This is a genomic window from Gardnerella sp. DNF01189 (genome assembly GCF_049244195.1).
Lineage (GTDB): Bacteria > Actinomycetota > Actinomycetes > Actinomycetales > Bifidobacteriaceae > Bifidobacterium > Bifidobacterium swidsinskii.
The window spans coordinates 1,095,758-1,211,100 of the sequence record NZ_CP058385.1; the positions used below are offsets into that span (position 1 = coordinate 1,095,758).

Annotated in this window: 88 protein-coding genes, 5 tRNA genes and 1 pseudogene (1 of these 94 cut by a window edge); 39 read left to right on the top strand and 55 right to left on the bottom strand. The window is 40.4% G+C overall.

Annotated features, from left to right (window positions below; genetic code table 11):
• The 3 genes from HXT41_RS04330 to trpB form a co-directional block, all read left to right on the top strand.
• Window positions 1-993: the end of a cation-translocating P-type ATPase gene (locus tag HXT41_RS04330; protein ID WP_004109440.1), read on the top strand. The gene continues 1,998 nt to the left of window position 1, outside the view; the window shows 993 of its 2,991 coding nt (coding positions 1,999-2,991); its start codon lies beyond the left edge, outside the window; its stop codon occupies window positions 991-993.
• A 286-nt stretch (window positions 994-1,279) separates the two neighbouring features.
• Window positions 1,280-1,861, top strand: coding sequence for a dCTP deaminase (gene dcd / locus HXT41_RS04335; protein WP_004109442.1), 582 nt, complete (start codon window positions 1,280-1,282; stop codon window positions 1,859-1,861).
• 576 nt (window positions 1,862-2,437) lie between these two features.
• On the top strand, window positions 2,438-3,631 hold the full coding sequence (trpB, locus tag HXT41_RS04340) for a tryptophan synthase subunit beta (RefSeq protein WP_004109446.1): 1,194 nt from the start codon (window positions 2,438-2,440) through the stop codon (window positions 3,629-3,631).
• Window positions 3,632-3,797: 166 nt separating this feature from the next.
• Here the strand turns inward: trpB and HXT41_RS04345 are convergent, their stop codons facing one another.
• The 3 genes and pseudogenes from HXT41_RS04345 to ahpC form a co-directional block, all read right to left on the bottom strand.
• Complete coding sequence (locus HXT41_RS04345) at window positions 3,798-4,700, bottom strand: LysR substrate-binding domain-containing protein (RefSeq protein WP_103013737.1); 903 nt, start codon at window positions 4,698-4,700, stop codon at window positions 3,798-3,800.
• Between the two features lie 41 nt (window positions 4,701-4,741).
• Window positions 4,742-6,414: pseudogene (ahpF, locus tag HXT41_RS04350) on the bottom strand (alkyl hydroperoxide reductase subunit F).
• A 127-nt stretch (window positions 6,415-6,541) separates the two neighbouring features.
• Window positions 6,542-7,105, bottom strand: a complete 564-nt coding sequence (ahpC, locus tag HXT41_RS04355) for an alkyl hydroperoxide reductase subunit C (RefSeq protein WP_004119771.1) — start codon at window positions 7,103-7,105, stop codon at window positions 6,542-6,544.
• 353 nt (window positions 7,106-7,458) lie between these two features.
• Here ahpC and HXT41_RS04360 point away from each other — a divergent pair, with 353 nt between their 5' ends.
• Window positions 7,459-8,637: a lipase family protein gene (locus HXT41_RS04360; RefSeq protein ID WP_103013739.1), complete on the top strand. Its 1,179-nt coding sequence runs from the start codon at window positions 7,459-7,461 to the stop codon at window positions 8,635-8,637.
• A gap of 345 nt (window positions 8,638-8,982) precedes the next feature.
• On the top strand, window positions 8,983-11,739 hold the full coding sequence (locus tag HXT41_RS04365) for a Rib/alpha-like domain-containing protein (protein WP_103013740.1): 2,757 nt from the start codon (window positions 8,983-8,985) through the stop codon (window positions 11,737-11,739).
• A 68-nt stretch (window positions 11,740-11,807) separates the two neighbouring features.
• On the opposite strand, the gene HXT41_RS04370 is transcribed toward HXT41_RS04365, so the two are convergent.
• From HXT41_RS04370 to HXT41_RS04430, 13 genes are all read right to left on the bottom strand, one after another.
• A tRNA-Gly gene (locus HXT41_RS04370) sits at window positions 11,808-11,881 on the bottom strand.
• A gap of 130 nt (window positions 11,882-12,011) precedes the next feature.
• Window positions 12,012-12,890, bottom strand: a complete 879-nt coding sequence (locus HXT41_RS04375; protein ID WP_076002503.1) for a M48 family metalloprotease — start codon at window positions 12,888-12,890, stop codon at window positions 12,012-12,014.
• Between the two features lie 105 nt (window positions 12,891-12,995).
• Window positions 12,996-14,474 (bottom strand): FAD-dependent oxidoreductase, encoded by a 1,479-nt coding sequence (locus HXT41_RS04380; protein ID WP_103013741.1) that lies wholly within the window; start codon window positions 14,472-14,474, stop codon window positions 12,996-12,998.
• Window positions 14,475-14,766: 292 nt separating this feature from the next.
• The gene (locus tag HXT41_RS04385; protein WP_102703281.1) at window positions 14,767-16,998 is read right to left on the bottom strand and encodes a heavy metal translocating P-type ATPase; all 2,232 of its coding nucleotides are present in this window, start codon (window positions 16,996-16,998) and stop codon (window positions 14,767-14,769) included.
• Window positions 16,999-17,337: 339 nt separating this feature from the next.
• Complete coding sequence (locus HXT41_RS04390; protein WP_012913681.1) at window positions 17,338-17,541, bottom strand: hypothetical protein; 204 nt, start codon at window positions 17,539-17,541, stop codon at window positions 17,338-17,340.
• A gap of 309 nt (window positions 17,542-17,850) precedes the next feature.
• Window positions 17,851-17,923: transfer RNA gene (locus tag HXT41_RS04395), tRNA-Ala, on the bottom strand.
• A gap of 27 nt (window positions 17,924-17,950) precedes the next feature.
• Window positions 17,951-18,024 (bottom strand) — tRNA-Ile (locus HXT41_RS04400).
• Between the two features lie 126 nt (window positions 18,025-18,150).
• Window positions 18,151-18,630: a Dps family protein gene (locus HXT41_RS04405; protein WP_012913682.1), complete on the bottom strand. Its 480-nt coding sequence runs from the start codon at window positions 18,628-18,630 to the stop codon at window positions 18,151-18,153.
• Between the two features lie 57 nt (window positions 18,631-18,687).
• On the bottom strand, window positions 18,688-19,983 hold the full coding sequence (locus tag HXT41_RS04410; RefSeq protein ID WP_012913683.1) for a hemolysin family protein: 1,296 nt from the start codon (window positions 19,981-19,983) through the stop codon (window positions 18,688-18,690).
• Between the two features lie 76 nt (window positions 19,984-20,059).
• Window positions 20,060-20,830, bottom strand: coding sequence for a TIGR03943 family putative permease subunit (locus tag HXT41_RS04415; RefSeq protein WP_421788582.1), 771 nt, complete (start codon window positions 20,828-20,830; stop codon window positions 20,060-20,062).
• A complete protein-coding gene (locus HXT41_RS04420) occupies window positions 20,827-21,921 on the bottom strand; it encodes a permease (RefSeq protein WP_064621677.1) in 1,095 nt (364 codons plus the stop codon). Before HXT41_RS04420 ends, HXT41_RS04415 begins: the two co-directional genes overlap by 4 nt.
• Before the next feature lie 55 nt (window positions 21,922-21,976).
• Window positions 21,977-22,636, bottom strand: coding sequence for a carbonic anhydrase (locus HXT41_RS04425; protein ID WP_064621678.1), 660 nt, complete (start codon window positions 22,634-22,636; stop codon window positions 21,977-21,979).
• A 228-nt stretch (window positions 22,637-22,864) separates the two neighbouring features.
• Entirely contained in the window at window positions 22,865-25,621 is a 2,757-nt protein-coding gene (locus HXT41_RS04430; protein ID WP_012913687.1) for a phosphoenolpyruvate carboxylase, read from the bottom strand.
• A gap of 206 nt (window positions 25,622-25,827) precedes the next feature.
• Here HXT41_RS04430 and HXT41_RS04435 point away from each other — a divergent pair, with 206 nt between their 5' ends.
• Window positions 25,828-27,549: a threonine/serine ThrE exporter family protein gene (locus HXT41_RS04435; protein WP_103013742.1), complete on the top strand. Its 1,722-nt coding sequence runs from the start codon at window positions 25,828-25,830 to the stop codon at window positions 27,547-27,549.
• A 98-nt stretch (window positions 27,550-27,647) separates the two neighbouring features.
• On the opposite strand, the gene trpS is transcribed toward HXT41_RS04435, so the two are convergent.
• Complete coding sequence (gene trpS, locus HXT41_RS04440; RefSeq protein ID WP_103013743.1) at window positions 27,648-28,739, bottom strand: tryptophan--tRNA ligase; 1,092 nt, start codon at window positions 28,737-28,739, stop codon at window positions 27,648-27,650.
• A 145-nt stretch (window positions 28,740-28,884) separates the two neighbouring features.
• Between trpS and HXT41_RS04445 the strand changes: the two genes are divergently transcribed.
• Window positions 28,885-29,265, top strand: a complete 381-nt coding sequence (locus HXT41_RS04445; RefSeq protein ID WP_103013744.1) for a DUF3073 domain-containing protein — start codon at window positions 28,885-28,887, stop codon at window positions 29,263-29,265.
• A gap of 117 nt (window positions 29,266-29,382) precedes the next feature.
• Here the strand turns inward: HXT41_RS04445 and HXT41_RS04450 are convergent, their stop codons facing one another.
• Window positions 29,383-29,799 (bottom strand): sterol carrier family protein, encoded by a 417-nt coding sequence (locus tag HXT41_RS04450; RefSeq protein WP_103013745.1) that lies wholly within the window; start codon window positions 29,797-29,799, stop codon window positions 29,383-29,385.
• 236 nt (window positions 29,800-30,035) lie between these two features.
• On the opposite strand from HXT41_RS04450, the gene HXT41_RS04455 reads away from it, so the two are divergent.
• Window positions 30,036-32,525 (top strand): glycogen/starch/alpha-glucan phosphorylase, encoded by a 2,490-nt coding sequence (locus HXT41_RS04455; protein WP_103013746.1) that lies wholly within the window; start codon window positions 30,036-30,038, stop codon window positions 32,523-32,525.
• A 203-nt stretch (window positions 32,526-32,728) separates the two neighbouring features.
• Here HXT41_RS04455 and HXT41_RS04460 read toward each other — a convergent pair whose 3' ends face one another.
• Complete coding sequence (locus tag HXT41_RS04460) at window positions 32,729-32,938, bottom strand: hypothetical protein (protein ID WP_004106126.1); 210 nt, start codon at window positions 32,936-32,938, stop codon at window positions 32,729-32,731.
• A 161-nt stretch (window positions 32,939-33,099) separates the two neighbouring features.
• Between HXT41_RS04460 and HXT41_RS04465 the strand changes: the two genes are divergently transcribed.
• Window positions 33,100-33,804 carry a rhomboid family intramembrane serine protease gene (locus HXT41_RS04465; protein WP_004109516.1) on the top strand — a complete coding sequence of 235 codons (705 nt, stop codon included), beginning with the start codon at window positions 33,100-33,102 and terminating at the stop codon, window positions 33,802-33,804.
• Window positions 33,805-34,060: 256 nt separating this feature from the next.
• Window positions 34,061-35,374 carry a THUMP-like domain-containing protein gene (locus HXT41_RS04470; protein ID WP_103013747.1) on the top strand — a complete coding sequence of 438 codons (1,314 nt, stop codon included), beginning with the start codon at window positions 34,061-34,063 and terminating at the stop codon, window positions 35,372-35,374.
• A gap of 63 nt (window positions 35,375-35,437) precedes the next feature.
• Here HXT41_RS04470 and crgA read toward each other — a convergent pair whose 3' ends face one another.
• Window positions 35,438-35,830: a cell division protein CrgA gene (crgA, locus tag HXT41_RS04475; protein WP_004109527.1), complete on the bottom strand. Its 393-nt coding sequence runs from the start codon at window positions 35,828-35,830 to the stop codon at window positions 35,438-35,440.
• A 77-nt stretch (window positions 35,831-35,907) separates the two neighbouring features.
• Here crgA and HXT41_RS04480 point away from each other — a divergent pair, with 77 nt between their 5' ends.
• Both HXT41_RS04480 and HXT41_RS04485 read left to right on the top strand, forming a co-directional pair.
• Window positions 35,908-36,663: a DUF881 domain-containing protein gene (locus tag HXT41_RS04480; protein WP_076002512.1), complete on the top strand. Its 756-nt coding sequence runs from the start codon at window positions 35,908-35,910 to the stop codon at window positions 36,661-36,663.
• Between the two features lie 45 nt (window positions 36,664-36,708).
• The gene (locus tag HXT41_RS04485) at window positions 36,709-37,815 is read left to right on the top strand and encodes a class E sortase (protein ID WP_004109532.1); all 1,107 of its coding nucleotides are present in this window, start codon (window positions 36,709-36,711) and stop codon (window positions 37,813-37,815) included.
• A gap of 402 nt (window positions 37,816-38,217) precedes the next feature.
• Here HXT41_RS04485 and pknB read toward each other — a convergent pair whose 3' ends face one another.
• The 7 genes from pknB to HXT41_RS04520 are packed head-to-tail and all read right to left on the bottom strand — an operon-like array spanning window position 38,218 to window position 47,053.
• A complete protein-coding gene (pknB, locus tag HXT41_RS04490) occupies window positions 38,218-40,221 on the bottom strand; it encodes a Stk1 family PASTA domain-containing Ser/Thr kinase (RefSeq protein ID WP_076002513.1) in 2,004 nt (667 codons plus the stop codon).
• Window positions 40,218-41,180, bottom strand: a complete 963-nt coding sequence (locus HXT41_RS04495) for a serine/threonine-protein kinase (protein WP_004109538.1) — start codon at window positions 41,178-41,180, stop codon at window positions 40,218-40,220. Before HXT41_RS04495 ends, pknB begins: the two co-directional genes overlap by 4 nt.
• Window positions 41,177-42,643, bottom strand: a complete 1,467-nt coding sequence (locus HXT41_RS04500) for a peptidoglycan D,D-transpeptidase FtsI family protein (RefSeq protein ID WP_421788584.1) — start codon at window positions 42,641-42,643, stop codon at window positions 41,177-41,179. The genes HXT41_RS04495 and HXT41_RS04500 overlap by 4 nt, the downstream gene beginning before the upstream one ends.
• Complete coding sequence (locus HXT41_RS04505) at window positions 42,636-44,117, bottom strand: FtsW/RodA/SpoVE family cell cycle protein (RefSeq protein ID WP_076002515.1); 1,482 nt, start codon at window positions 44,115-44,117, stop codon at window positions 42,636-42,638. The genes HXT41_RS04500 and HXT41_RS04505 overlap by 8 nt, the downstream gene beginning before the upstream one ends.
• A complete protein-coding gene (locus HXT41_RS04510; RefSeq protein ID WP_004109546.1) occupies window positions 44,114-45,778 on the bottom strand; it encodes a protein phosphatase 2C domain-containing protein in 1,665 nt (554 codons plus the stop codon). The genes HXT41_RS04505 and HXT41_RS04510 overlap by 4 nt, the downstream gene beginning before the upstream one ends.
• 3 nt (window positions 45,779-45,781) lie before the next feature.
• Window positions 45,782-46,318: an FHA domain-containing protein FhaB/FipA gene (locus tag HXT41_RS04515; protein WP_004109549.1), complete on the bottom strand. Its 537-nt coding sequence runs from the start codon at window positions 46,316-46,318 to the stop codon at window positions 45,782-45,784.
• Window positions 46,319-46,351: 33 nt separating this feature from the next.
• Window positions 46,352-47,053, bottom strand: coding sequence for an FhaA domain-containing protein (locus tag HXT41_RS04520; protein ID WP_012913694.1), 702 nt, complete (start codon window positions 47,051-47,053; stop codon window positions 46,352-46,354).
• A gap of 155 nt (window positions 47,054-47,208) precedes the next feature.
• On the opposite strand from HXT41_RS04520, the gene HXT41_RS04525 reads away from it, so the two are divergent.
• Together HXT41_RS04525 and mscL are read left to right on the top strand one after the other, a co-directional pair.
• A complete protein-coding gene (locus HXT41_RS04525; RefSeq protein WP_103013748.1) occupies window positions 47,209-47,946 on the top strand; it encodes a phosphatase PAP2 family protein in 738 nt (245 codons plus the stop codon).
• Window positions 47,947-47,969: 23 nt separating this feature from the next.
• The gene (mscL, locus tag HXT41_RS04530; protein ID WP_004106097.1) at window positions 47,970-48,380 is read left to right on the top strand and encodes a large conductance mechanosensitive channel protein MscL; all 411 of its coding nucleotides are present in this window, start codon (window positions 47,970-47,972) and stop codon (window positions 48,378-48,380) included.
• 85 nt (window positions 48,381-48,465) lie between these two features.
• Here mscL and HXT41_RS04535 read toward each other — a convergent pair whose 3' ends face one another.
• From HXT41_RS04535 to dnaA, 7 genes are all read right to left on the bottom strand, one after another.
• Window positions 48,466-49,035, bottom strand: coding sequence for a DUF3566 domain-containing protein (locus HXT41_RS04535; protein WP_369827461.1), 570 nt, complete (start codon window positions 49,033-49,035; stop codon window positions 48,466-48,468).
• Window positions 49,036-49,280: 245 nt separating this feature from the next.
• Window positions 49,281-51,911, bottom strand: a complete 2,631-nt coding sequence (gene gyrA, locus HXT41_RS04540; RefSeq protein ID WP_421788586.1) for a DNA gyrase subunit A — start codon at window positions 51,909-51,911, stop codon at window positions 49,281-49,283.
• Between the two features lie 69 nt (window positions 51,912-51,980).
• A complete protein-coding gene (gyrB, locus tag HXT41_RS04545; RefSeq protein ID WP_421788588.1) occupies window positions 51,981-54,056 on the bottom strand; it encodes a DNA topoisomerase (ATP-hydrolyzing) subunit B in 2,076 nt (691 codons plus the stop codon).
• Window positions 54,057-54,236: 180 nt separating this feature from the next.
• Window positions 54,237-54,704, bottom strand: coding sequence for a DUF721 domain-containing protein (locus tag HXT41_RS04550; protein ID WP_004109579.1), 468 nt, complete (start codon window positions 54,702-54,704; stop codon window positions 54,237-54,239).
• Window positions 54,704-56,005, bottom strand: a complete 1,302-nt coding sequence (gene recF / locus HXT41_RS04555; RefSeq protein WP_103013750.1) for a DNA replication/repair protein RecF — start codon at window positions 56,003-56,005, stop codon at window positions 54,704-54,706. The genes HXT41_RS04550 and recF overlap by 1 nt, the downstream gene beginning before the upstream one ends.
• 97 nt (window positions 56,006-56,102) lie before the next feature.
• Window positions 56,103-57,227, bottom strand: a complete 1,125-nt coding sequence (gene dnaN / locus HXT41_RS04560; RefSeq protein ID WP_012913699.1) for a DNA polymerase III subunit beta — start codon at window positions 57,225-57,227, stop codon at window positions 56,103-56,105.
• A 429-nt stretch (window positions 57,228-57,656) separates the two neighbouring features.
• On the bottom strand, window positions 57,657-59,276 hold the full coding sequence (dnaA, locus tag HXT41_RS04565) for a chromosomal replication initiator protein DnaA (protein ID WP_004109588.1): 1,620 nt from the start codon (window positions 59,274-59,276) through the stop codon (window positions 57,657-57,659).
• Between the two features lie 389 nt (window positions 59,277-59,665).
• On the opposite strand from dnaA, the gene rpmH reads away from it, so the two are divergent.
• The 8 genes from rpmH (at window position 59,666) to HXT41_RS04605 (ending at window position 66,424) form a co-directional block, all read left to right on the top strand.
• Window positions 59,666-59,800, top strand: coding sequence for a 50S ribosomal protein L34 (gene rpmH / locus HXT41_RS04570; RefSeq protein WP_004106067.1), 135 nt, complete (start codon window positions 59,666-59,668; stop codon window positions 59,798-59,800).
• Between the two features lie 21 nt (window positions 59,801-59,821).
• Window positions 59,822-60,319, top strand: a complete 498-nt coding sequence (rnpA, locus tag HXT41_RS04575; protein ID WP_033888537.1) for a ribonuclease P protein component — start codon at window positions 59,822-59,824, stop codon at window positions 60,317-60,319.
• A 38-nt stretch (window positions 60,320-60,357) separates the two neighbouring features.
• Window positions 60,358-60,678, top strand: a complete 321-nt coding sequence (gene yidD, locus HXT41_RS04580; protein WP_076003119.1) for a membrane protein insertion efficiency factor YidD — start codon at window positions 60,358-60,360, stop codon at window positions 60,676-60,678.
• Window positions 60,678-61,691 carry a membrane protein insertase YidC gene (gene yidC, locus HXT41_RS04585; protein ID WP_064621826.1) on the top strand — a complete coding sequence of 338 codons (1,014 nt, stop codon included), beginning with the start codon at window positions 60,678-60,680 and terminating at the stop codon, window positions 61,689-61,691. Before yidD ends, yidC begins: the two co-directional genes overlap by 1 nt.
• Before the next feature lie 136 nt (window positions 61,692-61,827).
• Window positions 61,828-62,382, top strand: coding sequence for a protein jag (locus HXT41_RS04590; protein WP_004109601.1), 555 nt, complete (start codon window positions 61,828-61,830; stop codon window positions 62,380-62,382).
• A 136-nt stretch (window positions 62,383-62,518) separates the two neighbouring features.
• Window positions 62,519-63,229: a 16S rRNA (guanine(527)-N(7))-methyltransferase RsmG gene (rsmG, locus tag HXT41_RS04595; RefSeq protein WP_004109604.1), complete on the top strand. Its 711-nt coding sequence runs from the start codon at window positions 62,519-62,521 to the stop codon at window positions 63,227-63,229.
• Window positions 63,230-64,100: 871 nt separating this feature from the next.
• Window positions 64,101-65,072 (top strand): ParA family protein, encoded by a 972-nt coding sequence (locus tag HXT41_RS04600; protein ID WP_116431996.1) that lies wholly within the window; start codon window positions 64,101-64,103, stop codon window positions 65,070-65,072.
• A complete protein-coding gene (locus HXT41_RS04605; protein ID WP_012913704.1) occupies window positions 65,072-66,424 on the top strand; it encodes a ParB/RepB/Spo0J family partition protein in 1,353 nt (450 codons plus the stop codon). Before HXT41_RS04600 ends, HXT41_RS04605 begins: the two co-directional genes overlap by 1 nt.
• A gap of 123 nt (window positions 66,425-66,547) precedes the next feature.
• On the opposite strand, the gene trxB is transcribed toward HXT41_RS04605, so the two are convergent.
• From trxB to HXT41_RS04630, 5 genes are all read right to left on the bottom strand, one after another.
• Window positions 66,548-67,489, bottom strand: a complete 942-nt coding sequence (gene trxB, locus HXT41_RS04610) for a thioredoxin-disulfide reductase (RefSeq protein WP_102703290.1) — start codon at window positions 67,487-67,489, stop codon at window positions 66,548-66,550.
• Between the two features lie 35 nt (window positions 67,490-67,524).
• Window positions 67,525-69,744, bottom strand: a complete 2,220-nt coding sequence (locus tag HXT41_RS04615) for a kinase (RefSeq protein WP_033888539.1) — start codon at window positions 69,742-69,744, stop codon at window positions 67,525-67,527.
• Between the two features lie 166 nt (window positions 69,745-69,910).
• On the bottom strand, window positions 69,911-71,707 hold the full coding sequence (gene murJ / locus HXT41_RS04620; RefSeq protein WP_064621505.1) for a murein biosynthesis integral membrane protein MurJ: 1,797 nt from the start codon (window positions 71,705-71,707) through the stop codon (window positions 69,911-69,913).
• Window positions 71,704-74,127 (bottom strand): DUF6049 family protein, encoded by a 2,424-nt coding sequence (locus HXT41_RS04625; protein ID WP_004110182.1) that lies wholly within the window; start codon window positions 74,125-74,127, stop codon window positions 71,704-71,706. The genes murJ and HXT41_RS04625 overlap by 4 nt, the downstream gene beginning before the upstream one ends.
• Window positions 74,078-74,854, bottom strand: coding sequence for an NUDIX hydrolase (locus tag HXT41_RS04630; RefSeq protein WP_004110180.1), 777 nt, complete (start codon window positions 74,852-74,854; stop codon window positions 74,078-74,080). Before HXT41_RS04630 ends, HXT41_RS04625 begins: the two co-directional genes overlap by 50 nt.
• A gap of 42 nt (window positions 74,855-74,896) precedes the next feature.
• Here HXT41_RS04630 and HXT41_RS04635 point away from each other — a divergent pair, with 42 nt between their 5' ends.
• Window positions 74,897-76,369, top strand: coding sequence for a CCA tRNA nucleotidyltransferase (locus HXT41_RS04635; RefSeq protein WP_049762339.1), 1,473 nt, complete (start codon window positions 74,897-74,899; stop codon window positions 76,367-76,369).
• A gap of 56 nt (window positions 76,370-76,425) precedes the next feature.
• Here HXT41_RS04635 and HXT41_RS04640 read toward each other — a convergent pair whose 3' ends face one another.
• The 4 genes from HXT41_RS04640 to HXT41_RS04655 form a co-directional block, all read right to left on the bottom strand.
• Window positions 76,426-77,052: a LytR C-terminal domain-containing protein gene (locus HXT41_RS04640; protein ID WP_004110176.1), complete on the bottom strand. Its 627-nt coding sequence runs from the start codon at window positions 77,050-77,052 to the stop codon at window positions 76,426-76,428.
• 129 nt (window positions 77,053-77,181) lie between these two features.
• A complete protein-coding gene (gene rsmA, locus HXT41_RS04645) occupies window positions 77,182-78,078 on the bottom strand; it encodes a 16S rRNA (adenine(1518)-N(6)/adenine(1519)-N(6))-dimethyltransferase RsmA (RefSeq protein ID WP_004110171.1) in 897 nt (298 codons plus the stop codon).
• A 55-nt stretch (window positions 78,079-78,133) separates the two neighbouring features.
• The gene (locus tag HXT41_RS04650; RefSeq protein WP_116994954.1) at window positions 78,134-79,516 is read right to left on the bottom strand and encodes a G5 domain-containing protein; all 1,383 of its coding nucleotides are present in this window, start codon (window positions 79,514-79,516) and stop codon (window positions 78,134-78,136) included.
• Between the two features lie 448 nt (window positions 79,517-79,964).
• A tRNA-Thr gene (locus HXT41_RS04655) sits at window positions 79,965-80,041 on the bottom strand.
• 164 nt (window positions 80,042-80,205) lie between these two features.
• Between HXT41_RS04655 and HXT41_RS04660 the strand changes: the two genes are divergently transcribed.
• Window positions 80,206-82,047, top strand: coding sequence for a serine/threonine-protein kinase (locus tag HXT41_RS04660; RefSeq protein ID WP_103013754.1), 1,842 nt, complete (start codon window positions 80,206-80,208; stop codon window positions 82,045-82,047).
• A gap of 132 nt (window positions 82,048-82,179) precedes the next feature.
• Window positions 82,180-83,151, top strand: a complete 972-nt coding sequence (locus HXT41_RS04665) for a DsbA family protein (RefSeq protein WP_103013755.1) — start codon at window positions 82,180-82,182, stop codon at window positions 83,149-83,151.
• 95 nt (window positions 83,152-83,246) lie between these two features.
• Here HXT41_RS04665 and HXT41_RS04670 read toward each other — a convergent pair whose 3' ends face one another.
• Window positions 83,247-84,206 (bottom strand): DsbA family protein, encoded by a 960-nt coding sequence (locus HXT41_RS04670; protein WP_103013756.1) that lies wholly within the window; start codon window positions 84,204-84,206, stop codon window positions 83,247-83,249.
• A 240-nt stretch (window positions 84,207-84,446) separates the two neighbouring features.
• On the opposite strand from HXT41_RS04670, the gene HXT41_RS04675 reads away from it, so the two are divergent.
• Entirely contained in the window at window positions 84,447-85,574 is a 1,128-nt protein-coding gene (locus HXT41_RS04675; RefSeq protein WP_004110155.1) for an ABC transporter ATP-binding protein, read from the top strand.
• A 249-nt stretch (window positions 85,575-85,823) separates the two neighbouring features.
• On the top strand, window positions 85,824-87,239 hold the full coding sequence (locus HXT41_RS04680) for a DUF4032 domain-containing protein (protein ID WP_004110152.1): 1,416 nt from the start codon (window positions 85,824-85,826) through the stop codon (window positions 87,237-87,239).
• Window positions 87,240-87,391: 152 nt separating this feature from the next.
• On the opposite strand, the gene HXT41_RS04685 is transcribed toward HXT41_RS04680, so the two are convergent.
• Window positions 87,392-87,464, bottom strand: a tRNA-Lys gene (locus HXT41_RS04685).
• A 71-nt stretch (window positions 87,465-87,535) separates the two neighbouring features.
• Window positions 87,536-87,796 carry a glutaredoxin domain-containing protein gene (locus HXT41_RS04690; protein WP_421788592.1) on the bottom strand — a complete coding sequence of 87 codons (261 nt, stop codon included), beginning with the start codon at window positions 87,794-87,796 and terminating at the stop codon, window positions 87,536-87,538.
• A gap of 188 nt (window positions 87,797-87,984) precedes the next feature.
• Here HXT41_RS04690 and ftsY point away from each other — a divergent pair, with 188 nt between their 5' ends.
• The 6 genes from ftsY (at window position 87,985) to HXT41_RS04720 (ending at window position 96,649) form a co-directional block, all read left to right on the top strand.
• Window positions 87,985-89,166 (top strand): signal recognition particle-docking protein FtsY, encoded by a 1,182-nt coding sequence (ftsY, locus tag HXT41_RS04695; RefSeq protein ID WP_004110147.1) that lies wholly within the window; start codon window positions 87,985-87,987, stop codon window positions 89,164-89,166.
• 162 nt (window positions 89,167-89,328) lie between these two features.
• Window positions 89,329-91,107: an ammonium transporter gene (locus HXT41_RS04700; protein WP_012913714.1), complete on the top strand. Its 1,779-nt coding sequence runs from the start codon at window positions 89,329-89,331 to the stop codon at window positions 91,105-91,107.
• Window positions 91,108-91,527: 420 nt separating this feature from the next.
• The gene (locus HXT41_RS04705) at window positions 91,528-92,889 is read left to right on the top strand and encodes an MATE family efflux transporter (protein WP_004110141.1); all 1,362 of its coding nucleotides are present in this window, start codon (window positions 91,528-91,530) and stop codon (window positions 92,887-92,889) included.
• A gap of 65 nt (window positions 92,890-92,954) precedes the next feature.
• Entirely contained in the window at window positions 92,955-94,415 is a 1,461-nt protein-coding gene (dnaB, locus tag HXT41_RS04710; RefSeq protein WP_076002551.1) for a replicative DNA helicase, read from the top strand.
• A 15-nt stretch (window positions 94,416-94,430) separates the two neighbouring features.
• Window positions 94,431-95,849 (top strand): Mur ligase family protein, encoded by a 1,419-nt coding sequence (locus tag HXT41_RS04715; RefSeq protein WP_004110124.1) that lies wholly within the window; start codon window positions 94,431-94,433, stop codon window positions 95,847-95,849.
• Window positions 95,850-95,854: 5 nt separating this feature from the next.
• A complete protein-coding gene (locus tag HXT41_RS04720; protein WP_103013757.1) occupies window positions 95,855-96,649 on the top strand; it encodes a type 1 glutamine amidotransferase in 795 nt (264 codons plus the stop codon).
• Window positions 96,650-96,775: 126 nt separating this feature from the next.
• Here HXT41_RS04720 and upp read toward each other — a convergent pair whose 3' ends face one another.
• The 7 genes from upp to HXT41_RS04755 all read right to left on the bottom strand — a co-directional run bounded on the left by upp (window position 96,776) and on the right by HXT41_RS04755 (window position 102,950).
• Window positions 96,776-97,414, bottom strand: a complete 639-nt coding sequence (gene upp, locus HXT41_RS04725; RefSeq protein ID WP_004136544.1) for a uracil phosphoribosyltransferase — start codon at window positions 97,412-97,414, stop codon at window positions 96,776-96,778.
• 318 nt (window positions 97,415-97,732) lie between these two features.
• Window positions 97,733-98,386, bottom strand: coding sequence for a thymidine phosphorylase (locus HXT41_RS04730; RefSeq protein ID WP_076003122.1), 654 nt, complete (start codon window positions 98,384-98,386; stop codon window positions 97,733-97,735).
• Between the two features lie 46 nt (window positions 98,387-98,432).
• Window positions 98,433-99,611: an NUDIX hydrolase gene (locus HXT41_RS04735; RefSeq protein WP_199172866.1), complete on the bottom strand. Its 1,179-nt coding sequence runs from the start codon at window positions 99,609-99,611 to the stop codon at window positions 98,433-98,435.
• Window positions 99,612-100,040: 429 nt separating this feature from the next.
• On the bottom strand, window positions 100,041-100,535 hold the full coding sequence (locus HXT41_RS04740; RefSeq protein WP_369827464.1) for an RloB family protein: 495 nt from the start codon (window positions 100,533-100,535) through the stop codon (window positions 100,041-100,043).
• A complete protein-coding gene (locus HXT41_RS04745; RefSeq protein ID WP_233186330.1) occupies window positions 100,475-100,762 on the bottom strand; it encodes an RloB family protein in 288 nt (95 codons plus the stop codon). The genes HXT41_RS04740 and HXT41_RS04745 overlap by 61 nt, the downstream gene beginning before the upstream one ends.
• A 55-nt stretch (window positions 100,763-100,817) precedes the next feature.
• Window positions 100,818-102,143, bottom strand: a complete 1,326-nt coding sequence (locus HXT41_RS04750) for an AAA family ATPase (protein ID WP_103013759.1) — start codon at window positions 102,141-102,143, stop codon at window positions 100,818-100,820.
• 483 nt (window positions 102,144-102,626) lie between these two features.
• Window positions 102,627-102,950, bottom strand: coding sequence for a helix-turn-helix domain-containing protein (locus tag HXT41_RS04755; RefSeq protein WP_103013760.1), 324 nt, complete (start codon window positions 102,948-102,950; stop codon window positions 102,627-102,629).
• Between the two features lie 143 nt (window positions 102,951-103,093).
• Between HXT41_RS04755 and HXT41_RS04760 the strand changes: the two genes are divergently transcribed.
• Window positions 103,094-104,329: an AIPR family protein gene (locus HXT41_RS04760; RefSeq protein ID WP_103013761.1), complete on the top strand. Its 1,236-nt coding sequence runs from the start codon at window positions 103,094-103,096 to the stop codon at window positions 104,327-104,329.
• Between the two features lie 1,113 nt (window positions 104,330-105,442).
• On the opposite strand, the gene HXT41_RS04765 is transcribed toward HXT41_RS04760, so the two are convergent.
• Window positions 105,443-107,680 (bottom strand): RNA degradosome polyphosphate kinase, encoded by a 2,238-nt coding sequence (locus HXT41_RS04765; RefSeq protein WP_004110091.1) that lies wholly within the window; start codon window positions 107,678-107,680, stop codon window positions 105,443-105,445.
• Between the two features lie 661 nt (window positions 107,681-108,341).
• On the opposite strand from HXT41_RS04765, the gene HXT41_RS04770 reads away from it, so the two are divergent.
• From HXT41_RS04770 to HXT41_RS04780, 3 genes are all read left to right on the top strand, one after another.
• Window positions 108,342-109,073, top strand: a complete 732-nt coding sequence (locus tag HXT41_RS04770) for an MIP/aquaporin family protein (protein ID WP_012913721.1) — start codon at window positions 108,342-108,344, stop codon at window positions 109,071-109,073.
• A gap of 175 nt (window positions 109,074-109,248) precedes the next feature.
• The gene (locus HXT41_RS04775; RefSeq protein WP_103013874.1) at window positions 109,249-110,298 is read left to right on the top strand and encodes a glutamyl-Q tRNA(Asp) synthetase; all 1,050 of its coding nucleotides are present in this window, start codon (window positions 109,249-109,251) and stop codon (window positions 110,296-110,298) included.
• A 34-nt stretch (window positions 110,299-110,332) separates the two neighbouring features.
• Window positions 110,333-111,133, top strand: coding sequence for a YggS family pyridoxal phosphate-dependent enzyme (locus HXT41_RS04780; RefSeq protein ID WP_103013762.1), 801 nt, complete (start codon window positions 110,333-110,335; stop codon window positions 111,131-111,133).
• A 25-nt stretch (window positions 111,134-111,158) separates the two neighbouring features.
• Here the strand turns inward: HXT41_RS04780 and HXT41_RS04785 are convergent, their stop codons facing one another.
• The gene (locus tag HXT41_RS04785) at window positions 111,159-111,974 is read right to left on the bottom strand and encodes a fumarylacetoacetate hydrolase family protein (RefSeq protein WP_102695081.1); all 816 of its coding nucleotides are present in this window, start codon (window positions 111,972-111,974) and stop codon (window positions 111,159-111,161) included.
• A gap of 295 nt (window positions 111,975-112,269) precedes the next feature.
• On the opposite strand from HXT41_RS04785, the gene clpB reads away from it, so the two are divergent.
• Window positions 112,270-114,864, top strand: coding sequence for an ATP-dependent chaperone ClpB (gene clpB, locus HXT41_RS04790; RefSeq protein ID WP_116994957.1), 2,595 nt, complete (start codon window positions 112,270-112,272; stop codon window positions 114,862-114,864).
• Between the two features lie 294 nt (window positions 114,865-115,158).
• Window positions 115,159-115,320, top strand: a complete 162-nt coding sequence (locus HXT41_RS04795) for a hypothetical protein (protein ID WP_004136515.1) — start codon at window positions 115,159-115,161, stop codon at window positions 115,318-115,320.
• The last annotated feature ends 23 nt before the right edge of the window (window positions 115,321-115,343 follow it).

The following is a 115,343-nucleotide window of genomic DNA, read 5'->3' on the forward strand; positions in this document are numbered from 1 at the left end:
GCTATCAGTAAAACTAGCGTGTACGCGCGAGTAGCCCCTGAGCACAAGTTAGCTATCGTTTCTTCGCTTCAACGTCAAGGAAACATTGTTGCTATGACTGGTGACGGCGTAAACGATGCTCCAGCCGTAAAGTCTGCCGATATTGGCGTTGCTATGGGCATTACTGGTACAGAAGTAACTAAAGAGTCTGCCAAGATGATTTTGGCTGACGATAACTTCTCTACAATTGTTGCAGCAGTGCGCGAAGGTCGCGGAATTTTCGACAATATTCGTAAATTCTTGCGATACTTGCTCAGTTCTAACGTTGGCGAAGTTTGTACTGTTTTCGGCGGCGTTGTTTTCGCTGGCGCACTGGGAATTACACAGCCAAACTCTGTTGGTGTAACTTTGCCTTTGCTTGCAACTCAGCTTTTGTGGATTAACTTGCTTACGGATGCAGCTCCTGCACTCGCGATGGGCGTTGATCCGCAAACTGACGACGTAATGGATCGAAAGCCCCGAAAGCTTACCGATAGCGTTATTGACCGACGAATGTGGGGAGATATTGTATTTATCGGCATAATCATGGCTGCTATTACGTTAATCGGTATGGATATGCATTTGGCAGGCGGATTCTTTACAGACCGTTCTGTTGGAATTATGGATCACGCTGCTCAGCTTACTCACGCTCGCACAATGGGCTTTACAATTCTTGTGTTTGCGCAAATGCTGAATGCGTTAGCATCTCGTTCAGACTCACAAAGCGTATTTGTAGGCTTATTTGCAAATCGTTGGCTTTGGGGTGCTATAGCAGTTTCTATTGTGCTTCAGTTGGCTGTAATTTACATACCGTTCTTGAATGAGCCATTTGGCACTGTTCCTTTGAGTGTAACGGAATGGTTCGAGTGCCTTGGTCTTTCAATGGTCGTGTTAATTGCTTCCGAATTGCGTAAATGCGTGCTTCGTTTCATTGCAAAACGTAAAGCAGCGAACGCCTTAACTATTGCCGCTTAATAAAATACATTATTAAGCTGTTTTGCAAATACGCGGTACAGTACGTAGTTTTTTACATAACCTACGTTTCTGTGCCGCGTTTTGTGTTTTTATTTTCTATAAAATTTTTTGCTGATTGCTCATGAATATTTATTTGTTTTCAGGAAATAGCTTGCAGAATACTCACAGACCGCGGCACGCGCTACAATTGTGCGTATTGTATTTTTCGCGCAAAATAGCAATAAATATTTCGTGCGAACAATGAAGTTACTGATGTATAAGCTTTATTGCAAGGAGATTTGACGTCATGCTGTTGTCTGATCACGACATTCTCAAAGCTCATGATGAGGGTCATATTGATTTGACCCCATGGACCCCGGAAATGGTACAGCCTGCGTCGATTGACGTGCGCCTCGACCGTTTTTTCCGCTTATTTAACAACCATGCTTACACGTATGTTGATCCTGCAGAAAATCAGGGTGAACTTACAGAACAGTTCGAGGTAGCTCCTGACGAGCCATGGATTCTTCATCCTGGAGAGTTCGCACTCGGCGCTACGTGGGAGTATGTAAAACTTGACGCTACTATTGCTGCACGTTTGGAAGGCAAAAGCTCGCTTGGTCGTCTTGGTATTTTGACACATTCCACAGCTGGCTTCATTGATCCAGGTTTTGAAGGTCATATTACTTTGGAGCTTTCAAACGTTAGCACTTTGCCAGTTAAACTTTGGCCTGGCATGAAGATTGGTCAAATGTGTTTCTTCCAGTTAAGCTCACCATGTGAAAACCCATACGGTTCAGCCGTTAACGGATCGCACTATCAAGGTCAGCGCGGTCCAACTCCGTCACGTTCGTATGAGCATTTCTATCGCGCTGATTTAAGCGAATAATATTTTTAGAAAAATGATTCCGTTTTTAGAAAAGTAATTCCTAAAATAGCAAGATTTAGAAGAAAAGTAGATAATTCTCAGGTAATTATCAGTTAGCGTTACTGTTCTGCTCAGAATAGTGTGATTATATAATATTGTCGACAAAAAGACAGGTGCAGAGCACCTAAAACTTATTCTTTTCTTCTCTCCTTTATTTCCCCGGCGCATAGACGCCGGGGTTAAATTTTTTCTGCACGAAACGCCGAATTAACACTAAAAGGTTGACATTGTCACAGCTAAGGCTAAACTTGTGCAACAAGATTGGAGGTTGATGAACATGAATACTCGTTTCTGGCGCAGCTGGCGTAGTTAAAAGCGAGTTCACATATCGGTGTGGGCTTGCTGATTTTAAACAATCAACGGGGCTATGCCGGATTCATCATCAACATTATTTGAGCTGAATGGCATATAAGCTGCCATCCAGCTTTTTTGTTATCTGAGCACACGCCCTTCAAATTTACAAAATAATCGACATAAAAAATAATAAAGAACAAACTTAATGCCGATTTCCTCGGCACGCACAAGAAGGGCAAAATTATGGTAAACGCAGTTGAACAAAACATGTATTACGGTGAATTTGGCGGACAGTACGTACCAGATATGATTCGTCCAGCACTCGACGCAGTAGCAGCAGCTTACTTACAATACAAAGACGATCCAGAGTTCCGCAATGAATTAGCTGGATTATTAAAAGATTACGACGGTCGCGAAACACCTTTATACTATGCTGAATCTTTCACAAAATATTTAGGCGGCGCAAAAGTATATTTAAAGCGCGAAGATTTAAACCATCTCGGCGCTCACAAAATGAATAATGTTCTCGGACAAATTTTACTCGCTCAACGCATGGGTAAAAAGCGCATTATCGCTGAAACCGGAGCCGGTCAGCATGGCGTTGCCACTGCTGCTGCAGCAGCACGATTCGGCATGGAATGCGAAATTTTTATGGGCGCACTTGATTGCGAACGCCAAAAACTTAACGTTTTTAGAATGACTTTGCTCGGTGCAAAAGTTCATGCTGTTCAAGAAGGCACAAAAACTTTAAAAGATGCTGTAACTGCAGCATTTATGGATTATGCACAGCACTTGGATGATACCTTCTACATCGTTGGCTCCGCAGTGGGACCTTACCCTTATCCACAAATGGTTCGCGATTTTCAAAGCGTTATTAGCAAAGAGTCGAGAAGGCAAATCCTAGAAAAGGAAGGCAGATTGCCGAATGCTGTAATTGCTTGCATTGGTGGCGGTTCTAATGCAATTGGTTCTTTTGCAGCATATATTGATGATCTGTCTGTACGATTGATTGGTGCTGAAGGCGCAGGTAAAGGCGCTGATACTCCTCAAAATGCTGCTACTATGACGAATGGAAAAGTTGGCATTACGGATGGCATGAAAACTTATGTTCTTATGGATGATGACGGTAACGAGCTTCCAGCCTACTCTATTTCTGCGGGATTGGATTACCCTGGAGTCGGCCCAGAACACTCATATTTAAAGGATTCTGGTCGCGCAGAATACTACGCAATCACTGATGATGAAGCAGTTCAAGCTTTTCGCGCACTTTCTAGAGTTGAAGGAATCATCCCAGCTTTGGAAAGCTCACATGCAATAGCACAAGCTATGAAGATGGTTCCAAAGATGAGTAAGGATGACATTGTTTTAGTAACAGTTTCCGGCCGTGGAGATAAGGATGTGAATCAAGTAGCACGCTATCTTGGAATTGAATTATAAATCATTAATTTAGCAACAAATAAAACACAGCAAATAAAACGAGGCAGATAATTCTCAAAATAAAGTGAGAATAAAAAGTAAGAGAAGAAGAACATGGCACTTCTGTAGCTAACATAGCATACAGAAGTGCCTATTTTTATTTTTATTTTTAAGCAGAATATCCCACTTATTTTTTATGCAAATCAGAGCATGCTGAACTAATTATTGTGCACAATCCTTCCATAATTTTGTCTACTGGAGAAGCTGCGCGCCAATTCAAATATAACGATCGATAAGGTTTAGGATTCTTAAACTCACGCAACATCAAACCAACTGGTTGCACAATTGGAGGTACAGTTGCAAGACGCGGCAATAATGTCACATCTTTGCTACCTACAACCATATATCGCAAAGTTTCTAACGACGTTGCCCTAAATTCTGATTGCTTCGCCCCCACTTTTTGGCATACATCGAGCATGCTTCTACGCATACAATGCCCATCTTCTAGTAAAAGCACTTTCTGAGTAGACAAATCTGAAAGTTCAATTGGTTTACTCTCGTGTCCTAGCAAAGAATTTGTAGAAGTCGCAAGAAGAAAATCTTCGTCAAAAACATGACACACTTTTATTGAAGGCGCATTCAAACTTTCGCTTAATATAGCTGCGTCGACTTGACCACTATCTAGCAAATCAATAAGTTTCGCTGATTTTTCTTCTATAAAACGAATAGTAAGTTTTGGTTTTAAACGCCTGAGTGCAGGCATAATTCTTGGAAGTAAGTATGGTCCTAACGTTGGGAACACACCCAAAACTACTGTAGATGACCATGGATCTTCTGAGCGTCTTGCAGCTTGTCGAATACGTGACATATCTGCCTGAATACGTTTAGCGTAATAAACCACTTCCCTCCCAGCAGGAGTTAAGATTTGTTTCCCGGGAGTGCGCTCAATAAGTTCTACGTCTAAAGTCTCTTCAAGTTTTTTAATTTGCGTTGAAAGAGTAGGCTGAGAGACGCGCATACGAACAGCCGCCTTGGTAAAGCTTCCTTCTTGTGCAAAAGCTATTAGATATTCTAACGCTCTAATATTCATAAGACGCCTCCCATTGTTTATTGCATAATAAATTTTATAAATTATTTATTTTGCGGGCTGCGGATAAGATAGTCAAATGCAGATAACGCAGCATTGGCTCCAGAACCATACGCTGTAACGATCTGCTTATACGGTTCGTCTGAACAATCTCCAGCAGCAAAAACACCCGGAGTATCAGTGCATCCAGCGCGATTCGTAATAATTTCTCCTCGATTATTGAGAGAAATATTATTTACAAGCCAACGAGTATTCGGAGCTAAACCAATTTGCACAAAAACCCCATCGGTTTCAACAATATGTTCTCTGTTTTCATCATCGTCTGCTTTATTGCGATCTATGTAACGTATTGCAGTAACTTTACTACCATTACCTTCAATACTACTTACGGCAGCACTCGTAATAACTTCAGCGTTAGGTAATTTATGCAAAGTATTAAGCAATACTTGATCAGCTTTAAGCACATCCATGAACTCAACCACCGTCACATGTTTTGCAACTCCTGCTAAATCAATAGCAGCTTCAACACCAGAATTTCCGCCGCCAACAACGACAACATTCTTATCTTTGAAAAGTGGGCCGTCGCAATGAGGGCAGAATGATACGCCTCTATTCCTATACTCATCTTCTCCAGGAACGCCCAACGTACGCCAAGTCGCGCCAGTTGCAATAATCACTGCACGCGCTTTCAAAGATCCGCCAGAACGCGCATGAATAGTATGTAACCCATATGGTTCCTTAGATAAATCGAGCGAGTCTGCCCAATCAGGAGTAAATACGTCAATATCGTATTGAGAAATATGCTTAGTTAAATCTGCTGCTAGTTGAGAACCAGTCGTATGCGTTTGGGAAATATGATTTTCAATACTTTCAGTTTCTACAACCTGTCCGCCACGATGATCCATAATCATAGCCGTACGCAAACCCTTACGAGCAGTGTAAATTGCGGCAGCAGAAGCAGCAGGACCGCCGCCAGCAATAACAATATCGTATGGATTTTGCGAATTCATTTTTCTGCGAGCGCAACATTTGCCGAAGAAACGCTATTACCATTATTGCCATCCTCATCCTGCTTAACAGATTTTTCTTGTGATGCAAGCACAGATACAAGTTCGTCAATTCCTGCCCGTCCGGAGGAAATAAGTTTGCCATTTTCAAAAACTGCTGGCACGCTCATTACACCGAGTTTATCTACTTCTTCACGGAAAGCGCTACCTTCAACTACAGTATGCTGAATTTTAGGGTTAATAACAGAAATGGTATTAAGCGATTGCACAACTTCTGGGCAATTCAGGCAAGTTACCGACATGTATGTTGTCACATTGTGTGAACCAAGCTTTAGTATTGCATCGCGTTGCTCATCACTAATTTTTGGCGCATAGCCACTTACTTGTAGAAGCGCTAATACTAAAGAACTGAATTCGTGCCCTAAAGGCAATCCCGCAAAACTAACCGATACAGTAGATTTTCCATTTACTGGATTATCTAGTTTTCTACGCAATTCAAAGCTTGGCTTACGCTTTACATTGCTAATTTCATTATTATTTACTTCAGAAATACTAATTTTGTCACTTTGCTGAGATACTTCTTCCAGTAAGGATTTAACTTTTTGAGATGTTTCAGAATTATCAACGTAAGAAACGATCTCTATTTTAGATACCATCTTTTTTAGTAATTCTGAAAGCTGAGCAGTTAATGACGCATTCAACAAAGACATAATTTACTTCCTTCGGTAATTTTAGTCACAAGTAAAAATAAGCGAATGCGTAGGAAACTATGAACGTAGCTCCCTACGCATTGAGAATATTCTTTAAAAAAGATTCTTTAATATTTAATTGCAAAAATCAGATTTTGCCGACTAAATCGATAGAAGGTTCCAAGGTTTCTTCGCCCTGCTCCCATTTTGCTGGGCAAACTTCGCCTGGATGCGCTGCAATATACTGTGCTGCTTTAACTTTACGAAGGAGCTCGTCGGCGTTACGACCAATTCCGTCTGCGGTCATCTCAAAGAACTGAATCATACCTTGCGGATCCACGAGGAACGTAGCGCGATGAGCTAAACCGGATTCTTGATTCCAAGCATCAAAGTTACGCGAAAGAGCTCCGGAAGGATCACCCAACATAGTGTACTTTACTTTTGCAATTGCTTCAGAATCGTCATGCCATGCTTTGTGTACAAAATGCGTATCCGTAGAGACTGAGTAAACTTCAACGCCTAACTTTTGCAATTCCTCATAGTGGTTTGCAAGATCTTCCAATTCAGTTGGGCATACGAATGAAAAATCAGCTGGATAGAAGAAGAAAATTGCCCATTTGCCAAGAACATCAGTATCACTTACTTCAACAAATTCGCCATTCTTATAACCATTTACTTTGAATGGAAGAATATGTGTGTTCATTAAACTCATATCATTCTCCTAAATAGGTCATTTGCGCCTTCGTTGCGCTTTTATTTTCATTATTAAGAATAGATTATGGCTATTGATAATTCTAGTTATATAGATGTTTTCTATGACTCTTATACACATCGTCAATGATTTTAGTAAACAAAAAAGGAGCAACAACATTTATTTAGAAGTATGGACTTTTGTTTATGTAGACTATACAATTGATGAACTGTGTAGAATAGCAATTGTGGCGGCAAAATAAATTTCGATTAATTTATATAACGCACGTAGTTAACAAAGAGGTGCTACAAATCGTAAACAGTCGTCCTATACATTTGTTGACTACAAAACTAAACAAAATATGGGAGGATACTATGAAACGCAATGCAGTAACAGGGTTTTTAACTAGCCTATGCATGCTCTTGAGCCTATCTGCTTTCGCAATGCCAGCAATGGCAACAACCGCAGATAATTATGCAAAAACTCCACTTACTGCTGAAACAGCTAAACAAATCGCAAATGGAACTATAGGCTTAGATTTACCTGGGGCTTTGGATATGTCTTTATATCACAAGAAGCCTCTTGATCCACAAGCTGATTTAGATGGTGACGGCTTAACTAATAGTCAGGAAATTTACACTTACACTAAAGACGGTAAGACTTATTATGGGTACAATTCTCACCCTATGATGAACGATACCGATGGCGATGGTATTCCAGATAATCAAGACAGCAATCCTCGCAGGTGGGATATTAGTCCTCGCGATATGGCTTTATTCTCTGAACTTTCTTATCGAGATGATAATTACATAAATAAGGTACTCGATTACACTAAACCGCTTCACGACATTTACAAAAATCGCAGTGAGTACCGCCTTATGCACAACGAGCTTGCACCATTCTGGAAAGTTAAGGAAACCTACCACAAAAGGAGAGGATTTGATGCTGTTTTGTTTGAAAATGTAAGTCCATACCCATTCTTAGAACAAGGCACTGTTCAAGTACTAGCAATTCGTGGAACTTCCCAATTTAATGATTACGATGATGATTTTGCAATAGCTGTAGGTCATAACCCAGATCAAGCTAAAGATGTTGAGCAGTTGATTGAGCGTTATGGTCGCGAAAATACTGTTAGCAATTTGTATATTACCGGACATTCCCTCGGAGGATATCTTGCACAGCGTGCTTTAATTCGTGCTAAAGGCAAAGGCTACAACTGGATTAAGAAAATTTACACATTCAATTCACCACAAATTTGGGGAAATATTTTCAACCGTTGGTTGCGTGCCGTCGCCAATACTGGCGATAAGCTCACTCGAGAAGGTTACGCTGTTCATTACAAAGTAGACAACGACAAGGTTATTCGTTCTGTTGGCAATTTTGCTGGAGCTATAAGCGTCAGCAATTCTGCGCAAGGACATAGCTCTCGAAGCTATCTTGAGGCCCGTATGAACAATTTCCCAGGTTTCACCGTAGGTACTAGAGGAGATATTTCTGGCACTGGACGTTGGATGGAAGAACTTAACAACTTCTACGATGTTCGCACGTTCTAATTACTGCTAATTAATGATTATTAATTAGCACCAGCAATAGATAGCTATCTCGTGTAATTTATTAACAATAAGCTAAGTGCTGATTTACCGATGATTCATTAATATCACAAGTAGCTCAGTGCTTTTCCTATATCAATTAATCTAATGAAATTCTTTCCTATTACACCGCATCAGCTTAAGTATTAACTTTTGGTACTTATTAAAATTATCTGATTCAACTAGATACAATTTTATAAAGTTGTTAAATCTGATAAAACCAACACGTTGAGCTAAATCTGTTGTGCTGCTCGCAAAAATATTTTCAAAATAAAGTAGAAGTCTGTACAAAAAGTAAGGAATAGCAGTATGAGAAAAGTAAGTACCGTTCACACAATTAGTGGAATTGTATTAACTTTTGGTTTGATCATTTCATCGCTGGTTTACATACCTTCGCTAGCAACAACCGCAGCGGCAGAAGAAACATCACCAGTGCACGTACCTCTTACCGCACAAACCGCTCACGACATTTCTACTGGTCGAATTCGTTTGGAAAATAATCAGATTGATTCTTTGCTTTACCATAAAGCCGCGCTAGATCCAGATCAAGATAGCGACGGCGACGGTCTGAAGAACAGCGAAGAGCTTTACACTTACGTAAAAAACGGACGCACATATTACGGATATAATTCGCATCCACTTATTAAGGACACCGACGGCGACGGATTAGATGACAAAAACGATAGCAATCCTCGCAGGTGGGATATTAGCCCTCGCGATATGGCGCTTTTTATGGAGCTTGTGTATAGGGAAGACAGCTACGTCAAAGAAGTACTTGACTACTCAAAACCGCTCAGGATTATTTATGAAAATCGCAATGAGTACCGCCTTATGCACAACGAGCTTGCACCATTCTGGAAAGTTAAGGAAACCTACCACTTCGGGAGTGGGTTTGACGCTATCCTTTTTGAAAATGTGAATCCTGCGTACCCATTTATTAAGCAAAACGGCGTGCAAGTATTAGCAATTCGCGGCACTAAAGGCGCAACAGATGTATGGAATGATGTCTTGCTTGGAACTGGCTCAAACCCAGGCCAAGCTGCTGATATAGATAAATTAATTGATGAATATAAACAAAAGAACACTGTAAGCAATTTATATGTTACAGGTCACTCTTTAGGTGGGTACTTAGCACAAAGAGCCTTAATTCGAGCTAAAAGTAGTGGCGCAACTTTTAATATTAAAGCTTATACTTTTAACGCTCCGAGAATCAAAGGTAATATATTCAACAGATGGCTTTGGGAAACATCTGATTTTGGCGATAAACTAACTAAAGAAGGTTATGCCGTTCATTATAAAGTTGATAACGATACAGTAATAGGCGGAATAGGAAATTTCGAAGGTGCAATAAGCGTAGGAAGTTCTGGAGCCGGTCATGGATCCAGAAGCTACTTTGAGCCTAGAATGAATGCTTTCCAAGGATTCACAGTTGGCGAACGCAATAAAATTGAGGGAACCGGTCGCAAAATTGATGCACTCGACGGATTAGTTAACGAACCAGTTATTAAAACTGACGAACAAGCTTTCGAACCTAAAATTACGAATATTGACATTATGGAAAATGATCCATTGCCAAAAGGCACAACAATAAAGCATCTTCTTAATCCTAACGATATACCGCAAGGCTCTACCATTACAGACATTACAGAATACGACAAAATTGACACTTCTCAATGCGGCAACTACGAAGGGAAAATACTACTCGTACTATCTGGTAGAATATTAAAAACTATTATAGTTCCAATAACCATTCATAAACGATTGGCTAATATCGAGGAACTTCCAAATGTTACTGCTGAACCTGGCAAGAAAATAGAAGTCAAAAAAGACAATAAAATCCCCGATAATTTCGACTTCAAACCATACTTAAAAAACTTACCAGAAAACAGCACAGTACAAGTTGTAAAACAACCAAACACAACAAACACTGGAGAAACAACATTTATCATAGAAATAACCTTTGCAAACAAAGCAAAACAGAAAGTAACTCTTAAAGCTCACGTTGTAGAAATCATTCCAGCAACACCACTAAACCCAGCTAAAAAGAGTATTACGTGGGCCGAGTTAATTCCTGCAAAGAAATCAACACCATGGATCGAGCTAACACCAGCGACACCAGCTCCAACACCAACTCCCGTACCTCCGACACCTGTTCCACCGACACCGGAACCAACGCCTTCGCCTACGCCGACACCGACGCCTGATCAACAACCTGCAGTGCCTCTGCAGCCGAAACCAAACCCGGTGAATCCAACACCCGTTCCGCCAAAACCTGCGCCTAAACCAGAGCCACAACCTGTTCCACCAACACCAGAATCTCATTCTGGCAACAGTGAGCACTCTAGCAATGGCGAATCTGATAAGTCTGCAAATAGCACAACCCCACAGACTAATAAGTTCGATCAAGACCATAAGGAAATTCCAAGCATGGGATTTCCCGGACCAACGCATCCTTCCAAAACTCTACAAACTCCTGCAGTTAGTAACGATTCTATGCGCGAAAACCACATAGAGCTTAACGCAAACTCAGAATCACACACATTACAGCAACAGATTCCATCAGCACCAAAGAGTATTGCAGATTTACTTCCAGCGTTGTGCAACACTCTCACCGTCGGGAATAATAACATTGCTTATGCGGGAAAAAACAACCATATCACTGTTACAGTAAATGCAACATCAGAATTCATGCGCAGATTACAACTAGAAAAAGCAGTAAAAGCTTATGCCTACATATATTCCAACCCTAAACTTCTTTATAGCGCAAATGGAATGAAATATGTAACAGTTCACATTAATGAATATGGCAGAATTGTATTCGACGTAGTTATCCCAGAAGAATATAAAGGCAATCATACGATTGTCCTTATTGACGAAAACGGTAAACAAGTTGCGTGGACGAATACTTTAGTAAAGAAAGACCCTCATTTACACAAACAATCCACAATAGCCAATAATGCACTCCCTCGTACTGGAATACAAATAATTCCAATTGTATTTAGCGTTGCATTAATGCTGTTTGCTAGCACAATTGTGACAATTGCAAGAAAAAGAAAGTTTAACTAACGCGTAAGTTGTAGTTTTTATACATCCAATGTACAAAAACTACAACTTATACAATTTTACAATCTGAATGGAGCGGATGACGGGAGTCGAACCCGCCTCTGAAGCTTGGGAAGCTTCCATTCTACCGATGAACTACATCCGCATGCTGTAACTAAAAGCAAACTAGTTTCAACAACCATCTAAGGGTATCATGCACAGCTTACCGCTTCAATATTTAGGAATCAGTTTATGAACTCAATAAACAAGACAAGCAAGTTCAACAAACAAAATATTCATGCAGCAATGCTCATTAAACGCCCAATCCTATCCTGAACAGTAGGACGCGCAGTACACAAACGCACAAGCGCAGGAGCGTTATTATTCCACGGACAAATAATCATCAAAGAAGCAACAGCCTGCAATCCAGCAGTAGATTTCATCTCGTGAAGCTGCATGCCGTAAGTAATTTTATTAAGTGCGGAAGCAAGCGCAGCAAAATCTCCAGTAATTTCACTACTTCCCTTATCTGCGTCAAATTCACGCGAACCAGGAATAATTGCATTGATAATAACAGAAGCAATAGGAGCGAATAAAATATTCAAAAATTTACCAATAAATTTGCAATACTTGCGAATATCACGACGATATGTATCACCGACATAAACAAGCCAAGAACCAACGTACGTTAATACTGTTGCTGTAGCAGTAGCCAGCGAAGAAGCGAGAATATCATGATTATAAATATGAGTTAATTCATGACCAATAACACTACGTAACTCGCGCTCGTTAAGAATATTAATCAAACCACGAGTACAACATATACTCGCATGACGCTCACTTCTACCAGTTGCAAAAGCATTAGGACTTTCGTAGGGAGAAACCATTACTCGCGGCATAGGTTTACCAATTCGAGCAGATAAATCTCTAACCATTGCGTAAAGCACAGGCTCTTCTTCTTCACTAACCTCTGTAGCATGCATAGCAATAATCGCAAGCTTACTTGAGCACCAATAAGCAAAAACACTAAATGCAATACCAGGAATAATGAACCATATTAGTGAAGACAGATGCGAGCCAGTAAGAACCCAACATAAGGCAAGAAAAAGCCACACAACAACAAAAAATAGTGCGGCTTTTAAGCTGCCATAGTGTATTCTCAAGCCTTTCAACATATGAGCTATCTTAATAATGCGAACTTAAATTTTTCTGAATATATACTGCGTATTTACTAACTACAAACTTAAATACTAAGTAATATTTTCAGTTTATTTAGGGCATTATTTGCTACCTAAAGCAATATTTACAAGTTCAGAAGCTGAAACAACTTTCTTTCGAGTTCTCTGCTCATTGGCTCCAAGTTCACGCTCATAAGAGTCAACTCGCTTCCAACCGGCGTAATCAATTGGTTTAATGCCCTTTTCTGCCAATAATTTATCTATAGAATTTTCATCGCGATCAGGTGCGATTCGCCTAGCATTGCCAGCTTTAGATAAATCTTCAAGCATATTATTAACAATCAAAAGAGCATCAGATTTTGTAGAGCCGATTAATCCTACCGGCCCACGCTTAGCCCAGCCAGTTGCATACAATCGCTCACGAACTTCGCCATTTTCTACAGACTCCACTAAGCGCCCATCAATATTTGCAAGCAAAGTACGCTTTTCGTCGTAAGCAATACCTGCAACTTCTGCAGGATGGTAGCCAATGGCATGGTATACAGCTTGAACGGCGTATTCCTCGAACTCTCCAGTACGAGTCATTTTGCCATCGGCGCTTGTAGTCGTGCGCTCAACTCGTATTGCCTTCACATGTCCATCTTCACCAAGAATTTCTACCGGCGCACAGTTGAAGTGGATAATATAGCGTTTGTTGGCTGGCTTCCCCTCAAAATCAACGTTTCCGCCATCTTCCATATCTTCAGCCATATCGCGAATAGCGAAAAGCTCCTCAACCATTTGACGCGTGAGCTTATCGTTACCGGCTACTTCAATAGTCTCATCGTCAAGTTCAAAATCATCCTCATTAATAACAATTTGCACTCCGGATAACTTTTCCATTTCGCGCAATTCTTGAACAGAGAATTTTGCTTGGGCAACTCCACGACGAATAAATAAATGCAAGGTTTGGGTTTTATTTTTTTGCAATCCCTCATACACGTCATCTGGAATATCCGTATGAGCGCGCAAATAATCAGGATCTCGTAAAAGCTCACGAGCAACATCCATTGCCACATTTCCGCCACCAATAACAGCTACTTCCTTGGCTTCAAGCGGCCATTCTCGATTGCTAGTTGGGTATCCATCGTACCATTCTACGAATTTTGCAGCTCCGTACACTCCGTCTAAATCGGCACCTGGAACTCCTCGAAGAGGCCTATCTTTCACAGCACCCGTTGCAAATAACACAGCATCATATCTATGAAGTAAATCTTCTAATGCAATATCTTTACCAAATTCAACATTTGCATAAAGATGAATATTTGGATTATCAAGCGTCTTTTCAAGCGCATCCGCAATAAATTTGATACTTGGATGGTCAGGAGCTACTCCGTAACGCACTAAGCCGAAAGGCACTGGCAATTTTTCAAAAAGATCAATGCGAGCGCTAGAGCCTAATCCCAATTCTTCTCCACGCTTTGCAATCTGACGTAAGAAGATATCGGAAGAGTACACTCCTGCAGGGCCTGCTCCTATTACAGCAATACGCAGTTGAGATGTTTCTTGTGAAACATTTTCGTTTAAGTTATTTTTTTCCATTATTATCCCCATATTGAACTGTATTATACGGCACTTTTCGCCGTTTTCGCGCTATTTAGCGCGGCCTACAAGCATAGGTTGCCTCAATCACTCAGCAGCGTAACTGTAAAGCGTTTATATGTAATTCTTCGCCAGAAATAAGTTACGTACAAGCTTGAGCCGTTACCGTTTGCAGCTAACTCGTATGCTTTCATAATTAGACTAGCGCATTACTTCGTCTTACAACATACTCAAACGAATATTATTAAAGATGTCGTAATGAATATCGTAAAAATATTGCCAAAAAATATTTTTATTTTCGTTCGCGCAATGCTGTTAAAGCCCACATAATAGCAACAACATCAATTGCTTCTTGCATCATTGCGCCAATAACTGCTGGAATAAAACCGAAAGCCGCAAAAATCATACTTATAATTGCTAATCCAATGCCCATCAATACTGACTGAACCATAACGCGTTTAGTATGTTTTGCTACTCTTATTGCGCTTGCAACAGAAGAAATATCATTGTTCATAATAACTACCTGTGCGCATTCAGATGCTGCCGTATCTGTGCCATCCGTTACTGCTACGCCAATATCGGCAGCTGCAAGCACTGGAGCATCGTTTACACCATCTCCAACCATCATTGTTACAGTTGAATTTTGCTTATTTTTATACGCATTGTAATTATGTTTTTTTACATGCGCTAATTTATCTTGCGGAAGTAAATCTGCATATATTGTTTCAATTCCAACACTTTTACCAATTGTTGTTGCAGCTTGCAAACTATCGCCAGTAAGAATAGATATTGAGCGTGCACCAAGTGTACACAATGCGTCAATGGTTGATTTCGCGTTATCGCGCGGCACGTCTTTTAATACGATTCTTCCTACCAGCACGCCGTCAAAAGACACGTAGGTTGCCATTTCGTCTGCTGCAAGAGATTTGCCTATAGTTTGATTCGCGTTTTGCTCTGTAACGTACTTGCGTCTGCCTACACGTACTAAAATACCGTCTACAACGCCCTGAATACCCTGACCTGCAGTTTCTTTAACACTGTGCACTACAGGGTATTCTCGCACGCTAGGAAGCTGCGGAACCGACGATGGGTGAGCATTTTCCCACAAGCTTGCTCCCGCTTTAGCAATACCACCTGCAAGTATGTGCTGAGAATACGTCTCTAGAACACCTGCGAGCATTACAATACGATCAGCCTTCTGGGTAGTATCGATTACGTCTACGTTTACAACTTGCGGCTGTTTTACAGTCAACGTGCCAGTTTTGTCAAAAAATACATCTGTTACACGACTTAATTGCTCAAGCACATCCTGACTTTTAACAACAATTCCAAGTTTCGCTAAACGCCCAGTTCCAGCCATGCACGCAACCGGCACCGCAATAAGCAGCGGGCAAGGAGTTGCCAAAACTAGCACTTGCGCAAATCTAAGAGCATCTCCAGAAAAGCCCCAAGCAAAACCAGCAATTACAAAAGACAAAACAGTAAATGGCACAGATAACATGTCTGCAAATCTAACTACTGCAGCTTTAGAAGACCTAGCAGACTCAACAAGCTGCATGATTTTCTGATACTGCGAGTTTTTAGACAGCTTTGTTACGCGCATAATAAGCACAACTCCACCGTTTACACAGCCTGAAAGCACTGCAGCTCCCGCATAGACTTCTCTAGGAACGGATTCTCCGTTAATAGCACTTGTGTCTAAAATTGCAGAACCGCTTAACAGCTCACCATCAACTGGCACAGTTTCGCCAGGAAGCACAATAATTACGTTTCCAATATTTAATTCATCAACTGGAACCGTTTTGTAACGCTGCAAATTTGAGGAGATTTCGCCGTCTGTAGACGCTTGCAAAAATGGACAAATATTGTGTTTATAGTCGCAATTTTGCTCGCTAATATTAGATTGCTTAGAATTAGCGGCATCCACTTTTCTGAATTCAGCATGCCGGCACAGAACACACGAGCTAGGCTTGCACTGATTTTCACTCAAACATGGCGGTTCGTATGATTCATCATTTGCTTGATTATTATCCATTTCATGCTCAATACCTGGCAAAGTCATAAGATGAGCAGTTTTTGGAGCTGCGCTTACTAAAAGAGACAGATTGCGCTGGGCTTTCATATGCGCAAAATCTTCAATTGCCTCTCCCGTCCAAACCATTACAACAATCAAATAGCTTGCCCAAAACTCACCAATACAAAGCGTTGCAAGTAATGCAACAAAAGCTAGCAAATCAATGCCTAAAGTTCCGCGCAATAAATTTTTAATCATGTTGCGCAAAGAAATAAGGCTGGTATACAAAACGAGAATAGCGATAATAGTTTTCCCGATACTAAGACTTATGGAAATATCGCAACCAAGATTTAAGAAATCAAAGATTTGCTGCGAAAGATTAGATATTTGCTCACAGAAAGTAGTTAATATAGGCAAATTATACGAGTACAAAGCCACAATAAACGGAAAAGCAAGAATTACGACTGTTAATTGAGGTGCACGACGGCAATATGCTAAAAGTTTACGCATACACTTTCCTTACGCTGATCAGGTTAACCGCTTAAGACGCTGCCAACACACGATTTCACGCCTTGTTAACCCATTGAGAGCAGATTTGATTTAGCTGCGCTCAATACACGGCGTAAAGATATTCATGTTTATTTATATGTGATTAGTATACCAATAGGCCTTGATGAGAAGCATTCTCATGTAAATATTATGCTTCCAAAAAAGCACCATAATGAGTTCCAACAATTACTAATTGTACTATTTGAATTATTAAATTAATAAGTTTATGCTTCATATCTTTTTAAAATTTAGGTTATAGGCCAATTTATTTGCCATAGATTCGGCCTATAACCCTAAAATTTACTGTTCTTTAGTGAAAAGAGTTCTTACAATTTTGAAAAGCATAAATAATAGACGTAGTGTGATATATGTTGCTACGAATGTTGCAAGCCAAATCATAATATTTTGAATATTCCAACCTTGACCTTTAACAAATGAAGCTACTAATAAAGAAACTACGCCAGCAGAAATATCAGCAATATTTTGTTTTATCTTATAAATCATTTTTTACATCCTTCCGTCTAAAATGAAAACCTTTATGGTTTTCATCTCTCTTTAATACCTTTCAAGTTAACAATATATTGTGTATAGTTCCACAGCAAAATATATGCCGCAATCTCTGGGAAGAGATTCAACTATTTAAACATTTTTATATTTTTTACAACACTGACAAATATCAGGGTGTCACCCTAATTTTATTAGGGGTAATCAGTAAAAAATTGGGTTATTCCCCAAAAATTGAATGGGCACGCGACAAGAAAGAAATTGATAAACAAAAAGTTCTGATTGAAAAATCAATCAGAACCCTGTTCGTGGAGCTAAGGAGACTCGAACTCCTGACCCTCTGCTTGCAAAGCAGATGCGCTACCAGCTGCGCCATAGCCCCATTCGAAAGAATGATGTCATTCTATCGTGGGCCCGGGAGGACTTGAACCTCCGACCTCATCCTTATCAGGGATGCGCTCTAACCACCTGAGCTACGGGCCCAACTCGTATGCCTAAAACATACAAGTAGTTACATTAGCACAGACACAGAAAATGTCAAACCGCAACACGCCATAAAAAGAAAACAGCGTGTTGCGGTTTGAATCAAAAAAATTAAACAGAGAATAATTAATCAAGATGGCTACGCATGAACCACTGGAACTTTTCCAACTGTTGAACATGATCTTGAATAATATTTGAGCTAACTAAATCAAGCTCATCAAGTTCCGCGATAGCCTTGCGATCGTCTGCAATCATATCGTTATAGTACTCAATAAGCGCTTGCAAATACTCCTTTGTAGACTTGCGACCAGTCAAAGCAAAACGCTTCCATGTGCGAGCAGCAACAACATCGTCTGCGCGGCCAAGTGGAGAGCCGCCCAAAGTTGCAATTCGCTCAGCAGTTTCATCCGCCTGCGCCAAAACTTCAGCAACCTGTGGATCAAGCATTTCATGCACTGCAATAAAATCTGGACCAGTAACATTCCAATGCGCATGCTTGAGCACCAAAGCAGCTTCCTGCTCGTGGCTTAAACGATTCTGTAAAATGGCAACAGCCTTTTCACTGGCCGCTTCGTCGAGACCTGGCAAAATATGCAACAAAGCCATGTTCTATCCTTCCTTAGGTTTGTTAATACCGTTATTATTCTACTGCTATGGCTTAAACTACGCGCGGCGACGCACTTCAATCGTCGCAATACGCCTACCATCAACCGCAGTCACAGTCATATCGTAACCATCCGCATCATGCAAAACAGCTCCAACACTTCCCATTGAACCAGTATGCGCTAAAAAGTAGCCTGCAACAGTCTCATACGGACCGTCCTCAAGCTCAATGCCGGTAATGTCAGCAAAATCTTCAATGGTCATACCGCCATCAATTTTTGCAACACCATTTACAAAAGCAGTTGTTTTATTCACATTATTTTGCTCAGTTTCACCAGGCAAATCATATTCATCGCGAATATCTCCAACTAGCTCTTCTGTCATGTCCTCAAGCGTAACAATACCGTCAGTTCCACCATATTCATCGATGACAACAGCCAAATGAATACCACGTTTACGAAGAAGTTCCAGGCTCGGCAATAGTTTGGAAGTTCCAGGAAGACTAATTCCTTCGCGAGTTACATCTGCAACAGTTTTTGCATTTGGATCACGCACATCTAGCAAATCACGAACATGCACAAAACCTATAACATCATCAAAATCTTTGCCAATAACAGGGTAGCGAGAATACGGAAGCTCACGAATTTTCGCGGCAGCTTCTTCAAGGCTCAATGAACCATCCAAAAACTCAACATCAGCACGAGGACGCATTACTTCAGCAACAATAGTTTCAGACGCATCAAACACATCATCCAAAATAGTACGCTCATCCTGACTTAAACGTTTATTGCTATTGACAAGAACACGCAATTCTTCGTCAGAAACTTCGCTTTCCTTCTCATTAGGATCAAAGCCAAGAATGCGCACAAAACCGTTAGTATTCTTTCCAATAAGCCAAATTAAAGGCTTGCAAATCTTTGAGAAAACATCAACCGCCGGCACAACCGCTCGCGCAATCTGCTCAGCACGCTGCATAGCAATACGTTTTGGAACTAATTCAGAAATAACAATAGAACAGTAAGAAATAACAAGAGTTAGAAAGATTGTTGTAAGTGGGCCAGCAACGTGCGAAGAAACACCCCATGAACATACAACCGGCACAACATACGGAGCTAAAGCAGACTCACCAAACGATGCAGAAAGAAAGCCAGAAAGAGTTACTCCAATTTGTAGAGCAGATAGAAAAGTGTTAGGGTCGCGGGCAATTTTTGCAACTCTAGCGCCACGCGCATCCTGCAATTCCATGCGATCAATTTGCGAACTTCTCAAGCTCACTAAAGCTAATTCGGTTGCCGCAAATACGGAACCAAATAGCAAAAAAATCATAATGAGTAGAATATTAAAACCAATCGCCATACTTGTTATCTTAGTTTACTTCTATGCGATATCAACAATTCTAAAATAATTATCACCATTAACGAAGATAAATTATTTATGGGCGATAAAAATATCCAGTTGGAGCTTGAGCTGTTTGCATTGATATAGCGTGCAGCACAACTCCAGGATGCTGATATCCAGGAATGCCAATATTGCCTCTAGAAACGCGTGCACGAACACGCACCCATTCATGATCTTGAATTTCGCCAATATTTGATTTTTCGGCAACTAATCCAAACGGAGACATGTCGAGAATACAGCATGACATAAGCTGACGAGATACCCTAAATTGATTTGCATTCAACGTAGAATCTCTGCTGACAAAACCTGTAAGAGTAATCGCATATCCATCATATTTTGCAGCATTATGATCGATTTCGTCATACCAGGAGCCGAAATCATCATCATCAACTGTTATCTCATGAGATTTTTCATACAATCCTGGCAAAGGATAATTTTGGCTACGAATAGCAATAGCACGACCGCCAGCATACTGGTCGAATCCATCTACACTAATATTTTGAGCGTAACGCAAAGGAACAATAATAAGTAGCGCAGGAACAACGAAAGCTACAAACATACGCCAAACATCGCGCGAAGAAACAGAAAACCATCCAATCGCAGCACATATAGACAAAATAAATAGCAAAATAGCAGTAATTAACAAATAATAATATGCTCTAGGCGTAGTAAAAAGCGTATATCTACCGCTTAAAGTAACTTCCGCAATTATGACTGCAAAAAATAGCAATAAAATAGCTTCTACCAATTGAGCTAAAGTGATTTTTTTACAAGCATTATGCTCAACACATTTTTGCTTTTTCATGCGATGAACCCCCAAGCCCAGTGAGCTAATAATGACGCTAGGAAGCACGCAAAAGCAATAGTTAATGTTAAGCGCCACACAAATTTACCACGGCAATCCTCAACGAGCATAAGCGTATTCTTTAAATCAAGCATAGGACCAAACAGCAGAAATACTAGCACCGACGACATAGGCAATGATGTTGCTAAACTTCTTGCAATTACAGCATCTGAGCTGGAGCATAGAGAGCTTGCGTACGCAATAGCCATCATTACAGGAATAGCAATGAAAACATTACTCACTTGCACGCGAGAAGCAGGATCAGCTCCGAGCCATGCGCGAATTACAGAAGCAACTATAGTTCCACATACAATAATTGGAATTAATTTTATTAAATCCTGATGTATATGCTGCACATATTTGCGAATTTGCGCAGAAATACTATGCTTTTCAATATTATTTTTTGTGAGATTACTTTCGTTATTCAATTCGCAAGAACAATGTAAAGAAGATTCGTTTTCTACTAAAATTTTCTTACGCAAAATATTGATTTTCGAAGGAAATATAACAAAAGTTAATCCAACCAGTAATGCAATACCAACACCTAGCGCAATACGCATAATAGCAACAGCTGGAGCGTCAGAAAACGCATAAAATGTTGCCAATACAGATACTGGATTTACAACAGGAACTACACATAGAAAAGTTATGGCGCACGGCAATGGTAGTTTTCTTGCAACTAAACGAGAAAACGTTGGAACGACTACACAATCACAAACCGGCATACAGACGCCGGCTAATATGGCAGCCAAGAAACCATTTGCTGTAGATTTTGGAACATGTTTCTCAATAAAATCAGCAGTTACCCAAGTTTCTACTGCAGCAGAAACAAGCACACCTATGAGCGTAAAAGGTATAGCTTGTAGCAACAAGCCGGAAACACCTCGAATTGTTGTATCAATGAGAAACCAAGGATGTTGCCCTTGTAAAGCAGGAGCAGCTGCAATAATAAAAGCTACTAAAGGAGCTCCGACAAGCAAGAAAAGATAGTTCGCAGAATTAGTGGAATTTGCAGAATTTGCATCAAGCGTATCTTTAGATGATTGATTCATATCTGTAACCTAACAACGTATTAATAATTCTGTTAAAAATGCGACTACATGCTACTTAGCATGAAAGAACCTCTACTAAACCATCACTCATTCTATACCTAGCGCCAACTAGCATAAGGTTATCGTTAAAAGCGGCTTCACGAATAATTTGAGATTTGTCGCAAATTTCAGTCAACATATTAGACACGTGAATGCGCTCAATATCGTCCGTGCTCAAGTCTTCTTCAATACCCGCGAGCGCAGCCGGTCCTAAAGAACGAAGCAATATTGACTCGCTAGACTCAATTATTTCGTTTGCTTCATCTTCGCCGTATTTAGAAACCAGCTTTTGCACATTCGGCAAAACGGCTTGTACAGCACCGCAATGCTCGTGTCCAAGAACAACAAGCACTTTTACTCCCAAATCGCTTACAGCGTATTCTAAAGATGCAATTACAGCATCATCAAGCACTTCGCCTGCAGTGCGAACAGAAAAAATATCACCTAAACCGGCACCAAACACAAATTCTGGAGCCACGCGCGAGTCAGCACAGGAAAGAACAACAGCTCCAGGATGCTGACCTTCAATAAGAGATAATCTCGTTTCTTCACTAAGTCCATGGCAATTTAATGAGCCTTCTGCAAACTTACGATTACCAGCTAGCATCGCGCTCCACACAGATGTAGCCAAAAGTGAATCTTCTTTTAAAAGATCTTCTTTGACTGTCTCGTGCATTATTACCTCCTTGTATTGATGCGCTTGCGCAAAGGTGACAAATACAAGCTATCAACAAATTTTGAAAAACACTTCGACTTATAAAACATATTCTATCGTTACTGTGTTAAATAGAAAATATGCTATAAAAGCTAACAAAATTTATAAAATATGATTATAAAAAGAAAAGCCAACGCACAGCTAATAAAGCAGTACGAAGGCTTTTCTTAATCATATAAACTTATAAAATCATCCAGTATTCTGCAAGCCTGCAGCAACACCAGAAACAGTGCAAAGAATAAGGTAGATGAACTCTGCCTGCTGGCTTTCGCTAAGCTCTTCTTTGTCTACCTTGTTGCGAAGCTTGTGCAATGCAAGCGACTGGATTACAGATAGCGCGTCAACATAAGGCGAGCGCACGCGAATTGCCTGACCGAGCACGTGACGATGTTGCAAAGGCCACTTGTCGTCAACAATTTGCAAAACCCACTTGCGAGTAAGCTGCATTTCTGAAAGTACTTTATCACTCAAATCTTCGCGATCTCCAAGGCTTAAGTACATGCGAGCAATACGCTCATCCGTTTTAGCCAAAGACATCTCAATATTGTCAATAAAAGTACTAAACAGCGGCCACTCTTCGTAAGCGCGACGCAAAGTTTCCAAATCGCCAAACTTTTCGCAAGCAGTACCCAATCCGTACCATGCTGCTAAGTTAATGCGAGCCTGAGCCCAGGAGAACACCCACGGGATTGTGCGCAAATCATCCAACGACTTCGCACCCAAACCGCGCTTAGCTGGGCGAGAACCGATTGGAAGCAAACCAATCTCACTAAGCGGCGTAACCGTAGAGAACCATGGAGTAAAGTCATCCGTTTGCAGCAAATCAAGGAAACGCTCATGAGCTGCAACATCAAGTTTTGCAGCCATATCCGCATACTTCTTCGTCATATCAGTGTTAGTTTTCTCAACACTTGGCGAAGACTGAAGCAAAGTTGCAGAAGCAACGGATTCAACGTGACGAATAGCAAGAATTGGATTGCCATATCGTGCGAAAATAACCTCGCCCTGCTCAGTAAGCTTGAAGCGGCAGTTGACGGAACCAACTGGCTGAGCAAGCACTGCACGGTTTGCAGGACCGCCACCGCGACCAACAGCACCGCCGCGGCCGTGGAACAGTGTCAAATCAATATCGTGCTTCTTAGCCCACTTAGCAATGCGCTCCTGAGCAGAATGCAAAGCAAGCGTTGCGGAAGTAGGACCAGCATCCTTGGAAGAATCCGAGTAGCCAAGCATAACTTCCATCTTGCGGCCAGTAGCCTTAAGACGAGCTTGCACTTCAGGAATTTTAATGATCTCCTCAAGCACATTTACAGAGTTTTGCAAATCTTCCAACTGCTCAAACAGCGGAATGACGTCGATTGTTGGCGCATCCTGTGGGTGAGCGAAAGCAAGACGATTTAGCTCAAATACGTCACGTACATGCTGAGCAGACTTTGCGAAGGAAATAATATAACGTCGAGCAGCGCGCATACCGTTGCGCTTTTGAATTGCTCCCAAAGCGCGGAACGTATCGAGTACTTCACGAGTCATTGGCTGAAGCGGACCGCGTTCGCCATGCAATCCATGTTCGCGAATATCTTCCAAAGCGCGAGAATGCACGAGAGAATGCTGACGGAATTCCATTTCAACCATGTGGAATCCAAAGGTTTGCGCTTGCCAAATCAAATCCTGCAAAGGACCATATGCAGCACGAGGATCTCCGCCTTCTGCCAAAGAGCGTTGCACAATTTGCAAATCCTCAATGAAATCTTCGCAAGAATGATACATCAAATCCGTATCGCGGCTAATAGTGCGATGCAAACGGTCAGCCATTACCAACATTACTGCACGATGTGGCTCACTATTAGAAACGTCTGAAGCGTTTTCTGTAAGCTGTTCGCTCATTTCGCGCTGACGATTCCACAACTCAAGCAACTCCACGCTTGGAGGAGTTGTGCGAGTTTCCATAGTTAAGCACTTGCCAACTTCGCGCGTGCGATTCTCCAAAGCTGCTAGCACGTGATCGCTAAACTTTCGAGCGACTTGACGGCTCACTTTAGCTGTCACATTAGGATTGCCATCTCGATCTGAACCAATCCAGCTTCCTGGATGGAAGAATGCAGGGCAACGCGGAGGAACTAATCCAGCCTTCTTACCAAGCAGCCAATCGTCAAATCGACGATACACGACTGGAATCGTGTCAAACAAAGTGGCGTCAAAAATGTCGAGAATGGTGTCAGATTCTTCAACTGGAGTTGGCTTCTTCAAAGCAATCGGAGAAGTGCGAAGAAGCGCATCAATTTCGTTATAGAGACGTCGATAATTTTCGCGCTTATCAGATCCGCCTAAACGATGATGTTCGCTTAGTAATTGCGAAATTCTGCGAATCTTACCTGCAACGGCTTTACGACGAGCTTCAGTTGGGTGCGCGGTAAATACAGGATGAAACTCAAGCTTTGCAAGCAATTCTTTCGCTTCAGCAGGGCTCATTTCAGTGAGCAACTTGTGATAAGCACAAGTTAGTTCGTTAACTGGATCAACAGGCAATGAATCTTCAACTTCACATTCACGCTGATGAAGTACAGAAACACGATAATTTTCCTCGCACAAATTTGCCAAGTGGAAATATGTTGCGAAAGCACGAGCTAAAAGCTGCGTATCGTGCAAATTCATTCCGTTGAGCTTGCTAACAGCTTTACTTAAGCCATCATCTGCAGTTACTTTTGCGTCTACCATTTGCGCAAAATGAGCCGCACTAGCTTCTACAGCATTCAAACGCACATCGTCGAATACTGCTAATAATTTTTCATCGAATTCGCCAAGAACATCGCGAAGAATATGCAAGCACAAATCCATGTCTTGCTTAAGTGATGCTGGAAGGTCACGTTCCTCTGGGCCTTTTCGCCCTAAACCAGACGTAACAATAGTTGCGTCTGCCGGAGTAACCTGCTGATTTTCTGTTGCCATCAGACCTCCTTACGCCAGACTAAGGTTGCTTGGTCGTCTGACTTCCGCAGCTCCTCCGCGGTTATGTAGGTCAGAAGTTGCAAGCCCACAGCCTTGTTTCCAGCGAGATACCAAGTTAATTGTGAAACTACCACCGGACGTAGTAAAGAATGCTGATTTAGCAACAAAATATAACTCGGCAACGGGGTTGCGTATACTAAAAAATTGTGAGTACAGCAGAGAATAATATTGAGAATAATGAATACGACAACAGCATCAACAACTGCGATTGCGATAAGCCTGAAATTCTTTCGACTGGTCATATAGTCGGAAAACCTTCTGGGCGTTTTCATACTCATGCTATTCCACTCGATATGGACGATGTTGAGCGAGATTGGGATAAGCCAGTTACGCAAGCAGGAATTGCTGCGAAATCGAGTATTATTATTCGCGTCGGTGCGCTCGGTTTAGGAGCAGGCACAGGAAGCTACCGAGTTCGCGAGCTTATGCACAGAATCGGCGAACCAATGGGTGTACATGTGCGCGCAGACGTGAATCTCACAGATATTGAGGCAACTTGTACTGATAAGCATGAGCGAATTACTGAAGTTGTAGATCTTCCAACCACAGGTGTTAACACTGAGCGCATTTGGCTTCTAGAACATTTTGCAGATTGGTTTAACGTCAAGCTTGGAAACGATTCTTTATATCACTCTAAAGCTGCTGTTTCTAAGGAATTAGTTGACACATTGCAAGCGAGCGACGACGAACATACCATTGTACAAACAGCTAAGCAGTCTGAAGAAAATGCTACTAAAATTGCAAAAAAGAAAGCGTTGCAAGAAGCTATAAAAAAAGAAAAACCACGCGGCATTTTTGCATTGCAGCCAGAAAGTGCTTACGCTGAACATTTTTCGCACGTAAACGCATCTAATAGTAATGACGAATCTAAAAATGATCATCCTCTTACAGTTAGGGAAGTACACGACCGTCTTGATTTGATTAAAAATAGGAAACCGCTATACAAACCGTGGTTTGCTGGTCTTGCTTCGGCAGTTGCTTGCGCATCCTTTGCGTTCTTGCTTGGCGGTGGCATTTACGACATGATTGGTGCTTTTATTGGAGCAGGAATCGGTCACTATATTCGTCGCAGAATGTTTATGAAGCATCTAAACCAGTTTGTAGTTACATTCGTAGCTGTTGCAATAGGTGCACTATCATGCATTGGGGCTTTGCGTCTTATTGGCTTCTTTGACCCTAGCGCGCTCAATCACACAACTGCATATATTGGCTCAGTGTTGTTTGTTATTCCTGGATTCCCTCTTATTACAGGCGGTTTAGATATTGCAAAAATTGATTTCCCTTCAGGAATTCAACGACTTTGTTACACAATGGCTATTATTTTGATGGGAACTCTTGCGGGATGGACAGTTGCAAGCCTTGTACATCTCAATCCTCAAGGCTTCCCTCCTCTCGGATTAAATCCTTGGCTTAACGCAGTTCTTCGATTTATTACAGCTTTTGCCGGAGTATGGGGCTTCTCAGTTCTGTTTAATTCTCCACAACGAATGTGCTTAGTTGCTGGCGTTATTGGCGCTATTACTGACACATTGCGTTTAACTATGACAGATTTTGGAGTTGCTGCCGAAATTGCAGCTTTCAGCGGTGCTTTATTGGCAGGTTTGCTAGCTTCTACTTGGAGAACTATCGTTCGTCACGGATTAGCGCCTCAATATTTGGGTTATCCACGAATAGGTCTTACGGTTCCATCTATCGTAATTATGGTTCCTGGACTTTATATGTATCGCGCAATGTTTTATCTTGGTCAATTTCACACGCTTCCAGCGTTAGACTGGACTTTCCGCGCTTTCATGGTAATTATTTGCTTACCTATTGGTCTTGCTGTAGCACGCGTTATTACAGATAAAAGCTGGCGTTACGACGTGTGATGTTCTAAGTTTCAGTTCGTTAATTTTTAACAAAAAGCCGCTTACAAGTTTTCTTGCGAGCGGCTTTATTTTTTATTAATTTACTTATTGAAATTTAATTAATACTTCATTCCCATAGCATCTCGCACTTGGGAAAGCGTTTCTTCTGCAATAGCATTTGCACGCTTATTGCCATCATGCAAAATGTCTCGAACAGTATCCATATCTTTTGCAAGTTCTGCACGACGCTCACGGTGAGGTGCCAAGAAATTATTTACATTTTCAATTACGTAAGCTTTCAATGCGCCAGCACCAGCGTTACCAATTTCTGCAGCAATATCTTTAGGATCTCTACCTGTAACTAAACCTGCGGTAGTAAGAAGCGCAGAAACTTGCGGACGAGTTACTGGATCAAAAGTAATCATCCTCTCAGAATCAGTTGGACTCTTCTTAATTAATTTGGCAGTTTCTTCGGCAGTAGCCCCGAGCATAATCGAGTTACCGTAAGATTTACTCATCTTTCGTCCGTCCAATCCTGGAATTTCAGGAGCATCAGACAAAATTGCTGCCGGCTCTGGGAACACTGGATTCTTTTTTGCATATCGCTCATTAAAACGACGCGCGATCGTACGAGTGATTTCAACATGCGGCAAATTATCTTTACCAATCGGCACAACATTAGCTTTACAGAACAAAATATCGCAAGCCTGGTGCACTGGGTACGTAAGGAGCAATCCGGTTAAAGCATGTCCAGATGATTCCATTTCCGACTTTACAGTAGGATTCCTGTGTAATTCTGCTTCTGTAACAAGCGAAAGGAAAGGCAACATAAGCTGATTTGCTGCAGGAACTGCGGAATGAGTAAATATCATTGTTTTTTCAGGATCAATTCCGGCAGCCATATAATCCAGCACTAAATTCAAAACATTATCTTCAATATGCTCAGTGGTGTCACGATCAGTAATTACTTGATAATCTGCAATAATAATATTGGTTTTTACTCCGCGCTGCTGCATTGCAACACGCTCACGAATAGATCCAAAATAATGTCCTAAATGCAAACGACCAGTTGGGCGATCTCCAGTAAGCATAGTAAAAGACGAAGGGCTAGCTTGTAACTTTTCAAGCGTTGCATCTGAACGTTTACGCGCTGCAAGGAAGCTTGCGCTCATCTCATTACCAGCAGCTGTAACCTGTGCTTCTTCCGGCATTTTAGGCTCCTTAATTGTGCGTATTTTTACGCTGAAAATATGGCTTTTATGGTAAAAGTTTACACAGACAATATACTCGGTTGCGGTTAAGTGGTACGCTCTTGTGTGATGAACTGATTGTTACTTAATTTTTAGAGGGGGTCAGATGGGCCGCGGACGACAGAAGGCAAAGCAACAGAAAATTGCCCGTAAGCTCAAATACCTGACGACCGATACGGATTATGACGAGCTTGCTAAGGAACTTAATTCCAGCGAACCCGGACAAGGATCCTTCGATCCATTTGCGTCGAGCGAAAGCTATGAGGAAGATACATATCTTCCAGAAGAGAATGACACAGATCAAGAAAATGATGCCGTTGATGCTTCAAACGAAGATGATTTAGACGAGTATGCCAAGTGGGCTGCGGAAGCAGCTGCAAAAGCCGTTAGCAGCGAAAACTCTTCTACAAACTCAGGAGCGCACACGCCAGCGCATCATCATATCCCTATGCCAATTCCAAACTTCATACACAAACACGACAATTAAAAATTAAATTTATTAAAATTATTTTATTTACGTATCCTGGGCATTCGAAATACTGTTTGCCCAGGATATTTGTAAATACACGCTGTAAATACGCAATTAAGCTACAATAAAGCCAACTTACAGCGGCAAAATATCGCTTAAATCATCACGCTCGCCAATTGCACTTATGTTGCCAAAGTCCTGTTCCTGATGCCATTTAGTAACACCACTCGCTAATCTAAGCCATACTTTAGGCTCAAGTTCAATAACATCTGGCGGTGTGAGATTATGCGGATCCGAAGCTGGTCCTTCCAAAATTTTTACTGCACCAAAAGGCGCAACTCTTACTTCTACTGCGCACCCAGGCACTTTATCCTCAAGAAGATATAGCGAATATCTAACCGCTAAAGCTTCGTCGTTTAAAGAGATATTTAAAATATTACTATTTATTTGCATGGCTTCTATGCCATTGCCAAGTGCTTTAATAGCAGATTCACGCCAGAATTGCCAAGCACATTGTCCTTGTTTTATATCTCGTTCAAGTATTACTGACATATTTTTATTATCTTCTAAACAACCTACTTTCAGCAATATATTTGTATTAAGACGTTATATACAAATATTTAAAGGGATTAGGTTGTGGTACTCTTGGGGTTATTGTGTGCATTCACATGCCTCTTGTAGTTATCTGCAAAGGTTATCTGCAAAATGGTGATGGTTTAATTGTCTAAACACAAAGTTTTAGGCTGCACACTTTTAGGAAATATATCAAACGGCACAAGGAGTCAAATATGACTAAACACGTCGCGCCGAAAGCCAAAACTACTGCGACGGCATTTGCCAAAGAACTTCAAGAGCACCTCAAGTACACCCAGGGTGTAACGCCAGAGCAGGCCACTACGGCAGATGTGTATGTTGCCGCTGCTACCGCAGTTCGTCGTCACTTGATGGACTCTTGGATGCAGACTCAGCATGACATGGTTAATGGCAACACCAAGGCTGTGGGCTATTTGAGCGCAGAGTTCTTGATGGGTAAGCAGCTTGAGAACGCTTTGTTGAACGCTGGTCTTACTGACCAATTCAATAAGGCTGTTACTAAGCTTGGCTTCGATCCAAAGGCAGTTATCAATGCTGAGTATGAGCCAGGTTTAGGTAATGGCGGTTTGGGTCGTCTCGCAGCCTGCTTCATCGATTCACTCGCCTCTATTGGCGTTCCAGCATTTGGCTACGGCATCCAGTATCGTTACGGCATCTTCAAGCAGCGCTTTGATGAAGAAGGTAAGCAGGTTGAAACCCCTGATTACTGGCTTAGCAACGAAGAGCCATGGGGTCACATTGATTATGGTCGTGACCAGCGCGTCAACTTCGGTGGTGAAGTTGTAGAGGAAAACGGCAAGCGCGTTTGGAAGCCAGCTTGGTCTGTTCGCGCAGTACCAGTTGACTACATGGTTCCAGGTTATAATTCTGGTCGCGTAAATACTCTTCGTTTGTGGACCGCTAAGTCTTACGATGAGTTTGATTTGCTCACCTTCAACAAGTCCGAGTACTTGGATGCTGTAAAGCCACAGGTTGCAGCAGAAAACATTTCTAAGATTCTTTACCCAGAAGATTCCACTCCAGAAGGTAAGGCTTTGCGTCTTGAGCAGCAGTACTTCTTCGTAGCTGCTTCTATCCATGATGCAATCCGCGTATTCTACCCAGGTCAGGATAAGCCGGATCTCACTACCTTCCCAAGCAAGATTAACTTCCAGTTGAACGACACTCACCCAGTTATCGGCATTCCAGAGCTTATGCGCGTTCTTATGGACGAGTACGACTACGATTGGAACACCGCTTGGGGTATCACCACCAAGACCTTCAACTACACTTGCCACACCTTGCTTCCAGAAGCTTTGGAAGTTTGGCCAGCCAAGCTTATTGGCGAACTGTTGCCACGCCACCTTGAAATCATTCAGGGCATTAGCGAGCAGTTCCGCAACGAGCTTCGCGGTAAGGGCGTTGCTGAGGATCAGGTTGAGCGCATGCGCATCGCTACCGACGCTGACGAAAATGGCGAAGGTGCTGTAGTTCGCATGGCTTACTTGGCTACCTACGGCGGTTCTTACGTTAACGGTGTTGCTGAACTTCACTCTGAGTTGTTGAAGGATGTCACTTTGAAGGACTTCTCCAGCGTTTACCCAGATAAGTTCAAGAACGTTACTAACGGCGTAACTCCTCGTCGTTTCGTGCGCTTGAGCAACCCACGCATGTCTGCTCTTATTACTGAGGGCTTGGGCACAGACGCATGGCAGGGTAATTTGGAGCTTCTTGAAGGCTTGAAGCCATTGGCTGACGACAAGGCGTTCGTTAAGAAGTTTGCTGAAGTTAAGAAGCAGAACAAGCTTGCCTTCGTTGATTTTGCAAAGCAGAAGTATGGCTTTGAGATCAACCCAGACACAATGTTCAACACCATTGTTAAGCGTTTGCACGAGTACAAGCGCCAGTCCATGAAGATCCTCCAGGTTATCTCCACATACGCTGGAATCAAGAATGGCACAATCGACGTAGACAAGATGCTTCCACGCACCGTGTTCTTCGGCGCTAAGTCTGCTCCAGGCTATGCTATGGCAAAGCTCACCATTCAGCTCATTAACAATGTTGCTCGCGTGGTGAATAACGACCCAGCATGCAAGGGCAAGCTTGCAGTGTTCTTCCCACCAAACTACAACATCGAGTTGGCTATGAACTTGATTCCTGCCACCGATTTGGATGAGCAGATTTCTCAGGCTGGTAAGGAAGCTTCTGGTACCGGTAACATGAAGTTTGCTTTGAACGGTGCTTTGACTGTTGGTACTCTCGATGGTGCAAACGTTGAGATTCGCGAGCGCGTTGGCGCAGAGAACTTCTTCCTCTTCGGCATGACCGTTGACGAAGTTGATAAGCTCTACGCTGAAGGATACGATCACGGCGGCTCCCGTAAGTACTACGAGTCTGATCCTCGCTTGAAGACCGCTGTTGACATGGTTGCTGACGGCACCTTCTCCAATGGCGACAAGAGCGTGTACGAGCCACTCGTTAACGATTGGCTCACCCATGATTACTTCATGGCAATGGCTGACTTCAGCTCTTACATGGATATTCAGGCTCAGATTGAGGAAACTTACCGCGATCCAATGAAGTGGGCTCGCATGGCAGTCTTGAACGTAGCCAACTCTGGTTACTTCTCTTCTGACCGCTCTATCGAAGATTACCTCGATCGCATTTGGCACACTGGTGCTCTTCCAACACCTGTTGCTGAGTAATTGAGTATTCTCCAATAGCAATACATAGAAAATAAAAGGCGGAGACTGTTAATCAGTTTCCGCCTTTTATTTGTGTAAATTTTAGTTAAATTGCATGTAAGACAAACGCTTTTGTTTACAACAATTCTTTAGTAATTACAAATGAAGGCGACTACGAATATACGCAATCGCCTTCATTTTGGACTGTATAAAGCAAATGTCACTTATGCCTCGGCGGCAGGAGTATCGTTAGCTTCTTTCTCTTCTTTTTCTAACCCTAGGTCAATTGGCGAAGAACTGTTCTCCCATGGTTCCTCCCAAGGGTCATAATCAGGATTATGCTGCTTGTACACATACAACGCAGCAATACCTGCGAGCAGTGCTCCGAAGAGCAGTGCAAAGAACTTCCAACCGCCAGAGGATCTGTTCTCCATGATGGCTCCTTTCCGGTTAAGCTGACCTGCTCGTCCAAGTCAACAATCTATACCGCTTTTTGTCGCGTAATAACTATCATAGTTGCTTTTCTTCAGAGTTGCATCTTTTTTAAATAATGTTATTGATTAAATTTGTGAAGTAAAACCGATATCATAAGCATATGCACAACTTTGATATTAAAAATATTTTAAATAATATAAGATTTCGTTTTAACACAACCACAGCCATTTTAGTATATTCATGCATTTTTATTTGGATATTGGAAATGATACTGAACTTTGCCTATCCAAATTATTATTCGACTCTAATAAGCTATACTGCGTTTCTTCCAATCACTGCGTTACAGACACCTTGGACTTGGTTCACATCAATGTTTGTTCACGCACCAAATTTAACCCATATTTTCTTCAATATGCTATGTCTTTGGTCGCTCGGAGTTGAATTAGAACGATTCTTCGGTAAATGGAAGTTTTTTGGATTATATTTAATATCCGGCTTTGGCGGAAGCGTAGCTGATATTGTATGGTGCAAACTCACTAATAATTGGTTCGTCGCTTCATACGGTGCTTCGGGAGCTATTATGGGGCTTATAGGCGCACTTCTCGTAGCGCAATGGCGACTAGGAGAAAACATGCGAGGAACAATTATTTGGATTGCTATTACTCTCGCTATGCCAGTTATTGTGCCTAATATCGCTTGGCAAGCACACGTTGGAGGCTTAGTTTCTGGTACCGCAATTGCAGCATTGCTCGGCGTACAAAATCCGCTACTTAAAAAAGCTTCGTTTAATACGCGTTTCTTAGTATATTTTGTATCACTATTTGCTATTCTCACTGCTTGTGCAATGTTTTGTTTGAAGGCATAATTTGTTAAATTACACGTGTGTAGTTTTCCACCAATGTGCACAGGATTGTGTATAAGTTGTGCCTAAATTGGTGACAACTATATAAGTTATCCACATAGTTAATCACAAACGTTGATAACTTGCCTTTTTTGAACCTGTGCACAAGTGTATAAGAGTTATCCACAATTTAAGTTTTTTGTGGACTAAACTATCGACTACATAATTTTAACTTTTACTTGCTCTAAAATTTTCTACACCTCAACAAGGAATGAGATTCATGCCTACACTTCAAGTTCCAAAAACAATCGAACCAGCAAACGCTTCTACACTCACTTTTATTAAAGAAAACGCACAATTGTCACCAAGCAAAGCTGCTCTTAAAGCACCACGCAACGCAAATATCGACATACCTTTTGCAATTAACCAAATAGCAGGTAGACAGATTGCGCAACAAAAACTACCGAAATGGGCTTCCTGCAACGAAGTTATATACCCTGCGCATATTTCTATGGAACAGTGTTCTTCTCAATCAACAGCACAATACAAAGCAAATGTTGCAAAAGAATTACTCAGCAAATTAAATTCAGAAAATTTTAGTAGCACACTTGTGGATCTTACTGGCGGCTTTGGCGTTGATTGCACAATAATGTCTGAAGTTTTCGATTCTGCTATTTGCATTGAACAGCAAAACGAACTTTCTAGCATTGCACATCACAATATGAATGCACTTGGTATTACAAACGTAAAGTGCTACAACAACAATAGCCTTGATGCACTCAAAAATATTCCTAAGTCAACGATAATATACGTCGATCCAGCTCGTCGTAACAAACAAGGATCTCGCACATACGCTATTGAAGATTGCACTCCAAACGTATTAGATCTTAAAAATCAATTGCTCACTAAAGCAGAAATAGTGATTATTAAACTTTCTCCAATGCTTGATTGGCACAAAACAGTTAGCGATTTTAGTGGCAATGTAGAAGCCGTACATATAGTCGCACATAGTAACGAGTGCAAGGAACTATTGATAATACTCAGCAACTCTCAGCACACAAAAGTACCAGTATATTGCGCAAACGATGATCAGATAACTGTTGTACAAGCAACTTACAATACTTCAACAAATCAGGTATCAATACAGCCTGAATCAAATGTTTTAAATAATAAAGAAGAAAATAATAAAAAATATGAAAATTTAGATATAAATAACTGGCAAGAATGGTCGCAATACGTTTATGAGCCAAATGCAGCAATCATGAAAGCTGGCTGTTTTTCATTGTTAGAAACTCAATACAATATACAACAAATCAGTGCGAATAGTCATGTTTACGTATCGGAAGAATACTACTCAGAATTTCCAGGAAAAATATGGAAAATTGAAAATATATGCAGCATGAATAAACGCGAAATAAAACAAACTTTTGATGATATCACTCATGCAAATATTGTTACTCGTAACTTTCCAATACCTGTAGAAGCATTACGCAAAAAATTAAACCTACAAGATGGCGGAAATACAAGAATTATTGCAACAACTGATAGCAATAAAAACCATATACTTATTCGAGCAGTAGCAGCACCAAAATAAAAAGTAGCTACGCAACATTTGCATAGCTACTTTTAAAACATATTAAGCAGTTTGTTTTACAGACTAACGCCACCACATTGTCATAATGAATCCAGTCATTACTATTACTAATGCAATAACTAAATTCCATGCACCAATTCCAGGAATTGGAAGCACAGGGTTCAAATAATAAACAACAGCCCAAATTAATCCAACGACCATTAATGTGCAGAACAGCGGCACAAACCATGCAGCATTAGCTTTTGTGCCTTTAATGCTTTCTTCGACACGTCGCCTATTTTCAGCTTGTCTCTGCATCATTTGCTGAATCTGTGGAGAAAGCGCTGCTTTATCCGCAGTAGCATTCAACACTGCTTCAACTTCGTCCATAGGAACGCCATAAGTATTCTCATTTGACGTATCGCTCTTCTTTGCAGCGTCGTCAGCTGCAGTCGTGTGCAATTCTTCATCAGCCATAACTGTAACTCTCCAATCAATCGGCTACACGCTATAATAGTGGTTACACTCGAACGCGTGAAGGATGAAGATAAAATATGGCTAAGAGAACTGGGAAACATCGTGCTCAACACTCGCTGTTAAGCAGTTTTGCTGTTGCCGTTGCAGTATTTCTTACCGGCTATTTATTCGTTCTTAACTTGCGCGTAAACCGCTCTGCTTTTGTGACTTCTAATACGAGTCAAATGGTTGAAAGAAATTCACAGCGCACAAAAAATTTACGAGAAGATATAAAATCTTTAGATTCTAAAATTAATTTACTTAATAAAACGCTTGGTAGCAGCACTAATGAAGGAAAAGAATCTTCTGATACTGGAAGTAGTACCGTACTTCCAAAACTTGAAGGACCTGGAATTGTTGTAACTCTCAACGACTCTCCTCTATGGAAAGGCGCAGTTAATGGTTCCGGAACATCCGGAACCATTAATGATTACGTAATCCACCAGCAAGATATTGAAGCTGTAGTAAATGCTTTGTGGCGCGGCGGAGCAGAAGCAATAACTATTCAGGATCAGCGAGTATTATTTAACTCCGCAGTTGTTTGTATTGGTAACGTTCTTATGTTGCAAGGTCATCAGTACTCGCCACCGTATAAAATATCTGCTATTGGTCCAATGGATAGCATGGTTGATGCTCTAAACAATTCACCAGCCATACACACCTACAAGGAGTATGTAAGTTCGTTTGGATTAGGATGGAAAGTGGAGAAAAAGAATAATCTGCGATTCCCTGAAGCATCGGCTTTGTTGCAACCATTAAGGTACGCAACAGTTCCTAAAGTGCTAAACAAATAAAATATGTTGCAAAGTCTTCATACATCAATAAAGGAGTAGCACACTATGCAATCTGCTAATATGCAGGAAGGAAAAACGAAGCGTAGCAGCTCGAATTTCTGGTGGCAAGCCGCTGGAATTATTGGCGAACTGTTGATAGCTTTTGCAGTTATTTGCGCATTGTACATTGCATGGCAAATGTGGTGGACTGGAGAGCAGGCTGAGCACACTCAAGTAGAGGCACGTCAAGCAATATCTTGGCAAAACCCAAAAACTGGTGATAAAACGAAGATTGCTTTACCACAGAATACTGACCCACCTGCTTTAAGCAAACCAAAGTCTGAAGACCTTGTAGCTCGTTTATACATACCACGTTTTGGAAATCAGTGGGAACGAAATGTTGTAGAAGGCATTACGCCAGACATCTTAAGCAAGCGTGGTTTAGGTCATTATCCAACCACACAAATGCCTGGTGCAATAGGTAATTTTGCAGTAGCAGGTCACCGAAATGGTTATGGTCAGCCATTGGGAGATGTAGACTTACTGAAGCCTGGCGACGCAATAGTAGTTCGTACAAAGGATTATTGGTTCGTCTATAAGTACACTTCTTACAAGATTGTTACACCAGATCACGGTGAAGTTATTGATGCAAATCCTGATCATCCTGGTGAGAAACCAACAAAACGTATGCTTACTCTTACAACGTGCGAACCTAAGTATACTGCTGCAACTCATCGCTGGATTAGCTACGCAAAATTCGCTTATTGGGCAAAGATTAGCGATGGCATTCCAAAAGAACTTTCTACTATTGATGAGCAAGGAAAAGTGAAGTTTATTAACAATGAGCAACAATCTCTAGTTTCTCGTCTTTCTTCACTAGTGCCAGTTATGGTGGTTGTTTTATTAGTGTATATGATGATTTTCGTAGCAGGAGCAATTGCTTGGCAATGGCCAGAACTTCGCGCTATTCATTCTGGATTAAAGAAAAAGCCTGATGCAAGCATTTTTGGCGGTCTTTTGCGCATACAACCAGGTATTACAGCGATTCGTTGGATTCTTTCGATTCTGATTTATTTCTTCATTGTATTAGCATTATTCCAGTGGATTTTCCCTTGGGGCGCATCTACAATTCCATTCCTTCAGCAGATGTCTAATTACTCAACAACTGTATGATAACGGGTTAAGTAGTAAGTTTTAAATATTCTTACGATTGCTTTAAAACTTACAAAATAAAAACATTTAAGGCGATTGCGTATGAAGCGCAGTCGCCTTTTGTTTATATTAATAAAATAAAAGCCTATAGAAACACATAAAATAACGCATTGCTGTAAAACTATGTCTAAATAAACAAACATATCTTAAACAGCTATTTTTTCGTTTTATCACATACTTTGCAACCTAATATAAGTCTATTTATGCAGATCTATTTTCACGCATCAATTTTTATAAGTAATATACGAATTTTATTAGAGATACAAACATTAGAGATACAAAAATGCTGCTTGTTCTACTTTTCTTGTAGAACAAGCAGCATATACATTATTTTTTACAGACTTAATCTAATACAAATCTAAATCAGTCTGAATCAGATGAAGAACCAAGGCTTGGACGTGTAACTAATGTAATCGCTTTGCCCTTCTCAACCTTGCTTCCTGCTTCCTCAGACATGCTCATGACTATATCGTCATCTTTTGCCATTGAATCAGATACTACTCTCAAACCTTTTGCTTCAAGTATTTTCTTCGCCTGTTTGAAGGTAACAGTACCAAGATCTATACTAGGAACTTCAACTTTCGAAGCACCTTGAGAAACATACACAGTAATAGAGCTGTGTGGTTTAACAGAGGAACCAGACGACGGATTTAGTCGAGTTACAGAACCTTCAGGCACATTATCTGAATCTTCCTTAACTACATCCGTAGTAAAACCAAAATTCTCTAATTGGCTAACCACAATGTCTTTGCTTTGACCAACAAGACCGTCAGGAATTTTAGTTAAACCGGATGCAATATATAAAGTAATTAACGTACCCTTATCAGCAAACGAATCTGCGTCAGGATCTGTGCGAGTTACATGATCTTTCTTAATATCTGCACTATCTTCTACTCGAACATTAGCAATCTTAAACCCAGCACGCTCAAGCATTTTACGAGCAGCTTCTTGCGTTTTACCACTTACATCTGGCACGCGAGTTGATTGTGGTCCAACCGAGAACCATACAGTCACCTTGGATCCAGAAGCAACATGCTCACCTCCACGCGGTGATTGCTTAGTAAAAGTTCCCTCAGGTTGAGAAGAATGATCATCTTCACGAATATCTGGAACCAAACCAAGTGCACGCAACTTTTCACGAGCAGCATCCTGCGTTGTTGTCTCCATAAATGTTGGAACTACAACATCTCCAGTAGCACGACTTCGATTGAGCATAAACAGCACACCCAGAAGAACTAATACTGTTACTAATACTCCAACTATAGATCCGATTACTACTCGTTTACGACGTTGCGCTTGCATTGTTGCTCTTTGTGACGCGCGCGTGCTAGGAGAAAATGCAATATTTGCAGATTCAACTTGACCAGTAATAGGATTGAACGATTGAGTTGCAGCACCATCTGTCATGCCCATAGCCATAGTTGCAGCATCCTGTTCAGCCTGTTTACGCGCCTTCATATTAGCTAAATCAGTCAATGGGTTAAACGCTGCTGCAACAGGCACTCCACCGTTCATAAACGCTAGAATGTCATTCTTAAACTCTGATGCTGTGGCATATCTATTTTGTCTATCTTTTGCCATTGCTTTAGCACAAATCTTGTCCCACATAGCAGGCATGCCTGGAACAAGTGTGCTAAGAGGTGTCGCCACTTCTGAAACATGCTGATATGCGATGGCAACAGCTGAATCTCCAATAAAAGGAGGACGTCCAGTTAGCATTTCATACAGCACACATCCTGCAGAATACAAATCAGAGCGCATATCTACTTGTTCACCACGAGCCTGCTCTGGAGACAAATATTGTGCTGTTCCAACAACACCTTGAGACTGTGTCATAGTTGTTGCAGAATCATCAAGAGCACGAGCAATGCCGAAGTCCATTACCTTCACCATGCCCTGCTCGGAAATCATAATATTTCCAGGCTTAATATCGCGGTGAATAATACCCATTCTGTGTGAGTACTCTAAAGCATTGAGCACGCCAAGCATAACTTGTTCAGCGTCTCTCTGACTTAAAGCTCCATTCATTTTTAGAATATCGCGTAATGTTTTACCTTTAATGTATTCCATTACAAGATACGGTAAACGCTCTTCTAAGCCATTTTCTGCTATAACAGATTCTTCTCCAGAATCATAAATATTCACAATATTAGGATTGTTCATCTGCGCAATGGCATGCGCTTCCCTGCGGAATCGCGAAAGGAAAATCTCATCGTTCGCTAAATCGGAACGCATGATTTTCACAGCAACTGTACGACCTAAGCGCTTATCAACAGCAACACGCACTTCCGCCATGCCGCCGCGGCCAATAAGCTCCCCTAATTCGTATCGACCATTCGCTAATGAGGTGGGCATTGTGGTATTCATTGCTGCTCCTTGCGATCATTGGTATTAAAAATATTAATAATATTTACTTGGTTTTGCGGCATACTTTTAATACATCTTCGTTGTCGCAAATTTGTAGAAAGTACTCCTGTTGTATTGTTGAAGGCTGTTTCTTGATCTAGCAGTCTGCGCTCAATACGAGATAATACTTTCGACACAACTAATGCATCTTTTGGACGATCTTTTGGATTCTTTGCAAGCATAGACATAATAAACTGTTGTAATTGCAAATCAACATTTTCTGGCAAAGGTGGTACAGGATCATTAACATGTGCAGCAGCAATATCTACCGGCGTTGCTCCAGTAAACGGACGATGTCCGCACAAACCTTCATATGCCACAACACCTAACGAATAAATATCAGATTGTGCAGTAGCTTGTTCACCTTGTGCTTGTTCTGGAGAAATATATTGAGCTGTTCCAACTACCATGCCATCTTGAGTGATCTGTTCTTGGTCACTGGAATATGACACACCAAAATCTGTGATTTTCACATTGCCAGTATCAGAAACCATAATATTTGCAGGTTTTACATCGCGATGAATTACGCCATGAGAATGAGCTACAAAAAGTCCTCGAGCTGTTTGAATAAGAATAGGAAGTAACTTGGTAGGATCAATTATTTTTTCTTTATGATACAAATCTGCCAATGATTTACTTGGCACATATTCCATAATTAGGAATCCAATACCATCGTGCTCATAATAGTCAAATAATGCTGCAATATTAGGATGCGCTAAATTTGCTGAATTATGCGCTTCAGCACGAAGACGACGTAATTTTGCTTCAACGTTTACGGTATCTGTACGTAACGCCTTAATGGCAACAATTCGCCCAAGTTGAATATCAAAGCCTTTCCAAACTTCTCCCATACCGCCTTGAGCAAGGCGGCGATCAAGTCTATAACGATGATGAACTAACTGTCCTTCAACGAGTTTCATTGTTTAAGCGCCTCCTCCATCACTTGTCGCATAATAGATCCTGCCGCGTAACTACCAAATGTACTTGTGTTATGTACTATAACCGCTATAGCTATTCTAGGATTTTCAGCAGGAGCAAATCCAATAACCCAACCATTAGCAGCTTGATTATACATTCCAATCTGTGCAGTACCTGTTTTAGCCGCAACATGAATATTAGGTAAAGCAAGATTAGGATTTTCTTTTGTAACAACAGCCTGCATCATAGAAGTTAATTTAGATGCACTGTCACTACTCATTACTTGGTTCATAACGGTTGGTCTAGTTTGTGACAATACTGACAAATCGCTAGATCTTACACAATCAACAAGAGTAGGCTTCATCAATGTTCCATTATTTGCAATAGCTGCCGCAATCATAGCGTTTTGCAAAGGTGTAACCTTAGCATCACCTTGACCTATTGATTCCAGAGCTAGTCTATCTGGAGTTGGCTTAATAGAAAAAGTAGATTTCACGGATCGTATTGGGAATCCAGTAGAATCAGAACCATCAATAGGCAGCGAATCGAAGAATCCAAACTTTCTTGCCTGCTTTACAATTACGTCAGATCCTAAAGAATTACCCAATTGAGCAAAAGCAGTATTAGACGAATATGCTAAAGCATCCTCAAAAGATATTTTTCCATCAACGCCATTCGCTTGGTAAGTGACATTTGTAAGAGACGTCTTGGTTCCAGGCAAAACATAGCTCGCACCAGCAGGTATTTTCGTATCAGGCTTGTATTTTCCAGATTCTAATGCTGCTGCTGCAACAACAGTTTTGAACGTAGAGCCAGGAGCATAAAGCTCAGAAACAGCACGATTCAGCATAGGATTTGACACATCTGATGTTATTCTCTCATACGATTTATTTACTTCATTAATATTGTGAAGAGCAAGATCATTCGGATCATAACTTGGAGTGCTTACCATGGCGCGAATTCTTCCGGTTTTTGGCTCAATTGCAACTAAAGCTGCGTCTTTGCCTTTAAGAAGATTGTAAGCAAGATTTTGCAAACGTGAATCAATTGATGTTTCTATAGAAGCTCCGCGATTAGTTGCTCCAGTAAATAATGAACGGAATCTTTGCCAGAACAGAGCATCTGATTCTCCACTTAATAAACTATTACGAGAAGCTTCAATTCCTCTATCTGCACGCTGGCTAATAGAAAAATATCCAGTAACTGGAGCATATACTAATCCGTTAGAATACTGACGTTGATACACAAAAGCATCTTTAGATGGTTCAGATTTCACTATAACTGTGCCATCTGATGTAAGTATTGCTCCACGTGGAGCGCCAAACTCATGGTATAAAGCTCTGCGATTTCGAGGATCAGAATTTAGAGCATTCGCTTTAATAGAAGTAATAATTGTACTTGAAATACCAAGTATTACAAAAAGTACCAATACTGCAGTAAAAAGTTCTCTAAGACTTTTATTCATTGTTATCACCTCTTTCTGAAGAGGAAATAACAGCAGAAGCATCTATATTATTTTCATAATCTGTATTGTTATATTCACTATTATTTGTATTCGTATTAGCTCGCTCTTGCAATTCACGCTCGCGCAACGCTGCTAAGGCAGCGTATTGGAAAGTATCGGAAACAGGAGCAGGTTCAGGTTTATTTGCAGCGTGAGAAATAACAATAAGCAAAGATGCAAGCAAATAATTTGCTACTAAAGAAGAACCTCCAGCTGCCATATACGGCAAAGTTAAACCGGTTAATGGAATAACCAAAGTAATTCCACCAACAACAGTAAACACTTGGAAAGCCATAGTAAAAACAAGCCCTGAAGCTAATAATTTTCCAAAGCCATCTTTAATTTTCATTGCAGTAATCATTCCGGATGCAATAATAATTAAATACAAAACCAATACGGCTAGAAGCCCAGTAAGACCAAGCTCTTCACCAACAGAAGCATAAATAAAATCAGAATTAGCTAGCGGTGTTATAGAAGGATGACCTTGTCCTAAACCTGTTCCGGTTGTTCCTCCAGCAGCCAAACCAAACAATCCAGATACAATTTGCGCTGAGCCACCAGGAAAACGATTATAAACCGCATTATCAAATGGATGAAGCCACGAATCCACACGATATTGCACATGTGCGAATAACTTTACTGCCATCAAGCATCCAGCTACAAAAGCAATACCCCCAACAGCAATCCATCCTCTGCGACCTGTTGCCACATACAACATTGACACAAACATTGCGAAGAACATCAATGACGTTCCAAGATCATGCTGGATAACAAGCACACCCATTGATGCTGCCCATACTAAAGCAATAGGTCCCATGTCTTGTAAGCGAGGAAGGTGAACTCCCAAAACCTTATTTCCACCTACAGCAAGTCGATCACGATGATTAAACAGGTACGCAGCAAAGAAGAATGACAGGAAAAGCTTAGCAAACTCTCCTGGTTGCACTGTGTGATCTCCAAAACCTATCCAAATTCTCGCTCCACCAATTTCTTTACCTAATCCAGGAACCATAGGTGAAAGCAAAAGAATCAAGCCTATAACCATATTCACATAAGAAAAACGCCTTAAAATGCGATAATCTTTCAAAAAAATAACGAAAATAATTGATAATACTAATGCTGCACAAATCCACACCATTTGTTTTATTGCAACATTTGTATTATTTTGCCTATCGATTCTAGCTATAAGAACTGTTCCAATTGCAGTTAAAAGCATAATACAAGGTAAAATAGCTTGACTTGCATATGGCTGTTTAACAAGAAGAACACCCCAAAATACGAAAAACAGTGCCATAACGAGAATCAACATTGCTGCATAATTAGCAGAAATATAACCGTCAATACGGAAAAACATCTGTAAAAATGCCATGCCAGAAAGCAATGTTGCAAAAAGCAACAATGCTATCTGTCTGATACGCGTAGCAATCATATTCATGAGGTTTTACCCCCTTGCTTCGCGTTATCTTTATTTTTATTTATTTTATTTTCTAATTTCTTTTGATTCTGTTCATTAAGTTTTTCTTGTTCTCGCGCACGCATTTCTCGACGAATTAACGAAGCATGACCACGAGCCTCAACTAAGCTGCCAAAACTAATACCTTCTTTTAATTGATCCTGCCAAGATTTATCTAGTTTATTAACAGGGATGTCAGTAGATTCCACTTTGTGAGATAATGCAATACCAAAAATATTTGTTGGCACTCCTTGATAAATAACAACTTTGTTACTGTCTTTTCCAATATAATATTGCGTTTGAGTCCACGCATATACTCCGTAGCCTACTCCAGAAATAACAAATAATACTAGTAATATTCCCAAAGATATGCCTATGCGAGTCCATCTACGCCTCAATGAATGAGCACGATGTGCCTCATCCTGCTCATGTTTAACAGCACGAGCAACATCTGGATCATGAGGATCTGTTGAAACTTTACCATTCTTTTTTTTGACTATAGGGATCTCATTAGTGTCAGGTGTATGTAATTCTCCAACTTCTTCACGAATGTGTGAAGGTTGCACAATTCTTGTAATAGATATTGTTCCTTCATCTGGATTTTTAGAATTATCATCATCTTGAGCTAGCGCAGCTGCTCTTTGAGCTGGTGAATTCTTATCTTCGCGCAATGCCGGTGCTGAAGCTACTGCTTTATTTACGATATCTGCAATTGACTCGAGATCCTTACTTGCAGCTCCTCCAATAAGTGGAGTTTGATGCGGAAGATCAAATGCATCAGCATCAAGTGCAAGCGTTGCATCTGCAATAACGGCTGTAACATTATCTGTACTACCAGCACGAAGTGCCATAGATACTAATTTTTGAGCGCATTCTTCTTGATTAGAAATACTACTCATCACATCTTGAATAGTTGAATCTTCAAGAACTCCACACAATCCATCAGAGCAAAGAAGCCAACGATCAGAAGGATGAGCTGAACGCAAAGCAATATCAGGACGAGGATCTATATCAAAATCACCTAGTACTCGCATAACAACATTTCGTTGAGGATGATTTCGCGCTTCTTCAGGCGTAATATGACCTGTATCAATCAAATGCTGAACATAACTATGATCAGTAGTCATGCGCATAAGATGATTATCTCTTAGTAGATACGCTCTAGAATCACCTAAATGAGCCAGAACCCAGTATCCTCTTACAAGAGTTACTGCAGTAACTGTCGTTCCCATTCCAGCAAGACGGCGCTCACGCTTAGCTTTACCAACAATCGCATCATGAGCAGCCATAATCGATGTTTCCATCATTGAAGAAACAGTTTTAACATCATGCGGTCTTGAATCTTGTTCAATATGTGCAAGAGAACGAATCGCTATAGTAGAAGCTGTATCTCCTCCAGCATGACCACCCATTCCGTCGCAAATTGCAGCTAAATGTTCACCAGCAAATGCAGAATCTTGATTATTACTACGAACAGTTCCAACATCACTGACAGCCGTAGCATACATAAAAAGTATTTTTTCTACAGAATTTGCGCGATTTTCTTTAATATCATTTTTATCTGTTATAGATGATATTTTTTCTATTTGCCCAGTAACTGCGGTCTGAATTTCTTCTTCGTTATTTGAATTGATTTGTTTCATTTGTTACCTCAATTCAAACATTGTTGCGCCGATTCGCACAGAAGTACGCGGAGCTAATATAACAGGCTCAGTAACACGATTATGACCAATCATGGTTCCATTTGTGCTACCTAAATCTTCAAGAACCCAAGAATTAACTGATTGATTAAAATAAACACGAGCATGGTGTGAAGATACAAATTCATCATTTAATACGACTGTATTAGAAGCAGCACGACCAAGAGTCACACCAGCAGCGTTCAATGGGAATGAAGATCCTGCCAAAGGTCCATCAATAACAACTAACAAAGTTGGAGAACCGGATGTATTTTCTTGATTTTCTGCTTTGGCAAATACTGGCGTCTCACGCACTTGCATAACTTGTGAAAACTTTGCTTCACGAGAATTACGACGAGAACTTTTCTTCCAAAAACGAGATTTTTTAGGACTAAATACTTCAATATCGCAGCGAAGCGAACGGATAGCGCACCATACAAAAATCCAAAGTAAGACTAAAAAGCCATACTTAAGTATTGCAAACGTTAATTCAGTAAACATCATGCGCGTTATCGTCTCCTAGCTTGGAAATACTTATTACTCCTGGTCTTGAGACGATGCCCAATAAAGAATACGCGTACGACCAATAGTAATAGTGTTGCCATCAACCAATGTTGCTGCAGGAACCTGATGACCTTCTACATATGTACCATTCGTAGATCCAAGATCACGAGCAATAACACCGTCAGGAGTTATATCAATACCAAGATGATGACGAGAAATACCTGGATCATCTATTACAATATCGCAACCAGACCCACGTCCTAAAATAGTACGATCCTTTGTAAGCAAGTACTGGTTACCATTAATTTCAAGCATCGGGTGATTCTGCGATTGATCCTCAGTAGTAACAGGAACAGCATTACCCTGAACAGATTCAGATGTCAAATGGAAATTACCTTTAGTTAATTCCAAATCCTCTTCAAAAATAACAACTACAGGTCCTACGAAAGCATAATGCTGACTCTTAGCATATTGAGTAAGATTATCTGCAAGCTCATTAGCTAATGCTTCACTACCCCATTGTTCAATATGATCAAAATCAGGCGTACTCAGCTTAAAACGGTACTCATTTGGAGCAACTGTGTGATCTCTGCCAATAGGCATGGCTTCAGCGTCAATTTCACGTTCCAAAGCACTCGAAAAATCGACTGGCTGCAAATCTTTGGAGCCGAATTTTGCGAAGACGCTGTTCATTGCACCTTCCACGCTCTTCTCAAATCGGTCAAACACGCTCATGGTAAACCCTTTCTATCTGTTCATCATAGTACTCGTCACCGGGTACGGTGTTCAACTACCACACGCTTTTCTTCTAATATATTTTCTTTTTTATACATATTATTTCGTACTCTCCAACGTGCATTTACATCATTGTGCGTGTAATCTTAACAAGTATGATGCAGAAAAATAACAATAATCACAGCGGATTATCGGTTTTCACTAGAAATTCCGCTACTATTTTTACACTATTACTCGCAGTTGTTATTCCATGCTTAGGAAAAGCACTACTAGTTACTAGTAAAGAGCGCACTTATGAATCATCCATAGTTTCTTGGTTCCACAAGAGTGTTCCCTCTGTAATTCTCAGTATTTCAAAAATATTAGCTTTAGTTTTTTCAACTAAGGGTTGCATAGCAATACTTGTTTTATTAGCAGCGCTTTCATTATTTATAAATAAAAATTGGAAGATGACAATAATTCAACTTTTAATTTCGCTTCTTCCTATGATTTACATTTTTGCAGTTAAATTTGCTGTAAATCGTCCGCGTCCGTACATTGGTTTGAATATTAAATTACCAACTGATCCAAGTTTCCCAAGTGGACACACTTCAGCAGCTGTAGCAGTTTGCGTTATGGCAATGTTGATTCTTTACATCAATAAACCATCATCAATTCAATTTGGATTACTTTTTAGCGCAATTCTTGTTGTTATAGTTGCTGTTTCACGTATTATTGTCGCTGCTCATTTCCCTACGGATGTATTAGCTGCAGCAATTATATATCCACTACTTTCTGTTACAATTTTGCGCTCGTTCCAGCGACATAATTTATATATTGACAACAGAAATAATGACAAATCTACTTACGAAGAACAAATATTAGATTCTAACTCACAATCTAATATTCAATAATATATAAAAGGAAGAAAATACTAATGATAAAAGGATTTAAAAAATTTATTTTACGAGGCAGCGTAATCGACATGGCTGTCGGTGTTGTTATGGGTAGTGCAGTAACTGCAGTAGTAACAACGATAGTTAATTATATTATTAATCCTCTTATTGCAATGATTTGTGGAAAGCCAGAACTTAATGGTGTTCTAACTATTAGTATGAATGGTGCAACAATTTCTTTTGGCGCAGTAATTGGAGCATTATTGAATTTCCTTATTGTTGCTACAGCAGTTTATTTCTGCATTGTTTTACCTATTAATAAATTGCGTGAAATTGGTGCAGATTTGTTGCAAATTGAACATGAAAAAACTGAAGAAGAAAAAAGAAAAGAGCGTGAAGAAAAAACTATTCAACTGTTACAAGATATTCGTGACGAACTAGTAAAACGTTAATTTCTTATTTTTCTTATAAAAAATTCCCACTGCTTCGTAGTAAACAGTGGGAATTTTATTATCCAAAGCTAAATTATTCACACTATCAGTCGTCACCTAAAGTAATGTGAATTCCTCCAACTAATGAACCAACAACGTTATATAGAAGAGCAATTATTGCAGATAATACGGTTATTATAATTATTTCTACAATTGAAAAAATAGTCACAGTACTTAATACTGTTGGGAGTGAGAACACATCTGCAAGATTAAAACCGTTACTATCCAAACCAGTAGAAGAAACAATCTGCGTTACTTGATCAAATACACCAATCATATTCAAGAACAACCACACTAAACCTGCAGCAATAACTTGAATAATTCCTCCTGCAACGCTTAAAAGGAATGTTACTTTTGCTACAGACCATGCATCTACTCTTACTAAAGAAAGACTCATACGACGAGCACGCGGAACACGTCCTGATTTTGTTGCATTTGATTTATTGGAAATAGATGAAGCAGCACCACCAATTGTACGACGATACGTATTGGAACTACCACTAACACGTCCAGAAGATGATGAATTTTTAACAATATTTCCTAAAGAAGAATTACCAGATATTTCATCAAAATTATTTTCTTCACTTGAATAATTAACTTCCTTAGAAGGAACCATTTTTTCTGCAGATAATTCTGTGTCATTAGACAAAAATCTTGCAGATTCCTCATTCATATTCATCGGATTTTGCGATGGCTCAAAATTTTCGCTCATCTCAGTGTTCCTTCTCTTATTAATTTGCCTATAATCAGTGTCATTATACCAATGAGAGTACCAATAAAAACAGACTAGAACAGTTTTTATTAGTACTCTCAAATTTTTACGGAATAATATTATTAATATTATTCCGTATAAGAAGTTTCTTAAGCTTCCTCATTTTCTGAAGTAGCTTCTTTTTCTTCTAATTGATTTTCTTCGTCATCCGTTTCTTCATTACGGGCAATAGAAATAATTTCATCGCCTTTATCCGGCTTAGCTAAGGTTACGCCTTGAGTTGTTCTACCAGTGCGCTTCACTTCGTTAACGTCAGAACGAATTACCTTACCTGATTTCATAATTGCCATTACTTGATCTGTTTCTTCAACAATCAAAGCTCCAACTAATGAACCACGACCCTCTGCAAGTTGAACAGCTTTAACACCGTAGCCGTTTCTTCCTTGCAAACGATACTCTTCAATAGCAGTTCGCTTAGCAAAACCTTCATTAGTAACAACAAGAAGATCTTTACTAGTTTCTGCCGCAACAACGTCCATATCGAGTAATTCGTCACCTTCACGGAATCTCATACCCTGAACGCCGGCAGTCTGACGACCCATTGGTCGAAGTTGTTCATCATCTGCTCTAAACTTCAAACTCATTCCAAGCTTAGAAACAAGAATAATGTCATCTTCTGAATTGCACAAAGCTGCACCAATAAGCTCGTCGACAGGTTCACCTGTTTCTTCATTTGCCATCAAACGTACAGCAATCAAACCGCCTTGACGTGGAGAATCATACTCTTGCAATGCAGTTTTCTTAACTTTCCCGGAACGAGTTGCCAATACCAAGTATTTAGCAACATCATAATTTGGAATTGATAACACTGCTTGAATTGTTTCTCCAGGAGTAAATTGCAACAAATTAGCAACATGCTGACCTTTAGAATCGCGAGATCCTTCTGGAAGTTCGTAGGCTTTCAGACGATAAACTCGACCACGATTAGTAAAGAAGAGCAACCAATTGTGTGTAGAAGTTAAGAAGAAGTGATCAACTACATCATCTTCACGAAGCTTTGCACCCTTAATGCCTTTACCACCGCGGTGTTGAGCACGATACTCGTCTGCCTTAGTACGCTTAATATAACCTGCGCGAGTTACTGTTACAACAACGTTTTCTTCAGCAATAAGATCTTCAACATTCATTTCACCAGAGAATGGAAGAATCTTAGTTCTGCGATCATCACCATATTTTGCAACAATTTCATCAAGTTCATCGCCAACAATTTTGCGCTGACGTTCTGGGCTTGCCAAAATATCGTTGTAATCAGCAATTTTAATCATCAAATCTTCATGCTCGTCGAGAATCTTCTGACGTTCCAAAGCTGCAAGTCTGCGAAGTTGCATTGCAAGAATGGCATCCGCTTGAACTTCATCAACATCAAGCAAATTCATTAAACCAGTACGAGCAGTTTCAACATCTTTAGATGAACGAATTAAAGCCACAACTTCATCAATCATATCCAAAGCTTTCAAATAGCCTTGCAAAATATGATCTCGCTCTTCAGCTTCACGCTTTAAGTAACGTGTACGCCTATCAATTACTTCAAGCTGATGAGTTACCCAATGACGAATAAACGCATCCAAACTCAAAGTTCTAGGAACGCCATCAACCAAAGCAAGCATATTTGCGCCGAAAGTTTGCTGCAATTGCGAATGCTTATACAAATTATTTAAAACAACTTTTGGAACAGCATCACGCTTAAGAACAAGAACCAAACGCTGACCTGTACGACCAGACGTCTCATCGCGCATATCTGCAATGCCTTGAATCTTGCCGTCGCGCACAGCCTCCCTAATAGAAGCAGCTAAGCGATCAGGATTAACTTGGTATGGAAGCTCAGTTACAACCAAGCACATACGTCCCTTAATTTCCTCAGTATTAACTACTGCGCGCATTGTAATTAAGCCGCGGCCTGTACGGTACGCTTGCTCAATTCCCTTGTGACCTAAGATTGTTGCTCCAGTAGGGAAATCAGGTCCTTTAATTCGCTGAATTAAAGCTTCAAGAAGTTCTTCCTTGCTTGCATCAGGATGATCCAACGCCCAGTGCACACCATCAGCCACTTCACGCATATTATGAGGTGGAATATTGGTTGCCATACCAACAGCAATACCAGCAGAACCATTAACTAAAAGATTCGGGAAACGAGCTGGCAAAACCGTAGGCTCTTGAGTTTTACCATCATAATTTGGCAGGAAATCAACGGTATCTTTATCGATATCTCGTACCATTTCCATAGCCAACGGTGCCATACGGCATTCCGTATAACGCATTGCTGCTGCAGGATCATCACCAGGAGAACCAAAGTTTCCTTGACCATCAACAAGCATATAGCGCATTGACCAAGACTGAGCCATACGCACTAAAGTGTTATAGATAGCAGAATCACCATGAGGGTGATACTTACCCATAACATCACCGACAACGCGAGAACACTTGTTATATCCGCGATCAGGCCTGTATCCTCCATCATACATTGCATAAATAACACGACGGTGAACAGGTTTTAAACCATCACGAACATCTGGTAAAGCACGCTCAACAATAACAGATAATGCGTAAGCTAAATAAGATTCGCGCATTTCCTGCTGCAAATCCATGTTCTTTACGCGAGCACCCTTCATTAAGCCATAATCAGTATTATCTGCTTCCTGAGGGCTCTGTGGTTCCATAGAACCATCTGGAAGCTGATCTCGCTCAGCATCATCACGAGCGGAATTTATTTCGTCTACCACTTCAATTCCTTCTTAATCTTATAAAAATTAAAGTTTTTTCTTTTTATCTTTTCGAATAAATTAATACTTTTAAGCGTCAATAAACCTTGCATCATGAGCATTTCTTTGAATAAAGAGTCTACGAGGCTCTACTTCATCGCCCATAAGCATGGAGAATGTTTCATCAGCTCGAGCAGCATCTTCAATATGAATTTGCTTCAAAATACGATGCTCAGGATCCATTGTTGTTTCCCACAACTCCTGATAACTCATCTCACCCAAGCCCTTGTATCGCTGAATACCTTCACCTTTAGGAAGTTGACGACCAGCAGCTTTACCTTCTGCCAAAACTCTGTCTCGCTCAGCATCCGTATAAACAAAATCATGTGCTCCCTTGCTCCACTTCAAACGGTACAAAGGTGGCATAGCAACATAAACGTATCCTGCAGTAATCATAGGACGCATATAGCGGAAGAATAATGTCAAATTCAAAGTAGCAATATGAGCACCGTCGACATCAGCATCAGCCATAATAATGACTTTGTGATATCGAACCTTGCTTAAATCGAAGTCTTCTCCATAACCACCACCAACAGCAGTAATTAAGGATTCAATAGTTTCAGACTTCATCATTCTGTCGATTGAAGCGCGTTCAGTATTCAAAATCTTACCACGCAAAGGCAAAATTGCTTGCGTAATAGGATCGCGACCTTGAATTGCTGAGCCACCTGCAGAATCACCCTCGACTATGAATAATTCACATTCTTCAGGATTACTTGACTGGCAATCCTTCAACTTATCTGGCATTCCAGCAGTTTCAAAAATAGACTTGCGACGAGTATTTTCGCGAGCTTTTTTAGCAGCAAGTCGAGCACGAGAAGCTTCTATAGCTTTTTGAATAATATTTTTTGCTTCATTTGGATGAGCATCAAACCAATCTCCAAGCTTTTCAGTCATGACTCTTTGCACAAAAGTCTTAGCTTCAGAATTGCCAAGCTTTGTTTTAGTCTGACCTTCAAACTGTGGAGTTGTAAGCTTTACTGAAACAACTGCTGTTAAGCCTTCGCGAACGTCATCACCAGAAAGATTAGTATCTTTCTCTTTCAAAATATTCTTTTCGCAAGCATAACGATTAACTAAAGTAGTAAGTGCTGCACGGAATCCTTCTTCGTGAGTACCGCCTTCAGTAGTCGAAATAGTATTAGCAAAAGTGTGAACTGCTTCAGAATAAGCAACAGTCCATTGCATAGCAATTTCCGCAGAAATACCAATTTCAAGATCTTCAGCCTCAAAGTCAATAACATCTGGCTCTACTGGAACAGCTTTTCGAGATTTAACTAAGTAATCAACATAGTCTTTAATACCATGCTCATACTGGTAGCTTACGCTTCTATGCTTTTCTTCACTAGAAGATTCAGAATCACCTGCAACTTCATCTCCAGCTTCATCTGGCTTACGTAAATCAGTTAAAGAAATCTTCAAACCCTTATTTAAGAAAGCCATCTGCTGGAAGCGAGAACGCAAGGTTTCAAAATCATAAACTGTTGTTTCAAAAATTGTTCCGTCTGGCCAGAAAGTCACAGAAGTTCCAGTAGATTCTCCTTCTGCCATTGGCTCACCTTTTGCCAAAGGAGCAGTTGGATGCTGATCAACATAAGTTTGAGTCCAGTGGAATCCTTGACGACGAACTTCAATTTCTACACGAGTAGAAAGTGCATTAACAACAGAAATACCTACACCATGTAAACCACCAGAAACAGCATAACCACCGCCGCCAAACTTACCGCCAGCGTGAAGCTTAGTCATAACTGTTTCAACACCAGAAACACCTTCGCCTGGCACTTCATCTACTGGAATACCTCGACCATCATCGACAACACGAATAGCATTATCAGGCAAAATTGTTACTTCAATATGCGAAGCATATCCTGCCAAAGCTTCATCAACAGAATTATCAACAATCTCATAAACCAAATGATGCAATCCACGAGGACCAGTAGAACCAATATACATACCTGGTCTAATACGAACTGCCTCTAATCCTTCTAGAACACGAAGGTCACTCGCATCATAATGTTCAGGAGCAAGTGAATCATCGAGTTGAGCATCATCGAGTTTATGCTCTTCGACGGCATTATCCATCGAATTATCTTCCGTGTTTGCCACTTTAGGTCCCTTCACAAATTGCCTCATATTAAAAGGCATTTATAGAGCCAACATATGCCAGAAAGCACATAAAAGGGGATTCTAGCGTTTTAGCCATAATACATGACATTCTACACACATACTATGACCTCTCTTCAGAAATAGGCATTTTTACTATTTTTAAAAAATATAATAATATTATTAAAATTTATTTCTTAAAAATCCCAATCCACTCGTTGTTGGACCAATAACTTTAATTTCTTTTATTTCAATATTTTCAAGGTTATTATTAATTTTTTCTTTTAATTGTGGAATTAAATAAGAAAGTTGAGTTGCCCAAACTGTTGATTGAGCACGAACAATAAGCACGCCATTTACAACTTGACTTATTTCACAATGTTTTGCAATACTTTCCCCTACTACTTTATGCCAAGAAGAACGTAATTTTGCTATAGAAAGTTGACTATTCCAATTACTTTCAGAAGCAAAATTTTTTAAAATACCACAGAATGATTTAGGATCTCTACCAGGTTTTCCAAAATTTTCCCAAGCTTGTTCTGCATTTTTTTCACGATTATTTTCGCGTTCAGCTTTTCTATTAATAGGATCAAAAATAATTGCAGGTAATTTTCGAGTATCAATTTTTAAAAGAATATTAACAGGAATCATTATTTTTTCTCCTGCTTATTTTTTCTTTGTTCTATTACATCAAGCAAAATATTATTATGCTCTTCACTGAAATTATTAATTTCATTATTTTTTTCTAATAGTTTTCCAATATTTATAAGATTTGTTTTTTTAATATATTCTTTATTAGGAATGTCGCTAAGAGAAGAAGTAGTAATAAAAACTTGACCTTGATTAAGTGCAAAATTTAATATTCTTATACGCCTGTTTTCATCAAGTTGTGCAAATACATCATCGAGAATAACAATAGGTTTATCATTATTTTTTTCTTCTAATGCTTTGCATAATGCCATTTTTGAAGCTATTGCAATTGTCCAAGATTCACCATTCGAAGCAAAATCTTTAGCAGAAATATTATTAATAGCAAAGTCAATATCATCACGATGAGGGCCAATAAGATTGCATCCTCTAGCTAGCTCTCCATCATAAATACGTTGAAAATGCTCACTTATTTTAGAAAAAAGCTCGTTTTTATTTTCAATATTTTCATCACTCTTTTTTTCAAATAGTACTTCTTCAAAAGAAGGAACATATATTATTTCCGTATTTTCTTCATTAGTAAAAGATTTAATTATATTTTTGAAATATTTATTAATAATTTGCACAGTTTCTTGGCGTGCTTTTGTTAAGTTAATACCACTTTCAATAAATTTACCAGTCCAAATTTCTAATCCGGATAATGAAACTGTCTGATTTTTGTATGAAAAATCTCTAATATTTTTTAGTAATGCAGCACGCTGTTTAGAAATATGTTTAAATTCTTGCAATAATTGCACATAATTTGGTATTAACAAAGATCCAGCTTGATCGATAAAAGTACGTCTAACATTAGGATCACCAATTATAAGAAATTGGTCTCTTGGAGTAAAAGAAACTATTGGCAATAATCCAACAATGTCTTTAACATATAATGCTTTACCAGAATTTATATGTGCTCTATTAGAACCTTTTACGTAAAGATCTATTTCATAAGTTGTTTGATTTAAATTACTTTCTAAAGATGCAATATTACTTAAGCCAGTATTTGTTTCATCTTTTTTATAATTTATATCATTATTAATGGTATTTATTCTTATTATTGATTTTTCATAGCCTTTTTTAATAAGAGGCAATGTTGAAGATGTTCTGTGACTTATTCCAGTACCAGTAACTTCTAATGCTTCTACAATATTGGTTTTTCCTAAACCATTATTGCCATATATAACATTTATTCCAGGGTTGAAATCACAAATTATATGGTTCCAAGAACGAAATGTATCAAGGGCAATTCGCGAAATATACATTGCTTAATTACCCTTTCTTAATAGTTTTAAAAGAAAATGCGATATTACATTGTACATCAAAAAATAATCTAAAATACAATGCAATATCGCAACAATATTAATTATTAAAACGCATAGGAACAAGCAAATAGCGATAATCTGTTGACTCATCACCATCTGATTCCTGTTGACCATTAAATTCAACAGGTTTTACAGCTGTTGCCATTTTCATATGCACGAATGGCTCTGGAATAGCTCCTAAACCTTCAAGTAAGTAGTTCGGATTAAAGGCAACAGTTATGTCTTCTCCATCCATATCGATATCAAGTACTTCTTTTGCTTGTGATTCGTCAGCAGTACCAGCACTCAAAGTTAACTCCTGATTTGAAAAAATCATTCGAATAGGAGCATTTCTTTCGGCGACTAAAGATACTCGCTTAATTGCATTTATCAATAATTGTTTATTAATAATTGCGTGAATAGGATATTCATCTACGAATAGTCGATCTACAGAAGGGAATTCTCCATCAATTATTTGTGAAGTACTTGTACGACCGGAATTTTCAAAACCTAAAAGTGACTTATCTTCCTCATTAAAATGGATAATAACATTTTGATGATCGTCGAGAGAATGAGCAATATCTCTTAGTAATGACCCACGAGTAAGAGTGGTCGAATGAATGTCATTATGTTCTGGTGTCCACTTAAAAGTAGATCTAGATAGACGGAATCTATCAGTAGAAGTCATAGTAACGGTGTCATCTTCAAATTGGATCCTAATTCCAGTTAGAACCGGTCTATTTTCTTCTCTAGATGTAGAAACAGATGCTTGATTTACAGCTTGAATAAATGTTGGTGCATCAACCTGACCTAATTTATGAGGCAGTTCAGGCAAGTCAGGATACTCTCCAAGAGGCATAAGTTGTAGAGTAAATGTTGATTTTCCGGAAGTAATAGTCAAAGTATTATTTTCAGATTTTAGATAAGTTTTTTCTGCAGGAAGAGACTTAGTAATATCTGCCATCAATTTGCCTAGAATAAGTATGCTTCCCTCTTCGTCAACACCAGCTTCAATGTGATGGCAGCTAGAAATTTGATAGTTGAATGCAGAAAGCTGCAATGTGCCATTTGCTGCTTCAATTTTTAAGCCTGCAAGAATAGGGTTTGCAGGGCGTGAGTCAATTACGCGTGTAGTCCAAGCTACAGCATCAGCAAATGATGCAGAGTTGACTTCTACTTTCATGCTTCCTCTTTTCTGTAAAGTCTGCATTTATTCTACAGTATGAGGGTGTCTACAAAAAATATTTTTCAATGTTTGCACTGCTTTTGCAATTGTTATTTTTCTTATTAACTAAGTAGTAAATAAAAGTAGTAATAAAGACTGTGTATATGTGGAAAAGTGCTTAAAAACCGCTTTTAAAAAGACTTATTAACAATTAAAAGATGTGGATAACAAAAGAACAACAATGTGTATAAGTGGGGAACTTATCCACAGCTTTTTCTATTTTTTAGAGTTTCCACATTTTTAAATGCCTTATAAACAACTTAATAACATTTTTAAGCGGCGTTTTCCACGAGTTATGCTCAGCTTTTACCCACATTTGTTATTAAGTATGTGGATAACTTTTTATAAACTTTTAAACATTTATTCATGAATATGTGGAAAATAAGTTTAATTTCTACGCTCAACAGGATTTTGTTTTAAACGAACAGTTAATTCCATAACGTAGTTATAAATTTCTTGCTTTTCTTGCATCTCGCCACTTACTCGAGTATAAGCATGCATAACTGTAGTATGATCCCTACCGCCAAAAACTTCGCCAATATCAACCAAACTCATGCTTGTCATTTCTCTTGCAAGATACATTGCAATTTGACGAGCGAGTGCAACATTCTTTGTGCGCTGACGACCAACAAGTTCATCAAAAGTCATGTGGAAATACTGAGCTACTTGACTAATGATGTCAGTTGGCCTTACTTCAATATCTGTAGCAAAGAAATCTTGTAATGCTTGTTCAGCTAAAGCTTTACTAACAGGCTGATTACTTAAAGATGCTACAGCAGTAACGCGTGTCAATGCACCTTCAAGTTCACGAATATTTTCTGTAAAACGTTCAGCAATTAAATCAAGTACGTCACTTGGAACATTACAGTGATTCATTGATGCCATCATTCTCAGAATTGCAATACGCGTCTCCAAATCTGGCGGTTTAATATCAACCGTAAGACCTGATTCAAATCTGGAAATTAAGCGTGCTTCAAATCCCTTAAGATTTTTTGGCGCAACATCTGAAGCTATAACTATTCGCTTATTTGCTTGATATAAAGAATTAAAAGTATGGAAGAATTGTTCAAGTGTTGCTTCTTTTCCACCAAGGAACTGAATATCGTCAATAAGAAGAACATCTACTTCACGATATCGCCTATTAAAATCAGCGATTTGACCTTGACTTTGATTTGGTGTTTGAAGAGCTTCAATAAATTCATTAGTGAATTCCTCACTTGTTACATAACGCACTTTAAGTGAAGAATCTTTTACTAAAGCATAATTGCCAATTGCATTAAGCAAGTGAGTTTTGCCAAGACCGGAGCCACCATAAATACATAAAGGATTAAAATCTCTGCCGGAACCCTCTGCGACTGCCAAAGCTACAGTTCTTGCAAAACGATTTGAATCGCCAGGCACAAAAGTATCAAAAGTTGCGCACGTATTTAAATGTGTAATTGCATCGCGTTGAACAGAGACAGGCATTTTTTGCTGTGCAGCCTGTTCAGTAGAAATATCAGTTTGTTGAAGAGTAGATATTCCAGTTGCATGATCAAAATCTGGTTGTACAGGAGATGAATTATTTGCTGTAACCGATGACAAATTATTAGATGATGAAACTGAAATATTATCAACAGGCAAAACTGTATTATCAGTTACTATTTTATTTTTATTTAAATTCGCATTGTTCTGTGCTTGATGAGATAAAGAATTTGAAGAATTTTGTGCAGCTTTTTCCTGATATTCAGATTGAGGGACGATCCTAAAAGCAGGAAACATATCTTTACCAGTGCAAATTTTTAATGCTGTAAGTAGAGGAGAATTTAATTCATTTTGCAAAGCTTGTTGCGTTTCAGCATTAGATACGCACAAAACAATGGTCGTTCCAAAGATTGCTTCTGGTTTAACACCTTCAAACCAACCTTTATCGCGCGCAGTTAAAAGGGCATTATGCTGTAAAACAGTAAGCGTATTAGACCATACCAAAGCAGCTTGCGATGTAGAATCGCCTAATGTATCAGCCATTTCACCCCCCAAACTTGCATTTAGCACATGTAATAATGCTGATTCTGTTTACGCGCGCACGTGTGTAATAAGTATCAGTAAGATATGTTTACTCTGACCCTACGAAGTTATCCACAGTCTAGCGTGTTGAAATTGTTTAATTGTGAATAACATGTGTGTAATTTGTGGATAAGTTTAAAGCTGAGATTTGGCTATTTTTCAACGATTTTGCGTGTACAATAAATTGTAATAGAAATGTGAATAAATCATTTTTATTTATATCTGACTATGTTGATTCTTTAATAAGAAAATGTGGAGTTTTGAGCATTGGTGAGGGGTAATAGTATTTTGGTATAGCTTGACTCATACGGGGCCATGCTTTTGCATGGCTGAATACAGGAGCATTAGTTATGAAGAGGACATTTCAGCCGAATAATCGTCGTCGTCACATGAAGCACGGCTTCCGCGTTCGCATGCGTACGCGTGCAGGTCGCGCAGTAATTAATCGTCGTCGTGCCAAGGGCCGCAAGTCACTGTCTGCCTGAGTTAAGGTAGCGTCGTAAGGCATGGAAAGGCTGAAAAGCCACCGTGATTTTGTTGCGGTGCTAAAAAAACGGCGCAAGGTGAGTTCTCGGGATATCGTCGCGCATTACATTATGCGTGACGATATAGCCGTGCAGAGCACACTTAACGAAGATAGAAGTGCAAGTTTAGATTATATTGCCACGGGTTTTGAAAGTGATACTCCCGCGGCATTTTCTGATACCTTCTTACATGATCAAAAATTTGAACATGTAAAGAGGCTAGGTCTTGCTGTATCTAAATCAGTGGGGAAAGCTGTAGTTCGCAATAAGGTAAAAAGACGTCTGCGAGTAATCGCAAAAAATTATGAATCTTTATTACCTGCAGGTTGTGATGTGGTGCTAAGAGCAAAACCTTCTGCAGCTCAATCTTCATTTGATTCGTTACAATGCCAGATACAAAAGCTTTTTGGCAAAATTAGTGCAGATTTATGTTCTACACAAAATTGCAAAATGCATGAGAATAATCAGAATCAAGGATAATTGAAATATATTATTTTGAGTAAATGGTGGTTATTGTTATGCGTAGTAAAAAAAGTTTAAGTTCTAAGTTTGTAATTAGTGCAATTAGATGGTATCAGCGCACGATTTCTGCAAATAGACCAGCTTGCTGTAGATACTATCCTACGTGTTCGCGTTATGCTATTGAAGCAATTGCTAGGTATGGCACGTTTAAAGGTGGTATTCTTGCATTATTACGCCTTCTACGCTGTAGACCTTGGACAAGCTGCAGTATTGATGATGTACCCCGCAAATATTCGATTTTTTACAGATGTGCTTGGTCTAAAGCACATGAAGAGCCACGGCTAACTCCCTTGGCTGAAGAAGACAAGGAAAACTAATGTTTAATCAAGATAACTTCATACTTGATAATGGATTCTTGGGATGGTTTTATAAAATCTTGACGCCAGTTGAGTGGCTCATGACTCAAATTATGTCATTATTCCATAAGTTATTAACTCTTCTGGGAATGAATGAAGTTGGCTTCTCTTGGGTTTTTTCCATCGTATTCTTGGTATTAGTTGTGCATGCGTGCATTTTCCCTGCATTTATTAAAAGCATTAAAGGCATGCGCAAAATGCAAGCTATTGCGCCTAAGATTAAGAAAATACAGCAAAAATATAAAGGCAAAAATGATCCTGCAAGTAAAGAAGCTATGCAGCGTGAAATGATGAAGCTTTATCAAGATAACAAAGCCAATCCTGCTGGTTCGTGCCTACCTATGATGATTCAGGGTCCTGCATTTATGAGTATTTGGTATACGCTTTCCGTTATTCCTTTTATTGCTCGTGGTAAGCATGCAGCTCTTGGTGCCTTTGATATTGCAACAGCACAGCAATTCATTAAAACTCGCGTATTTGGGGTTGGTGTTGCAGATACTTTTATGACAACTGCTGGCGCAGGTAAAATTGTCATAGTTATATTTGTTGTACTTATGTGTGCTGCAATGTGGTACATGCAATTCAATAATATTCGTAAGAATCTTCCGCCTGAGTCTAAGCAGGGTAGCCAATATACTGTACAAAAGCTCATGATGTGGGGATTCCCGTTGATTTACGTTTTCTCTGCGTTTGCTATGCCATTTGCAATGTTGGTTTACTGGTTAGTAAACAATGTTATAAATATGTTGCGTTCAATTTGGCAGGTTTACGCATTCCCAACTCCTGGATCTCCTGCAGCTGAAGAAAAAGAAAAGCGTGACTATCAAAAAGAAACTGCTCGTCGTGAGCGCGAAGGGTTGCCTTCTATTGAAGAAGAGAATCTTCAAAAAGCTCGTGAAGAAGCTGAGCGTAGAGAGATTGAGGGATTCCAGCGCAAACAGCCACAACGTAAACGTAAGGTGGCAAAGCGCTAATATTTAGATACATTTTGCGGATATATAAAGTCATTTTTATGACTTGAAAATAAGTTAGTAACTTGGCTTTATTATCCGCTAAACTAGACTTCAGGAATTTGTAAAACGTGAATTTTCTCACGATAAGGAGTAATTAATGGTACAAGATGAGAAGAGGACGGTTGATCAACTCAATGAAGAAGCTGATATTGCCGCAGATTATTTAGAAGGCTTACTCGATATTGCTGATTATGAGGGTGATATTGAGATGGGTGTGCGCAATAATCGCCCAATGATTCAGATTGTTGCAGATGATGACACTGATATTAAGAATTTAATTGGTCGCAATGGTGAGGTTGTCGATGCCTTGCAGCAATTGAGTCGTCTTGCTGTTCAACAAAAAACTGGTGATCGTTCGCATCTTATAGTTGATGTAGATGGATTCTTAAAGCGTAAGCGCCAGCATTTGCGCGATATTGCGTTAGATGCTGTTGATGAGGTGCGTGAAACTGGTGAACCTGTGAATTTGAAGCCAATGAATTCTTTTGAGCGTAAAGTTGTGCATGATACTGTACGTGATGAAGGTTTGCGCTCCCGTTCACATGGGGAAGAACCACGCCGCTATGTAACTGTTTACATGCCTTCAGTTGCTTCTGAAGATGAGAATATTGATGAAATTGACGATGTAGAAGGCGAATATTCTGAAGAATAATTAATTTTTATTTAATTGTTTCTTTTCGAAGGAAAAGAGAAATAAAATGAAAAGTAACACAATGGAACAAAAAATGTTTTGTTGTGTTACTTTTCATTTTATTTTTTATATTGCTTTTATTTGTTTTGGGGAAAATATGGAAGCTAATTTAGATAAAAAATACGAGGAAAATACACAAAAAATAGCGGACGAATTGGAAGGATCCCCGTTGCTGAACGAGGTTTTAGGTGAAGCATTAGAAAAGTGTAAGCTGTTTCACGTGAAACTTCAGCAAGAAGGATTAATAAGAGGTCTTATCGGTCCTAGAGATATGAATATTCTCTGGGAAAGGCATATATTAAATTCTGCAGCAGTTGTTCCTTTTATTAAAGAAGCAATAGTTGGTAGAAAAAATAAAAGAGTTGCAGATGTAGGTAGCGGCGGAGGTTTTCCTGGTCTAGTTTTAGCTGCGTGCTTACCTGATTATGACGTTACTTTGATTGAACCTATGGAGCGTCGTGTTGATTGGTTGCGTGAGTGCGTTGCTCTTATGAAATTAAAAAATGTTACTATATTTCACGGCAGATCAGATGAAGTTATTGACAAAGTTAAGTCACATGAAATTCCAGCGTTTGATGTAGTAACATGCAGGGCTGTAGCTCCTATGACGAAATTAGCTGGATGGACTATTCCTCTATTGAATAAGCACGGGAAATTAATAGCATTAAAGGGTAAATCTGCTCAAGCAGAAGTAGAAAAAGCTGTAAAAATGATTCGAAAAGCCGGTGGAATAGATACTCATGTTTTTGAGGCACCTGTTGCATCTGGCTTACAACCAACTACAGTTGTAATAGTAAATAAAGCCTAATTTTTTTAATTAAAATTTGTGTTTTCTATGGCGCGAGTTTATTTTCGATGTTCTTGCGTATCGTCTATGAGTTTTGACTGGTGTTTTCTGAAAACGGTCTGATGAGCCTCGAAAGTTCTTGTTTGGCGTGGCGTGAGTTTTAGCTGGTGTTTGGCTGGCGGGTTTCTTTGTGTGGCTGTGTGAGATAGGAATTACTTGTCTCGCAGCGCTCCGCTCTTATACCTTATTTGGACTTAGCGGTTGTGTAGTTAAGTTTAGTTTTTTACTTACTTTTTCTGCAAAAATAGTATTCATCAACAAGATTATTACTATCGTTCCGCTTTTATATTGCTCGACCAAGCAATTCCTATCTCCCACTATTAGTAAAACCGCTAGTGTTTTTGGTGTGGTAGGAGTGCCTGGTGTGACGTGCGCAGCAGCACGGATGCTAGTGTTCTCTATGCGATAAATATTCAACGTCCGCAGAGCAATACTGTTAAAGTTTGCTAATCAATAAATAATCGCCGTTTGCAAAGCATTACTGCAAAGCTTCATGTGCAACGTTTGCAAAGCACTGGTGCAAAGCTACAGAAACATACAAGCACATCCAATCAATGCGAAAAATCGAAGAATCTCACCACATGAATATAAATTGTTCAATTAGGTTTTGGGGAGAGCGAGGCATTGATTGTTTCTATTTTGTAGTGTGCAGCAGCATTAACATTAGTGTTTTATGATTAGAAAAATATGTAGTTAGTTATGGAATAAGGTGTTGATGTTTCATGTGAAACATCAAAAAATTTGTGCTTTTTATGTCCATGGAAACGACGAAACTTAAAACACGATATTTTTATTTTAAGAGTTTCGCATATTTAATTGGGGGTGATACGTCGTGGAATCAGCTGCTGAAACGATTCAACGAATTTTTGGAGATTCAAAATCCTCCCTAGGTGTTGAATTGGCAGATTTGACATCTCGTTTTCATTCCATTGAACAAGCGAAATATCCTAAGCCTAAGCAAACGCGTTTTATTGCTGTTGCTAATCAAAAAGGTGGAGTAGGAAAAACAAGTTCTGCTGTAAATCTTGCTGCAGCTATGGCAGTAAGTGGATCAAAAGTACTTCTTATTGATATGGATCCACAAGGGAATGCGTCAACTGCATTAAATACTCCTCATGCTTCTGGTAATTTGTCGGTTTACGATGTTCTTGAAGGGCGAAAAAGTATCGCTGAAGTAAAACATGCTTGCCCAGATATTGAAGGACTTGATGTTGTGCCAGCATCCATTGATTTGAGTGGTGCTGAATTAGAGCTTGCAGATATGGATAATCGTAATAATCTGTTAAAGGATGCCTTGCAAGAATATCTTGATAATAGCAGCGAACATTACGATTATGTTTTTATTGATTGTCCTCCGTCGCTTGGCTTGTTAGTGATTAATGCCATGTGTGCAGCACGTGAAATGCTTATACCAATTCAAGCTGAGTATTATGCTCTTGAAGGTTTAGGACAGCTTATAAGAACTATTGGTTTAGTCCAGCAACATTACAATCCAATTTTAGTTGTTTCTACAATGCTTGTTACTATGTTTGACAAGCGAACTTTATTAGGCAGAGAAGTTTTCCAAGAAGTTAAAAAACATTATCCAAATATTGTGCTTGAGACTACGATTCCTCGTACTGTGAAAATACCTGAAGCGCCAAGTTTTAACCAAAGTGTTATTACTTATGATCCTCATGGATCAGGAGCGATTTCTTATCGCGAAGCTGCGTTAGAAATAGCGAAAAGGTCTAAGACAGTATTATCTGTTATTGCAGCAAAGCAAGATGCTAATCGACAAGAACAACAACAGGAGAATCAATAATGAGTGGAAATAAGTCTCGCCTGGGTAAAGGTTTAGGCGCTTTGTTCCCAGCTTTGCCTGGCGAGGATGCGCTTGCCGATGCATCTAATAATTTGCAATTTAATGTTTCACATGAAACAAAAAAATCCGAATCTGTGGATAGTCAATTAGAAGAACAAGCAAAAGTTTCACGTGAAACGTTACATAAAGATAATAATCAATCAAAAAATGTTTCACATGAAACAAAGGTTCCTAGTATGAGCAATTCAATTGCTCCTCACGCGGATAAGAGTAATAACAAAATAAAGAATGTTTCACGTGAAACCGTGCCGTCAATTCATACTAACAAGCATTCTCATAAACGTTCAACTATGCCATCTCTTGGAGATGTCACTAGACCTATGGATTTCTTTTTTGGAGATTCAGCATCAACGACATTTATGTCGTCTAAGGCAAAAAATAATGAAGAAACCGTTATTGGTGAAAAAAATAACGCTGCTGAAAAATCGAATAAAACCGCAAAAAATGAGCCTTTGAAGCCAGTAAAAGGTGGATATTTAGCTTATCTTAAGCCGTTAGATATTGTTCCTAATGCGCATCAACCTCGAACAATTTTTGATGAAGATGAGCTGCGAGAACTTGCGTCATCTATTAAAGAAGTCGGCGTTTTACAGCCTATAGTTGTGCGACCTATTGTTGATGCAGATAAAAATGATGAACAAATTGCACATTATGAACTTATTATGGGCGAGAGAAGATGGCGTGCTTCTCAGCTAGCTGAACTTGATACAGTTCCAGCGATTGTGCGCACAACTGCTGATGAAAATATGTTAAGAGATGCATTGCTTGAAAATCTTCATCGCGTTGCTCTTAATCCTCTTGAAGAAGCGGCAGCATATTCTCAGATGATAGATGATTTTGGTTTAACACAGATTCAGCTTTCTCAGTCTGTATCAAAATCACGTCCACAAATTGCTAATACTTTAAGACTTCTCAATCTTCCTGCTAGCGTGCAAAAACATGTCGCCTCAGGCGTGCTTTCTGCAGGTCACGCACGAGCACTACTTGGCTTGGAAAATCCAGAAGATATGGAGAGTCTAGCCAATCGCATTATTGCAGAAGGATTGTCAGTTCGTAGTACTGAAGAGATTGTTTCGTTGAAGAATGAAGATACATCTCATGGAGCAGTACGTACGCGTGTGCGTCGCAATAATCAGTGGTCTTCTTCGCCTGTGCGCAAGCAGCTTGAGGAGCATTTTGCTACCAAAGTTTCTATTAAGGGCACAGAAAATCATGGAAGAATCGAGATTGTCTTTTCTTCTCCTGAAGAAATGCAACGAATTATTGGTTTACTTGTTTCTAAAAAAGAATAGTAGTTTTAATAAAATACGTGTGACATTTGTCTACAATATAATAGCTTAGACTGTAATGTCACACGTAAATTTAATTGTATTTATGCTTTTACTTTTAGTAAGCCTTTGTGTAATGAGTAAGATTTAAGCGTATTTTTCGTTAAGATAAGTTTGAGCATCAAGAGCTGCTCTGCATCCCATTCCTGCTGCAGAAATTGCTTGACGATACATGTTGTCGACAACATCTCCCGCAGCAAAAACGCCTTCAACAGAAGTGCGAGTAGTTGCACCATCAACAACAATTGTTCCATCTTCATTAAGTTTTAATTGGCCGTTTAAAAACTTTGTTGCAGGAGTGTGACCAATTGCCACAAACAATCCAGCTGACTCAACTTCTTGAGTTTCTCCTGTAATAACATTGCGAACAGTAAGTGAAGTAGCTTCTACATCGTTGCCGTGCACTTCATCTACAACGCTATTTGTAATAAATTTGATTTTTTCGTTTTCTTTTGCTCTGTCAACCATAATCTTTGAAGCGCGGAATTCATTTCTGCGGTGAATTAAAGTAACAGAAGAACCAAATCGTGTGAGGAACAATGCTTCTTCAAAAGCAGAATCTCCTCCACCAACTACAGTAATTGGTTTTCCTCGGAAGAAGAAGCCGTCACAAGTTGCGCAATAAGATACACCTCTGCCGGAGTACTCGAGTTCTCCCGGAATGCCCAATTTGCGCACTTGCGAGCCCGTAGAGACAATAACTGCGTCGGACTCATAAGTTATACCGTCATCGGTAGTAACGAGCTTTACAGCACTTTTAAAGTCTACAGAAGTGACATCGTTCAGCAATATTTCTGCACCAAATTTTTCAGCTTGTTTTTGCATAGACTCCATTAAGTCAGGGCCTAAAATACCTTCTGGGAATCCTGGATAATTCTCTACTTCCGTTGTGTTCATCAATTGACCGCCTGGAGTAAGAGCTCCAGCAATAACAAGTGGTTTGTACCCAGCGCGACCCAAATATATTGCAGCAGTGTATCCTGCAGGTCCGGATCCAATTATGATAACTTTTCGAAGTTTATTTTCCATTACTTATTTCCTTAAAAGCACTTATTATAAGAGATTCAATACAGTTTTACAGAATTGATGTACAAACTGTTCTTAGGCATGCTATCTTTTGGAACCCATAGCATGAAATCTTGAGATTTTACAATCTTCTTAAGTTTTACATCTGTTGTTCCGCTTTCATCGAATGTAAATTCTGCTACTTGAGTTCCCTTAGTTGGATCATCCTTAGTATCTGCCAACAAATATGCGTGACCTCCAGAGGAACGTATCGAAACAACGAAGCGATACACAGTTTGTGGTTCGGTTAAGTGAATATAGTATCCATATCCAGCTTGATTAGCCGGGAAGCTTAAGAATTGATAACGATCAGCTTCGTAAGCAACGTTATTAGTAGGAATTTTAGGCTTAGGCACAGGTTTTACTTGCTTACGACCCATATTTTTCTTAACAGGTTGTTTTTCTTGAGGAAGAATACCTTGGCTACCAAACGGAACATTTTCTAGACTAGTGCTATCCCATGAGCCGTTGTTTCCGAAGCTACCTGTGCTTTCATGATTGCCAAATAAACCATGTAATGCCAAAGCTAATCCAGCTACAAGGAGTAACGAAACAGCCCCGATAACAATAACTTTGGTTGAAAGACCCCACCAAATCTTAGCATCTGCAATAGTGTTGTTATTTTGTGTATTCTGCTTTTGTTTGTGCAAATTAGCAGTTTGTTCCAGAGGCTGGAAGCTTGGCGGCAAAGAAAGTGCTCCATTTTCTTGGATATCGTCGTTTTGGTCATTGTTTATTTCGTCTCTAAGTGCTCTTGCTGATTCCTCTCCAGGAGCTACAAATCTTCCGTGAGAATCAACAACAGGAACGCGACCAGTAGCTTCGCCTTCTGAAGTTAAGTTTTGTGGTCTTGAGATTAATTCTGTGTGTTGATTATTTTCAGTAAGAAGATGCCCAAAATCAAAACTACTAACTACGCCTGTTTCGCTAATAGTATTTTTGGAAGTTTGATTTCTTGTATTTTCAACGTGATCAAAAATATTTTTAGACGTAGCAGTATCGGGAAAATGTTTATATGAAGCAGACAATGTTGGGAAAAGAGCATCGTCTGTATCAAGTTCTGTAGGAGCGAGAATGCTAGCCATTTCTGCTGCTGCAATATCATGAAAATCTATATCTGTATTAGTGTTAGTTTCGTCACTAAAACTATTGTTACCAATGCCTTCAGAATCTGAGTTAGTATTGCTTCTTTTAAGAAGAGATCCCAATGTTCTTCCAGCATTTTTGAAGCTATCACTTAACTTAGCGGATCCATTTGTATTATTTGAAATAGTGTTGGCTGAATTAGTTGAAGAAAAATCGTTAGAATCCTGATTATTTCTTTGCATTAATTGTGCATCAAATTCTTCTTCACTTTGTGAAAGACCTTCAGGCAAAGGTAGTATACAATCATCTTTTGCTTCGCGAAGTCGAACATTGCTAATAGAAGCAACACTTGTTTTACCATCAAGCACAATATCTCTTGTTGTGAGCTTCGATAAAGGCGTGTATGAACCTAATAATGCTACTAATTCTGCAATAGACGCCATAGGTATTACGTTGTTATTTTTATTTGAAGCTAGGCTTCTTGTGCAAATCATCCTAAATTCTGAAGGAGTATTATCTGGCAAAAGAGACGCATCAAAACGAGCTTGTATTCGAGAAGAAGTTCTAGTAATCAAAGTGTATAACAATGATGCAAGTTGCTTAGTTGCAATATGTTCAACATTTTGCCTTGGAATTTGATCATCATCTTTTTGAGTCACATCTTCCAAAAGAGGACTTACTGGAGTATCTGCTAACTCAATTCCTGAAGAACTTATGCGAACAGTGTCACTAGAAACAGCGTGGTGAGTAATATTGCTAGCAAGTAATCTGCTTAAAGCTTGTGCAGTTTCTGCAACAATAGTTCTTATTGCTTCGTAGCTTAAAGGTGCTTTTTTAAGAGCCAAATAATCATTGATAGTAATACCGCGATCTAAAGCTGTAACAATAATTGCAACAGAATCATGATGCCGTAATTGAAGTACTTGCGTAAACTTGCGGCTATGCGATAAAGCCAAGGTTGATGCAATTGTATTTACTTGCGGCAAAAAACGTGAATCTCGTACAATAAAAAGCTGGCAATCCTGCGTAAGTATGCGGTCATTGGCTTGCCATACTTGCAAGCCTGCTTCGTTGCGCAAAAGCGATACTAGTACGTATCGATTTAGTACAATATCTCCTAACCGAGGTTCCATTTGTTCCTCATCTTCCTACGCATGTGCAATAAGTAACTTAACATTTTTTACTAACACATAATTGTACTGGTGAGCCGTCATGTTATGTACAGCATTTTGCTGTTATTGAAATAATTTCCCAAATAATCACATATTTTAAGGAAAAGCTCAATATGAAACTACGCTCTTAGAAGTTTTTGCTGTTAGAAGAATCATGATATTTTGCATCGGATTGTATTCTACGCGGAATTCTAAGATTTTTCTGTTCGTGCTGTGATTGACTTTTTGCAGTTTCTTCAAAAATTTTAGCAAGAGGAGCAAGAGCAGGAATCTTTTGGGCAAGCTTACTAATTATTGGGGCAGACAAATCTACAAGTTCTCTGGTCTTCAAAAGTAAGAGTGCTGACAGATAAACAACAGCAATAATAATTGTTGTTATTGCGCAAATAAGTATTGCGTATACCCACCTTAATATTCCATGCATATGTGGGGAATTGAAGTTTAAAACATGCAATAGCGGTTTACTCACTAAGAGACCAACAACAATAGATACTATTGAAGCAATAGTAATTTTTATATGCGTAATTGCAAGATTTCGATCATCTAAGTCATTGTTGAAACGATTTCGAAGCATATGAACAAGTGATGGGAAAGTCAAGAAGTAGCTTATTGAAACTGATGAGCCTAAAGCTGTAACCCAATAAGTAGGTGGCAGTACATTAATGCAACATACAAAGGCAAAAAGCTCAGTAAGAAGTTGCGCTGCTGCGAAAATAAAAGGACTTTTACCGTCTTCAAAAGCAAAGAATGTGCGTTGAATAATCAAATAGCTACTAGTTAAAGGCAAGCCAAAAGCTAGCATCATTAGAGGTGCAGACATAAGGTTTGCTTCTTGAACACTTATTGATGGTATTAAAGCTAACGAAATAGGTGTCGGAATAACAATAAAAATGACTGTAAAGAAGCACATAATTATGCTTACATGCCTGAGTGCTTCACTTAAATCATTGCGCGCGCTATGTAAATCGTGAGATGCAATGGAGCGTGAAATTTTAGGGAAAATTGCTGTTGCAACAGATACTGCAACTAAAGAGTAGGGCAATAGGAACATTGTGTAAGCGTTTTGATAAGTAGCATTACCTGCTACTTCAAACTGATCTAATCCTAAACGTTTTTCGGCAACAAATGGGACGCTTGTTGTTATATGCGTAGTAATCATTACAACTATTTGTGTAACAATAACAATGCCCATGCTCCATGCAGCAACAGGGCCCATTGATCTTAAACCGATATCTCGTATACCAAAACTTGGCTTGTAGTGTATTCCGCATTTTATAAGAGGTAGGAATAACACTAAGGCTTGTGCTGCTACGCCAATAGTCCAGAATCCTGCAGTGAGCAAAAGAGTATTGCCATTCCAAAAACTTAGTGGCATCCTATTTGCTTTACCAAAGATGATGATAAAAACGCCAAAGCCTAGGCAACTAATAATATTTGCTGCAACTGAACTCCACGCGTACATGGCAAAATGCTCTTTTGCTGCCAAAACTTGCCCAAGTACTGTATAAATACCGTAAAAGAAAATTTGAGGCATGCACCATAAAGTAAATGAACATGTTAATGTTTGCATTTCGGCGCTTCCGCCGGCGTATAGCATAGTGAGCACAGGCGTTGCTATAGACATAAGAACTGTTAGCGCGAGAAGCAGAAGAATTGCAAATGTAATAAGTTTATTTAAGCGTTCCTCGGCATTTTTCTTTTCGAGAGTGCGAACAATTTGCGGTACTAATACAGCGTTGAAAATTCCACCTGAAACAAGCGTATATATTAGCTGTGGAATCATAGATCCAGCTTGATATGCGTTTGCTGCTAAACCTGTTGTTCCAAGGGCTGCTGCTAATAAGATAGTACGTATTTGACCTGTAATGCGTGATGCGGCTGTTCCGCTAGCCATAATTACAGAATTTCGACCTACTGAACTCATTCGTCTGGATCCTTCTTACGGTGGAATTGCCTCCAAAGGCCAAGAAGACCAAGAATGAAAGCAAATACTATAATAATCGTACCGCTTTTATCACTAATTTGCAGTGTACTAGTAATAAGTGTGCTTTGTTCTTTTGCAAATACGCGATGCTGATTGTCTTCAAGCACAAAAGTAGCTTTTGTGTGAATTGATGTAGTGATTCTCAGTGGTAAAGTTACTTGAGTTTCGCTATTAGCTGGAATTTTTACTAAAGTTTTACGGCGTGTAACAATTTCCATAGCATGAGTATTTGCAGATAAATACACTTGCACAGGGTAAGAGTATGTGTTGCTTATCGTAATAGGCATGCTTGCTGTTTCGCTTACGGCAGTAATATCATGCGGTGGGATTATGTGAATGCCATTCATCAGTGTATTTGCAAAAGTCTTAGCAGTATTTTTACTTATACAAGACTTGTTATTTTTCTTGCTGTGTGCAGTAGTTTTGGCTGAATCTTGCTGCTCGATCGTATTATTGGTAAATTCGTGCAAAGAAATATCGTCGTATAAGCGTAATAAATACTTTTCTAAGTCTTTTATGTTAATAAGTTTTTTTGTTTTGGCTGTTTGTTTTGCAAGTGCTTGAGCGTCACCCTCAGTATTATGAGGATGCTTAGCGGAACTATAGTCGAGAATATTCTTAGTAAAACGTAAAACGTCTTTCCTTGAATGTGACAAATCGTTTAGGCAAGAGCGTCGTTTTTCAGTAATATTCTCGCTTATAGAGCTGTTGCGAGATATTTCACGCATTATGGAATTTTTCTTCCAGTCAGGCAAGGCATTTTGCTTCGTATTTGCCATTGTTTGCAAGTCGCTTAACGACAGCCAAGGAGATTGTTCTAATGCGTTCATAACAGCATCAATATTTGAATTAGATGCATTATTCGAAAAAGTAATGAGAATATGTCTATCAACATACGGCTGTTCCATTTGGTAGAACGCGCTTTGTGCCACTAAACGATTAATGCGCCCAGCCTGAGTTCGTTCGCTTGTTGCGTTATCGCTTGTAGGCTTTCCGTTTGCCAGAAGAGTAAGCACTGATTGAGGTGACAAAACTCGCACATTCCCTGCAGGCGTATCTATATCGTATATGCCATTTCTAACAGCAAACTGTGAAGCATTATTGTCAAATTCGTCTGTTGCAATAACAGTTTCATATCCATTACGTTTTGCTTGCTCTAGTGCATGAATAGTCCATTTGCCGTATGTTTGCCATGCATAAGCTTTATTTAAATTATGATTAGTTGAGTCTGTTTGTTTTGAATTATTTGCTTTAGTAATATTTTTCTGCGATTGCGAATTTTTTGCAGACCATTTTTCTTTAGTAATTCCTGCCGATTTATACAAATCGTCATTATTGTCATCTGCATAAGCACTGATATCAAAACCAGATTGTTGCATATAAGCGCTTGGTTTGAGTGTTAAATGCGATGCTTGTATTGTGCTTAAATCTGCGATTGTTTGTAATTTTGAGTGTTTATTTGCTAAATCAGCTTTCCCAATAATGTTGTGAATACTATCTTTGTCTGCTCTAAGTAACGTTTCTAAATGATCGCTAGGTTGAATGTTATTAGCTTTAAAATTGCGTAAATCGTTTTGTGTACGAATTAATATTGGCATGAGCGCAGTAAGTTTCATCGCTGGTAAGTTAGCTGAGTGCATGCCAATATTTGCTCTTGTCAAAAAAGAATGTATCGATTTGTATTTTGAATAATCTTGTGAGAAATACGTAATTTTTAATGGTTTGGGACCCCAATTCAGGATGGAACGTAATTCTTGTTTATCTGCAGGTATGTTAAAGCTAAGAGTGCACGTGTGACCGGAAGCTAAACTTGGAGTTTTTACGGAATCTAAAATTTGAGGAGTTGGTATAAGAGATTCCTCTTGCGACCAATTTTGCACGTCCGTGCGCGAAACAAAAGTGTAATTGGAATTTATAGAAAGTTGTAAAGTGCCTTCTGGAAGTGCCGTTTTTACGGCTTTTAGTGTTGCAGTAAGGTGGTATCCGCTTTTATCTGTTACTACAGGCGTTGCTTGAGTTATATCTATTTCAATGCCCTTGCTATGCGGATTTTCATACGTAGATTGTTTTTTATTTTGTCTTGTAGAAGTTTTGTCAGATAAATCTGCTTTTTTCGTGTTTGCATATGCGTAATTTGCTAATCCTGCATATTTTGCTGTTGGAAAAGCAAAAATTGTTGCAAATACTACGAATAATATAAAAATAAAACGTGCAGAAATTAAGCAAGTATGTAACGTAATTCGTAATAAAGAAAATACGTATGAAAGTGCCTTCTGCTTTAGAACAGTAGACGCATTTGTGGTCTGATGTTTACGCGTGAGTTTCTTCACTGTTAGACCGCCTATGTGCTTTTTTGGCATAAAGCCATGCAATTTTACGTTCATTTGGATAGCTTAGTATTGCATTAAGTTCTTTAAAATTCACCCATATTGCATCTTCTGCTTCGTGATCGGGATCTCCTAATACAGATAAGTCGCCACTTACGTAACGTAACGCAAAATGGTGCACTAGCTTGTGTACTCTATGCGTTGTGCCTGTAAACCAATAGTCGATTGTGGCAATCGAATCTACTACTTCGCCAACTATACCCGTTTCCTCATGAATTTCGCGAACTGCTGTTTCTTGGGGTGTTTCACCTTTTTCTATATGTCCTTTTGGTAGACACCATTCAAGGTGTCCGCTTCTTGAATGACGAGCAATAATTGCGACACGCCCGAGAGAGTCAAATACTAAACCGCCTGCGGAATATTCTCGAATAATTGGCAAGTCTTGCGCATCTAAAGAAGCAAAAGTTGTAGGAGTATCTGCCTGTCTGCGTGGTGGCATAAGTGCTGGAGATACGCCTGAGAAAGAAGATGTTTTTTGAAGATTATCTTCCGGTGATCCTGAGTCTTGCGCAGTGCTGTCATCCTTAGAAAACAGCGGAATATCAACAACATTTTGTTCTTCACAACTGTCTTGCTGGCAAGACTTTTTTCTATGCATTTTAGCTAAATCAAGTGGCGTAATAACAGGAGCAGCTTGATTTTGGGCATGATTATCCGCAAGCTTGGCGAGCGTACGTCGTAAGTCTGCAGGAGTAATCATATAGTCAACATTACTCAATCCGCTGTGCATTGGGGTAACGGTATGCTGGAATATAGATTGATTTTTGCTGAAAGGGTGTCGGTAAGGGTGACTGAGAACTTCGAAGTTTGGCCTGAAGCTATAGAGTTGGGGCGACTTTTTGCTGAGCGTCATTATGAACTTGCATTAGTTGGTGGTCCTGTGAGAGATATGCTACTGCATCGCGTGTCGCATGATCTTGATTTTTGTACATCAGCTCGACCCGAAGAGTTTGAACCTATTTTGCGTCGTTGGGGACATGATGGTTTTTGGGATATGGGTCGCAAATTTGGCACGTTGGGAGCTATGCGTCGACGTGCTGATGGTACAGAAGTAAAAGTTGAAATTACTACATACCGTTCTGATGTGTACGATCCAGATTCTCGTAAACCTGAAGTGCAATATGGCGATACTTTAGAAGGTGATCTTTCTAGGCGTGATTTTACTGTCAACGCAATGGCGTTGCGCGTGCCAGATTTACAGTTTGTAGATCCTTTTGGCGGTGCTAGTGATTTAGCTAAAGGCGTGTTGCGAACCCCGGTTGATCCTCGTCAATCTTTTGATGACGATCCTTTGCGTATGATGCGTGCAGTTCGTTTTGTTGCGCAACTTGGGTTTAGTATCGAAGCAAATACTGCTGAAGCGATTGTGGACATGGCAGATAGGTTAGATATTGTTTCTGCTGAAAGAATTCGCGACGAAATTACTAAAATGTTACTTTCGGACAGACCTCGTAAAGGATTAGAAGCTCTTGTTGAATCTGGTATAGCTCAGCGTGTTCTTCCGGAGATTCCAGCTTTACAGCTTGAAATTGACGAGCATCATCGTCATAAGGACGTTTTTGAACACACAATGATGGTTCTTGAGCGCGCTATAGCTTTGGAAACAGATCAGGAAGGTCCAGTGCCGTCTCCAGATTTAACGTTGCGTCTAGCTGCTTTATTGCATGATATTGGGAAGCCAAAAACTCGAAAATTTGAAGATGGAGGGAAAGTTAGTTTCCACCACCATGATGTTGTTGGCGCAAAAATGACTCGTAAACGTTTGAAAGCACTGCATTTTGATCATCATCTTATCGAAGATGTTACTGAATTAGTGAATTTGCATTTGCGTTTTCATGGGTATGTTGATGAACCGTGGACTGATTCTGCAGTTCGTCGTTACGTAAAAGATTCAGGACATCTGTATGAGCGGTTGAACCGACTTACTAGAGCAGATGCAACCACTCAGAATCGTCGCAAATCGTTAATGTTTGAGCATGCGATGGACGAGATGGAAGAGCGCGTAAAGGAGCTTAAAAAGCAGGAAGATTTTAACGCTATTAGACCTGATGTAGACGGTAATGAAATAATGCAATTATTGCATTTGCAACCAGGTCCAACAGTTGGTGAGGCTTATAAGCATATGCTTGATTACCGTCTCGATAATGGTCCGGTAGACCATGATATTGCTGTAGAAGAATTACAGCGATGGTATGAGGAAACGTACAAAAAGTAAAAGTTTCTTCACTTAAATAAAGAGTAGCAGTATAAAATATTTTACTGCTACTTTTTTTATTTAACTTCCTTATGCTGATCTGCCTTAGGAATGTTTTTCATAAGATCAGCTCTTATACATCCTTGCACTTCATGTATTGTTGCGCCTGCTGCTGGAACATCTACTTTAGGGCGAAGATTATTAAAAGTAGAGCCAAGCACAATATCGACGAGCTTATCTTTTCTATCATCCATTCGCATAATTGCATCGGTAAAATTAGCGTTTACTGTATAAGCTTCATTAATAGCGTTTTTTCCAAAGTAAATGATTGTTCGTTTAATGTTACTGGATTTGTTATTGTTAACTTCTGTTAAGTTAAATCCGCGAGCGTTTAAAGCTTCGCCAACCGCGCGAGCAAGGCCGCGGAACTTTGTGCCGTTGAGAACTCTGATTGCTACAGCTCTATTATCTACGTAAGGGGCTTTGGCTCCTTCTTTTCCTATTATTGCGCATGGAGCTGGAACGCCGTAATTTGGGTTATCTTTTGGAGCACGCACAGAATTTATGCCAAAAGCGTGGAATTGCACAAGTAAAGCAAATATAAAAGTGACGCCCAAGCCTACGCCCACTGTAGTGAGTACAGATCTTTTTCTTTGATACATGAAAGCTTTACGAGCAATACGTTCGTCGTATTCTTGCGTCATGTTCACTTCCGATCTGTGGTTTGTAACTTTGTTAGCAGCAAGTTTACACAAGCTGCAGAATATACGTAATATTTCATTGCGTAATATTTTATTTTGCATATTTATTCAACGAATAAATATGCGTTTTATTTATAATTTACAATCTTTGCATGCGCGATATAAAGCAATAAATTCATCGCAAGTAAGCGTCTCGCCGCGTCTAGTTGGGTCAATTCCAGAATTTTTATATGCTTCTTCTGGAACTTGATTTTTAAGAGCTGCGTGCAATGTCTTACGTCGTTGCTGGAAGGCGGCATCAATGAAAGCGAATACTCCCTCACGTTCATTATTGTCACCTTTACCTGTGCAATTGCGAGTAAAAGAAACTAATGCTGAATCAACGTTTGGCGATGGCCAAAATACATTACGACCGATAAGCCCTGCGCGTTGGGCTTTGCCGTACCACGCCAACTTAACACTTGGTGTGCCATATACTTTATTCCCAGGTTGTGCGCATAAACGATCTGCTACCTCTTTTTGAACCATAACTAGAAAATTCTGTAAGTTACTAAATTTTTCTAGCAAAGTAAGAATAATAGGCGTCGCAACGTTGTATGGCAGGTTTGCAACAAGAGTAAATTGTTTAGCCTGCGCAATCTGTGGAACATCATCGGCATTTACTGTCAAAGCGTCTTTTAGAATGACGTTAAATTTTTGCATTGATTGAGGCATAAATTCTTCTACAGTATGCGGCAATCGTCGAGCTAGCGGAGGGTCTATTTCTACTGCAGTAAGCTGTGCTCCTGTTTGCAATATTGCAAGAGTAAGAGAACCAAGACCAGGCCCTACTTCCATAACGATATCGCCAGATTTAACTTCAGCTGCCGCTACTATTTTTCGCACTGTACCAGGATCAATAACGAAATTTTGACCAAACTTTTTGGTAGGAGTAATGCCTTCCTCGGCAGCAATACGTCTAATATCTGCTGCACCTAAAAGCTGACCTTCATTTTCAATGCTGATTTCTGTCAAAGTTTTACCGTCCAAATTTCGTAACAATTAATCCGTTGCGCCAAAGTGCGTTAAAACACGCTGCTGCCTTTTAATACCAGCCAATTTCGCGCGAATGCTTTACTGCTCCACTAGGTGTTTTATATTTGCTCTTAATGTAACTTAGACCCCAGCTAATTTGTATTGCGGCATCTTCATGCCAATTAGCTCCTGCACTGCTCATTTTATTTCCAGGAAGAGCTTGAGGAATGCCATAAGCGTGTGAGCTAGGATTTTCTGCGTTCCATCTCCATCCAGATTCCCTATTCCATAACCATAAAAGATCTTCCCATTCTTTACCGGTCCAACCCATTTGCGCAGCTGCGCCCTGAGCGAATAGTTTAGCTTGTTCTGGAGTAGCATGTACAAGGCTATCGGGATTAGAGCTTGGAGCGGGTGCAGGTGGATTAGCTGCAGGTGCGGGAGCTGCAGATGCGGTTTGTTGTTGAGTTTGCTGTTGGCTGTTTTTCTTCTCCTGTTTTGCAGGCTGCTCAGTATTCTGCTTTTTGTGTTGAGCGTTTGTTTGTTGTTTGGATTGTTTTGACTTTTGTGTATTTGTATTATTTTTGTGAATTGGTGCGGGAGCAGCCTTACCTACAGCAATAACTTGATTAACTGCAGGCTTTACCAAATTTTGCGAAACTAAAGTTGCGCTTTCTGCTTTGCCATCTACGTATGTAACGTTATAAACATCTTCGCGCTCACCATTCACGCCAACTTGTTGTACAACGCGAGAATTCGCTGGAAGTTTAGGATCTACTACAGTTTGTGTGGCAAAAGGTAATGAAACTGTACGAGTTTCTTTGCCATGAGTAACTCGAGAAACACGTAAAACAGTATTTCCATCATCTTCTTCTACGCTTACGCGATCTTCCTTGCCGAGCACTATACCTTGAGAATCAAGAATTGCGCTCGCAGGTAAGTCTCCATTTTGCACAATGCGTGTTTTCCTGTCAGCGATAACGCTAATTGGACCTTTTTTATTAATTGATAAGCCGCAAGTGAGTTTATCGTAAATATTTTGCAAATTTACTGTAATTCGTGAAGCGTTCTTAGCATTAGCTTTAAAAAAGCCGATTAATTGATCGACACTAGTTGCAACAGTCCAGAACGGTATAGTTACTCCATCTACAGTGATAGAAGTTTGATAAGCACTGCGAACTGTTACAGTAGAATGATTTGTGAGAATATCTCCAGAAGAAGAAATAATTTGATCGTGAGTTTTTACTGGCACGTGTTGTTCTTCCAATAAACGTATTGGATTTGTTGAATAAGTGCTTACAATATGCGTTTTTCCATTTATAATCATTGCAACAGATTTTTTAGCTGTAAATATAAACAAGCTTGTTGCTGTGAGTGATATAGATAAAACGCAGGCGATTATTCTTGCACGACGCATCACTATTAATCGTCTAGGCGTCCATCGACGTGCCATACAATCACTCCCTTTGCAATAATGCTAACTTCTCTATTATACCTTCAGTATTGCATTCAAAATTGAATGCAAAACAAAATAAAAGTGGGGGCGGGAGAGAAGGGGATATTCCCGCCCCCTATGAGGTGGAGCTGGTTGGGGGACGCTCCACTCTCACCTCGGAAACCCTGAGTTGGGGGAAGGTTCCCGAGTTCTTACTCGCGAAAAGTTTTGTTATAAAGATGATCATGTGCACAGATATAGATTTGTTATTTTCATAATACGCCATAATCTGGCACTGTATATGAAAAATAAAAATCTTTTCTATTTTTGAATAGTTAATTAGCCACTATCCCCTCTGCTTTAATCATTTCACGTCATTATATGTGATACGAAAGATAACAAAACTATAGTTCTGGAATATGTGAATGGAAAATAAGAAATACTCGCGAAACGAGTGGAATAAAAATGGAGCCTCCTGCCGGGATCGAACCGGCGACCTGCCGCTTACAAGGCGGCCGCTCTGGCCATCTGAGCTAAGGAGGCGAAGTTTCTCGTTAGCATGACGAATCATGCTAAGTAGAACAATTGATTAGTGTACCATATGCCACGTCATTACAAAATTACGGCGATGTTGAATATAGAAACGGCGTGTTTTTTGTTGTTTATATTTGCGTATTTGGCAATATAAGGCATTAACATAATGCAGTATGGAAGATACAAGCATGTTCGATTTGCAACCAGGGACTAATGTAGGCGGATACACGCTTATTTCTAGGCTTGGCGGCGGCGCAATGGGGTCAGTTTGGCGCGTTAATGACGATGGCGGCAATCAATATGCTATGAAAATATTACGTGCGTCTGTTCATGCAAAACAGAGTGAAGATGAAGATTCTGAGCAGGAACGCGCTCGAATACGTTTAAAACGTGAAGCTTTGGCTTTGCAGAGGATTCATCATCCAGGTGTTTGCGCGATAGTGGATATGGAATTAGATGCTTCAATCGCTTTTATTGTGACAGAGTTGATTGAAGGACATAATTTGCGCGAAGACGTGGATGAGAATGGACCTTATATTGCAGATGATTTGGAGCGTCTTGCGCATAAGCTTATTGAAGCTGTTAAAGCAGTTCATGAAGCCGGTATTGTTCATCGCGATATTAAACCAACTAATGTAATGATTTCTGCTACTGGACCTGTATTGGTAGATTTTGGGATTGCGATGGGCGAAGGTGAAAGCCATGTTACTCGCACGGGATTAGTGATGGGCACTCCTGGTTTTATTGCTCCAGAAATTATTGAAGGCGGAGATTCAGATGAACTTACAGATTGGTGGTCTGTTGCTGCTGTGCTTGCATTTGCGGCTACCGGTAAGCCTGTTTTTGGCACAAAGCCTATGATGGCGGTTTTGGAGCGTGCTGCCTCAGGCAATGCAGATTTAACTGGGTTACCTCCTAGAACAATGGCTGCTTTTCGTAAGGCTTTGAATCCGATTCGAGAGCAGCGTTGCATGCCATCTGATTTAGAAAATGCAATTAGTCAAGATGCTATGGATCCTTTAGCCTGGCCGGAGGCGAACCGCCCTTTTGACCGTAATGCCACTAACATAACTATGCGTAAAATGTGGTGTGAAACAAGTCGTGAAACAAAAGAAAAAACTGCTATACTAACAAATTCTCGTACCTGCGATGCAGCTGGTACAGCTGGCATAACAAATCTTAATTCTGATGGAGAAATGCCAACCGTAACTGTTCGTTCTACTACTGTTATGCCACATTCATTAGATAATAGTGAAGACGATAAAACATTTTGTGTGGATGAAAAAACACGAATTAATGCGTTAAACGATGTAGATTTTCAGAATATACAGGACGACAATTCAAACAATTCACGCATTGCACAATCTTCAAAACTTATTCGTTCTTCTGATAACACTTTTGATAATGGCAATATTGAAAATGAAGCAGGTGATTCTCTACACGTTAAAAGTGATGAAGTGTCTTCTGTTGATCCTGCTCTTAATAAACATGATTATGCGCGTAGAGGAACATGGATACTGCTGATTTGTATAATTCTTCATTTAGCCATTGCTTGCTTAAGCATTCTCGATTCTATTGGTTTTGCGATGGTTTTTATGTGGATTAGTGCAACATCCGGCTACAGTATTTCATCAAGCTTGCGAAGATGGCAACTTAACGATGGAATAATTCCTCGCCATGATTCTGTAGTGCTTATTGCAACTTTACCGTGGCATATTATTCGAGGATTTGTTTACATGCTTCCACGAGTTATAGCTATTGTTGTTTCTGGAGGTATTGGAGCTGTTATATATCCATTTTTCTGCGGTAATAATCCTGAATTACTTTCTATAGATGTTGGATCCTTGCGTATTCTTTTACCAACTTACTCACCTAATATTTTTTCAAGTACTGCAGTTGGATATGCTCTAGGATTTATTGTTGCATGGGTTGTTTTTGCTGCAGTTAAGTGGACTACAAAATTCCGTTTAGGATTAGGTGCGTTATTTTATTCTGGAAAATCATTTGAAAAATAAAAATAGTATGATACGTAATGTGTATTTTCCGTTGATGCCATCTACTAAACTGTGGTGAAGTTATTATTTCATTAGCAAGAATGCTGCTAGGAACGAGTCTTAGTGTGCGAAATAAATGGTTGAAGGATAACAATGCCTAAAATTCAGATGCGTGATAATAAGCAGGGAGATTCATCTGCTACTCGCCTACAAAGAACTATAGAAAATCGCGAACGTGCAGCGCGTGCGGCGCGTGAGCGTCGTCAGCAAGCAATTATCGGCGTTATTGTAGTAATTATTGTTGCGGCTATGTTGGCTGCTGTAGGCATTACTGCGTATCAGGCAGCTTACGTTCAGCCTCAGAAAAAAATAGAGCAATCTGCAAAATCTAATCATAATTTGGATAATATTGATCCAAGTATTCGTCCAAGCGGTGTTAATTCTAAGAATGGCATTCTTTTTAGCAAGGATGGGTACGGCAAGCAAGCTGCTGGTGCTCCTACAGTTGCCACTTATTTTGATCCTTTGTGCCCTGGTTGTGGATCCTTTAATCGTACTGTTGATGAAACTTTAATTAAAATGGTTGAAGCAGGTCAAATTAACCTAGAACTTCACCCAATGTCATTCTTGGATGGACTTTCTACTGACCATTACTCGACTCGTGTTTCTAGTGCTATTGCTTATATCGCTTCATATGATAACAATCCAAAGCATTTGCTTCAGTTTATCAATGGCATTTTTAACGAAAAATTCCAGCCGGAAGAAAGCGAGGGATATAAGCCTGTAAGCAATAAAGAGTTGATTAAACTGGCTAAGAAATCTGGAATTCCAAACGAAATTGCAAGTAAAGCTTTTAACCGCCAATATTTGAAGTGGCAGCTGCTAGTTAATAAATACACTCCTGATCGTAAGGAATTGTGGAATGTCAGCGGTCCAAATAAAGGATCTATGACAACGCCGACTGTAACTATTAACGATAAATTGCTTGATATGAATGCCATTAATGAGAAAAAAATGAAGGTGCTTGATGCTCTGCTTCATTGCATCGGCCTGGATAAAAAACAAGTTGGAGTTGCAGGTCAGATGCCTAAAGTGTCTGACACTAGTTCCCCTATTGCATTGTAAATAAGCTAAATTATAGAAATCTAAATTATTAAATAAAAACGGACGTTAAGTGTATTCTTAACGTCCGTTTTAGTATAGAGATTACTTAATTTTATTTATAATTCAAGCGGCTTACTCTTATACGTAACTTTCGGCATATGACCAGATTTGCCAACATATTTTTTATCGATTCCCAAAGACTTTAATATAGCTTCCAAAGGATCCATTTGCTTTTCAGAAGCTGCATTGAGATCTACTAGCTTACCGTTAATTGTTACTGTTGGAGTTGTCATAGCGCCTTTATTAGAGCCAGAAACATTCCATAAAGCTTTTTCTTCTGGAGTATTCTCATTAATAACTTCTTGCCACTTAACATAGTGTAGGTTAAATGCTTCATTCGCAATCTTATCTGCAACTCCAGCATCTTCAGCTAAATCAATAAGAGCTTTATTTGGTGTTGCTTGGTATCCGTCGCCTTCTTCTGGCTGGAATCTTTCGCTAAAAATACTATTGATGAACTTAAGCAAATGCTTTGGATCGTTGTCGTGCGAAGCGATATAGGCAATACCGCCTGAGACGCGATAAGAATATTGATCTGAGCTAAAACGATTTAAGAATGACATTGGGTGAAGTTCTAGGTTAATTTGACCTGCTTCAACCATTTTAATTAAAGTTTCATCAACAGTACGATTAAAGGATCCGCAACCAGGGCACAAAGGATCAAAATAAGTGGCAACTGTAGGAGCACCAGCAGCTTGCTTGCCGTACCCATCCTTGCTAAGAAGAATTCCGCCTTGTAAATTAGATGCTGGTGGGATGTCAGAAGAAGGCAGTTTTTTAATCTCTTTGGTTATTTGGGAGTCTGCTGTATCCTCAGTTTGTGTATCTGGCTTATTGGTTGTTGGATTTTCAATTTTTACTTGTGGTTTATTGATTGAATTGTAATAAGTCATAAACCCAGCTCCTGCAGCGAATGCAAGAATAATTAGTGCTATTACGATGCCAATTAAGCTTTTACTATAAGGGGTATTTGATTTTTGCATTTCATTATTTGTTGTTTCTTGTTGTTGATCCATAGTTATTCTCCTTTTGTGCGCCTTACTCGACACGCCGAGTTTATGCAAAATACTGATTTTTTGCTGTTTTTCTAAGATAAACATGATATATTAAGGCATGGCTCAACGAAGAGAACCTTCAATGGACCAGGTAAGTAAACTGTGGACGATTGATACCCGCCGATGTAGGAATTGGGGTCATGAGTGCACACCCTTCACTACGGATCGTTCGGCACGTACCTGCCGATGAAAGGACATATCATGGCAGAAGTTGTATTTGATCATGTGACTCGTATATACCCGGGCAACGATAAGCCTTCGGTTGATGACTTGAACATGACTATTAAAGATGGTGAGTTCCTCGTACTCGTTGGTCCATCTGGTTGCGGTAAGTCAACTACTTTGCGTATGTTGGCAGGTCTTGAAGAGGTTAACAAAGGACGTATCCTCATCGGTGGTCAGGATGTTACTACAATGCAGCCAAAGGATCGCGATATTGCAATGGTCTTCCAGAATTATGCACTGTATCCGCATATGACAGTTGCTGATAACATGGGCTTTGCTTTGAAGATTGCTGGTGTTCCTAAGGAAGAAATCCGCAAGCGTGTTGAAAAAGCTGCAGAAGTGTTGGATTTGACAGAGTATTTGGATCGTAAGCCGAAGGCTTTGTCTGGTGGTCAGCGTCAGCGTGTTGCTATGGGTCGCGCAATTGTTCGTGAACCAAAAGTCTTCCTCATGGATGAGCCTCTTTCCAACCTCGACGCTAAGCTCCGCGTTCAGACTCGTACTCAGATTGCTGCTTTGCAGCGTCAGCTTGGTGTTACTACTCTGTACGTTACCCACGATCAGACCGAAGCTTTGACCATGGGCGATCGCATTGCAGTGATTAAGCTTGGCGTATTGCAGCAGGTTGGAGCTCCTACTGAGCTTTATGACCGCCCTGCAAACGTATTCGTTGCAGGCTTCATTGGTTCACCATCTATGAATATCAATCAGCATCCAGTTGTAAACGGTCGAGCTCAGATTGGTGAGGATTCTATACTTCTTCCAGCTGAGGCTGTTGACAAGCTCACTGCAGAAGATAACGGACAGATTATTGTTGGCTTCCGCCCAGAAGATGCAAGCTTGGCAACATCCGATGATCCAAATGCGTTCTCCTTGAAGGTAATGAACGTGGAAGATCTCGGTTCTGATGGCTATATCTATGGCAATATCATCACCGATGGTTCTCCTGAGGAAGCATCTACTATGATGTCTGATCAAAATAAGCTCACGACTATTCGCGTGAACCCACGTGCTCTTCCAAAGGTTGGCGACACCGTGAAGATCAAGATTGATCCATCTAAGATGCATCTGTTCGCACCTTCTACGGAGTTGCGTTTGAACTAAAACGTTGGTTTGCCTGCTTATATAAGCTAATGAGCAAACTTTCGGTATAAGGTATAGAGCGGGGTTCGCAATATGACGCGAACCCCGTTTTTGGCACAAAAAAGCAGCATAATAAGTGTACAATAATACATCATTACAATGCATCGCTTATTATATATAGTTGTTATCAATAATTCGTCGGTGGTTGAGCTGTGTTTATCTGGAATGCAGTGATATCGTTGGCATGAGCTTGATTGGTAAATAAACTTTATGGAATGGAATGACGCTCCTCAATTAGACCCGCGTGCTGTGCAAGCAACTTCGGTATCTGCACAGGACGAGAATGCGTCTTCTCAAGAGCCGCAGGCACTGAAGATTACTGCGGCTAGTTCAAATCCAAAAATGTTTACACTGCCTTGGGAATTACCACTTTCTCAATGGCCTGCTGATTTATTCGTGAATTTGCCGCGTGGTATTTCTCGCCACGTTGTGCGATTTGTTCACGTTGGCGATGAAGTGTATGCAATGAAGGAAATTACTCGTCAAGTTGCAGAACGTGAGTATGAGCTTTTGCGTAGGCTTCGTAAACTTGAGTTGCCTACAGTTACTCCTATAGCTGTTGTTGCAGGACGCCATGACGCTAATGGTGAAAAGCTTGAGGCAATGTTAGTTACGAAACATTTGAAGTTCTCACTACCATATCGTGCATTATTTGCTCGTACGTTGCGTCCGGATACTGCAGAGCGCCTTATCGATGCGCTTGCTGTTCTTATGGTGCGCTTGCATCTTTCTGGCTTCTATTGGGGCGATGTATCGCTTTCCAACGTGCTGTTTTTGCGAGATGCAGATGCTTTTTCTGCATTCCTAGTTGACGCAGAAACTGGTGATTTGCATGGAAGTTTAACAGAAGGTCAACGAGAATACGATATTGATTTAGCTCGAACCAACATTATTGGTGAGCTTATGGATTTGAGCTCCGGTCAGCTTTTACCGACAGAAGTAGATGAAATTAGTATAGGCAATCGTCTAGTAGATCGCTATCATTCGCTTTGGAGTACGCTTACTGACGTTGATAAGTTCAGTCCTGATGAGATGTGGCGAATTGAACGTCGTGTTAATCGTCTAAATGAGCTTGGTTTCGATGTTGATGAGTTGGAGATGAAGACTTCAGAAGATGGTCGAAGGGTTTTGGTTCGACCTCGAGTTGTGGATGCTGGCTATGCTTCCCGCAAGCTTCTTCGTCTTACTGGATTGGATGTTCAAGAGAATCAGGCTCGAAGGCTGCTAAACGATTTGGATGCATATCGCACTTCTACATGGCGTCAAGGTGAAGAGCTGGAAATCGTCGCAACTGATTGGATGCGTGAAATTTTCGAGCCAACAGTTCGTATGATACCTCCTGAATTCCGTTCGCAAATTGAACCAGCTCAGTTCTTCCATGAAGTGTTGGATCATCGTTGGTTTATGGCAGAAAAAGTTGGCCATGACGTTGCTATGCAAGATGCTGTGACAAGCTATATTAAAAATGTGCTTCCTCAGTACAAAATGGATAAGCATGTTCTTGCTGCTATTAATGCAGATGCTGATTCTGGCGTTGTGGATGATGAATACACGTATTCTTCTCCAGCACCTGTAGGTCACGATATAGATGAAGATGATCAAGATGCTAGTGTTTGGGCAAGTTGAGTATTGTGTTATATAAGTAATCAGCTAATTCTCAATAAGTACGGCATTGATTGCCGTCTTTGATTTTAAGTGAATTTTTCGTCGGGGAGCTTCAACTCCCCGTTTTTTTTATTGCAGTTTACTCGCTTACCCTAAATTTGGGTATAAAAAAGTGCCCCCTGTGGGACTCGAACCCACAACCCAAGACTTAAAAGGACTCTGCTCTGCCAATTGAGCTAAAGGGGCAACAAATGCTAAGTATACTACATTCAATCGACGAAGTGAATATCGTGTTAACTTATGCGTGTTACATATATTTATTGCAGTATTCCGAGTGACTCAAGTTTTGCTTTTATTTGTGTTGCTGATGGCTCAACCATAAAAGTATTATCTGCAAAAGTAACAACTGGAATATGCTTTTGATTGCTAATTTCAATCGCTTTTTCTTCAGCATCCTCTTCTGTTTCAATATCGTGCCAAACGAATGCCACACCATACTGGATTAGCGCAGCTTTCGCACGTTTGCAATCTCCACACCAATCTGCACCGTATACATTTACGGTAGGCTGATCTGACATAAAATCCTCCTCAATGATTTTGTGAATTCAAATTTTGCGTAATAAATAGCTCGTACTATTTATTACTACTTTTACTAGTGTAATAGATGCAGGTGTACCTAAGCATATTGACGTTGAAGTGTAACAAAGATGAGAAAAAATAGTGAAATATATTGCTAGTGTCCCTTGACTTTCATAGTCTTGATGTCATGAATATGGTTATGGATATGAACATGCTAATTTGGTTTGCGGCTGCGGCTGTTGTTATTGTCATCTTATTAGTAACAGTTGCAGTGATTTTGCGCATTCACAGCAATAGTCATGGACCAGTAATTCCTGAAAGCGTTGATAGTGCAATCGATACAAGCAAAACTAAAGCGCGTGGAACAAAAAAATCTGAAAAACAGATAGAAAGTAACGTCGCTGTTGTACCTAATGAAGAAGTAAAGTCTGAATTATTGCCAGAAAGTACTTCTTCGCGTATTAAACGTCTTCGTGAACGTTTGGCTCATAGTGCAAATCCATTTGGTCGTGCATTGTTTAATATCATAAGCAAGGACCATCTTTCGGAAGAAGATTGGGAAGATGTAGAAGATACTCTTCTTATGGCCGATGTTGGTTCTCGAGCTAGTGAAGAATTAGTAGAAGATCTACGCAAAGATGCACGCATTGCTGGTACCTCTAATTCAGAAGATGTGCATTCAGCATTGCGTACAAAACTATTGAAAATAGTAGATGAAGACGCTGATCGACGCTTAAATGTAGATAAATCAAATGCGCATCATCCTAGCGTTATTATGATGGTCGGCGTTAATGGCACCGGTAAAACCACTACTGCTGGTAAATTAGCGCGATTGTTTATTGCCAAAAAACGTTCAGTAATGTTTGCTGCAGCAGATACTTTTCGTGCGGCTGCAGCTGATCAACTTGAAACTTGGGCGTCTGCAGTAAGCGTGCCAGTTGTTCGTGCAAATAAAGATGGTGCTGATCCTGCTTCTGTTGCTTTTATTGCTGCGAATAAGGCAAAAGAAGAGCAAACTGATTTATTGATTGTAGATACTGCTGGTCGTTTGCAGAATAAAGCAAATTTAATGGAAGAGCTTGGCAAAATTCGTAGGGTTATAGAAAAAACTATGCCTGTTGATGAAGTATTGCTGGTATTGGATGCTACTACTGGTCAAAATGGCATGTCTCAAGCAAAAGTATTTGCTGAAGCTATTGGCATTACGGGCGTAGTCCTTACTAAGCTTGATGGTTCCGCTAAAGGTGGAATTGTTATAGCTGTACAGCATGAACTTGGTGTACCGGTTAAGCTAGTAGGTCTTGGCGAAGGACCAGATGATTTAGTGCCGTTTGATGCTCAAAGCTTCGTAGACGGTTTGCTCGCTTAATGCTGAGCATTGATGTAGTTGCATGAGTGGTAGTTTTTAATGTTCCACTAAAGTCTTTATGAGTTTTGGCTATAAGAGTTTCTCGGTACAATAGTTATATAAAGTAATACTTAAGCTGCAATGATGTTATTGTTGCGCTGTTTCAAATAATTGAGGTGAAAAATGACCACAATGGATCCGCAATGGGCATTGTTGGCTGGCGCGTTGGTGTTTATTATTACGCCGGGTATTGCCCTGTTCTATGGAGGCCGTGAACGCGCTACTTCCATGGTGAATATGATGATGCTTTCAGCTGGCGCTATTGCTGTAACCACACTGGTTTGGACGCTGTGGGGATGGTCGTTAGCTTTTGCTGGCAAAGATATGGCTGGTGGTGTTATAGGTGATCCATTGAGTGGTTTGCTATTCCGTGATTCGATGGTGGCAGATCATGGTGTGTTTACGTCTATGGACGCAAATTCCGGATTATCTGGCGGCATTCCTGCAGCTTTTCGTTTAGCATGTGCTGTTGTTGCAGTAGCGCTTATTACTGGAGCTCTAGCCGGTCGAGTGCGTTACGCTATTTGGCTTATTTTCGTAGCTGTGTGGATTACTTTAGTATTCGCTCCATTAGCACATATGGTGTGCGGTGGTGGATTGCTTTCGCCTAATGGTGCTATTTCACAGGCGTTAGGTATTTCAGTGCATGACTTCGCAGGTGGCTCTATATTGCATATTGCTGCGGCTGTTTCGGCTTTTGCAATTGTTATGATTATTGGCGGACATGCTCACTTCCCTCTTAAGCGTTTTGTTTTGCATATTAAGAATGTTGCGCATACGAGTGGCAATGCTAATTCTGGAGCTACTAATTCGCGTAATCCTAAAAGTCGTTTATCGCGCGCATTGTGGGCTGATGTTGAGCATGCTAAAAATGCTGCTAGTGAGACTGTTGTCTCTCCAGTTGCTACAGTGACTGAGGTTGCTGCTGAATCCACTGCAACGCAGTCAGCCGTTGAAAATGGTGTTGCTGCTCGCCATCCGCATAATGTTCCTTTCGTTATGCTTGGCGTTTTCTTGATTTGGTTCGGTTGGCTTGGGTTAATGATTGGTTCTTCTGCAGGCGTTCCTGGAGTTGCAGGTTATGCTTGGGTGAGTTCCACAATAACTGCTTCTGCTTCAATGCTTGCCTGGGGTGTGACTGAACGTTTACACTCTGGATGCTTTACTGCTTTGGGAGCTGCGTCTGGTGTTATGGCTGGATTGGCTGCAAGTGCTGCAGCCGCGGATGTTATTGCTCCATTGTGGGCTTTAGTTTTGGGTGTTCTTTCTGGTGTTATTACTTCTCTAGTGACTCACTCTCGTACTTTTGTGCGCTACGATGGTGCCTTGCATGTAGTTAGCGTGAATGGTGTTGCTGCGCTTATTGGTGTGCTTGCAGTAGGCTTATTTGCTGATGGTTCTGGATTACTTGCTGTTGGTGATTGGCATCAGTTAGTTGCACAACTGTGCTTAATTGGGATTACGGTGCTTTATGCAGGTGCTGTAACTGCAGTATTAGCTTTTGTTCTTGAAAAGCTTTTTGGATGGCGTATTTCGGAAGCTAAGGAACGTAAGGGCGTTGATTTGGTTGATCAAGGAGAGCGTGCTTACGATTTTTCTTCTATTGCACAAAGTCATGATGGCGCTGTAGTTGCTGTTGCAGATGATGATGCAAATAAAACTCAAATGGCTGTTCTTACTTCTGTTGATATTGATATGGGTGAAAACGAGGTTGAACAATCTGATTTTATGGTTAATCAATCTGAGGCAAATCCTGAGCAAGGCGATTCTGAGGTTGATTCTAAATCTGAAGTTGAGCAAAAAGAGTCTTCTTCTGAAGAAGAGTTTGAAACTGTAAAAAAAGATGAATCATCGCAAAAGAATAAAAAAACAGAAAAACGAAATAATAGTGCTAAAGAATAGACGCATGTGCGTAAGCGTTATGATTTAGCAGCAAGTTCGAATTATGTTGGTATAAACCGCATGTCTTATCTAAGATATGCGGTTTTGCTATTTTTGCTAATTTAAAATCAAGTTTTTTAATGAATAACTTATTTTTAGTGAATAAGTTATTCATATGACACGCACGAATTGCTTGATGTGGATAAAAAAGATAAGTTATCCACATTTTAGGCGTGTCTACGTGGATATCACACAAATTTATCCACATAGTGGGGATAACATTGTGGATATCCTGCGGATAACTTTTTAAAATAATATTTTTATTTGCGATTTACGCATATTTGTGTTACTTCACTCGCAATTGCTTTTGCATAAAATTTGTTAGCATATTGCAATTTTCTTTTATGCAAGCGTGACAAAGTAGCAGTAGAATGAAGCATTATGACAAATCAAAAGTTGGACAACCAGAACAAAAAAGACGTACTGCGCAATATTTGGCTACTAGCTGTACCGACTTTTGGACAGCTCATATCTGAGCCGGCATTTGTACTCATTGACACTGCTATTATTGGTCATATTGGCAAAAGTGCTCTAGCGGGTCTTTCTATTGGATCAACGGTACTTCTTACTACTACAGGTCTCTGCTTATTTTTGGCTTACAATACAACTTCACAGGTTGCGCGTCTCTTAGGCGCAGGTAAGCGTCGAGAAGGTTTTAGCATTGGTATGGATGGGTTGTGGCTTGCATTATTGCTTGGCATAATTCTTACAGTCATACTTATTTTCGCCGCTGAACCGTTATGTTACGCAATAGGCGCGCGTGGCTCTACGTTGCAAAATGCTATCGTTTACACACAAATGGTTATGCCTGGATTGCCTGCGATGTTGCTCGTGTATGCAGCAAATGGCATATTTCGCGGTCTTTGCAACGTGCGCATAACATTATTTGCTGCTGTAAGTGGAGCTGTTCTAAATACCATTCTCGATGTAATCGCAGTATTTGGTCTCAATATGGGAATCGCTGGTTCTGGTATTGCAACAATGATTGCGCAATGGTACATGGGACTTGTTCTCACTATTCCTGCAGTTATTTGGGCTACTCAAAGTGGTGCGCGTCTCAAACCGCATTTCCAGCATATTCTACATTCTGCTGGAACTGGTATGCCTTTGTTTGTTCGTACACTTGCATTGCGCGTGTGCATGGTAGCTACGGTTGTTACTGCGACTCATCTCGGTACTAATACTCTCGCCGCGTATCAGGTTGCTAACTCTTGTTGGAATTTTGTTATGAATATTTTAGATGCAATTGGTATTGCTGCGCAGACTATTGTTGCTGCAGCACTAGGTGCAGGCTGTCGTAAGCGCGCAGGAATGATTACGCGTATTTGTGCTCAAGTGGGAGCTGTAAGCAGCGTAGGAGTCGGTTTATTCATGATTTTCGTGGGTTGGAGTTGCGCGCCACTATTTAGTCAGCATACAGATATCCAGTTTTTAATTTCTGTAGGTATGACAATATTAGGATTGTTCTTGCCTCTTGCTGGATGGATGTGGGCACTAGATGGCGTATTAATTGGCGCAGGCGATCACCGTTACTTAGCAAAAGCTTGCTCAGTAATGGCTGCTGTGTATTTAACATTTTTGGCGCTCACAAGCGTTTTCGATGTCGTCGTCGACGCTAATGACGTGGTAAGAACTATTACTTTATGGGTTGTTTTAAATGCTGTTTATATTGGGGGGCGTGCAATAGGCAATAGTTTGCGCATAAGAAATGATACGTGGATGGACTCTGCGCTAAAAATGTAAATAAAGTTTTGTGTTAATACATTTACGTTTTTTCATAATACGTGCGCGCGTTTATACTCGTTTTTATGGCAGATAATGATATGTGGCAATCTACTAAAGGCAATGTTATCCGCGTAGGGAGCAATCGTGGTGGCAATGGTGACGTCTCTGCATATGGTTCTGGCGTTGCAAATCGTGGTGCTGAAGTAGGTGCTACGTTGTTTGATCGTGTGCCTCCTCACGATGTCGATGCAGAAATGGCTGTGCTTGGCGGAATGCTTATGAGCAAAGATGCTATTGGCGAAGTGTCTCAATTGCTTGAAACATCAGATTTTTATTTACCGCAGCACCAAACAATTTATGATGCTATTCTTACGCTTTTCGCTGGCTCACAGCCTGTTGACGTTGTGCTTGTAGCTAACGAATTAATGAAAGATGGAAATCTCGATAAAGTTGGCGGAGCTGACTATTTGCACAGCCTAGTAGCTTCTGTGCCAACAGCCGCAAACGCAATGTACTACGCAGATATTGTGCACCAAAATGCTGTTCTTCGTAACGTTATTACTGCTGGCACAAAAATTGCGCAAATGGGCTATTCTGCTTCCGGAGCGCAAGCAGAAGATATTGTAAATCTTGCGCAATCAGAAGTGTATGAGATGAGTGCCGGCAAAGTGCGTCAAGATTACGTTGCTATTGGCCCAGTTTTGCAAAATACTCTTGATCAGCTCGATAAAATGCAAAATCATGAACTTGAGCAAGGTGTGCCGACTGGATTTAGAGATATTGACGAAGTTACTCAAGGTTTGCAGCCTGGTCAAATGATTGTTGTTGCTGGTCGTCCGGCTATGGGTAAGTCAACACTTGGCATTGATTTCGCTCGTTCAGCAGCACTGCACCACAATATGACGTCTATTGTGTTCTCTCTAGAAATGAGCAAAGTGGAATTGGCTCAGCGCATTATTGCTGCAGAAACTAATATTCCGCTTGCTGCTATGCGAAGAGCGGAAGATATTACTCCGGATCGTTGGAATACTCTTAATACTTTTTGGACAAAAATGCAAAACGCTCCGCTTTTTATTGATGACAGTCCAAATATGAGCTTGATGGAAATTCGCGCAAAATGCCGTCGTTTGAAGCAAACTAATGATCTGAAACTGGTAGTTATTGATTACCTTCAGCTGATGAGTTCCGGCAAGCGCGTGGAAAGCCGACAGCAGGAAGTTTCGGAATTCTCACGTGCGCTTAAGTTGCTTGCAAAAGAGCTTGAAGTGCCAGTTGTGGCATTGAGCCAGCTTAACCGAGGGCCGGAAATGCGAAACGACAAGAAACCACAGCTTTCAGATTTGCGCGAATCTGGTTCTATTGAGCAGGATGCTGACGTTGTGTTCCTAGTGCATCGCCCTGATTTTTACAATAAGGAAGATCGCCCAGGCGAAGCAGATATTATTATGGCAAAGCATCGTAACGGCCCTACTGACACGTTTAATCTTGCCTTCTTGGGTGCAACTTCCAAGTTCATGGATATGCCGCAAGACTACCAGCAATAAGGGGTGTGATTTAGTATGTCAAGCCGCGACCATGAATCGCATAAAAAGTTGCGTCAAAATTTGCATAAGCATTGGTACAGTTTTGCAATGCCTGCTGTTGGTAAACTTGTTTGCGCTCTTTCTAGGGTGCTACATCATGGCGGAAGCGCATTGCCGGGGAAAGTTATTGAGAGCCTTGATTCCGGCTTTCTAGCGCGTACTCTTGCATCATTGCCATACGGAATAGTTCTTATTTCCGGAACTAATGGCAAAACTACCACAACGCGTATGGTAACTTCTATGCTGCGTGACGCAGGGCTTAATGTATTTACTAATCCAACCGGTTCAAACTTTACTAGAGGAGTAGTGGCATCTCTTGCAAAAATAATGCCGGCTTTTGGCACAAAATTAAATGCGGATATTGCAGTTTTAGAGCTCGACGAAGCGTACGCAGTGCATTTTGTAAATCAAATCAAGCCTCGTTATTCTTTATTGCTAAATGTTATGCGAGATCAGCTCGATCGATTCGGCGAAATTGACACAACTGCAAAACTATTAAGCAATGTAGCTGCAGCAACTGAAGGAACGGTAGTGCTAAATCGCGAAGATTCACGTATTTGCGCGCTTGCAAAAGTTGTTCCTTCCGGGACTTGTGTGCGGTATTTTGGTTTGGATGACGCAGTAAAAAGCATGTTCCCAACGGATGATGATTTGCACAATACTGCTGAAAAAAGCGAAAATTGCAAAGATACTGCAGAAAGCAAGGCTAACAATCTTCCTAAAGCAGACGTTGTGCTTTCAAAAGTTGGAGACCATGAGGCCGAGTTTATACTTGATGGCAAGAGTAAAACCACATCTGTAAAACTCGACGGCGCTTACAACATTTTCAACGCTGCTGCAGCTGCAACAGTAGTTCGCGCTATATTAGCGGATGCTACAAAACAAAATTCTGCGCTGCAAAAATTCGACGACGACGCGCTTATGGAAGCGATTTCGCACGTAACTCCTGCTTTTGGTAGAGGAGAAGTAATTGAAGTTAATGGCGCTCCTGTTGAGCTTGTTTTAGTGAAGAATCCTATTGGTTTTAGACTTGCGATTGCTTCGGACCATCCACAAAATCACGATACCATGATTGCAATTTGTGACGAATACGCTGACGGTAGAGATATGAGCTGGCTGTGGGACGTTGATTTTGCAAGCTTTAGCGGCACTGGAGTTGCGTGTGTTTCGGGCACTCGCGCATGGGATATGGCTTTGCGGTTGCAATACGATAAGGTTGAGGCTCGCAATGTGAATACGGATTTGGAAGAAGATGCTAAAGCTTTTGTAAATGGCGATTTTAGTGGCAATACTAAAAATGCTAAGCGCATATATTGCACGTATACTGCTATGCTTCGCGTGCGCGCTGCTTTAGCACAACTTGCGGAAGTTAAAGACGTTGGAGTTGGGAAGTAATTGTCATGAATGGTTCCAGTGATATTAGTAAAGCAAATGCTACTTTTGAAGAAAATCGCGTGCTAGATATTGTGTCGTTGTACCCGAAAGACATGAATATTTACGGGGACTACGGGAATGTGCTTACAATTATGCGCCGAGCGGAATTGTATGGCTACGAGCCTGTGCTACGCGAGTACAATGTTGGCGATTTATGGCCAGAACACGTGGATATGATTCTTGGTGGCGGTGGTCAAGATCATGGTCAAAGTAGAGTCACTGAAGATTTATTTGCGCGAGCAGACGCGATTCGTGGGCTTGCAAAAGATGGCGTTCCAATGCTTATGATTTGTGGTCTTTACCAGCTTTTTGGAGAGTATTTTGAAACCGTTGATGGTCAAAAGCTTAAAGGAATTGGAATACTTGGCGAGCATACGGTTGGTCAAGATGTGCGCATGATTGGAAATCTTGTGGAACATAGCGACGATTTTGGCGATATTGTGGGCTACGAGAATCATTCTGGGCGCACAAGCTTGGAGGGTGATACTCATCCACTTGGCTCGGTTGATAGTGAAAATTGCGGTAATAATGGCAAGGATCACACGGAAGGAGCGCGCAAATACAATGTTATTGGAACGTATATGCACGGCTCAGTTTTGCCGAAAAATCCGCGTCTGGCTGACTTTTTAATCCGTACTGCTGCGCAAAATCGTTACGGCGAATTTTCGCCAAAGCAAACTGATGCTCAACGCGCGGAGCTTGCGAAACTAGACGAATTAGCAGAGCGCGCTCGCGAAGTGGCCGTAACTCGTCCTCGGTAAGAGATTTATCTGCGCTAAAATTTGTTAACGCTAAACACAAAAGCCTGCTGAACTTGCAAAGTGTTGCAAATCAGCAGGCTATTTTGTAGTTTTTGATTCTAGTTTTCGCTTGATTTGGTGAGTGTATTAATCAATCAAACCATACAAGCGGTCGCCAGCGTCGCCAAGACCTGGAACGATATAAGCTTTGTCGTTCAAATGCTCGTCAACAGCGCAAACAACAACCTTAAAATCGATGGAAGGATCAAGTTCCTTCTCCAAGCGCTCTAAGCCTTCTGGGGCTGCCAAAATGTTAATAGCAGTAACATCCTTAGCGCCGCGCTCAGCCAAATAATGCGTAGCGGCAATAAGAGTGCCACCAGTGGCAAGCATTGGGTCAAGAAGGAAGCATTGACGACCGGTCAAATCTTCTGGCAAACGGTTGGCATAAGTGACAATGTCGAGCGTCTGCTCGTCGCGCTTCATGCCAAGGAATCCAACCTCAGCGGTTGGAAGAAGGCGAGTCATGCCATCGAGCATGCCAAGACCAGCGCGCAAAACCGGCACAACCATTGGGCGTGGGCGGTTCAAATGCTTGCCAGTCATCTTGCAAATAGGAGTTTCAATCTCGCGATCGCTAACTTCCAAATTACGGGTTGCTTCGTATGCTTCGAGGGTTACCAATTCGGAAACCAACTCGCGGAAAATATTAGAAGGTGTATTCTTATCACGCAAAACGGTGAGCTTGTGGTCCACCAGCGGATGATGTAAAACATGAAGATCCATACCTTCTAGGGTAATGCAAGCATGGCATGTTAAGCTATCGGCGTGCCGTTATTTTTGCGCAAAATATAAACAAATGTGAGTAAAAATATATATTTTATCTAAAATTAGCTAGCAAAATCTAAAAACTAAAACTAAAACTAAAACTTAAAATTCAAGATTCAGAACAGAAACGATACTGACTTGCGAAAGCGCCTGTCGGCGCAAACGCCGCTCGCAGCGGCAAAAAATGGAGCCCGGGGCTTAAACACAAGCCAGCATCATTTTGAGTATACCTTGTTTTCTATTTTCACGCGCCGCACAATTTTAATCGCAAATAATTTATTCCAACTTTTCTGCGCGCCATAATTTCGCTCCATGAGCAAAAGATAACGAAAGTGCGTGCATATTTGCTGAGATATGCAAAACTTTTGCAATTTTCTGCGTGTGCATTGTATTTGCTTGTTTGTCTAACTTTTTTGCGTAAACTTGCATTCCGCGCGCAATAATCGAAGTAAAAGCTGAAGATCGGTAAAGCGCTACAGCAAAATCGCCTGTAAAAGCACCAGAAAGAATAGAATCTGCAAGTCGCGCAATATCTTCTCCTGTAGGAGCTTCGTCAATTCCTGTAATAGCGGATGCGCTTGTTGTTTCAGGTTCGCCAAGACTCCAGTACTCAGCGTAAGCTTCGCGCTGTTTTCGTAGCGACATTCGCAATAAATAAAGTCGCCACAACATTCCAGGAATAGACTCTGCTTCCGCATGGCTCCACAAATCTGCAATAACTTCAATGCCCTCATTTTCAACCAAATTCAGCACGCGCTCAACAATTTCCGGCGACTGCGTTTTATGAACGCGGTTAAGCAGAACGGCGGCGGAGGTGTGGCTAATTTCGTTTACAACCTGCGGATCCGTGCCGCCTTCAATCTGCGTGAGCATTGCAGGATCCATTTGTGCAGGTCGGCTTGGGCGGGCAGAGCCTGTAGGACTTGGCATAAAAGCAGATCTGCTTGAATGAATAGAACTCGATTGCGAATTTAAACTAGTAGACACTTGGAAGAACCTTTTCAATATCAATAATGCGAGCGCCTTTAGGAGTACTAATTATGTGCAAAACTATTGCGCTTCCTGTAGGCATATATGGAGATTTTTGACTGAGTATGCGCTTGTGTGCTCGAGGCTTTGTTATTTCGCGCAAATAATCAAAGAAAGTGCCAATAACCGGTCGGTGCAAGCATATGACGGTTGCGTTGTTAGTTGTGCTTGCATTGCTAGTTTCGCTTGTATTTTGTGTGTGGCACTCAAGATTTTGTATTTCGTTTATAAGCACAGACAATGTAGATTTTGGTTGTTTCTCGTGATGGTCTTCAGTAAGTTCCGCAACCTGTTCTATTTGAAGTGAAGAGTCGTGTGCAAAAGCCGCAACCGTTTCAACGCAACGCTTCCAAGGTGACGATATGATTTTATTCGGCGCGTAGCAGGCAAGCTCGCGTCCTAGAGCGTATGATGCGGCTGCTCCAAGAGGTGTGATTGGTCGAGTCGCTTCGCTTCCTTGCCAAGTTTTTCGAGACTCAGCTTTTCCGTGACGCACCAAAAGCAGCGTGCTATATTCTGCTTGACCTGCGTGGAGCTTTTCTAAGAAAGCATCCAGCACTTCGCGGTCGCTATCGTGCGTAAGTTTTTTGCGCGCTTGAGAAGGAGTGAGCCATAAAACATTGCTAATTTCAGTAGGCTTGGCTGGCTTAATTGGTCCGAAAGCAGGGAGACGCTTTGCTGCAGTTGGCTTGTCGATTAAGCGCATCATCCAGTAATGGATTCGCTTTATTACTTCCGGCTGGGAATTGCGATTTTGGCTGCTATTTGATGAGCTGTTCTTGGAAGATTTTTTGCCTTCGCGCTCAAGCGGATACTCTATTTTGGCAATGTGTGGACCTAGCGTGACTGAATATCCTGTTTCTTCTCCAACTTCGCGCACGGCTGTGTGGCGATGTGATTCGTTTGGCTCGTTTTTGCCCTTTGGCCAGCTCCAATCGTCATATTTAGGACGGTAGACTAGGCAAAGTTCAAAATCGTCGTCGCTGGGCTTTATTGCATCGCTAGGCTTTATTGCATTGCTTCCTGTTTTTGCATCTTCGCCTGCGTTTGAGTTGTTTGTAATATTGCGCTTGCGATAGATTATTCCGCCAGCTGCTTCAACGTATTGCGTCGTTACTGCACTCATATTCACTATTTTAGCGTTTTTCTTTCGCAAATTTTAGTTATGCTTGGTTATTTATTGCAATTCGATTATTTGTCCATTTGGTTAGAGTCAATTTAGTTGCTGATTTTTGTATATTTGCGCTGCTTACGTTTATCATGGCCATGACTGTGATAAAAGTGTTGTGACTGTCATTTTCTCGTCCATAACAGTGATTTTCGTATATATGACTGTCATTTTTTCGATTTTGAACATGATTTACTATATTTTGACAGTGATCTTACATATTTTGACCGAGATGTGTCGACTTATGACTGTCATTTTAACTTCCGTGACTGTGATAATTTACTCCATAGACGTGATGACTCATCAATATTGCGCCATCATCTCACCCACATCTAGATTATTGCTGTTAATAACAGTAATGAAGACATATGTAGTTACATCATTAATTCACAATTTTTCTGACAAATCTACTCCTGATACACGCTTGCATTCATTTAATATTGTTTCTACTATTTCTGGAACATCTGTCCAAGGAGCGTAGTTTGACTTTTGAGTTACTGAAGGGTGATTTTTGCGAGTTTCTCTCTGTTCGGTTTGCATATGCTGCTTTGCGTTTTTAAAAGCATTCTTATAGTTTCCAGTTAATTTTTCTAATTGGATATGCTTATTTTTATTCCCAGTAGTGTTGTGCAGTAGTCCAAGTTCTTTTGCTTCTTTTTGGCAATCTCGCGTTTCTGTGCAAGAAAGAGGGCAGCTTTTTATATGGTCAATAAGCCATACTTCGAAGCAAGGGTTGGAAATTACTAATTTTATCTTCCCACAAGTTGAATCCGACTTAGATTGAGCTTGTTGAATTTTTTCTCCAAATTCATCAACGTCTGTTACAACCCATACCAGTGTAAACGGATCGTAGTTTTCTTTTTTGCTTCTTTGCAGTCTAATTTCTCAAGTTTAATTGCATAATTCATTAAAGTGAGTGGGTCTACGCCCTCTTTTTCTATGTTAATTGATTTATGAATATCCCATGATGCAGCACAATATTTACTTACTTCTGATTTTATATAGCTAAAATACTCAAACTCTGTAACTACACCGCCACAAACAATGAGGAATCTTTTATTTCGTTTCGACTGTTTCTTCGAACGGCCGTGTGATGGAACATGAACCATAGCCCGCTCCTCATGAATACTAGTGTTTTATATCGTTTTGAATACTGGTAGTGTTTTAGCTTCTGTTAGTATTTGTAAGTATTTCCGCAAAAACATCATATAGAGACGGTTGTGGTGCTGAAGCGTATATGTTGTGTTGATAGTTTTTACCAAAGTTTACATTGCGGTTTTCCCATTCCGTAAGTGGATGTAGTGAAGATTCGCCTAATGTGTTTTTCTCTATAAACCAAATTTGATCTCTGTCGAGAATAGTTTTGTCGGTTCCAGAATTACTAATAAGACTTAAATCGTGAGTAGTAAAAATTAATTGCGATTGGTTAGGATTCGTTTCTGGATTACTGTAAAGCTTGAGTATTTCAGACACGAATTGCATGCTTAGACTTGTGTCGATTTCATCGATTAGAAGTATGGAATGTTTTGATAATGCATCTATAACGAAAGCAAATAGCAATAATGCTGTTTTAGTTCCTAAAGATTCAAAATCCTCAGGAAGCTGGCAATCTTTTTGACCAGAATGTGTAAACATTAAACGTGAAACACTAAATTTTTGCAATTTTTCAGTGTTTTCAGAAGTGTTATCTGTAAGTTTATTGTTATCTCCGTCAAGTTCATTAAGAAGATTTGCGAGTCTCGCTAGTTTTTCTGATTGTTTAGCATCTAGCTGTTCGGATTGGACTGTTACACCTTTTAATCCTAAATCTGCATATTTTAGCAACTTGCTAATGTTGGATGCAAAATCTGGATTTTCTTGTAAAACTGTTATCAAATTATTGGAATACTTATCAAAGTCAACTGTTCTGCATTGCTGTGTAGAAGTTATTTCTTCGTATGCAGCTTGCAATGCTTGTACTCCTGATGCTGCAGCTGCAGATAGAAATAATGCGTTGTCTCTTGTAATTTTTTCTACAGTTTTTCCTATGGTTTTTAGATTTGAGCCAAATCGCATTGGCTTGCCATGCTCTCGTTCAAACAGCACAGTTTTTCTGTTTGTTGTAGAGCGGAAAAGCCATAGTACCTCTTCAATAATGTAGTTATTATTGAAGGTGAACCAATATTTATACCTGTTTTTATCTCTTGCAATAAATTCTATAAAGAACGTTGAAGGTTTATTTTCAGACTCTTTATTCAAAAGAAAAGGAAGTGCATTTATTTTTGAATTTGAGTTGCCGCTTTTGAAGCTTCCTTCCACAAAATTTTTTAAGAATGCTATACATTTTAGCAGATTTGTTTTCCCTGAGGCATTTCCTCCGTAAATGGCTGCAAGAGTTGATACATCTGGATGGGGCCACGAACTGTTTTTTGCATGTACGGTTCTTTGCATGCTGAATTGTTGCGATTGACGAAAACTTAGCGCGTTTTCTACGCTAAAATTAAGCAACATAGTTGCCTCCAGTGTCCAGTTTGCTGTTTGTTTACAAGTAGCATCAAAATTTTTCTGATTATTATCTACTATCTACAGCGATATTCCTTAATATAATAATATCCTAAAATATCATATTTACAATCTACAAACAGTTTTTTGCATGAAATCTACATAAAAGCAGTTGAAAATTTAAAGAATAGGATTGTTGTTCGTATGTGTGTGGTAGGTAACTTATACTAAAACGTAAGCGACGTTAAATTCTCAAACTTCCCAAAACTGGCAAATAATGCTAGGTAGGTTGTACATTGTCAAAATAGTTGCTGAGAATATTAGTTAGATATTGCAGGAGCTGGTGCCCGAGATAATCAGGTGATTATGGCTCCAACTTCCATATTCTCCGAAAAGATAGGCAATAAAGTTATTGGTCATTGCATAAATATCACTGCGTATTATATTAAGCTAAATAATAATTTCTTATTTTAATCTTGATTGGACAACTTATTATTTTTTTGATTTGCCTGGATCTATAATTGCTTCAGCTACTTCTTTAAATAAATCCCGTGCGTCAACTTGAAGAGCTGTTGCCAATTTAAATAATGTTAAAATCGATGGAAGATTTTTTCCATTTTCGATGTTTGCCAGGCTTTTTACACTTATCCAATCAGGATCTAAACCTACATGATCCGCATAGACAAATTTTTCTCTAGTTTTAGCTATATCGGTAAGTTCAAGCCTATGCTGTTTGATTATTGCGCCTATTCGCTTTATTGCATTTGATTCTTCTATGCTTTTTATGTTTTGTTTTTTTGTTTTTCTTATTGTCATAAAGATATTTTACATCAAAAAAGAACCTTGGTTCCTTTTTAATAAAATTTTGTATGATAATCTTATAAATATCTTCACCAAAAGGTGCTAGATGTATGGTTACAAACTGTAATTGTGCTTTAAGCTACTCAAAGGAGTGCAAAATGATAAAAGAATTTAAATTTGAAGCTGTGCGAACGCTTACGTCACCTGTAGATAAAGAGAAAGATGACGATGGCAACAAAGTTAAATACTATATTGTATGGGTTAATTTGCGCGATTTGCCAGAAGGAATGCCTACGGATGTAAATCCTCGTGAAGTAAATATGAAAACAGCTACAGCTAAAAAGCTCAAGGCTGCGGTTTCTAATTCGGATCCGTATTTTGACATGCATAACAGGGGAATGGTAATTCTTGCCAACCGTGTCAAAACTGATCCATCTAAATCAACAATTGAAATTGATTTTGGTGATAATTCTTCTCTTTATGGTGTTTTGGATGGTGGGCATACTTATAAAGCCATTATTGAAAATCGAAAAGAAATCCCTGAAGGAATGGATAAGTTTGTTAAAATCGAAATCTTTGTAGGTAAAAATATTGATGTAGCAAAATTATCTGATGCGCGTAACACATCTGTTCAAGTTAGCGATATTGCATTATTTAATCTTGAAAATAGGTTTGGATTTATTAAAGAAGCCTTGGAATCTAAAGGTGAAACCTATCGTAACGAAATTGCATATAAAGACAATGAGGATAAGCGTATACCAATTTCTGATTTACTTAGATTAATGTATGCATTTAATATTGATTTGTTCAAAGACGATACGAATGCTCCTATTGCTTCATATTCTGGGAAGGCTATAGTTTTTAAGAATTATAGTGAAGAATATAATAAATATGAGTCGTCAAATCCTGATGATGTAAATGATTCTAAAGAAAAAAATATTTATTATCTTCTTGCTCAAGAATTGCCAGTTTTAGTTAGGTTGTTTGAGCTTATTCAAAAAGATATGGGCCAAAAGTATAAAGGGTATAAAATTGACAACAATCAAAAGAGTGCGTTTGGCAAAATTCGTGGTGTAAAAACTACGGATAAAGCAAAAACGTCTTATCATTGCGAAGACATTAAATATGATATTCCATCTGGGTATATTATGCCTATTTTTGGAGCTTTTCGAGCGTTGTTGAAGAGGACCAAGGACGGCTCTCTCAAATGGGCTTATGCGCCGGAAGTGATATGGGAAAGGGTTGGTAAAACTTTAGTTCAAAATACTCTTGATACAGACACAAACCCAAATAATATTGGCAAACTTAAGATTGTTTGGCAATCAAATTATCGTATCGTTGAAAATGAAAAGAACAAGATGTTGATTGCGGAATTAGAATCCAATAATCATTAAATTTAGTAAATTAATAATTATCATTAGATTACGTACGACTACAAATGCCTGAGAAAAATACGGCATTTGTAGTCGTTTCTGTGTTGTGCAGAAACGTTTGCAGGTGATTTTTCTGGTGTTTGTGTGTTGTAGTCCAAAAAGCGTATAAGAAATCATGCTTTGCATATTGCAATACACGTGTGTCGCATTAATCGAATCTATTTTCTGTACATTAGCCAACTCGGACAAAAGTGTGTAAAAAATAAGCCCATAACCCTTATGGGAGTAGTGCTCATAGTATATCGAATGTAGGTTATTTCCTTAGGAGCTGTGGCGTTCGTATCAAAATATTTAATAGCGATTCATGTTGAGTGTTACTAGCTCAGTTAGTTAGATGAGTTTTTGATTGTGTTGAGGCTATGAGTATTACTACCTCGGTTGGTTGACTTAGTTTTAGGGTAAGCGGTAAAAAGTGTGTCTAAAAATCCGAGTTATCGTTGAAATACCAAGGAAAATTCTCTGTAACTAAGCTAAAAAACTTAACATTTAGTATTCCTTGACATTTTCGTAGACACGTGATCGCGCATATCAGGCATCTGCAACCGACTTAAATGTACTGTATTTCCCGAACTAACGTCATCTGTGTGTATATATATATTCTTATGCGCTAAGGATTACTAAATTTTATAACATAGTTAACTAGTGGATTGGGGTATATGTTTTATTATTACTTCAAACATCAAAAAAGTATATAACGCACTCACTTACTGCAAGAAAGCTATATTTCTCTCAAGACGCTCTAACTAACAGATACATTTTGCTGCTTATCGGTATTTGGAGCATGACCCTAGATATTGCAGGAGCTGATGCCCGAGATAATCAGGTGATTACAGCCTCAGCTTCCAATCCTTAAGAAGATAGGAATAGAACTGCTATATAGTATGTAAACAATATTATAAACGCTCAATTTTCACATAAATTATCCTAAAACTGGCAAATGGTGCTGTAGAAATTTCGGCTATTGCCGGGAATACTTGAGATTTAGCCAGATTATAAAGGGTTAATAAACACAACAAGAGCCAGAAACATGTTACTGAATCTGGCTCTTGCTTATTGTTTATTAGTTATTTGCGATTAGTTCGCACCGCGAGGCTTACGCGTGTGAGTATGAATCAAGTAAGCCTGGCTGTCAACGAGCGGACGACCTTCCTTATCACGAGAATGCAAGGTATACGTGCCGTCGCCATCCATCCACCACGAAACAGTTGAATCAGCCATTTGCAAATCAATATACTGAATTAATGCTTCAACTTGATCAGGCGCAGTAATGCGAACTAGGGTTTCAACTCGACGATCAAGATTGCGGTGCATCAAATCTGCAGAGCCAATCCACACTTCTGGACCACTTGCAGGACCGTCACCAATCTGCGGGCCACAAGAATTAGCGAACGCGTAAATACGGCTGTGCTCAAGGAATCGACCAAGAATAGAACGAACGCGAATATTCTCACTCAATCCCTCAATGCCAGGCTTCAGTGAGCAAATTCCACGCTCAACAATATCAATCTTCACGCCAGCTTGAGAAGCACGGTATAAAGCGTCAATAGTTTGCTCATCAACTACGGAATTGACCTTAATCTTAATCCACGCTTCCTTGCCAGCAAGAGCTGCGGCTTCCTCGCGGCGAATACGCTGAATAATGCCAGTGCGAACGGTTCGTGGAGCTACAAGTAAGCGATGGAAGCTTGACTTTGGAGCATAACCGGAAAGCTGGTTAAACAAGCGAGTCAAATCCTGTCCGACTACAGGATCGCAAGTAAGCAACCCCAAATCAGTGTAAAGGCGAGCAGTCTTAGGATTGTAATTACCTGTGCCAACGTGGCAGTAGCGACGCAACCCTTCTGCTTCTTGGCGTACCACGAGTGAAAGCTTGCAGTGAGTCTTCAAACCAACAATGCCGTACACAACGTGAACGCCTGCGCGCTCAAGCTTACGAGCCCAAGCAATATTTGCGTCCTCGTCAAATCGTGCCTTAATCTCAACCAGCGCAAGTACCTGTTTGCCAGCGTGAGCTGCGTCAACAAGAGCGTCAATAATTGGCGAATTGCTAGACGTTCGATACAAAGTTTGCTTAATTGCAAGCACTTTTGGATCTGCAGCAGCCTGCGCGAGGAATGCCTGTACAGAAGTAGAGAACGAATCGTAAGGATGATGCAACAAAATGTCATGCTCGCGAATAGAAGCGAAAATATCTTGAGCGTGGCTAGTTTCAACTTCCGCAATCTGACGGTTCGTAGTAGGAATAAACGGACGATACTTCAAATCTGGGCGGTCAAGCGCCTGCAATTCAAACAATACCGTCATATCAAGCGGCGAAGGCAAGCGATAGACTTCCTCAGGGCTTACGCGAAGTTGATTTGCAAGAAGCTGAGAAAGGAATGGGCTGGCCTCGTTAGAAATTTCCAAACGAATTGGCGGCCCAAAGCGGCGGCGAAGAAGTTCCTTCTCCATAGCGTTAAGCAAGTTTTCTGCATCGTCTTCCTCAACGTCAATATCTTCGTTACGCGTAACGCGGAAAGAGCGAGCTTCCTTAATAATCATTCCTGGGAAAAGTGATTCCAAGTGTGCTGCAATCAGCTTTTCCATAGTGATGAAGCCGTAGCGCTCTTCGCGACCTTCTTCGTCTGTTAAATCGTCAACTGGTACAAGGCGATTCAAATTATCTGGAATTTTTACGCGCGCAAAATGCGACTTTCCAGAATTTGGATTTTCGACGATAACAGCCAAGTTAATAGACTTGCCGGAAATGTATGGGAATGGGTGAGCAGGATCCACTGCAAGAGGCGTAAGAACAGGGAATACTTGCTTTTTGTAGTAATCAGACAAACGTGCTTTTTCTGATTCTGTAAGCTTATCCCAGCTGAGCAACACAATGCGCTGTTTGGCAAGCTCAGGAAGAATGTGCTCAATAACATAGTGAGCGTGCTCATCTTGACGGCGGTGAGTTACTTCACTAATAGCGCGCAATTGCTGACGAGGGCTTAAGCCGGATGCTGCAGTTACTGCTATTCCAGAATCTATTCTGCGCTTTAATCCTGCAACTCGAACCATAAAGAATTCGTCGAGATTTGACGCAAAGATAGCAGCAAAATTAGCGCGTTCAAGAAGTGGCAAATCTGTATTCTGAGCCAACTCGAGCACGCGACGATTGAACTTCAACCAGCTTAATTCTCGGTCGAAGAAACGATCTTTTGGCAACGGTAGCTCACCCTCACGAGCTTCACGCTTTTCTGCCTTTTCATCTTCGGCGATGTGTTCGGCAATTTGACCGCGCAGTATCGCCTTTGAGGGAGCGTCAAAAATTTGTACCATATTCTGTAATTGTATGCGTTGCAAGGGAAGTGCGCGACTGAGTGTCGATTTTATTGCTTGCTTTGCGCTCTAAAAATATCTTGCGACACGCCGGAGTGTGTCTCATGCGAACGTAATTTAACATGATAACCTTTGCATGTTCACAAAATGCCGCAAGAGTTGCGATTTTTCGTGTGCAATTGAACAGTAGTGACAATATGTTAACAAAGGCTAATTTGCTCTTTACTATTAGGCAAAAAACGATGATAATAATAATTACAAAAACAAAAAGAGATAGCGGTAACCCACAAAAGTGTATGGATATGAAATCCGTGGACGTTGGACGGGATATTTAAGACTTTAACCGTTGCAACGAGGATGTTGTGAAGATGAAACCGCAGATATTGTTTTTGTAGATAAGAGGCTCGCCAAGGTGGCGGGCCTCTTTTGGTGTGAGGGCGATTTTACTATTTACGCAGACTGTCGCGCGTATAAGGGAAACTATCAAAGAATAAATGTTGGAATTCATTTTCTTAGCTTCTTTGAAAATGAGAATATATTGTGTTCCATGCTGTGCTAATCGCAATTGCGAGTTGTTGGACGATTGTTAAGCGACGAGTCGTTATTTATACGCGTGATTACGTGTGTGGAGTTTGAAACAAGTAAGAAGGATCGAAGGACCATGCAACATTCGTTTATGGCAATGTTGGCTGCAGAATTTATTGGCACTGCTATTCTCATGATTTTCGGAAACGGTGCTGTGGCAAACGTTGAATTAAAAAATACTAAAGGACACCATGCTGGCTGGCTAAATATTGCTATGGGCTACGGTTTTGGCGTGATGTTCCCAGTGCTCATGTTTGGCGGAATCTCAGGTGCGCATATCAATCCTGCTATGACAATTGCGCAAGCTGTAAACGGCATGTTCCCGTGGGCTAACGTTGCGCCTTATATTGTAGCTCAGCTTTTAGGCGCGCTGGTTGGTCAGCTTATTGTGTACGTAACTTATTTGCCGCATTACAACGAAACTGAGGAGTCAGAAGCAATTCTTGGCACTTTCTGCACTACGGATGCGTATAACAACAAAATTAACTACTTCCTTAACGAGTTCTTCGGCACGCTTGTGCTTGTTTTAGCTGCACTTTGCTGCCTTACTTCTCCTTGGGGTGAGAAGAATTTGGCTGGCGCTTCAATCGTCGTTGGCTTCGTTGTTTGGGGCTTGGTGACTTCTATGGGTGGTCCAACTGGTCCTGCTTTGAATCCTGCTCGTGATCTTATGCCGCGTTTGCTTCACGCAATTTTGCCAATTCCGCACAAGGGATCTTCTCGCTGGGGTGAAGCGTGGATTCCAGTTATTGCTCCTATTGCCGGCGCAATCTTGGGTGTGGTTATGTATAAGTCGTTATTTGCATAAAACATTTGCTTTTAACTGTGATTGATTGCGGTTTATTGCGATTGTAAGAAGCGCGTAATGCTAGTATGAATGCGTTACGCGCTTTTTATTTTGCAAGCTTATGCTTTGCAAGCTTGTGCTTATTAAGAAAAATATTGGAAAAGATTTTAAGAAAGATTTTAAGAAAGACGAAATCATGTTTTCGAAGTCAACTATTGCAATTGGTCGTTTTGCGCCGACTCCTTCCGGGCGTATGCATATTGGAAACATGGTAGCAATGTTGGCTGCGTGGCTTTCTGCAAAATCGCAGGGTGGCCACATGCTTTTGCGTTTGGAAGATCTTGATATTGCGCGAATGCCGAAAGATGCTAGCGCGCGAGTTATTGATGATTTGAAGTGGGCTGGTCTTGATTGGGTTGGTGAGCCTACTTATCAGCATGAGCGCACTGAAATCTACCAAGAAGCTCTTGAATTTCTAGAATCTTTGCAAGATGCTGACGGAAATTCGTTAATCTACCCTTGTTTTTGCTCGCGTTCCGATATTCGCGCAATCGCAGCTCCGCAAGAAGGCGACGGTTTTATACGCTACCCGGGTACGTGCAGAAATCTTCGCAAAACTGCGCAAGGTTTGGCGCAAATCGAAAGGCGTTTGCAAAATAATCAGCAACATTCTTTAAGACTTGCTGTTCCCTCGGCTGATTCGCCGCAAGCAAATGTGAGTTTTGAAGACGCGATTTTTGGGCAGCAATCTTTTAATATTGACCGCGATTTGGGAGATATGGTGATTCGCCGCGCGGATAGCGTTTTTTCTTATCAGCTTGCGGTTGTTGTTGACGATGTTTTGAGCGGAGTAAATGATATTGTGCGCGGCCGCGATTTGCTTCGTTCGGCAGCGCTTCAAATTTGGATTGGCGAGTTGCTTGAAAAATCGGGATTTTTTGCGGCTTATGGCGTGCACTATGTGCGTCCGCAATTTGCGCATTTACCGCTGATTGATAACGCACAAGGCGAGCGACTTGCAAAAAGTAAGCACTCGCTAGACGTCGGTGCTCTTCGTGAATCTGGCTGGAGTGCCGAGCGCATGATTGGCTATTGCATGTATCTTTTGGGATACAAAAAGCCTGGTCAAAATCAGCCTGTAGATATGAGTGCCGACGATGCGCTTGCGTTATTTAAAAGCCTTGACACGCCGTGGGGTTCTGTTCGCGCAAACCTAGCCGACAAATCCGTGCCCTTCCTCGACTAAACTATGTATTTAGATTGATAGATTGGGGCAATAAATGGCATATATGGCGCAAAAAGATTTAGCGAATACTGAGGTTGATTGTGTTCGTGCGCGTCAAATTGCCGACGGCGTGCACAGCGTGCAAGACGCCATTGCTCAAGCCGAATCGCATTATGGTCGCCAAGCTGAGTCGGTTACGCTACTTGCCGCAACTAAAACGCGAGATGTTGGCGAAATTATGGCAGCGCTTAAAGCTGGGGTGAGAGTAATTGGGGAAAATCGCCCACAAGAAATCGTTGCAAAAGCCGAAATTTTACGCGCGGAAGCTGCTAGAGAAGGTTTAAGCGTTGGTGTAAACGGCGAAATTCCGCTCTACTTAATCGGTCAACTGCAAAGCAATAAAATAAACAAAGTTTTACCACTTGCAAATGGTATTCAGTCGGTTGACGGCATTGAACTTGCGCAAAAGATATCTGCTCGCGCGCAAAATTTGGGACTTTGTGTAGACGTTATGTTGGAAGTGAACGTTTCGGGAGAAGCTACGAAATCGGGGTGCGCGCCAGAACGCGCGATTGACGAAGCGTTCGCTATATCTAGTCTTCCGGCACTTAATTTGCACGGATTTATGACGCTTGGAGCGCGCGTGGATGATGAAACAATAGTGAGAAGCGGTTTCGCAAAATTGCGAGAAATTAGAGATTGTGTGAGTGAACAACTCGCGCAAGATTATGATGGAAGCTCTGTAAAATTAGAGCTTTCGATGGGAATGTCCGGCGATTTTGCGTGGGCGATTGCCGAAGGTTCAACAATGGTTAGGATCGGTTCGGCAATCTTTGGCCCACGCGCATTTGTGTAGTTTTAAGTCAAATCGATGATTTTAGTTACGCATGCACAATCACATTGCGCAGCGAACCAATACCATCTACGTGTACAATCGCTTCGTCACCAGCTCGCAAAGTTCCAGCTGGGTACGGAGTTCCTGTCAAAATCACATCTCCCGGAAGAAGCGTTGAGAAGCTTGAAATCGCAGCAATTTGCTCAGGAATACTGTGAATAAGTCGAGCTGTAGTGCCATCGGCTTCTGGCACATTTTCACCATTAAGCGTAAACGAAATATGTGCATCGCGCCAATTTAGCTCGGTTGTAATCCAAGGTCCAAGCGGGCAAGAAGTGTCGAAGCCCTTTGCGCGCGTCCACATTGGGTCGCTTCCTGCGCAATCTCGCAAAGTTACGTCGTTTACGCACGTAAAACCAAAAACGTAATTCATTGCGGTATCTGCCGTTACGTTTTTGGCGATTTTGCCCATAACAACTGCCACTTCTGGCTCAAAATTCATATCGTTTGAGCAAGCAGGAATCACAATCGGATCGTCTGGACCAATTACAGAAGTGCTTGGCTTTGTAAAGATCACCATGTCTGCAGCAGTATGCGAAGAAGCTGCAGAAGAAGTAGCGCGCTCGTCATCGGAACGAGTATCGTAATTTTTTGCCAATCCGTACACTTTTGACGGAATTACAGGCACAAGCAAGCGCACGCCATCGGCGTCTAACGCGTAACGTTTACCAGTTGGCTTAACTCCTTGTGGACTTAAAGGATGACCTTCAAGCGCTACTAAATAATCTTTACCGTCGGTTTCGTCTTTTTGAACGAAAGCGTATTGCGGAACTTCATTATATGAAAAACGTGCAATTCTCATGTTTTTAAGATTACGACATATTTACTACTTAATTAAATTATCTGCGTAAATTATTTGCGATTGAAAGTTCTTGAAAACAAAACTTGAGTCTAGTACACTCAAGTTTTAGGAATAAAGTTATAGGAAAATCTGTTATACGTATCAGATACATGAAAGTGAAAGCTCGTTAGAACTCGAAAGTATTGTCAAAAAGCTTGAAGTTGCAACGAAAGTTGCAATAAAAATTGCAATAAAAGTTGCAGCGATTTGACTTAACTGAAATGGTTTCTACAGCTTTCGTGGAAATGAGGTAGATATGGAACAAAAGTTTACAACCTTAGCGCAAGACGCATTAAGTGATGCTGTGCAAAGTGCAGCGGCTGCTGGCAATGCGCAAGTTGACACTTTGCATTTGGCGGATGCTTTACTTCGCCAAGAGCAGGGCGTCGTTCGCGCGCTTATTGCTCAGGCGGGGGCGGATGCGCAACAAATCGGTGCTGAAATTCGTAATGCATTAGTGGCATTGCCTTCATCTACTGGTTCAACTACAACTAAGCCAGATGCAAGTCGTCAGCTTTTGGCTGCGCTAAGCCAGGCAGAAAAAGAGATGCGCGCAATGGGAGACGAATACGTTTCTACGGAGCACATGCTTATTGGCATGGTTGCTAGCGAACCAAACGCTGTTGCGGATATTTTCAAAAAGCACAACGTTTCCGCAGACGTGTTGCGTAAGGCTGTGCCAACTGTGCGCGGTGGCGCAAAAGTGACAAGTCCGGATGCTGAAGGCAACTACAAAGCGCTCGAAAAGTATTCTGTTGATATGACTGCGCGCGCTCGCGAAGGAAAGCTCGACCCAGTAATTGGACGAGACCAGGAAATTCGCCGCGTGATTCAGATTCTTTCTCGCCGCACGAAGAACAATCCTGTGCTAATTGGAGAGCCGGGCGTTGGTAAAACGGCAGTTGTAGAAGGATTAGCTCAGCGAATCGTTGCAGGGGATGTGCCTATGACTTTGCAAAACAAGCGTCTTATCAGTCTTGACTTGGCTTCGATGGTTGCAGGTTCGAAGTATCGCGGCGAGTTTGAGGAACGCTTGAAGGCAGTGTTGAAGGAAATTCAACAATCAGACGGTCAAATTATTACGTTTATTGACGAAATTCACACTGTTGTTGGCGCGGGATCTGCAGAAGGTTCAATGGATGCTGGCAATATGCTTAAGCCAATGCTTGCGCGCGGTGAGCTGCGCTTGGTTGGCGCGACTACGCTTAACGAGTATCGTGAGCATATTGAAAAGGATTCTGCGCTTGAACGCAGATTCCAGCAAGTGTTTGTTGGCGAGCCGTCTGTTGAAGATACTGTGACGATTTTGCGCGGACTTAAGCAACGTTACGAAGCACACCACAAGGTGACGATTAGTGACGATGCAATCGTAGCTGCAGCAACGCTTTCAAACCGCTATATTACCGGTCGTCAGCTTCCAGATAAGGCGATTGATTTGGTGGATGAAGCGGCAGCTCACTTGCGTATGGAGCTTGATTCTCAGCCAGAAGAAATCGACGAATTGCAGCGCAAAGTTACGCGTCTTGAAATGGAGGAAATGCAATTAAAGAAAGCGGAAGATGCTGCTGCTAAAGAACGCTTAGAAAAGTTGCAAGAAGAATTAGCTAACTCGCGTGAAAAGCTTACTGGATTGAAAGCGCGTTGGGATGCTGAAAAGGCTGGTCATAACAAGGTTGGTGATTTGCGAGCGCAACTCGACGCTAAGCGCGTAGAGGCCGACAAATTCACGCGTGAAGGCAATTTGGAACAAGCAAGCCGTATTTTGTATGGCGAAATTCCAAGCATTCAAAAAGCTTTGGAAGAAGCGGAGTCCGAGGCTGCTAATGCTAAGAGTGAAGCGAAAGAGCCGATGGTTCCAGACCAGGTTGATGCTGATTCTATTGCAGGAGTCGTTAGCGAATGGACGGGCATTCCTGTTGGTCGCTTGATGCAAGGCGAAAATGAGAAGCTGCTCAACATGGAAAAGGAGCTTTCTAAGCGTGTGGTTGGTCAAAGTGAAGCAATTCAGGCTATAGCGGATGCTGTGCGCAGAAGCCGCGCTGGAATTGCAGACCCTAATCGCCCAACTGGTTCCTTCTTGTTCTTGGGTCCTACTGGCGTTGGTAAGACGGAGCTTGCGAAGGCTCTTGCTGACTTTTTGTTTGACGACGAGCGTGCAATGGTTCGCATTGATATGAGCGAGTACATGGAAAAGGCTTCCGTTTCGCGTCTAATCGGTGCTGCTCCTGGTTACATTGGCTACGAGGAAGGCGGCCAACTTACTGAAGCCGTGCGTAGGCGCCCGTATTCTGTAGTGCTTTTTGACGAAGTTGAGAAGGCACATCCAGAAGTATTCGACGTTTTGTTGCAGGTTTTGGACGATGGTCGTTTGACTGACGGACAAGGTAGAACAGTTGATTTTACGAATACGATTTTGATTATGACATCAAACTTGGGTTCGCAATTCCTTGTGCAAGAAGGCTTGGACGATGCTGCTAAGCGCAAGGCTGTTATGAACGCTGTTCACGCTGAGTTTAAGCCAGAGTTCATCAACCGTTTGGATGAACTTGTTATGTTCCATCCGTTGAGCCGCGAAGAGCTTGGCGGAATTGTGGATATTCAAGTTCGTCAAGTGGCTGCGCGCTTGAGCGACCGCCGTATTAGCTTGGATGTGAGTGACTCTGCTCGCGCTTGGCTTGCAGAGCATGGCTACGATCCAGTTTATGGTGCTCGTCCTTTGCGCAGATTGGTTCAAACGGAAATTGGCGACCAGCTTGCGCGATTGTTGCTTTCTGGAAAGGTGCATGATGGCGCTCGCGTAGTTGCAGATTGTGAGAATACTAGCGACCATGTGACCCTAAAGATTGCGTAGTGCCTGCATTCTTTAATGTAGTCAAATAATGTAGTCAAATAAAACAAAGCGTGCTGTTTGTTGGATTATTCCCCAGTAGACAGCACGCTATTTTTTTATCTAAATAAAAAATATTTGTAGAATGAACTTGAAATAAAAAGGTGGAATTCCCCCTTAATTTTTCGAGTTATTGCTGATAATTGGCATTATCGAATATGCGTATCTTTTAAAATTTTAATTGGTTTTTGTAAAAATCTATTTTTTTTATATTGAATTATTATAAAATGCGTGTATGTATTCAAGGCTGAATACGTTATGAAGCAGATTGAAAATGGAGATACGAATATGTTCGCAAAGGAAGGATTTGCAATAGTTGCGCGTTCTACTATTGCTTATGCTATGCCAATGTCAGCTTATGCTCAGATGAGTGGTTCTGTAGTTGGAATAGACAGAGAAAATATACGAAGTTGTAGGTAAGTAGTCTAGTTATTAAGTGGTGA

What these genes read in the sequence shown, in the direction of transcription:
- trpB (WP_004109446.1), top strand. Translation starts at nt 2,438, where the DNA reads ATGGTAAACGCAGTTGAACAAAACATGTATTACGGTGAATTTGGCGGA.
- upp (WP_004136544.1), bottom strand. Translation starts at nt 97,414, where the DNA reads ATGGATCTTCATGTTTTACATCATCCGCTGGTGGACCACAAGCTCACC.
- HXT41_RS04660 (WP_103013754.1), top strand. Translation starts at nt 80,206, where the DNA reads ATGGAAGATACAAGCATGTTCGATTTGCAACCAGGGACTAATGTAGGC.
- HXT41_RS04760 (WP_103013761.1), top strand. Translation starts at nt 103,094, where the DNA reads ATGATAAAAGAATTTAAATTTGAAGCTGTGCGAACGCTTACGTCACCT.
- dnaB (WP_076002551.1), top strand. Translation starts at nt 92,955, where the DNA reads ATGGCAGATAATGATATGTGGCAATCTACTAAAGGCAATGTTATCCGC.
- dnaN (WP_012913699.1), bottom strand. Translation starts at nt 57,227, where the DNA reads ATGAAAGTAGAAGTCAACTCTGCATCATTTGCTGATGCTGTAGCTTGG.
- HXT41_RS04465 (WP_004109516.1), top strand. Translation starts at nt 33,100, where the DNA reads ATGCACAACTTTGATATTAAAAATATTTTAAATAATATAAGATTTCGT.
- HXT41_RS04365 (WP_103013740.1), top strand. Translation starts at nt 8,983, where the DNA reads ATGAGAAAAGTAAGTACCGTTCACACAATTAGTGGAATTGTATTAACT.
- HXT41_RS04430 (WP_012913687.1), bottom strand. Translation starts at nt 25,621, where the DNA reads ATGGCAACAGAAAATCAGCAGGTTACTCCGGCAGACGCAACTATTGTT.
- HXT41_RS04520 (WP_012913694.1), bottom strand. Translation starts at nt 47,053, where the DNA reads ATGAGCGTGTTTGACCGATTTGAGAAGAGCGTGGAAGGTGCAATGAAC.
- trxB (WP_102703290.1), bottom strand. Translation starts at nt 67,489, where the DNA reads ATGGAAAATAAACTTCGAAAAGTTATCATAATTGGATCCGGACCTGCA.
- HXT41_RS04780 (WP_103013762.1), top strand. Translation starts at nt 110,333, where the DNA reads ATGGCATATATGGCGCAAAAAGATTTAGCGAATACTGAGGTTGATTGT.
- HXT41_RS04535 (WP_369827461.1), bottom strand. Translation starts at nt 49,035, where the DNA reads ATGGTTCCTTCTAAGGAAGTTAATTATTCAAGTGAAGAAAATAATTTT.
- HXT41_RS04700 (WP_012913714.1), top strand. Translation starts at nt 89,329, where the DNA reads ATGACCACAATGGATCCGCAATGGGCATTGTTGGCTGGCGCGTTGGTG.
- HXT41_RS04605 (WP_012913704.1), top strand. Translation starts at nt 65,072, where the DNA reads ATGAGTGGAAATAAGTCTCGCCTGGGTAAAGGTTTAGGCGCTTTGTTC.
- HXT41_RS04715 (WP_004110124.1), top strand. Translation starts at nt 94,431, where the DNA reads ATGTCAAGCCGCGACCATGAATCGCATAAAAAGTTGCGTCAAAATTTG.
- ftsY (WP_004110147.1), top strand. Translation starts at nt 87,985, where the DNA reads ATGAATATGGTTATGGATATGAACATGCTAATTTGGTTTGCGGCTGCG.
- HXT41_RS04405 (WP_012913682.1), bottom strand. Translation starts at nt 18,630, where the DNA reads ATGGCTTTGTTGCATATTTTGCCAGGTCTCGACGAAGCGGCCAGTGAA.
- HXT41_RS04770 (WP_012913721.1), top strand. Translation starts at nt 108,342, where the DNA reads ATGCAACATTCGTTTATGGCAATGTTGGCTGCAGAATTTATTGGCACT.
- HXT41_RS04510 (WP_004109546.1), bottom strand. Translation starts at nt 45,778, where the DNA reads ATGAAACAAATCAATTCAAATAACGAAGAAGAAATTCAGACCGCAGTT.
- HXT41_RS04745 (WP_233186330.1), bottom strand. Translation starts at nt 100,762, where the DNA reads ATGGTTCATGTTCCATCACACGGCCGTTCGAAGAAACAGTCGAAACGA.
- dcd (WP_004109442.1), top strand. Translation starts at nt 1,280, where the DNA reads ATGCTGTTGTCTGATCACGACATTCTCAAAGCTCATGATGAGGGTCAT.
- HXT41_RS04550 (WP_004109579.1), bottom strand. Translation starts at nt 54,704, where the DNA reads ATGATTCCTGTTAATATTCTTTTAAAAATTGATACTCGAAAATTACCT.
- rpmH (WP_004106067.1), top strand. Translation starts at nt 59,666, where the DNA reads ATGAAGAGGACATTTCAGCCGAATAATCGTCGTCGTCACATGAAGCAC.
- HXT41_RS04590 (WP_004109601.1), top strand. Translation starts at nt 61,828, where the DNA reads ATGGTACAAGATGAGAAGAGGACGGTTGATCAACTCAATGAAGAAGCT.
- HXT41_RS04455 (WP_103013746.1), top strand. Translation starts at nt 30,036, where the DNA reads ATGACTAAACACGTCGCGCCGAAAGCCAAAACTACTGCGACGGCATTT.
- rsmG (WP_004109604.1), top strand. Translation starts at nt 62,519, where the DNA reads ATGGAAGCTAATTTAGATAAAAAATACGAGGAAAATACACAAAAAATA.
- rnpA (WP_033888537.1), top strand. Translation starts at nt 59,822, where the DNA reads ATGGAAAGGCTGAAAAGCCACCGTGATTTTGTTGCGGTGCTAAAAAAA.
- mscL (WP_004106097.1), top strand. Translation starts at nt 47,970, where the DNA reads ATGATAAAAGGATTTAAAAAATTTATTTTACGAGGCAGCGTAATCGAC.
- yidD (WP_076003119.1), top strand. Translation starts at nt 60,358, where the DNA reads ATGCGTAGTAAAAAAAGTTTAAGTTCTAAGTTTGTAATTAGTGCAATT.
- HXT41_RS04615 (WP_033888539.1), bottom strand. Translation starts at nt 69,744, where the DNA reads ATGGAACCTCGGTTAGGAGATATTGTACTAAATCGATACGTACTAGTA.
- HXT41_RS04420 (WP_064621677.1), bottom strand. Translation starts at nt 21,921, where the DNA reads ATGAATCAATCATCTAAAGATACGCTTGATGCAAATTCTGCAAATTCC.
- HXT41_RS04625 (WP_004110182.1), bottom strand. Translation starts at nt 74,127, where the DNA reads ATGCCAAAAAAGCACATAGGCGGTCTAACAGTGAAGAAACTCACGCGT.
- HXT41_RS04360 (WP_103013739.1), top strand. Translation starts at nt 7,459, where the DNA reads ATGAAACGCAATGCAGTAACAGGGTTTTTAACTAGCCTATGCATGCTC.
- HXT41_RS04675 (WP_004110155.1), top strand. Translation starts at nt 84,447, where the DNA reads ATGGCAGAAGTTGTATTTGATCATGTGACTCGTATATACCCGGGCAAC.
- yidC (WP_064621826.1), top strand. Translation starts at nt 60,678, where the DNA reads ATGTTTAATCAAGATAACTTCATACTTGATAATGGATTCTTGGGATGG.
- HXT41_RS04765 (WP_004110091.1), bottom strand. Translation starts at nt 107,680, where the DNA reads ATGGTACAAATTTTTGACGCTCCCTCAAAGGCGATACTGCGCGGTCAA.
- HXT41_RS04750 (WP_103013759.1), bottom strand. Translation starts at nt 102,143, where the DNA reads ATGTTGCTTAATTTTAGCGTAGAAAACGCGCTAAGTTTTCGTCAATCG.
- HXT41_RS04410 (WP_012913683.1), bottom strand. Translation starts at nt 19,983, where the DNA reads ATGGCGATTGGTTTTAATATTCTACTCATTATGATTTTTTTGCTATTT.
- HXT41_RS04385 (WP_102703281.1), bottom strand. Translation starts at nt 16,998, where the DNA reads ATGCGTAAACTTTTAGCATATTGCCGTCGTGCACCTCAATTAACAGTC.
- HXT41_RS04375 (WP_076002503.1), bottom strand. Translation starts at nt 12,890, where the DNA reads ATGTTGAAAGGCTTGAGAATACACTATGGCAGCTTAAAAGCCGCACTA.
- HXT41_RS04380 (WP_103013741.1), bottom strand. Translation starts at nt 14,474, where the DNA reads ATGGAAAAAAATAACTTAAACGAAAATGTTTCACAAGAAACATCTCAA.
- HXT41_RS04505 (WP_076002515.1), bottom strand. Translation starts at nt 44,117, where the DNA reads ATGAATATGATTGCTACGCGTATCAGACAGATAGCATTGTTGCTTTTT.
- HXT41_RS04650 (WP_116994954.1), bottom strand. Translation starts at nt 79,516, where the DNA reads ATGGCACGTCGATGGACGCCTAGACGATTAATAGTGATGCGTCGTGCA.
- HXT41_RS04735 (WP_199172866.1), bottom strand. Translation starts at nt 99,611, where the DNA reads ATGAGTGCAGTAACGACGCAATACGTTGAAGCAGCTGGCGGAATAATC.
- HXT41_RS04485 (WP_004109532.1), top strand. Translation starts at nt 36,709, where the DNA reads ATGCAATCTGCTAATATGCAGGAAGGAAAAACGAAGCGTAGCAGCTCG.
- HXT41_RS04640 (WP_004110176.1), bottom strand. Translation starts at nt 77,052, where the DNA reads ATGACGCAAGAATACGACGAACGTATTGCTCGTAAAGCTTTCATGTAT.
- HXT41_RS04415 (WP_421788582.1), bottom strand. Translation starts at nt 20,830, where the DNA reads ATGAAAAAGCAAAAATGTGTTGAGCATAATGCTTGTAAAAAAATCACT.
- HXT41_RS04730 (WP_076003122.1), bottom strand. Translation starts at nt 98,386, where the DNA reads ATGCCAAGTCCTACAGGCTCTGCCCGCCCAAGCCGACCTGCACAAATG.
- HXT41_RS04775 (WP_103013874.1), top strand. Translation starts at nt 109,249, where the DNA reads ATGTTTTCGAAGTCAACTATTGCAATTGGTCGTTTTGCGCCGACTCCT.
- HXT41_RS04785 (WP_102695081.1), bottom strand. Translation starts at nt 111,974, where the DNA reads ATGAGAATTGCACGTTTTTCATATAATGAAGTTCCGCAATACGCTTTC.
- HXT41_RS04630 (WP_004110180.1), bottom strand. Translation starts at nt 74,854, where the DNA reads ATGATTACTCCTGCAGACTTACGACGTACGCTCGCCAAGCTTGCGGAT.
- murJ (WP_064621505.1), bottom strand. Translation starts at nt 71,707, where the DNA reads ATGAGTTCAGTAGGTCGAAATTCTGTAATTATGGCTAGCGGAACAGCC.
- clpB (WP_116994957.1), top strand. Translation starts at nt 112,270, where the DNA reads ATGGAACAAAAGTTTACAACCTTAGCGCAAGACGCATTAAGTGATGCT.
- HXT41_RS04670 (WP_103013756.1), bottom strand. Translation starts at nt 84,206, where the DNA reads ATGGATCAACAACAAGAAACAACAAATAATGAAATGCAAAAATCAAAT.
- dnaA (WP_004109588.1), bottom strand. Translation starts at nt 59,276, where the DNA reads ATGGCTGATACATTAGGCGATTCTACATCGCAAGCTGCTTTGGTATGG.
- HXT41_RS04460 (WP_004106126.1), bottom strand. Translation starts at nt 32,938, where the DNA reads ATGGAGAACAGATCCTCTGGCGGTTGGAAGTTCTTTGCACTGCTCTTC.
- pknB (WP_076002513.1), bottom strand. Translation starts at nt 40,221, where the DNA reads ATGAATACCACAATGCCCACCTCATTAGCGAATGGTCGATACGAATTA.
- HXT41_RS04495 (WP_004109538.1), bottom strand. Translation starts at nt 41,180, where the DNA reads ATGAAACTCGTTGAAGGACAGTTAGTTCATCATCGTTATAGACTTGAT.
- HXT41_RS04445 (WP_103013744.1), top strand. Translation starts at nt 28,885, where the DNA reads ATGGGCCGCGGACGACAGAAGGCAAAGCAACAGAAAATTGCCCGTAAG.
- HXT41_RS04390 (WP_012913681.1), bottom strand. Translation starts at nt 17,541, where the DNA reads ATGATTTATAAGATAAAACAAAATATTGCTGATATTTCTGCTGGCGTA.
- HXT41_RS04720 (WP_103013757.1), top strand. Translation starts at nt 95,855, where the DNA reads ATGAATGGTTCCAGTGATATTAGTAAAGCAAATGCTACTTTTGAAGAA.
- HXT41_RS04450 (WP_103013745.1), bottom strand. Translation starts at nt 29,799, where the DNA reads ATGTCAGTAATACTTGAACGAGATATAAAACAAGGACAATGTGCTTGG.
- HXT41_RS04515 (WP_004109549.1), bottom strand. Translation starts at nt 46,318, where the DNA reads ATGATGTTTACTGAATTAACGTTTGCAATACTTAAGTATGGCTTTTTA.
- HXT41_RS04525 (WP_103013748.1), top strand. Translation starts at nt 47,209, where the DNA reads ATGATGCAGAAAAATAACAATAATCACAGCGGATTATCGGTTTTCACT.
- HXT41_RS04480 (WP_076002512.1), top strand. Translation starts at nt 35,908, where the DNA reads ATGGCTAAGAGAACTGGGAAACATCGTGCTCAACACTCGCTGTTAAGC.
- HXT41_RS04705 (WP_004110141.1), top strand. Translation starts at nt 91,528, where the DNA reads ATGACAAATCAAAAGTTGGACAACCAGAACAAAAAAGACGTACTGCGC.
- recF (WP_103013750.1), bottom strand. Translation starts at nt 56,005, where the DNA reads ATGTATATTTCGCGAATTGCCCTTGATACATTTCGTTCTTGGAACCAT.
- HXT41_RS04425 (WP_064621678.1), bottom strand. Translation starts at nt 22,636, where the DNA reads ATGCACGAGACAGTCAAAGAAGATCTTTTAAAAGAAGATTCACTTTTG.
- HXT41_RS04470 (WP_103013747.1), top strand. Translation starts at nt 34,061, where the DNA reads ATGCCTACACTTCAAGTTCCAAAAACAATCGAACCAGCAAACGCTTCT.
- HXT41_RS04500 (WP_421788584.1), bottom strand. Translation starts at nt 42,643, where the DNA reads ATGAATAAAAGTCTTAGAGAACTTTTTACTGCAGTATTGGTACTTTTT.
- trpS (WP_103013743.1), bottom strand. Translation starts at nt 28,739, where the DNA reads ATGCCGGAAGAAGCACAGGTTACAGCTGCTGGTAATGAGATGAGCGCA.
- HXT41_RS04635 (WP_049762339.1), top strand. Translation starts at nt 74,897, where the DNA reads ATGCTGGAATATAGATTGATTTTTGCTGAAAGGGTGTCGGTAAGGGTG.
- crgA (WP_004109527.1), bottom strand. Translation starts at nt 35,830, where the DNA reads ATGGCTGATGAAGAATTGCACACGACTGCAGCTGACGACGCTGCAAAG.
- HXT41_RS04690 (WP_421788592.1), bottom strand. Translation starts at nt 87,796, where the DNA reads ATGTCAGATCAGCCTACCGTAAATGTATACGGTGCAGATTGGTGTGGA.
- HXT41_RS04795 (WP_004136515.1), top strand. Translation starts at nt 115,159, where the DNA reads ATGAAGCAGATTGAAAATGGAGATACGAATATGTTCGCAAAGGAAGGA.
- HXT41_RS04345 (WP_103013737.1), bottom strand. Translation starts at nt 4,700, where the DNA reads ATGAATATTAGAGCGTTAGAATATCTAATAGCTTTTGCACAAGAAGGA.
- HXT41_RS04665 (WP_103013755.1), top strand. Translation starts at nt 82,180, where the DNA reads ATGCCTAAAATTCAGATGCGTGATAATAAGCAGGGAGATTCATCTGCT.
- ahpC (WP_004119771.1), bottom strand. Translation starts at nt 7,105, where the DNA reads ATGAGTTTAATGAACACACATATTCTTCCATTCAAAGTAAATGGTTAT.
- HXT41_RS04680 (WP_004110152.1), top strand. Translation starts at nt 85,824, where the DNA reads ATGGAATGGAATGACGCTCCTCAATTAGACCCGCGTGCTGTGCAAGCA.
- HXT41_RS04755 (WP_103013760.1), bottom strand. Translation starts at nt 102,950, where the DNA reads ATGACAATAAGAAAAACAAAAAAACAAAACATAAAAAGCATAGAAGAA.